This window comes from Eikenella halliae, from assembly GCF_001648475.1.
Lineage (GTDB): Bacteria > Pseudomonadota > Gammaproteobacteria > Burkholderiales > Neisseriaceae > Eikenella > Eikenella halliae.
The window spans coordinates 1-111,504 of record NZ_LXSQ01000021.1 but is presented as its reverse complement, the minus strand read 5'-3'; the positions used below and the strand labels follow the sequence as shown (position 1 = coordinate 111,504).

Below are 111,504 nucleotides of genomic sequence, written 5' to 3'. Positions count from 1 at the left end.
GCGTGCTCAACCAAGACCGCGACGACTTCGTCAAATCCGAAGACGAATGGATTCCCCTGCCCGGCAGTATGGACGCCGTGGCGCTGTTCAAGCAGGCCGGCTACACCGTCGTCATCGCCACCAACCAATCCGGCATCGGCCGCCGCTATTTTTCCATGCAAGACCTCAACGAAATGCACGAAAAAATGCACCGCCTGGCCAACGAAGCCGGCGGCAGCATCGACGGCATCTGGTTTTGCCCGCACACTGACGCCGACCGCTGCTCCTGCCGCAAGCCCAAGCCCGGCATGGTGGAAGACATCCTCAACCGCTTCAACACCGACGCACGCGGCGTGTATCTCGTGGGCGACAGCCTGCGCGATTTGCAAGCCATCGACGCCGTGGGCGGCCTGCCCGTGCTCGTGCTCACCGGCAAAGGCAAGAAAACCCTCGCCGCCGGCGGGCTACCTGAAAACACCCAAGTGTTCGACGACCTGCTCTCCTTCGCCCAACACCTCATCAACCCACCCGAAACCGAACAGGAAGCCTGATGATTTCCCTGTGGATACGCAACCTCGCCTACTGGCTGCTGATGGCGCTCGTTACCCCGCCGCTGTTTATCGTGATGCTGCTCGCCGCCCCCATCCCCGGCGCCCTCCACGCCCTCGCCACCCGCTGGGCGCTGATGCTGATGTGGCTCCTAGAAAACATCGTCGGCCTCAAATACCGCGTGGAAGGAGCAGAAAACATCCCTGCAGGCCCCGCCGTTATCTGCTGCAAACACCAATCCGGCTGGGAAACGCTGGCCACGCAGAAAATCTTCCCGCCGCAAGTCTTCGTGGCCAAGCGCGAGCTGTTCCGCATTCCCTTCTTCGGCTGGGGGCTCAAGCTCGCCGGCACCATCGGCATCGACCGGCGCAACCCCGGCAAAGCCTCCGCCCAAATCATCGAGCAAGGCAGCAAACGCAAAGCGCAAGGCTATTGGATCACCATTTTCCCCGAAGGCACGCGCATGCCGCCCGGCAGCAAAGGCCGCTACAAAAGCGGCGCCGCCCGCACCGCCCAGCTGCTGGAAATGGACATCGTGCCCGTTGCCCTCAACAGCGGCGAATTTTGGCCGAAAAACTCTTTCCTCAAATATCCCGGCGAAATCAGCGTCATCATCTGCTCGCCGATTAAACACGATTCCGGCAGCATCGCCGAGCTCACCGCTGCCACCGAAGCAGCCATCGAAAGCCAAATGCCCCGCATCACCGGCCGCGGCCCCTGCTACGGCAGCGCCAAACCGGGCAGAGAACAGAAAGGCAGCGCAGCATGAAGCCGAATATGGACGGCGACACCATCGGCGCCATCGCCTTCGCCCTGGCCGCCCTTTTCTTCGTGTGGCGTTATCTCGCCGCCGATTTGCGGCACAGTGAAATCCGCCCTATCTGGCGGTGGCTCATCATCGGCAGCGGCATTGCCGCCATCGTAGCCAGCCTGCTGTATTATTTGGGCATTCTCGGCTGAAACCGCCCTTGGATAAGCTTTCAGGTAGCCTTCAAGGCTACCTGAAAATGTTTCCGTGTACTCTGCAGCAGGTTATATCTTGTTATCACCAGCAGCAAAGGTCTATAACAAGCCGAATTGACTTTCGATACGGGCGAGCCGCAGACAGTACAGAAATCCAGCGAGGCGAACCAACGCTGTAGCAAAAGTTAAGTTGGTTCGCTACACCTGAAACCCGCCTGCTGCATTTTTAACTGCGCTTTAGCTTCGCAGAAACTCACTTCGTTCGCTTTAACTGCGTTGAAGCTCACGCTTTCAGGTAGCCTATCCCATGCCTGCCGACTACAATACCCCCTTTCCCCTAACACCAAACACCAGCCCGCCATGAACCCGCACCTGTCCCAACTCCAGCCCTACCCCTTCGCCCGCCTGCGTGAAGCAATGCAGGGCATACACCCACCCGAGGGCGTTGCGCCCGTGCCGCTGCAAATCGGCGAGCCCAAACACCCCGCCCCCGCTGTGATCACCGACGCGCTCACCGCCGCCCTGCCGCGCCTCGATGCCTATCCGCAAACTGCCGGCCTGCCCGAACTGCGCCAGGCCTGCGCCGGTTTCCTGCAACGCCGCTACGGCATCACGCTCGATCCGGACAGCGAAATCCTGCCCGTGCTGGGCAGCCGCGAAGCCCTGTTTGCCTTCGTACAGGCGGCGCTGGGCGGCAACGAGCAGGAAAAGCCCGTGGTGGTGTGCCCCAATCCGTTTTATCAGATTTACGAAGGCGCCGCGCTCCTGGCCGGGGCGGAAACTGCGTTTGCCAACTGCCGCGCTCCGCACTTCAAGCCCGATTGGGGCAGCATTCCTGAGACCGTGTGGCAGCGCGTGAAACTGGTATTCGTTTGTTCGCCGCACAACCCCTGCGGCAGTGTGATGCAAAAAGCCGACTGGGCAGAACTCTTTGAATTGCAAAGCCGCTACGGCTTCATCATCGCCGCCGACGAATGCTATTCCGAAATTTACTTCGAAGGCGAGCCGCCTATCGGCTGCCTGCAGGCCGCTGCCGAATTGGGGCGCGGTTTCAGCAAACTGGTGATGTTCACCAGCCTCTCCAAACGCTCCAACGTGCCCGGCCTGCGCTCCGGTTTCGTGGCCGGCGATGCTGCGCTGCTCACAGATTTCCTGCTCTACCGCACCTACCACGGCAGCGCCATGGGCATTCCCGTGCAGATGGCCAGCATCGCCGCCTGGAACGATGAAACGCATGTGTTGGAAAACCGCCGCCTGTATCAGGAAAAATTCGCCCGCGTGCTGCCGATTCTGGCGCAGGGTTTTGAGGTAACACGGCCGGATGCTTCGTTCTATATTTGGCTGCAAGCGCCGGATGGCGACGATTTGGCCTTCGCTCGCACCCTGTGGCGCGAAGCCGCCATCCAAGTGCTGCCCGGCCGCTTTCTGGCGCGCGACACCGCGCAAGGCAACCCCGGCGCGGGCTATGTGCGCATCGCGCTGGTCGCCCCCGTGGCCGACTGCGTGGCCGCAGCAGAGAAGATTGTGGCAATCCGCCGGCGTTGTTATCCATAGCATCAATAGGCTACCTGAAAGCGTGAGCTTTAACGGAGTTAAAACGAGCGAAGTGAGTTCCTGCGGAGCTAAAACGCCGCTTCAACGCAGTTCAAACCGTTTCCGCCATTTCGCCCGTATCAATCAAGGCTACCTGAAAAACCATAATCCGGTTTCAGGTAGCCTTTATTGCATCCACTCAGCCGCGCTATCCCCTTATGCCGATAGAGTGGGTGGGCAGAAGCGGCGCACAGTCAAGCTGTCCAACTCGGCAGCATTCTGATTTTAATTCACGATATAAGCCAAGCGGCCGCGGCAAATCAGTTATAATCCCGCCGTTTCAATCCCACGTTTCTGCTCCGGATTTTCGGTTATGAGTACCCCAAAACCCGCCAAAACCCCGCTGTTGCGGCGGCCTTGGTTTGCCTTTTTCAGCTCCATGCGCTTTGCCGTGGCGCTGCTCTCGCTGCTCGCGCTCGCTTCGGTGATCGGCACGGTGTTGCAGCAAAATCAGGCCGAGGTGGCTTATGTGGTGGAATTCGGGCCGTTCTGGCATCAGATTTTCCGCTTCCTCGGCTTGTATGATGTGTATTCCGCGCCGTGGTTTGTGGCGATTTTGGCATTCTTGATGCTTTCCACCGGCCTGTGCCTGTGGCGCAACATCCCGCCTTTCCTGCGCGAAATGAAAAGCTTCCGCCTGAGCGCCTCCGCCCGCTCGTTGTCCGCCATGAAGCACAGCACCTTGCTCGCCGCCGCGCCCGCCCCCGAAATTGCCGAACGCTACCTGAAAGTTTCCGGCTTCGCCGTGCAAAGCCAACAACGCGAAGACGGCAGCTTCATCATCGCGGCCAAAAAAGGCAGCCTCAACAAATGGGGTTATATCTTCGCCCACACCGCCATCATCGTGATTTGCCTGGGCGGCCTCATCGACAGCAACCTGCCGATTAAGCTGGCCATGTTTTCAGGTAGCCTCAAGCCCAACAAAACCGCCCAGTTCTCCAACGATTTCGGCAAAGAAAGCCGCTTGGGCAGCAATACCTTATCGTTTCGCGGCAATGTAAACATCCGCGAAGGGCAAACCGTGCAGGAAGTGTTTCTCGACACCGGTGACGGGCTTTTGGTGCAGGAATTGCCGTTTAGCGTAACCCTCAAACAATTCCACGTGGATTACTACGAAAACGGCATGCCGAAAAACTTTGCCAGCGATTTGATCGTAACCGACCGGCAAAGCGGCCAAATTTACACCCCCACCGTGAAAGTGAACCATCCCTTCACCCTGCACGGCATCTCGCTCTATCAGGCCAGCTTCGGCGACGGCGGCTCCGGCCTCACCTTCCGCGCCTGGAACTTGGGCACGCCCTCCGCCACCAGCACCGAACTCAAAGCCGCCTCGCTCAGCGCCTTCCCGCTGCACCTGGGCCCAAACCAAACTCAACAATACACGCTCGAATTCACCGAACTGCGCCCGCTGAACGTGGAAGACGAAGAGCAAACCGATAACGCCGCCTCGCAACCTTCCAATCTGCGCCACCGCCTCAACGAGGCACGTAGCGTGCGGCAGTCTGATGCCCTGCGCAACGTCGGCCCCACCATCACCTTCCGCCTGCGCGACCAAGCCGGCCAAGCGCGCGAATATGTCAACTACATGCTGCCCCTGCGGCGCGGCGGCGATTTCTACTTCGCCACCGGCGAGCGCGGCAGCAACAGCGAAGACTACCGCTGGCTGATGATTCCCGCCGATAAAAACGGCAAGCCCGACACCTTCATGCACTTGCGCGCCGTACTGCTCCAGCCCGAGCTGCGCGCAGCCGTGCTCGACCGCGCCGTGGCCGATATGCCCGAGCCTTCCAAAGCCCGCTTCCGCGAAGCCTTGGGCAATATTTTGGAGCTGTTCGCCCGCGAAGGCTATGTGGGCATCAACCGATTTGTGGAAAACCAAATCCCCGCCGCCGAACAAGACCGGATGCGCGAATTGTTCTACCAAATGCTTTTCGGCGCGGGCAATATCGCCCTCGAGCAAGCGCTGGCCGAACAAGGGCTGGACTGGCCGCAGAGCGAAGAGCGCAACCGTTTCTTAATCAACAGCTTCGATGCCTACACCGGCCTCACCCGCTTCGGCTCGCCGGTGTTGCTGCAATTAAACGGCTACAACGAAGTAAAATCCTCCGGCCTGCAGATGACCCGATCGCCGGGCCAAGGCCTAGTGTATCTAGGCTCTGTACTGCTGATTTTGGGCACGGCGCTTATGTTTTACCTACGTGAACAACGCGCCTGGCTGCTGTATGACAACGGCCAAGCCCGCTTCGCCATGAGCTCTGCCCGTCTCAAACGGCAGCTGGAACCGATTTTCGCCACACACACACAACACCTCACGCGCCTGGCGCAGGAATTGAACCATGACCAACCCTAACCCGCCCGATGCCCTGTCGCAAAAACAGGCAGCCAGCGCCCCACACCGGCTGCCGCAGCACGAGCTGTTGCAGGAGCAGCGTTTCTGGAAGCTGCTTTCTGTAGCCGACTGGCTGTTTGCCGCCCTGATGATGGCCATTGCCGCTGCGGTGCAGATTCTGCTGCCGCACCGCATGGACATATATGAAGTGTGCATTTTATGGCTCAGTGCCGCCGCCGCCGTGTGGCTGGGCTGGTTTTACAAACCGCTGCGCCTGCTGATGCCGCTGTGCATCGCCCTGGCCTATGCCGCCACCGTGCTCTATGCCGGGCAGATGGCCAACGGCGAACGCTTCCTGCTGCGCTATTTTCTCGCCAGCCAATCGGCTATCGGCTGGCTGTGCGCCCTGGTGCCGATGTCCTGGCTGTGCTACGCGCTCGGTTTGCTCGGCGGAAACAAACAGGCGGAAACAAACAACACGCACGCCGTGCCCATGCTGCTTCGCATCGCCCGCTACCTGGCTTGGGCGGCCGCTGCCGCCGGGCTCACCGGCATGCTGGTGCGCTGGCATGAAAGCTACCTTATCAGCCCGCGCGACGGCCACATCCCGATTTCGAACCTGTATGAAGTGTTCATCCTGTTTATCGTCATCACCGCTTTGATGTTTCTGTATTACGAAGGCAAGTTCCGCCTGCAGCGGCTGGGCGTGTTTGTGTACACCCTGCAGCTGATTTTGGTCGGCTTCGTGCTGTGGTACACCTTCAGCCGCAACGCCCAGCAAATCCGGCCGCTGATTCCCGCCCTGCAATCGTGGTGGATGAAGCTGCATGTGCCGGCCAATTTCATCGGCTACGGCGCATTTTGCCTGGCCGCCTTCCTCGGCGTGGCCGAATTGATGAAACTGCGCCGCCCCTCGTTGCGGCTACCTGAAGCCGAAGTGATTGAAGAAGCCATGTATCAGGCCATCGCCATCGGCTTCCTCTTCTTCACCGCAGCCACCGTGCTCGGCGCGCTGTGGGCAGCCGATGCCTGGGGGCGTTATTGGAGCTGGGACCCGAAAGAAAACTGGGCGCTGGTGGTGTGGCTCAACTACGCGGCCTGGCTGCATATCCGCCTGGTGCGCGGCTGGGGCGGCAAGCCCTTGGCGTGGTGGGCGATTATCGGTTTCTTCATCACCGCCTTCGCTTTTATCGGCGTGAATATGTTTTTGAGCGGGCTGCACTCCTACGGCGGGCTGTAAAGCGCAAAAAGGCTACCTGAAAATGCAGCTTTCAGGATAGCCTATCCGCATATGAAGGGATTCAGATTTAATAAACCACTGGGGAAACACCCGGCAGCATCAAAAATCCCTCCGTGAGAACTATAGTGAATTAACAAAAATCAGGACAATGCGACGAGCCGCAGACAGTACAAATAGTACGGCAAGGCGAGGCAACGCCGTACTGGTTTTCGTTAATTCACTATAAGCACATCTTTTTTTCATACACGGCTATCAGCCGCAAACCATACATGAGCGCATCAAAGCCCATCTAGGCTGAAAGAATCGAAGTGCTTTAGCCATAAAACAAAGCCCCGCAGATGCGGGGCTTTTGCTTAAGTTTTAAACCGCCAAATTATTTGGCAGCACTGGCAGCACCTTCAACGGCAGCGGTAGCTTGAGAAGCAGCACCTTCAACGGCAGCAGTAGCCTGAGAAGCAGCGCCTTCAACAGCGGCAGTAGCTTGAGAAGCAGCACCTTCAACGGCAGCAGTAGCCTGAGAAGCAGCACCGGCAACATCAGAAGCCATTGCAGCAGCGCCAGAAGCGGCAGAAGCGGCAGAAGCATCAGAAGCGGCAGGAGCCGGAGCAGAACCACCACAAGCAGCCAAGAACAAAGACATCATGGCAGCAGCCAATAAAGATTTTTTCATGTTGAATTACCTCTAACAAAGTTCAAGTTATAACTTAAAAAATTCCCTATCTGCAGACCTCTAGCCGTCTTACAGATAAATTCCAATCAAGAATTGCCGCGTATTATCCGCTGTTCGTTGGGAGCTGGCAATTAAACTGCCCACTCTACTTACCACGCGCAAACATCTGCCGCCAAAATCGTTCTTATCCAATGTGCTAAGCAAACAATACTATTAATTAACGGATAACTCCCCAATAAGAAGAAAACTCTAATCAAATCAGAAAAAATAATATATTTTTCATACCAATATCAGCACAAACCTGCTACTACTAACCTCATTATCATGCCTCCTCACCACCTGCAAATTACATTCAATTAACCAAAATTAACCTGTGCGAAAAAACAACAAGCTCTATTCCCACCTGCATTAGCCAACAGTTTCCAACCCCATTTCATCTGAGGTGTATGTCAATCCACCCATCCGCATGAACCCCATCCCCTGCCCAAGCACATACCGACATTTACTGCCCTAGCAAGCCAACGCCATAGCGAAAGCCAATTTGATTTGCGATAAAATACAGCCTTTGATTTTTCAGGTAGCCTCTTATCATGCTCGTTCTCGGCATCGAATCCTCCTGCGACGAAACCGGCGTGGCGCTCTACAGCACCAAACACGGCCTCATCGGCAACCGGCTGCACACCCAAATGGCCATGCATGCCGAATACGGCGGCGTGGTGCCCGAGCTGGCCAGCCGCGACCACATCCGCCGCCTCGTGCCGCTTACCCAAGCCTGCCTGCACGAAGCCGGCAAAAACTACGCCGACATCGACGCCGTTGCCCACACCCAAGGCCCCGGCCTTGGCGGCGCGCTCTTGGCCGGCAGCGCCTATGCCAACGCGCTCGCCTTTTCGCTGGGCAAACCCGTGATCCCCGTACACCACCTCGAAGGCCACCTGCTCTCCCCGCTGTTAGCCGAAGAGAAGCCCGGCTTTCCCTTCGTTGCCCTGCTCGTATCCGGCGGCCACACCCAATTCATGGCCGTGCGCGGCATCGGCAACTACGAACTGCTCGGCGAAAGCGTGGACGACGCCGCCGGCGAAGCCTTCGACAAAACCGCCAAACTGCTCGGCCTGCCCTATCCCGGCGGCGCAAAACTTTCCGAATTGGCCAAGCTCGGCCGCCCCGATGCCTTCGCCTTTCCCCGCCCCATGCTGCATTCGCGCGATTTGCAGATGAGCTTCTCCGGCCTCAAAACCGCCGTGCTCACCGCCGTGCAAAACGTGCGCGCCGAACACGGCGGCAGCCTGCCGGACGCCATCCGCAACGATATCTGCCGCGCATTCCAAGACGCCGTGGTGGATGTGCTGCTGGCCAAGTCCCGCCAAGCCCTACTGCACACCGGCTACCGCACCCTTGTGGTAGCCGGCGGCGTGGGCGCCAACTGGAAACTGCGCGCTGAACTCGCCGCGCTGCAAGTGCGCCCCAACCCCAAAGCCAAGCCCGAAGCCGTGCGCACCTATTTCCCGCCGCTGCCTTTATGCACCGACAACGGCGCCATGATCGCCTTTGCCGGCGCCATGCACCTGCAACAAGCGCAGCCTGCCGCCGGATTCAACGTGCGCCCGCGCTGGCCGCTGGCGGAAATCGTTCGGTAAAACAATATAGTGGATTAAATTTAAATCAGGACAAGGCGGTGAGCCGCAGACAGTACACACGTTACGGCAAGGCGAGACAACGCTGTACTGGTTTAAATTTAATTCACTATATGAGACCTTTACAAAATACCTCTCTTCACCTTTTCGCTGACAGCCAGAACCCAAACACAGGTTTTCGGCTATTTCCCTCCCCCAATACCTCCTGTTTTACCCAAATACCCCCTTAATCCTCCCCTGATACCCGATAATCAGGCATCCGGGCCGCCTTTTAGGCAGCAGCGGGCACACTTAGCCTGTTAGCCGCTTTCAACAGGTTTAAACGCATCGCCTTCAGATGGCTTTGCGCACTCACTTTAATCAGCCCAAAATAGGCTGCCCGGGCATAGCGGAATTTACGGTGCAGCGTACCGAAGCTTTGTTCGACCACATAACGGGTCTTCGACAAATATCGGTTGCGTTTGGTTTGCACTTCTGTCAGCGGACGGTTGCGGTGGGCTTTGCGCATAATGCCGTCTAACAACCGATGCTCTTTCAGATGTTGCCGGTTTTCCTTACTGTCGTAGCCTTTGTCGGCATAGACGGTCGTACCTTCGGCAATGCCTTCCAGCAAAGGCGACAGGTGGTTGCACTCATGGGTATTGGCGGGGGTGATGTGCAGTTTCTCGATATAGCCTTCCTCATCGGTACGGGTATGTTGTTTGTAACCGAGTCTGTAGAGGCCGTTTTTCTTTGTCCAACGGGCATCTTTATCTTTACTCGGTGTGGTTTGGCCGCTGACTTGTCCTTACTTCATCGACTTCTATGGCCTGACGCTGTTTGCTGCCGGCGGTTTGAATAATGGTGGCGTCAATGACGGCGGCGGATGCTTTCTCCACTTTTAGGCCTTTTTCGGTCAGTTGTCGGTTAATCAGTTCCAGCAATTCGGACAGGGTGTTGTCTTGCGCCAGCCAGTTGCGGTAGCGGCATAAGGTGCTGTAATCGGGGATGCTCAGTTCGTCAAAACGGCAAAACAGGTTGAAGTCGATGCGGGGGATGAGGCTGTGTTCGAGTTCGGGATCGGAGAGGCTGTGCCATTGTCCGAGCAGGACGGCTTTGAACATGGACAACAGGGGATAGGCGGGACGGTCGCGGTGGTCTCTAAGGTAACGGGTTCTTTGACGGTTCAGGTACTGCTCGATCGGTTGCCAATCAATCACCTGATCCAACTTCAATAGTGGGAAGCGGTCGATGTGTTTGGCAATCATGGCTTGGGCGGTTTGCTGGAAGAAGGTGCTCATGAGAAATCCCCTAAATGTCTTGGTGGGAATTTAGGGGATTTTGGGGAATTTTGCAAAGGTCTCTATATATTGATATTTTCAGGTAGCCTTTACCCTCCCCGGCAAAGGCTACCTGAAAACATTTAAGGGCTGCTCCAAACATATGAAACAGCCCTTTTGCATCGTCATCCGACACCGCCGCTAACCGAAATCCTATAGTGAATTAAATTTAAATCAGGACAAGGCGACGAGCCGCAGACAGTACAGATAGTATGGCAAGGCGAGGCAACGCTGTACTGGTTTAAATTTAATTCACTATATTTCTTAATCCAACACTGCTTTTTCCATAAACTCTTCAAAACTATCGGCCACCGGCTCCATATACATTTCGCCGTATATCAGCCAAATACTGTGGGTTTCGGGTGAAAAAACAATGTGCCGACATCGTAGCAGCCGAAAGGAAATACCGTGCGCAGAACATCGATCAGCGGCAGTTTGCCCACGCTCTTCCTCATCCAACTCCCGCCAAACAACATCTTTAATTCAAATTGGTTTGCTAATAGAGGCAGCACCGGACGATACCACGCAGCCTTTACACTTTTCAGGTAGCCCGCCCCTTGTCCCGCAACCCTGCTTTCTTGTATCCTTCGCCCTTCCTGTTAAAAATTGCAAAAAACCATCATGACAGCTTTACAAAGATTCAGCCGCTTCATCGGCAACACTTTTGCCCTGTGGGCAGCGCTATTTGCCATGGCCGGCTTCTTGGCGCCTTCCCTCTTCACCAGCTTCATCGCCCCCTACATCCCCTGGCTTTTGGGCATCATCATGTTCGGCATGGGGCTCACCCTTGCCCCTTCCGACTTCAAAATCCTCGGCCAACATCCCAAAGCCGTGCTCATCGGCGTGGTGGCGCAGTTTGTGATTATGCCCACCACCGCCTACCTGCTCTCGCGCGCCCTTAATCTGCCGCCCGAAGTGGCCATCGGCGTAGTGTTGGTGGGCGCCTGCCCCGGCGGCACCGCCTCCAACGTGATGACCTATCTTGCACGCGGCAACGTGGCGCTTTCCGTGGCCGTTACCTCCATCAGCACCCTGCTCGCGCCCCTGCTCACCCCGGCAGTATTCTTCCTGTTTGCCAACCAATGGATCGACGTTTCCGCCACCACAATGCTGGTATCCATTTTGCAAATGGTGCTGCTGCCCATCGTGCTGGGCGTGGTGGCGCACACCCTGTTCCGTAAGCAAACTGCCGCCGCCATTGATGTGCTGCCGCTGATTTCCGTGCTTGCCATCGTGTTGATTATCGGCGCCGTGGTAGCGGGCAGCCGCGCGCAGATTATCGAAACCGGCCTGTTGATTTTCGGCGTGGTGGTGCTGCACAACGCCATCGGCTATGCCTTAGGCTTCCTCGCCGCCAAACTCTTTGGCCTGCCCTACGACGCACAAAAAACCCTCGCCATCGAAGTCGGCATGCAAAACTCCGGCCTCGGCGCGGCGCTGGCCAAAGCCCACTTCGCCATGATGCCACTGGTGGCCGTACCCAGCGCCATCTTCAGCGTGTGGCACAACATTTCCGGCTCCCTCCTCGCCTCCTATTGGGCCACTAAGGCCGAAAAACAGGCACAGGCCGCGCAAAAAGAAAATACCGCTGCCAAGTAAGCCAAACCGACTGCTGGCAGCAAAGGCTACCTGAAAATTTCAGGTAGCCTTTCATTTCTAGCAACAGCCCACCGGCAAGCCGCCCAAGCACACCGCCGAATCTGATACAATCCGCACTTTTCCCGCCAACTGCCGCCCGGCTCACCGTTATGACCCAACACACCGCCCGCAAACGCTTCGGGCAGAACTTTCTGCAAGATTCCCGCATCATTGCCGATATCGTCCAGGCCGTGCGGCCGCAGCCCGCCGATACCGTAGTGGAAATCGGCCCCGGCCTCGGCGCGATTACCGAGCCCCTGGCCGCCAAGCTCGATTGCCTGCATGTGTGCGAAATCGACCGCGACATCATCGGCTACCTGAAAACCCGGCCCTATGCCGGTAAACTCGTTATCCACGAAGGCGATGTATTGCAATTCGATTTCGCCGGCGTGCCCGGACGCAAAAAAATCGTCGGCAACCTTCCCTACAACATCTCCACCCCGCTGCTGTTCCACCTCAGCCGCTATGCCGACGAAGTGGAAGACATGCACTTCATGCTGCAAAAAGAAGTGGTGGAACGCATGGTAGCCGAGCCCGGCAGCAACGATTTCGGCCGCTTGAGCGTGATGCTGCAATACTTCTTTGAAATGGAAAAACTGCTCGACGTGCCGCCCGAAGCCTTTTCCCCCGCGCCCAAAGTCGATTCCGCCGTGGTGCGGCTGATTCCGGCCAAACACCGCATCGGGCAGGCGCAGGATTTCGGGCAATTCGCCGCCCTGGTGAAACAAGCCTTCCACCAGCGCCGCAAAACCATCCGCAATAACCTCAAAGGCCTCGCCGACGACAATGATTTACAGGCCGCCGGCATCAGCCCGCAAGAGCGCGCCGAGCATATCGCGCCCGAAAAATATGTAGCCTTGGCCAACCTGTTAGCCCAAAAGGCTACCTGAAACACAATCCCGCCCCGCGCCGATTGTTCCAACCGACAACCCAGCCGTTCTGGAAATAGAAAATGATTAAATTCAAAAACGTAAACAAATGGTTTAAAGAACTGCACGTTCTGAGCGACATCAACCTCGAAGTGAAAAAAGGCGAAGTGGTGGTGGTGTGCGGCCCCTCCGGCAGCGGCAAATCCACCCTCATCCGCACCGTAAACCAGCTCGAGCAAATCCAAAGCGGCGAAATTTGGGTGGACGGCGTAGACGTGGCCAGCCCCGCCACCGACCTGAACAAAATCCGCGCCGAAGTGGGCTTCGTGTTCCAGCATTTCAACCTTTATCCGCATTTGAGCGTGCTGGAAAACATCGTGCTCTCGCCGATAAAAGTGAAAAAGCAAAGCCGCTCCCAGGCCGAAGAAAAAGCGCTGCAACTCTTGGAGCGCGTGGGCTTGGCGCACAAAAAAGACGCCATGCCCGGCGAACTTTCCGGCGGCCAGCAGCAGCGCGTGGCCATCGCCCGCGGCTTGGCCATGGAGCCGCAAGTGATGCTGTTTGACGAACCCACCTCCGCGCTCGATCCGGAAATGGTGGGCGAAGTGCTCAAAGTAATGAAAGACTTGGCCGAAAGCGGCATGACCATGATGTGCGTGACCCACGAAATGGGCTTTGCCCGCGAAGTAGCCGACCGGATTATCTTTGTGGATCAGGGCAAAATCGTGGAAGTGGACACGCCGGAAGCGTTCTTCACCAACCCGAGCAGCGAGCGGGCGAAGCAGTTTTTGAAACAGGTGATGAAGGCTTGATTGCCTAATTTGAAAAGTGGAAAAGGCTACCTGAAAGCCGCTGGGCGGATTTTCAGGTAGCCTTTTTTTCGTTGGGCTACACGCTGAAATATTGGAATACAAAGGCCGGCTCTTGGCCGTTTAAATAATATTCGCCCACAATATAACCGATGTGTTGCGCCTCGCCCTCTTCATACAGCTTGGCTTCCACACCCACGGATTCTTCTTCACCTTCCGGCTCGGCTTCCCCACTCTCTTCCTCCTCGTCATCATCGCTCAAATCGCCGAAGATGCTCAGGCCGGTGCTGCCGCATTCAAACTTATCCATCTCCTCCAAGGGGAAGAAACATAGTTTGGTTTTGTCTTCAATGAAATCCAGCATTTCGTCAATTTCTTCCAAAAACCCGCCGTGAATATCGAATTGCTCGGCCAAGGTTTGGGTGTCTTGCCGCTTGTAGGCATCTAAAAATGTTGCAATGGCTTGGTAAATTTCGGTTTTCAGTTTTAACGGATACATAGCTGCTACTCCACAGGCAGAAGATGGATGCCGCTGCGGGCGGAAGGCTACCTGAAATTCCCGGCTGGATGGAAACTTCGCGGCGCTGCGTTTCAGCGAAACTCGCTTCGTTCGTTTTAACTGCGTTGAAGCTCACGCTTTCAGGTAGCCTTTTCTGTATTCAAACGGCAACGGGAAACGTGCCGCTTCAAGCCCACGGCTCTTGGTTGACCTGTTTTTCGTAATCCGCCGGTTCTTCGGCTTCGGGCACGGCGGCGAAGCCTTCGGCGGTTTGGCGGTATACGGCGGCGCGGTAGGGGAAGCGCTCGATGATGGCGGCAATCGCGGCATCGAGCTCGGCTTTGGTTTCCCACACTTGGCCGCAGTCGTCGCACATAAACAGCGAGCCGTCTTCAGGGTCGAGTTGGGTTACCCAGCCGGTGCAATGCGGCAGCGGGCAGCGGATTTTGAAGGCTTGGTTCATGATCGGGCTTCCTTGTGTTGCTAGTTAGTGGTTTTCAGGTAGCCTTTTGGGCGGCTACCGGATTGTTTGTAAACGATATGGCTTGCGGCAGTTTTCAGGTAGCCTCCGGCGGGAACAGTTTGCCGGGATTGAACAGGTTATACGGGTCGAGCTGTTTCTTAATGGCACGCATCAACTCGATTTCCACGGGGCTGCGCACGCTGGGCAGCCAGTGGTTTTTCACTTGGCCGATGCCGTGTTCGGCGGCAATCGTGCCCTGGCAGGCCAGGGTGTGTTGATAGACGATGCGGTTGATGCCGTCTTCGTATTCGTAGGCTTGGTTGCTGCGGATGTGCGGCAGGAAGGTGTTGAAATGCAGGCTGCCGTCGCCGAGGTGGCCGAATACGATGATTTCGATGCCTTCATAGGCCTGCTTGAGCGCGGCGGAGGCGTTGGCCACCAGTTCGGCCACGCGCTCGATGGGCACGGCGATGTCGTGTTTGATGCTGACACCGAGCGCTTTTTGCGCGGCGGAGATGTCTTCGCGCAGCCGCCACAGTTCGGCGCGTTCGCCCTCCGACTGCGCCAGCACGGCGTTTTCCCAGCCGTGTTCAAACAAGAATCCGGCCAAATCGTCGGCCAATTCGGGGCGCGGCAGGCTGTCGTTCAATTCGAGCAAGATGTGCCACTCGGCATCAATCGGCGGGCTGAGGCGGCTGTAGGCGGCGGAGAGGGCAAGCGCGGGGCGGCTCACCAGCTCGAAGCTGCACAGCCGCTCGGCGAAACGGCCTTGGATGCGGGTAAGCAGGCGCACGGCGTCTTCAATGCTGTTTAGGCCGACCCAGGCGGTGGCGGTGGTTTGCGGCGGGGAGAAGAGCTTGAGCGTGGCGGCGGTGATGATGCCGAGCGTGCCTTCGCTGCCAATGAAGAGCTGGCGGATGTCGTAGCCGGTGGTGTTTTTGTGCAGCGGGGCGAGATGGGAGAGCAAGCTGCCGTCGGGCAGCACCACTTCCAGCCCGAGCACCAAATCGCGCGTGGTGCCGTAGCGCACCACGTTCAGCCCGCCGGCGTTGCAGGCGATGTTGCCGCCGATTTGGCAGGAGCCTTCGCTGGCGAGGCTGAGCGGAAACAACCGCCCGGCTTGGACAGCGGCTTCCTGCACGTTTTGCAGAATCGCGCCCGCTTCCACGGTGATGGCGTTGTCGGCCAGGCTGAGGCTGCGGATGCGGTTGAGCCGCGAGAGGTTGAGCAAAATGCCGCCGTTTGGCACAGCCGCGCCGCAGAGGCCGGTGTTGCCGCCCTGCGGGGTAATCGGCACGCGGTGTTCGGCACACCAGCGCACCAGCTTCTGTACATTTTCCACGCTGTCGGGCATCACGGCGGCTGCCGCCTGGCCAATGTAGCGGCCGCGCCGGTCAGCGAGCAGCGGGGCGGGGTCGGCAATGATTTCGCGTTCGCCAAGCAAGGCGCGAAGGGCTTGCGGAATATGGGCAGGGTTCATTTGAGGCTACCTGAAAGATTGGAATGGACGGTATTGTAGCGGCAAGACGGGGTTTTCAGGTAGCCTTCGGCTGCCGGCAGGGCTACCTGAAAACCGGATATTGCTTAAAAGTAATTTTTCGTCATCTCCAGCCGAACTTTACTTTTCCAACCAAGCGCCGTATAGTCGCCCAAGTTTACTACCCACACCACTAGGAATCGCTAATGAACAACACCCCGCAAAACCCCGTAAGCTGGTTTGCCCTCAATGTGCAAGACTTGGCACGTGCCGCCCGCTTCTACGAAACCGTGTTCGGCCTGCCCCTGCAAGAAGTGCCCGGCAAAGACCCGCAACGCCCAATGTATCTGTTCGCCCCCGCCTGGGAGCAATACGGCATCGGCGGCATGCTCTGGCACGACCCCGCCGCGCAACCCGCCGGCTACGGCGGCATCACCGTGTTTTTCAACTGTGCCGACTGCGCCGAAACCGCCCGCGCCGCCGAAGCGGCCGGCGGCAAAATACTCACCGCCAAATTCCCCATCGCCAACGGTTTTGCCGCCTTTATCGAAGACAGCGAAGGCAACCGCATCGGCCTGCATTCGCCCGCTTAAATTTTCAGGTAGCCCATGCCCAGCCCTATCAATATTACCGAACTGCGCCGCCGCAACCTGCGCGAATGGATCGACCGCCTGCACCAAGGCCGGCAGATTGATTTCGTCTCCGCCACCGGCATCAACCAGGGCGAACTCTCCGCCCTGCTGAAAAACAAGCCATTCGGCGAGCGCAAAGCCCGCAAAATCGAACACAGCGCCGGTATGCCCGCGCTGTGGCTCGACACCGACCACCGTTCACCCGCATCCGCCCCCCAACCCACTTATAGGAATACCCGCCACATGCCCACCCCCATTGCCACCATCCCCGAAATCCTAGCCGACCTCAAAGCCGGCAAAATGGTCATCATCACCGATGCCGAAGACCGCGAAAACGAAGGCGACCTGCTCATGGCCGCCCAATTCGTTACCCCCGAAGCCATCAACTTCATGATCAAACACGCCCGCGGCCTCGTGTGCCTGCCCATGGCCGAAGAGCTGGTGGACAAACTCAAACTCCCCCTCATGACCCAGCACAACGGCGCGCAATACGGCACCAACTTCACCGTATCCATCGAAGCCGCCCACGGCATTTCCACCGGCATTTCCGCCGCCGACCGCGCGCTCACCATCCAAACCGCCGTTTCTCCCGCCGCCCGGCCGGAAGACATCGTCCAGCCCGGCCACATCTTCCCCCTGCGCGCCCAAAAAGGCGGCGTGCTGGTGCGCGCCGGCCACACCGAAGCCGGCGTCGATTTAGCCCAAATGTGCGGTCTCATCCCCGCCGCCGTTATCTGCGAAATCATCAACGACGACGGCACCATGGCGCGCATGCCCGAGCTCACCGAATTCGCCCGGCAGCACGGCCTCAAAATCGGCACCATCACCGACCTCATCGAATACCGCAGCCGCACCGAAACCCTGCTCGAAGAAATGGGCAGCAGCCCCGTCCGCACCCCCTGGGGAGATTTCCGCCAGCACGTTTATGTAGACAAACTCTCCGGCGAAACCCACCTCGCCCTGGTGAAAGGCAGCCCGCAGCCCGACACCGAAACCCTCGTACGCGTACACGAGCCCTTCAGCGCCATGGATTTCCTGCAAACCAACCCCCGCCACTCCTGGCCGCTGCCGCAAGCCCTCGAGCGCATCCAAGCCGCCGAACACGGCGTCGCCATCCTGCTGCACCGCACCGAAGACGGCGCCGCCCTACTCGACCGCACCCTGCCCAAAGGCCAAAGCCAAACCCGCCAGTGGGACAGCAAAACCTACGGCATCGGCGCGCAAATCCTCGCCAACCTCCGCGTGAAAAAAATGCGCGTGCTCGGCCAGCCCTCCTCCCTCACCGGCCTCACCGGCTTCGGGCTGGAAGTAACAGGGTTTGAGGGCATGGAATAAAGCGATTGCTGCAAACAGGGGCTACCTGAAAACTCTAGCCCCGCAGCAACTTGTTTTTTAAAACACCCGGAAAAGCAATTGCGGGCAAACCCAGAGACGCAGCGGATTTCCAACCAGCCATTAAGGACAGGATAATAATAATGACATATATCATGCAGTTCTTCCCTTTCATTATCGCCGTCGCCGTATTTTGGTACGCCTATACTTATCCGGTCAGGAAGGCAAAACGTTCGCTCCCGACCCTGCCGCAATATTTGCAGTCCCACCCCGAATGCAAAACCGATACGGGCATCAAATGCCGGGTGTGCGGCTCGAAGAGTATTAAGAATTGGGGTATCCGCAACCAGAATGACCAATGCAGGATGTTTATCTGCAATCATTGCGATGCCCATCTTTACCGCTCCGATTGGTAGGCCCTGCGGTTGGCATTCGTGGCAATCTGCCAAAGGCCAAAATCGATTGGAATTAAAATCCGATTGTTCTGCCAAAAATTTGCGGCTTGTTGTTTGCCAAATTGTGCCGACGGCGGCTTGTTTATGTGTGGGAATCAACAGCGTTGTGTTGACGCCACCCTACCCGCCGTTGCCATATATAAAGGCTACCTGAAAACGGATTTTCACTTTTCAGGTAGCCTTTCCCACCCAATCCGTTATAATCCCGCCCGTATCGCAGCAGGCCAGACAGTCGCCGCGCCTTTGGGCGGGGAGGAAAGTCCGGGCTGCACAGAGCAGGATGCCGGCTAACGGCCGGGCGCCGCGAGGCGACGGAAAGTGGAACAGAAAGCATAACCGCCGATGGCCGCGGCAACGCGGCACAGGTAAGGGTGAAATGGTGCGGTAAGAGCGCACCGTGCGGCTGGTAACAGTCCGTAGCAGGCCAAACCCCATCCGCAGCAAGACCAAACAGAATGCAACGACGCTGCTCGCCGAGCATTCGGGTAGGTTGCTTGAGCCGCTTGGCAACAATCGGCCTAGAGGAATGACTGTCCAACGACAGAACCCGGCTTACCGGCCGGCTGCGATACACATTACTTAATAATGGCAAGGCGAATCAACGCCGTGGCATGCTTGATTTTTAATCCACTCCATCAAAACAACTGCGGGCGGAAGTATTTTCACACTTCCGCCCGCATCATGAACAAGGGTTTGAAACTTACTGAATCTGGCTGCCTACTAGACCACCCAGGGCAGCGCCGCCCAAGGTCGAGCCGGTGTCACCGCCAATCACGCTACCGGCCACGCCGCCCACCGCGGCACCCACAGCAATATTGCGCTGTCTGGTGGTCATACCGCTACAGGCGCTCAGGGAGGCGGCAAGCAGCATAACCGTGAAAATAGAAGTAACAGTAGATTTTTTCATGATATATACCCTTTCTGTCAGTATCTAGAGAGGCACGGCGGATTTGACCGCCCTACCTGCCTATGAGAGTATCGCATTTTTCTGTGATTGCATCAAAAGGCAGGTAAATGTCTGTTTATTCCGCTGCGCACATCATTCACTTATTCTGCGCCATCACCTTCGTGGGCGGGGTGCTGTTCGAATCGCTGGTTTTATCGGTACTGCACACCAAAAAAGTCAGCCGCGAGGCGCGGCGCGAAACGGAACGGGCGCTTTCCGCACGGGCGGTGAAAGTGATGCCTTGGGTGGTCGGGCTGCTGTTTGCCTCCGGCCTGGTGATGATGCACCGCTACCTGCAAATTCTCCACAATCCGTTTGCCAATTCTTTCTTTATCCAGCTCTCCATCAAGCTGCTGCTGGCTTTCAGCATCCTCTGCCACTTCCTGGCCGCCGTTACCCGTATGCGCCGCCACACCATGACCGTGGCCTTCTCCAAATACATCCATCGCGCCGTGCTGGTGCAGATGCTGCTGATTGTGTTTCTAGCTAAAGCGATGTTTTACATTGCGTGGTGATGCAGGCTACCTGAAAACATCCGCTGCAATCTAAAATAAAAACGAAGTTTCCGAATTACCGAACCCAAACATCAACCTCAAAGCAGCTTAAAATCACAATCCCCCCTTCGCTCCCATCCTGCATTGTTGCGCGATTCTCACAACCTGCCCGCTGCCAGCCGCCCCGGCACAAAGCACATTTGCAAAACTGCCGAATATGGTTTAGAATCGCGCCGTTTTTCAGTTATTTACGAGATAAATGAGAAATGGCCCCGAGGCCATTTTTTTGTTTTTCCAACTAGGGAATCATGGATATTCAAGCCGTTTTAGAAAAAACCCTGCCCGGCCTGGGCTACGAACTGGTGGATTTCGAGCTCACCGCGCAAGGCGATTTGCGCGTGTTTATCGACAAGCCCGAAGGCATTACCGTGGAAGACTGCGCCACTGTCAGCAACCATTTGAGCCGCCTCTTCATGGTGGAAGACGTGGACTACAAACGGCTGGAAATCTCCAGCCCCGGCCTCGACCGCCCGCTGAAAAAAGCAGCCGACTTCATCCGTTTTTCAGGTAGCCTCGTCAAGCTGAAAACCCGCCTGCCGATTGAGGGGCAGAAAAACTTCATCGGCCGCATCGAAACCTTTGAAAACGATGTGCTGACCATTGCCTTCGACGGCAAAACCGCCGCCATCGAATTATCCAATATCGACCGGGCGCGCCTGAAGCCCGAATTCTAATTTGCCTATTTATTAATTAATGGAGAGTTCATTCCCATGAGCCGCGAAATGTTGCAACTGGCCGAAGCCCTGGCCAGCGAAAAAAACGTTGAATCCGAAGTGGTATTCGAAGCATTGGAGTTCGCCCTGTCGGTGGCCGCCAAGAAAAAGGCCGACCGCGAACACATGGACGTGCGCGTAAGCATCGACCGCGATACCGGCGAATACCACACCTTCCGCCGCTGGCTAATCGTAGCCGACGAAGACTACACCTACCCCGATACGCAGAAAACCATCGAGGAAATCCAAGAAGAATTCCCCGATTCTCCGCTGCAAATCGGCGAATATTACGAAGAAGAGCTGGAAAACGTGGCCTTTGGCCGCCAAGCCGCGCAAACTGCCAAGCAAATCATTTTGCAGCGCATCCGCGATGCCGAGCGCGAGCAGATTCTGCAAGAGTTCCTCGCCCGCCGCGAAGACGTGGTAATGGGCACGGTCAAACGTGTTGAACGCCACGGCATCATCGTGGAAATCGGCCGTTTGGACGCGCTGATTCCGCGTGACCAGTGCATCCCGCGCGAAAACTTCCGCAGCGGCGACCGCATCCGCGCCCTCTTCCTGCGCGTGGACGAACAAGGCAACAGCGGCCGCAAACAGGTTATCCTCAGCCGCACCTCGCGCGAATTTTTGGTGAAACTGTTTGAACAGGAAGTGCCGGAAATCGAAGACGGCCTGCTGGAAATCAAAGAAGCTGCCCGCGACCCCGGCCAGCGCGCCAAAATCGCCGTCAAATCCAATGACGCGCGCATCGATCCGCAAGGCACCTGCATCGGCGTGCGCGGTTCGCGCGTGAATGCCGTGTCCAACGAATTGGCCGGCGAGCGGGTGGACGTGGTGCTGTGGTCGCCCGAAACCGCCCAGTTTGTGATTAACGCGCTCTCCCCCGCCGAAGTCAGCCGCATTCTGATTGATGAAGACAACCATTCGGTAGACGTTATCGTGGCCGAAGACCAGCTCGCGCCTGCCATCGGCCGCGGCGGCCAAAACGTGCGCCTCGCCGCCGACCTAACCGGCTGGCAGCTCAACATCATGACCGTACAGGAAGCCGAAGAGCGCCACGAAGCCGAAGATGCGCAAATCCGCAGCCTGTTCATGCAACACCTGAATGTGGACGAACAAACTGCCGACCTGCTGATTGAAGAAGGCTTCGCCGCTTTGGAAGAAGTGGCTTATGTGCCTGCTGCCGAACTGGTGGAAATCGGCTTCGACGAAGCCACCGTGGAAACCCTGCGCAACCGTGCCCGCGACGCCATCCTCACACTAGCCATTATGTCGGAAGAAAAACTGGACGAAGTGGAAGAAGAGCTGAAAACCCTCAACGGCATCGACCAAGACATGCTGCGCGATTTGGCGCAAGCGGGCATCACCACCCGCGACAGCCTGGCCGAGCTTTCCACCGACGAATTGATCGAAATCACCGGCGTGAGCGAAGAAGAAGCCAAAACCGTTATTTTGGCCGCCCGCGAACATTGGTTTGCCGAAACACAGGAATAAGGAGGCCGGAAACTTATGAGTAATACCGTACAACAATTTGCCGCCGAACTGAAAAAATCCGTGCCCACGCTCTTGGAGCAGCTCAAAGCCGCCGGCGTGGAAAAAAGCAGCGGCGCCGACAGCATCAGCCCGGCAGACAAACAAGCCCTGCTGGCGCACCTGCGCAAACAGAACGACAGCAGCACCGTATCCATCAGCGTGAGCCGTACCCGTACCGAACGCAGCACCGTGGCCGGCGTACAGGTGGAAACCCGCCGCCGCCGCCGCGTGGCCGTGCCGCCGATTGAAGCAGTTGCCGAGAGCAAACCCGCTGCTGAAGTTGCCCCGGCACAACCGGCCGCACCTGTTGCCGCGGAAGCACCTGCAGCCGCCCCTGCCGTAGAAGAAGCAAATATTCAGGTAGCCTCAAAAGCCGCCGAAACAACAGTAGTTGAAACGCCTGCAGTAGAACCCGCTGCCGCCAAAGCCGAAGCCAAACCGGCAGCTGCTGAGGCAGCCACATCGGATGAAGCACCGGCAGCCGTTGCCAAACCGAAACGCAGCCGCAAACCGAAAAAAGAAAAAGCCCCCGAGCCAGCACCACAACCGGTGGAAGTGGTTAGCGCTGCCGAACAGGCCATGCGCGACGAAGAAGCCCGCCGTGCCGAAGCCTTGCGTGCCCACCAGCAAGCCCTGTTGAAAGAAAAACAGGAGCGCCAGGCCCGCCGCGAAGCAGCCAAACTGCAAGCTCAGCAGGAAGCCAAGCTGGCCAAAGAGCAGCAATCTGCCCCGCGCAGCGCCGCACCGAGCGAAAAAGCCCCCCTTTCCTCCGGCAATGCCGCTCCCGGCGGTGGCCGCCCGAAAAAAGGCGATCGCCACCAGCAGCGCGACGACGATATGCCGCGCGGCCGTTCTGCCAAAGGCAAAGGCAAAGAACGCAACAACCGTGGCGATGACGAACGCGTACGCGGCGGTAAAAAAGGCAAGAAACAGCTCAAGCTGGAGCTGAACCAACACGCATTCCAAGCCCCGACCGAGCCGGTGGTGCACGAAGTGCTCGTGCCCGAAACCATTACCGTGGCCGATTTGGCACACAAAATGGCCGTGAAGGGAGTGGAAGTGGTGAAAGCCCTGATGAAGATGGGCATGATGGTAACCATCAACCAATCGCTCGACCAGGAAACCGCATTGATTGTGGTGGAAGAAATGGGCCATATCGGCAAACCCGCCGCTGCGGACGACCCGGAAGCCTTCTTGGACGACACCGAAACCGCCGTTCAAGCCGAAGCCCTGCCGCGCCCGCCGGTGGTAACCGTGATGGGTCACGTGGACCACGGTAAAACCTCGCTGCTCGACTACATCCGCCGCGCCAAAGTGGTGCAGGGCGAAGCCGGCGGCATTACCCAGCACATCGGTGCCTACCATGTGCAGACCCCGCGCGGCGTCATCACCTTCCTCGACACCCCCGGCCACGAAGCCTTTACCGCGATGCGCGCACGCGGCGCACAAGCCACCGATATCGTGATTCTGGTGGTGGCTGCCGACGACGGCGTGATGCCGCAAACCATCGAAGCCATCGCCCACGCCAAAGCGGCCGGTGTGCCGATGGTGGTGGCCGTAAACAAAATCGATAAGGAAGCCGCCAATCCCGAACGCATCCGCCAAGAGCTGACCGCACACGAAGTCATCCCCGATGCTTGGGGCGGCAATGTGCAGTTTGTCGATGTTTCCGCCAAACAAGGCACCAATATCGATGCGCTTTTGGAAGCCGTGCTGCTGGAAGCCGAAGTGCTCGAACTGAAAGCGCCGGTAGACGCGCCCGCCAAAGGCATCATCGTGGAAGCCCGCCTTGATAAAGGACGCGGTGCGGTGGCTACCCTGCTGGTGCAGAGCGGCACGTTGAAAAAAGGCGATATGCTCTTGGCCGGTACAGCCTTCGGCAAAGTCCGCGCCATGGTGGACGAAAACGGCAGACAGGTACAGGAAGCCGGCCCCTCCATTCCGGTGGAAATCCTCGGCCTATCCGACGTACCCAATGCCGGCGAAGACGCCATGGTATTGGCCGACGAGAAAAAAGCCCGCGAAATCGCCCTGTTCCGCCAAGGCAAATACCGCGACGTACGGCTGGCCAAACAGCAGGCCGCCAAGCTGGAAAACCTGTTTGCCAACGCCGGAGACGGCCAGGCAGCACAAAATCTGGCCGTTATCATCAAAGCCGACGTGCAGGGTTCGTACGAAGCGCTTTCAGGTAGCCTCAAAAAGCTGTCAAACGACGAGGTGAAAGTGGAAGTGCTGCACAGCGGCGTAGGCGGCATTACCGAAAGCGATGTAAACCTGGCCATTGCCTCCGGCGCCTTCATTATCGGCTTCAACGTGCGCGCCGACGGTTCCGCCCGCAAGCTGGCTGAAAACGAAGACATCGAAATCCGCTACTACAACATCATCTACGACGCCATCGACGATGTGAAGGCAGCCATGAGCGGCATGCTCGCCCCCGAGCAGAAAGAGCAGCAGACCGGCACGCTGGAAATCCGCCAGGTCATCAATATTTCCAAAGTGGGCAACATTGCCGGCTGTATGGTTACCGACGGTCTCATCAAGCGCGACAGCCGCGTGCGCCTCATCCGCGACCATGTGGTGATCCACACCGGCGAACTCGAATCGCTCAAACGCTTCAAAGACGATGTGAAAGAAGTACGTATGGGCTTCGAATGCGGCCTGATGCTGAAAAACTACAACGATATTCAAGAAGGCGACATACTGGAAGCCTTCGATATCGTGGAAGTGGCCCGCACCCTGTAAACAGGCATCAAGCGAAACAAGAGGCTGCCCGAATCCGTTTCAGGTAGCCTCTTGTTATATCTCCCATGCAGCAATGCCGCAGTGAGCGTATTGTAGCGAAGTGAAATATTTGGGCAACCCAGCAAACACAATCGAGCCCATCTTTCGGTGATATTTTTTATAGCAAGCCAACTTAACCGCTGCTATGGCACTGGTTCGCCTTGCCGTACTGCCATACTGCCTGCGGCTTACCGCTTTGCAGCGAAAGCCAATTTAACTTGCGATAGCAATTTGGCTATATATGTAAAGAAATAAATGCCTCAGCCTATACCCAGCCGACGATGGTTGTCGTATCATATCGCCTGTTTACACCGTGTTTGCCCACCATACCAACCGCTGCCCTGATGAGTACGCGAAAATGAACGACAAACAAACCTATACCCTTGAAACCTTTACCTTAATCCGCGAAATACGCCAACGTGAGAACGGTGAGTCAATCATCGTGGCCACCCTTGTCATGCCCGACAACTTCGTGCTTACCGGACGGCTGCCCCTGCGCCCTGTTGATCGCGAAAACGACCTCAACGTTATTCGCTTTTTGGAAAAGTCCTTCGACCTGAAGCCCTATTTCAAAACCCGCACCTTTGAAGAACAGCTGGGCGAATTCGACCAACTGCGCATCCAACATCGTAAAAAACAATACGATTCGCTGATGGATGCCCTGCTCGACCGCACCAGCGAACTGAAATAACCCCTATATCGAGAAAGACCACATGGCCAAAACTCACCGCGGCTACGCCCGCCAAGACCGCGTGCGCGAACAAATTATGCGCGAGCTGGCCGAGCTCGTCCGCACCGGCCTCAAAGACCCGCGCGCCGGTTTCATCACCATCAACGAAGTCGAGCTGACCCGCGACTACAGCCACGCCACCGTGTATTACACCGTGCTCGACGATGCCACCCGCGAGATTACCGCCGAAGCACTGGAACACGCCAAAGGCCACCTGCGCAGCGAGCTCTCCCGCCGCATCAAGCTGTTTAAAACGCCCGAGCTGCACTTCAAATACGACCAATCGCTCGAACGCGGCATGAGTATTTCCCAATTAATCGAGCAGGTGGCCGCCGAAGAGCCGGTGCAGGATTAGGCTACCTGAAAAATATGCCCTGTTGATTGAACAGGGCTTTTCTTCATAACCGCCACCGAAAAACATTTTCAGGTAGCCTCACTCACACCACAACCCAAACCACCCACACCATGAATTCCCCATTACAAAACGTCTTCTCCCAACTCAACAGCCTGATTCTCGGCAAAGAAACCGTTCTCCAACACCTGATGGCCTGCATCCTGGCCGACGGCCACGTTTTGCTCGAAGATGTGCCCGGCGTAGGCAAAACCACCCTCGCCCACGGCTTGGCCGCCGTGCTCGGCCTCGGCTACCGACGCGTCCAGTTCACCAACGACATGCTGCCCGCCGACCTACTCGGCATCAACGTCTTCCAACCTGCCGACGGCCAATTCAAATTCCATCCCAGCCCCATTTTCCACCACTTCCTGCTGGCCGACGAAATCAACCGCGCCTCGCCCAAAATGCAGTCCGCCCTTTTGGAAGCCATGGAAGAAAAACAAGTTTCCGTAGACGGCAAAACCTACCGCCTGCCCAAACCCTTCTTCGTCATCGCCACCCAAAACCCCATCGAACAGCTCGGCACCTTCCCCCTGCCCGAATCCCAGCTCGACCGCTTCATGATGCGCCTCTCACTGGGCTACCCCTCCGCCGAAGCCGAACGCCGGCTCTACGCCCAAGGCGACCGCCGCCAACTGCTGCCCGCGCTCAAAGCCGTGTGCAACGCCGAAATCCTGCTCCAATGGCAGGCGCAGGCCGCCCAAGTAAAATGCTCCCAGCAAGCCGCCGATTATATTTACCGGCTGGTGCAATCCACCCGCCAGCCCGGCCTGTTCGTTACCGGCCTCAGCCCGCGCGCCGGGCTCGCCGTGGTTAAAGCCGCCAAATCCTGGGCCTTCCTGGCCGGCCGCGATTATGTGCTGCCGGAAGACATCAAAGCCGTATGGATAGCCGTGGCCGGACACCGCCTGCAAACCTTGCAGCCCCAATCCATCCCCCAACTGCTGGAACAAATGCTGCTTCAGGTAGCCGTATCGTGAGCGCCAACCAATACAGCCCGCGCCTGCGCGACCTGCGCCTGCGCCCCACCCGGCTCGGCATCAGCCTGGCCGCCATGATTGCCCTGTTGTGGCTCGTCGGGCTCAACTATCAGGTAAACCTCGCCTATATCGTCGCCTTCTGGCTCGCCGGCTTCCTGTTTGTCGGCACCCTGCTCAACTGCCTCCAACTGCTCGGCCTGCGCCTCGACCTCACCCTGCCCGAAGAACTCTTCCAAGGGCAGCCTGCCGACATCCGGCTTTTCCCCGCCCCTTCCGTCAAAGCCCGCCACCGCCAGCTTTGGTTTGCCCCCGAGAGCCGCCGCAACACCGATCCCGAATACCGCGCCGCCCTCTTCACCGCCAAGCAGCCCCAACCCTTCATCTGGCCCGTGCTGCCCGCACGGCGCGGCCGCCTCATCCTGCCCCCGCTGCGTTGTGCCAGCGTGTGGCCGTTTGCCGTGAGCAGCGTGGAATGCGTATGGCACTGGCCCGACAACGGCCTCGTCTATCCCGCACCCCAGCCACACACCGCCCCGCCCGGCAGCACCCCGGCCGAAGAAGGCGAGCCGCGCCGCAAGCTCGGCGGCAACGAAGACCTCTCCTTCCTGCAAGAGCACCAACCCGGCACCTCCCTGCAACACATCGCCTGGAAAAGCTACGCCAAAAGCGGCCGCCTGCTCGACAAACACTTCGAAGAACCCGCCTTCCACGCCGCCGACCACATCATCAGCTACGCCGACTACCCCGCCGGCACCAGCGCCGACCGCCTCGCCAGCCTCCTGTGCTACCGCGTGCTCGAAGCCCACGGCCGCGGCCAGCGCTACACCTTAATCCTGCCCGGCCAAACCATCCCCCCGCAAAATGGCCAGCGCGAAAAATGCCTGGCCGCGCTGGCCGTGATGTAACGGATTGTATGAAGACGATAAAAAGGCTACCTGAAAGATTTCAGGTAGCCTTTTACAAGGTAACAAATTATAAGGGGAATCTAGAGATAATTCCTGCGATTGCTGTTCCAGCCCATCCAAGTGCTTTTCCAACACCATTAGACACTACTTCTGTTGCAAACTCTTTAACAGCTTCTACGGCGCTTTCAGCCATTTCTACTATGCTGTCCCAAATACCTTTTACCGCTTTTTCTCCAGCTTCTATGCTTCTTACTTCTTCGTTTGCCTCGCGCGCTACAGCAAACTTTTTTTCTTTTGGCAGAATATCTACAATCATGTCCATTACTGCCACTAAATTATATTTCTCCTCCGCTGATGCCGTCTGAATATAACGGGTGGAAACATCAAACGCCTTGCTGATTTCATCTACTTTCACTTGGATATTCGCCAACTGCTTTTCGCCCGGACAATTTTTCTCATCATCCCATTCGCGTACCGGATTGATTTTATCCACTTGATTAACCACAAACAGCGTCGGGCAACGTTCCGCATGCGGCTTAATAATTTCCTTATATGCCCGCTCCGCTACCGCATAAGCCCTGTCATCCGCCTTGATTACCCAAATCACCAAATCCAGTTCAGGCATCAAACTTTTATAAAGTGCGAAATACTCTTCATCTCGTTCGATTCGCTCGCCCACACCCGGCACATCAACCAAACACAGTCCCCGCCCATTTTCGCCGATAAGGATTTCCTGCGGGCTGCGTGTGCAGGCCGCCACATCCGAAATGGCCGCCACATCACTGCCAAACAGGGCGTTGCATAAGGAAGATTTGCCCACACCGGTAACACCGAACACACCGATTTTCGGCACATAAGTGCGTAACTCATGCACTCTTTGGCGGATACGCTCTTTAAGCCTCTCCATTTCCTGCACGCTAAGTTTGCTGCTGTTCGGGGTAACTTTTTCCATACCTAACCATCCTTCATAACAGTGGATTAATCAAAAGGGGCTCAAATTTTACTTTGTGCTATAATGCCTTAACAGATTATCCCAGTGCAGGAATTGTCTGATAAAGCCAAATATTACTCAGAAAGTACAGAGCATATGGAACTCCACGAAAAAATCCGCTTGGCGCGGGAATTGAACAAATGGTCGCAAGAAGAAGTGGCAGAGAGGCTGGAAATGTCGCCCAGCGGCTATGCAAAAATCGAACGCGGGGAAACTGCGTTGAATATCCCTCGTTTGGAACAGATTGCCGAGATTTTCAACATTGATATTTGGGAATTGGTAAAAGCGGGTGGTAACGGACTGGCCTTGCAGATTAACAGTGAAAACCATAATGGCGGGGGAATTTCTATTTACAACGCCACCGATGCCGCTGCTCTTGAAATAGAAAAATTGAAATTGCAGCTTGCCCATAAAAATGAGCTACTTGCCCAAAAAGAACGGGAAAACGCCATATTGCGAGAACTGGCCGACTCACTGAAAGCACAATTGAATGCGGCTAAACAGGCTACCTGAAACAGGAATTCCCTATGAGCATCAATTTATTTTCCGTCCAAACCTATTATCATCAGCACCGTAGCACCTATCCCGACCCATTCCGCCTGCGCATCCACCGCGCCTTAAGCTGGCTGCGTAAGGCTGATGAGCAGTTAAACGGCAAAGATGCGTCTGATGCCAAACAGTCAGCTCCCTCGAAGGATATGCCACAAATACCGTCTCCGCAGGGTAGGAAGCTTTCTTCTAACCCAGACTGGGATATAGGCTTCCAATCTCTTTGGATTGCATTCAATGCCGCCTATGCCCGCGAAATCGATGAGCAAGAAATATCCGGTGACCGGAGTAATTTCCGCCAATTCCTAAGAACGGTCTGCCGCTTGGATGAAGAAAAGCTGATTTACGCCCTAGTGTGGCAAACCTTCTCCGGTGCTATCCGCTCCCTGCTGGGCAACCGTTATGTCTTCCAGCCATTTTGGGACTTCCATAACGGCAAAATTTCGGAAACTGTTTGGCAAGAAGAGTTTGAGAAAGCGGGTAAGAAAGCGCAGAACGCCTTAGCTGCACAAGACACCGATACCGTGCTGCTGATTATGTTCGACCGCCTCTACACCCTACGCAACCAAATCATCCACGGCGGGGCAACCTACGGCAGCCAAGCCAACCGCAGCCAGTTGAAAGATGCCTGCCGCATCCTCACCAGCCTGCTTCCACTAATCCTGCACATCATGCAGCAGCATCCCGATTATGCTTGGGGCAAACCGTATTACCCTTTTGTGAATGGAGATTAACAATGCCGATTTCACCGATGGAAAAAGGAAAAGCTTCCTATTGGGTATGCCGGGGTTGCGGTCGGAAATATGAAGCCTTTACCCGTTCAGATACAGGTATTCCGCAGCCGGAATGCTGTGCCAAATGTAGTGGAACGGATTTTAGCTTACAAACAGAAAAAGCCAATTGGCTGCAACGGATTCTCTATAAATAAGTACAGACAATAAAAAGGCTACCTGAAAACATAGCTTCAGGTAGCCTTTGCTCAAACCTGTTTCACATCCACCCGGTGCTGCCGAAGCCGCCTTCGCCGCGCGAGCTCTGGGCAAATTCTTCCACCACTTTAAACTGCGGCTGCAGCACGGGCACGATCACCATTTGCGCCACGCGTGCCATCGGTTCGATGATGAACGTTTCGCCACTGCGGTTCCACAATGAAATTTTGAGTTCGCCCTGATAGTCGGAATCGATCAGGCCAACCAGGTTGCCCAAGACGATACCGTTCTTATGGCCGAGGCCGGAGCGCGGCAGCAGCATGGCGGCGTAGGCCGGGTCGGCCAGATGAATGGCGATGCCGGTAGGCACGAGGAAGGTGCCACCGGGCGGCAGCTCTACGGCTTCATCTAGGCAAGCGCGCAAATCGAGGCCGGCGGCGCCGGGGGTGGCGTAGTGCGGCAGGTGATCTTGCATTTTGGGATTGAGGATTTTGAGTTCGACTGTGGGTTGCATAGTTATCTCGATAAAGATTTGAATTTTAATGTAGATAAATTTTCAGGTAGCCTTCACGCTCCTGCAGCAGGCTACCTGAAAATATAACTGCGCTGCGGCTTAGGGCATCAGCATGCCGCCGTTCACGTGCAGGGTTTGGCCGGTGATGTAGCGCGCCTGCTCGGAGGCGAGGAACAAAACGGCGGCAGCCACATCGTCTGCTTCACCGAATTTGCCCAGCGAAGTTTGGGCGGTGAATGCCGCGCGGACTTCCTCCGGCAGGGCTTGGGTCATGGCGGTATCGATGAAGCCGGGGGCGACGCAGTTTACGGTGATACCGCGGCTGCCCACTTCGCGCGCGAGGGATTTGGAGAAGCCGATCAGGCCGGCTTTGGCGGCGGCGTAGTTGCTCTGCCCGGCGTTGCCCATCGCGCCCACCACGGATGTGATGCTGATGATGCGGCCGCTGCGCTGCTTCATCATGCCGCGCAACACGGCTTTGCTGGCGCGGAACACGGATTTGAGGTTGGTTTGCATGATGTCGTCCCATTCCTCTTCTTTCATCCGCATCAAGAGGTTGTCACGGGTGATACCGGCGTTGTTCACCAAAATATCGAGTTTGCCGAATTCTTTTTCGATGCTGGCAATCAGGGTTTCGATGCTGTTTGCTTCGTTGATATCCAGCACGCGGCCGTGGCCTTGCCATTGGGCGAGCCGTTCGCCGATTTCGGCGGCGCCTTTTTCGGAGGTGGCGGTGCCGATTACGGTGGCGCCGGCTTGGGCGAGGGCGTTGGCAATGGCGGCGCCGATGCCGCGTGAAGCACCGGTAACGAGGGCAACTTGGCCGGAGAGGTTTTGAGTGAGCATAGGGTTTCCTTTTTTAATGTGATCGGGGTTTCAGGTAGCCTTGATGCACGGCAGGCTACCTGAAAATTTAATGGGCGGCGATAAATGCGTCCACTGCTTCCTGCGAAGTGAGCGCGGCGCACACGGCGGCTTTGTCGATGCGTTTGGCCAAGCCGGCCAGCACTTTGCCCGGGCCGCACTCGGCGGATTCGGTAATGCCTTCGCGCACGAGGAGCGCCACGGTTTCCGTCCAGCGCACCGGGCTGTACAGCTGGCGCACCAGCGCGTCTTTGATTTGCTCGGGGTCGGTGTAGGAGGCCACGTCCACGTTGTTGACCACGCGGATTTGCGGCGTGTTCAATGCCACGTTTTGCAGGGCGGCGGCCAGTTTTTCGGCGGCAGGCTTCATCAGGCTGCAATGCGACGGCACAGACACCGGCAGCGGCAGCGCGCGTTTGGCACCGGCTTCTTTGGCCGCGGCCATGGCGCGTTCCACCGCAGCGGCATCACCGGCAATCACCACTTGGCCGGGCGAATTGAAGTTCACCGCCTCGGCCACCTGCCCTTGCGTGGCGGCGGCGCAGATTTGGCGAACGGCATCGTCTTCCAGCCCCAAAATGGCGGCCATCGCGCCCTGCCCTTGCGGCACGGCCGACTGCATCAGCTCGGCACGCAGGCGTACCAGGCGCACTGCATCGGCAAAATCCAGGCTGCCTGCTGCCACCAGCGCGCTGTATTCGCCCAAGCTGTGCCCGGCCACGGCGGCGGGGGTTTTGCCGCCCGCTTCGAGGTAGGCGCGGTAAGTGGCCACACCGGCGGCGAGCATCAAGGGCTGGGTGTTGACGGTTTGGCCAATGAGCGCGGCATCTTCGCCGTTCATCATCGCCCACAAATCCTCGCCCAGCGCGGCGGAGGCCTGTTCAAAGGTTTGGCGCACCACGGGCACGCCGTCGAAACCGGCCATCATATTCAGGCTCTGCGAGCCCTGGCCGGGGAAGAAAAAGGCAAAAGACATGGGGTTTCCTTATCTTATTGAAAAATATCTTGTTGGGAACAGTAGCAGGCTACCTGAAAATGCCTGATTGCGTTTTCAGGTAGCCTTCCCAAGCAATGGCAGCAGAAGCATTAAATTCCATTCATCTAATATTTTGATTAGTCAAAGTTAGAATGAACGTACCGATTATTCTGATTTCTTAATTTACTTGCTTGGTTAGAACAGGATACTCAAACAGGCTACCTGAAAAACAGCATGCCGTATTTTCAGGTAGCCTCCTCAAATCAGCGCCCGTGGTAGTTCGGCGCTTCTTTGGTAATCTGCACGTCGTGCACGTGCGATTCGCTCATACCCGCGGCGGTGATTTCCACAAACTCGGCCTTTTCGTGCATTTCGGCAATATTGGCGCAGCCCAAATAGCCCATGCTGGAGCGCAGGCCGCCCACCAGCTGGTGGATGATGTTCACAATCGGGCCTTTATACGGCACGCGGCCTTCGATGCCCTCGGGCACGTATTTGTCGGCGCTGTCTTGTTTGTCTTGGAAATAGCGGTCGGACGAGCCTTGGCTCATCGCGCCCAGCGAGCCCATGCCGCGGTAGGATTTGTAGGAGCGGCCTTGATAGAGCTCGATTTCGCCCGGCGCTTCGTCTGTGCCGGCAAACATGCCGCCCAGCATCACGGTGGAAGCGCCGGCGGCCAGGGCTTTGGCCACGTCGCCGGAGAAGCGGATGCCGCCGTCGGCAATCAGCGGCACGCCGGTGCCTTTGAGCGCTTCGGCCACGTTGTGAATCGCCGTCAGCTGCGGTACGCCCACGCCGGCCACGATGCGGGTGGTGCAAATCGAGCCCGGGCCGATGCCCACTTTCACTGCGTCTGCCCCGGCAGCTACCAAATCGCGCGCCGCCTGTGCGGTGGCGATATTGCCGCCGATAACCTGTACTTGCGGGAAGTGTGCCTTCACCCAACGTACCCGATCCAAAACGCCTTGGCTGTGGCCGTGTGCGGTGTCCACCACAATCACGTCCACCCCGGCAGCCACCAGGGCGGCTACGCGTTCGTCGGTTTCCGGACCCACGCCCACCGCCGCGCCCACGCGCAAGCGGCCGTCTTGGTCTTTGTTGGCATGGGGGAATTCGGTGGTTTTCAAAATATCGCGCACCGTAATCAGGCCTTTGAGCTCGTCTTGGGCGTTCACAACCAAAACGCGCTCGACCTTATGCTGATGCATCAGTTCGCGCGCGTCTTCAATGCTGGTGCCTTCGGGCACGGTAACCAATTCAGTCCGGGGCGTCATGATGGCGGACACCGGCTGGTCGAGGCGGGTTTCAAAGCGCAAATCGCGGTTGGTAACCAAGCCCACCAGTTTGCCGTCCTGCACCACCGGCAGGCCGGACATCTGCCGCTTGCGCTGTGCGCGCATCTCCAACAGCTGGCCAACCAACATTTCCGGCGCAATCGTTACCGGGTCTTTTACCACGCCGCTTTCGTGCCGCTTCACTTTGGCCACGGCCTCAGCCTGGCGCTTGATGTTCATGTTCTTATGAATGATGCCGATGCCGCCTTCCTGCGCCATGGAAATGGCCAGGCGCGCCTCGGTAACGGTGTCCATGGCGGCGGAAATCAGGGGCAGGTTGAGGGAAATGTTGCGGGTGAGGCGGGTTTGCAGCGAGACGTGCTTGGGCAGCACTTGGGAATGGGCGGGAACAAGCAATACATCATCAAAGGTGTAGGCTTTTTCAACGATTCGCATGATTAAAACCTTCTTGTCGGTTGCTAATAATGCGGCGGCATTGTAGCAAAATTGTCGGCATTTAGTAAGCATCAAGCGCCAAGCATGACATCTGCCCGCCAGTTGAAGTACAATGAAAACCGATTATGTAACCATATTCAACGGGAAGACCACCAAATGAATAAAAAACTAACCTTGCTGGCCGCCTGCGCCGCAACCATGTTGTTTTCAGGTAGCCTGATGGCAGAAGACGTTTACCACTGGAATGGCCGCAGCCCCACCTATTCCGATGTGCCGAAAAACCTTGTTCCGGCCACCAGCAACATCGTGAACGTGCGCACCCAAACCTCTCGCCCCGCCGTTGCGCCTGTCGGCCAGCAGCAAAACCAGCTGCCGCAAGTGCAGAACAATAATGGTGAAATTTCCGCTGCTGAACTGCAAGCCATGGCCAACCAGAAACAGCTTGAAGAAAATAAAGCTATTGAGGATGCCAACCGCAAAGTGCGCGAAGAAAACGAAGCCGCCCGCGCCAGTGCCTGCAGCACAGCTAAAATCAACCTGCAACACGCGCAAACCGCCCGCATCCAAAACCGCGAGCAGCTTATCCAGCAATATCAGAACAACGTAAACCAATACTGCAACTAACGGCGCTCCAGCCGGTTTGATTCAGCCGGCCGTCCGGTCTTGCCGTTTCACTTTTCCGCAAACCTTCGGCTATGTCTGATTTCGACCCGCACGCCATTATTGCCAACCTGCCCAACCTGCCCGGCGTTTACCGCTTTTCGGACAAGGACGGGCAGGTTTTATACGTGGGCAAAGCCGTCAACCTCAAACGCCGCGTGGGCAGCTATTTTCAAAAAAACGACTTATCCCCGCGCATCGCCCTGATGGTGCGGCAGATTGCCCACATCGAAATCACGGTAACCCGCTCCGAAACCGAAGCGCTGATTCTCGAAAACAACTTCATCAAGGCCTTGTCGCCGAAATACAATATCCTATTTCGCGACGACAAATCCTACCCCTACCTCATGCTCACCGGGCATGACTTCCCGCAAATGGCCTACTACCGCGGCAGCCTGAAGAAAACCAACCAATACTTCGGCCCCTACCCCAACAGCTACGCCGTGCGCGACAGCATTCAGATTTTGCAGAAAGTTTTCCTGCTGCGTACCTGCGAAGACAGCGTGTTCGAACACCGCGACCGCCCCTGCCTGCTCTATCAAATCAAACGCTGTTCCGCCCCCTGCGTCGGCCATATTTCGCAGGAAGACTACCGCACCAGCGTGGAAGAAGCCGCCACCTTCCTCAACGGCAAAGCCGACCGCCTGCTGCAAAACCTCACCGCCAAAATGCAGCAGGCCGCCGAAACGCTCGATTTCGAACACGCCGCCCGCTACCGCGACCAAATCCAAGCCCTGGGCAAAATCCAGAGCCAGCAGTTTATCGACAGCAACAACCCTAACGCCGCCTACAACATCGATATCCTCGCCCTCGCCACCGAACAGGGCGGCATCTGTATCCACTGGGTCAGCATCCGCAACGGCCGGCGCGTGGGCGAAAAAAGCTTTTTCCCCGACAGCCGCCACTCTGCCCCCGAAGAAGCCGCCGCCTATGGCGAAGCCTTCGTTGCCCAGCATTATCTCGGCCGCGACAAGCCCGACATCATCATCAGCAACTTCAGGCTACCTGAAAACCTGCAAACCGCCCTGATCGAAGAGTACGGCAAACAAATCCGCTTTATTGCCAAAACCAGCGGCGAGCGGCGCGTATGGCTGCAAATGGCCGAACAAAACGCCCTGCTCGCCCTGCGCCAGAAACAGCAGCAAAACCAAAACCAAGAACAACGCGTCCAAGCCCTGGCCGAACTGCTGCAGCTGCCCACCACCGAGCTCAACCGCATCGAATGCTTCGACATCAGCCACACCCAAGGCGAAGCCACCGTCGCTTCCTGCGTGGTATATGAAAACCAAAGCATGCGCCCCGACCAATACCGCCGCTACAACATCAAAACCGCCAAAGCCGGCGACGACTACGCCGCCATGCGCGAAGTGCTCACCCGCCGCTATGGCAAACTGGCCGAAGGCAACGAAGAAGACGGCAAATGGCCCGATCTGGTGCTGATCGACGGCGGCAAAGGCCAAGTGGCCATGGCGCAGCAAGTATGGCAGGATTTAGGCATCCGCCTGCCCATGGTCGGCATTGCCAAAGGCCCCGAGCGCAAAGCCGGCCTCGAAGAGCTGATTATTCCGCACTTAGGCACCACCACCCAGCTCCCGCCGCACCACCCCGCCCTGCATCTTTTGCAAACCGTGCGCGACGAATCCCACCGCTTCGCCATCACCGGCCACCGCCGCAAACGCGGCAAAGCCCGCGTTACCTCCTCGCTGGCCGAAATCCCCGGCGTGGGCGACAAGCGCCGCCGCAGCCTGCTCACCCGCTTCGGCGGCCTGCGCGGCATCCAAGCCGCCAGCATCGACGACTTAGCCCAAACCGAAGGCATCAGCCGCGCCCTGGCTGAAAAAATCTACGAAGCCCTACACTGAAAGACCGCAACATGCCCTGGAACATCCCCATCCTGCTCACCTGGTCGCGCATCCTCATGATTCCGCTGTTTACCGCCCTTTTCTACCTGCCCGCCTCCTGGCGTGTGGGCATCCAAACCGTCAACACCTGCGCCGCCGCATTATTCGTGCTCGCCGCCGTAACCGACTGGTTCGACGGCTACCTCGCCCGCAAATGGAAGCAAACCTCCGACTTCGGCGCCTTCCTCGACCCCGTGGCCGACAAACTCATGGTGGCCGTCGCCCTCATCCTCCTTGTCCGCCTCGACCGCACCTGGGCCATCTGCGCCATCATCATCATCGGCCGCGAAATCACCATCTCCGCCCTGCGCGAATGGATGGCGCAGCTGGGCAAACGCAACAGCGTGGCCGTGGCCGCCATCGGCAAATTCAAAACCGCCGCCCAAATGGCCGCCATCACCCTGCTGCTGCTGCAAAGCTGGCCCGCCCTCGGCCTCGACTTCATCTGGCTGGGCAACGCCCTCATGTTCGCCGCCTGCGTACTCACCCTGTGGTCGATGTTCTACTACCTCAAAATGGCCGCCAAAGAATTCAAACAGCCCCGCCCGCCGAAAGCCAGTTGAAAACGCCACGCGTGCCTAACCGACCCTGCCGAACCTTCATATTTTTCAGGTAGCCTCCCACGCAAAGAGGCTACCTGAAAACATAAACAACCTTGCGCAACATCATGGCCATCCATTCGCCATTCAAATTTTCAGGTAGCCTTACCTCCGCAAAAGGCTACCTGAAATCCTGCCCGCCACCCGCCAGAGCTTTTCAGGTAGCCTTTTCCCCAAGTAAATGTGTTAATATTCGCAAACGGTCACCCGAGCCGACACTCCCCAACCCAAACAAAGGATCAAGCCATGTTTGCAAAGTCCCTGTTGAAACCCCTCCTCCTCGCTGCCGCCCTGCTGATGCTCAACGGCTGCGCCACCGCCTTCTTATGGAAAGATTATGAATCGGAAGGCAGCCCCACCACCTCCACCCACACCGACAAAGACACCGTGGTCGGCTTCGCCCGCGCCAAACCCGACAGCCGGCAACTGGTGCCCAACAGCATCGTGATGCTGGGCGAGCGCTATATCTACGTGCTGAATAAAGGCCGCGACCCGAGAACAGGAAGCGGCAGAACAGCCCGGGAAGTGGATTTGGGCGCGATTTTAAACGTGAAGCTGTCCCAGCCCTTCCAAATGTACGACCCCTCCAACGATCCCAAAAACTGCTGTAGCGCCCAGCCTTGGGAAGGCTTCAGGCTGGAGGCCGGCAGCCCGTCGGCACAACGCTTCTGCAGCGCGGATTTCGATTTGGTTTATCAAGAAAACCCACGCCTTTCCCCCGCCGAACGCCGCCGCGAGCGCGCCGAACTGGAGCGGCTGCAATTCAGGCAAGTTACCGACAACAAAGGTGCCTCCCGCTATGCCCGCACCATCCGGGTATGCGGCCAGCGCTACACCCGCCCGAGCGGTATGAAAGACGACTACCGTTTTGAAACGCCGATACCCGTTACCATCAGCAGCACAGTCACCCAAAAAAGCAGCAACGTATCCGGCGCAGTCGGGCGCGCCATCGTTACCCCATTTACCGCCGCCGTCGATATCGTTACCCTGCCCATCGTCCTGCCGTTTGCAGTCTTTGCGCTCAAGGATATGAAGGTAGGCTTCTAAGCTAAGCAGCAAGGGAGGAGTGCCCAATGGCAATCCTCCCTTTTTCAGGTAGCCTTCCCCCCTTCCAGCAGGTTACCTGAAATCCAGCCTGTTGCCCACCCGTGCCTTTCAGGTAGCCTTTTCGCTCAAGCGAATGTTAATATCCATTGCCAACCATCCACGGTTGCCCACTCACCCATCCAAACAAAGGATCACGCCATGTTTGCAAAATCCCTGTTGAAACCCCTCTTCCTCGCCGCCGCCCTGATGCTGCTAAACGGCTGCGCCACTTATGCGCTGTGGGAAAATCATGACTCGCGCAGCTACGCCTCTACAACCTTAGATCTCCTCGATGATGACACCGTTGTCGGCTTCGCCCGCGTCAAACCCGACAGCCAAAAACTGCCGCCCAACAGTATCGTCATGTTGGGCGAAAGCTATATCTATGTGATGACCAAAGGCAGCAACCCTCGGGCTGGAAGCGGCGAAGCAGCCCGGGAAGTGGATTTGGGCGCGATTCTAGATGTAAAACTGTCCCAACCCTTCCAAATGTACGCCCCCTCCAATGATGCCGAAAAATGCTGCAGCACCTCGCCTCGGAAAGGCTTCAGACTGGCCACCGATGAAGCGAAGCAACGCTTTTGCAGTGCAGATTTCGATTTGGTTTATCAAGAAAACCCTCGCCTTTCCCCCGCCGAACGCCGCCGGGAACGCACCAAACTGCGCCAGCTGCAATTCAGGCAGGTTACCGACAGCAAAGGTGCAACCCGCTATGCCCGTACAATCCAGGTATGCGGCCAGCTCTATGCCCGCCCGAGCGACATGAACTACGACTACCGTTTTGAAACGCCAATACCCGTAAGCATCCAAACCCGGGTAACCGGAACCGATACAAACGTATCCGGGGGGACGGCCGGCCGCGCACTCGCCACCCCATTCACCGCCGTCCTCGATATCGTTACCCTACCCGTCAGCCTGCCTTTACTTTGGCTCGGCACAGGAATGCAGGAGCGCATGAAGTTGTTTTAAGTGCAGACAAAAGGGAGGAATGCCGTTTGGCAACCCTCCCTTTTTTCAGGTAGCCTCCCGCACGAAGAAGCTACCTGAAAATATAATGGAATATAGTGAATTAACAAAAATCAGGATAAGGCGACGAGCCGCAGACAGTACAGATAGTACGGCAAGGCGAGGCAACGCTGTACTGGTTTTTGTTAATTCACTATATCCATTTCCCCATCACATTAGCCGCATATTCATCCGCATACGGCCAGCTATGCGCCATCCAAAATTTTCAGGTAGCCTCCCATGAGATGAAGGCTACCTGAAAATTGATTTGCCATCTTTCCCTGCCGGAATCTATTCCTCCGCACGCGCCTTGGCCACAGATACGGTGGCGGGGCGCAGCACGCGGTCGTGCAGGGTATAGCCCTTCTGCATCACGTTCACGATGGTGTTCGGCTCTTGCTCGCTTTCCACGGTTTGGAAGGCCTGGTGGCGGTGCGGGTCGAGCTTGTCGCCGGGCTGGGGCAGGATTTCTTTGATTTGAGCCTGCTCGAAGGCACGCTTGAGCTCGGTGAGGGTCATCTCCACGCCCATTTTCAGCGCATCGAAATTGCCGCTTTGGTCGAGCAGCGCCATTTCCAAATAGTCTTTTACTTTCAACAGCTCTTCGGCAAATTTCTTGGCGGCGAATTTGTGGGCGGCCTGGATTTCTTCCTGATGGCGGCGGTTCAGGTTTTGCAGCTCGGCCTGATGGTATTTGTTGATGTCGGCCAGCTCGGCTTCCAGCTCGGCCACGCGTTGCGCCAGCTGCTCCGGCGTAGGCTCGGCAGCTTCAGCGTTGGCCTGCAGCTCGACGGCTTCGGCCTGAGTTTCTTGCTGCGGAAGTTCGGTTTCGGGGTTTTGGTGTTGGTGATGTTGATGATGATGAGACATAAAGATTCCTTTATAAAGAGAGCTTTTGCCCTGCCAAATGGGGCGGGGCGGCCGATTTTCAAGCGAAAAGGCGGCGGCGGGCACAATTATTTTGCCGCAGCTGTCAGAAACGGCATGCATCGCTCGTCTATATAAGCAAGCCTGTGGCGGCAAAGTTAATTTCATCAATCGCTTTGTTAAATTAAGCCCATGGCGGGCATGGTACTATTTCCTTATAATCCGCGCACATTTTTGTGCCCTTGTTTCAGCTTCGCTGAAGCTAACGTTTTCAGGTAGCCTTTATGTTTAAAAAACTGATTCAATCTTTCATCCTGCCCGTGCTGTTGTGCTCCGGCATGGCGGCGCATGCAATCGATGCCGGCCAGCTACTGCCGGCGGAGCAGGCGTTCCGCGCCACGGTGGCGGCGGGCGAGCAGGATGTGGCCGTGCAATTCCAAATTGCCAACGGCTACTATCTCTATCAAGAAAAAATCCATGTGGAAACCGAGCCGGCCGGTCTGCTGGGCGCGGCTGAGTTTTCGCCGGGCAAGGAAAAGGAAGACGAGTTTTTCGGCAAGCAAACCGTGCACTACCACCAAGCCGTGGTGAAACTGCCCTTCCAATCCGCCACACCCGCCGCCTACCGCCTCACGCTCACCTACCAAGGCTGCGCGGATGCGGGCGTGTGCTATCCGCCAGTAAGCAAAACGCTGGAAATCAAAGGCACGGGCGTGTATGGCGACACGGCCGCCCCGCCCGCCGGCAGCAGCCGCTTCACCGCGCCGCAAAACGGTGCGCCCGCTGCCAGCCCCATGCCGCAGCCGCGCAAAAGCCCGTTTAGCCTGTCGCGCGACACATTGGGGGCAAACCTGCTGGCTTTTTTTAGTTTCGGCATTGGCTTGAGTTTTACCGCCTGCATGTATCCCCTGCTGCCCATTGTGTCGGGCATCATCGTGGGAGACCGTGCCAATGCCGGCAAACGCCGCGGGCTGGTTTTGTCTTCGGTTTACGTGCAGGGGCTGGCGCTCACCTATGCCGCCGTGGGCGTGCTGGCCGGGCTCACCGGCTCGCTGCTCACCGTGTGGCTGCAACAGCCGTGGGTGGTGCTTTCTGCCGCCGCGCTGATTGTGGTACTGGCGCTGGGTATGTTCGACGTGTTCACCATCCAGCTGCCCTCCTTTATTCAAAGCTACTTCCAGCAGCAGAGCAGCAAGCTGTCCGGCGGCAAAATGGCTTCCGTGTTTGTGATGGGCATGCTCTCGGCACTGATTGTCGGCCCCTGTGTGGCACCGCCCCTGGCCGTGGCCTTGGGCTATATCGGCCAAACCGGCGATGCCGCGCTGGGCGGCCTGGCCTTATACAGCATGGCGCTGGGCACCGGTGTGCCGCTGGTTTTGGTGGGCACATTCGGCGGGCACATCCTGCCCAAGGCCGGCGCGTGGATGAATGGCATCAAGCACGCCTTCGGCATCATCCTGTTGGCCGTGGCCGTGTATCTGGCCGCCCCCTTCCTGCCCTACGGCCTGACCGTGGCGCTTTATTCGCTGCTGTTGGTTATCCCCGGCGGCCTGCTGTTGGGCAAACACCTGCGCAACCACCAAATCAGGCCTTTAGCCATGGGACTGGGCAGCCTCCTGCTCACCGTGGGCGTGTTTTTCGCCGTACAGAGCGTGCGCATGCAGCCCACCTTCCTGCACCAGGCGCTCACCGTGTTCCCGCCGCAGCAAACCGCGCACCGGGTCTTCACCGCGCCGCAGCAGCTCAACAGTGCCATGCAACAGGCCTTGGCCAGCGGCAAGCCGGTGGTGCTGGATTTTTATGCCGACTGGTGCGCCAGCTGCAAGGAGATGGAACACAAAACCTTCAGCCGCCCCGAAGTGCAGGCCGCTGTGCCGCCCGATCGCGTATTCAAAATCGACCTCACCGACAACACGCCTGAGCAGCGCGCGCTGTTGCAGGAATACGGCCTGCCCGGCCCACCCGGCATCTTCGTTATCCATCCTGACGGCCGCCGCAGCAGCCCGCTCATCGGCTTCACCGAGCCGGCGGCATTTATCGAATGGTATCGGCAGCAGGTTTCCTGAAGCCGGTTGGAATAAGAGCAAAGGCTACCTGAAAAGTTTCAGGTAGCCTTATTTATAGTGAATTAACAAAAACCAGTACAGCGTTGCCTCGACTTACCGTACTATCTGTACTGCCTGCGGCTCGTCGCCTTGTCCTGATTTTTGTTAATTCACTATATTGTCCTCCAACACGACTACTCTATCTTCTCGTAACTCACGGCCAACACTTCGATTTCCTCTCGGCCTTCCGGCCCGTGGAACACGATTTCGTCGCCTTCGCGGGCTTTGAGCAGGGCACGGGCGAGCGGGGAAGTCCAGGAAATTTTGTGGCGGGCAGTGTCGATTTCGTCCACGCCCACGATGCGCACGGTTTGCTCTTCGCCGTTGCCGCGCAGCAGCTCTACGGTGGCGCCGAAAAAGATTTGGTCGGTGGCTTCGCGGGTTTCGGGATCGACCACTTGCGCCGCTTCCAGCCGTTTGGTGAGGAAGCGGATGCGGCGGTCGATTTCGCGCATACGGCGCTTGCCGTAGAGATAATCGCCGTTTTCGCTGCGGTCGCCGTTGGAGGCGGCCCAGTTGACGATTTGCACGATTTCGGGGCGCTCTTTGTTCACCAGCTGATAGAGCTCGTCTTTCAATGCCTGCCAGCCGACTGGGGTAATGTAGTTGGGGGTGGTATTGCTCATGATGGCTTTCAAATCTGTTCAAATGTACGGATGAAGGTTTCAGGTAGCCTTACGGTTTAAATGCCCGCCGTCGCCGGAATGCAGTTTGGCCAACAGCCACAGCAGCACCAGGCCGAAGGTGGCAAGTGACAGGTAGGTGTAGCTGAAGGCCTGTTCCAGCAACGCGCCGGTTTCGCCAACGGCGGCACGGTATGCGCCCAAAATCACGGCGGCCACGGCAATGCCGATGCCGATGCCCACCTGCTGCACCACGCTTAGCATGGTCGAGCCCGCGCTGGCTTCTTCGTTCGACAAATCGCCGACGGTGAGGGTGTTGATGGCGGTAAACATCAGGGATTGGCACAGGCCGAAGCAGGTGGCCAGCAGCATATAAAACGTTATCGAGCTGCGCGAATCGAGCAGCGACAGCGCGGCCACCACGGCCGACATGGCCACGGCCACGCCCAAGAGCGTGGCCTTATAGCCGAAGCGCACCAGAATCGGCGCGGTAAACGGTTTCATCAGAATCGAGCTCAATGCCACCGGCGCCAGCATCCAGCCCGCCATTTCGGCATTGTAGCCGAAGGCTACCTGAAGCATCAGCGGCACCAGGAAGGGAATGCCGGAAGAAAGCACACGGAACATCAGGTTTGCCGCCAGCCCGACGCTGAACGTGTGCACCTGGAACAGCGAAAGTGGCAGCAGCGGGTTTTTAGCACGCCGCGCATACGCGGCATACAGCCACATGGCCGCCGCGCCCAGCCCGATAACTACTAGGGCGCGGCGGCCGTTGTGCAGGTTTTCCGCCGCCAGCTCCAGCCCGTAGGTAACCCCCACCAGGCCGCCGGCAAACAGCAAAAAGCCCAGCCAATCCAAGGGCTGCACGGCGGCCCGCATATTGGGCATATAGCGTCCGGCAATGGCAATGCCGAACAGGCCGATGGGGATATTGATGAAGAAAATCCAGTGCCAAGAAAGATTTACCGCCATCCAGCCGCCCAAAATCGGCCCGACGATGGGGCCGATGAGGCCGGTCATCGACATTAAATTCCACGCCGCCACCAATTCCGATTTGGGCACGGTGCGGATAATCGCCAGCCGCGCCACCGGCAGCATCAGCGCGCCGCCAGCGCCCTGCAGTATCCGCGCGGCCACCAGCCAATCCAGCGTGGGCGACACGGCGCAGGCCACCGAACCGAGCACGAACACCGCCACCGCCAGCCGGAACACGTTGAGCGTACCCAACCGATCAGCCAGCCAGCCGGAGAGCGGAATCAGCGCGGCCACGGTGAGCGCGTAGCTGATGATGGCCAGCTCCATCTGCAGCGGCGATTCGTGCAGGCTCGCCGACATCACCGGCAATGCGGTGTTCAAAATGGTGGCGTCCAGCGACTGCATAAACAGCGCCATCGCCGCCGTCCAGGCCAGGCCTTTTTGTTGCGGGGTCATCATGGAATGGGAAGGTACGTTCTATCGTTAGTATCGGATGTGAGGCTACCTGAAAACGGGAAAACAGGTTTTCAGGTAGCCCCTGCCTGGCCGCCGCCATCCCGGCCTAAAGCCGGAAACAGGCCGAAACCGCGCACCCTGTTTCAGATAACCGCCAATTTTACAGGAAAATACAAGTTTTCCTTTATTTATCCCGCCATCTTTATTTACAATGAACTGTTTTTAGCAAAACTGCAAAAAAATTTACTGAAAAGGGAGTTTCAAAAGCCATGCAGATTACCGACTTACTCGCGTTCAGCGTGAAAAACAAAGCATCCGACTTGCACCTCTCCGCCGGCCTGCCACCCATGATCCGCGTGCACGGCGACGTGCGCCGCATCAACCTGCCGGAAATGAGCGCCGAAGAAGTGGGCAACATGATCGCCTCCATCATGAACGACCACCAGCGCAAAGACTACCAACAACGGCTGGAAACCGACTTTTCCTTCGAGCTGCCCAACATCGCCCGTTTCCGTGTGAACGCCTTCAACACCGAGCGCGGCCCGGCCGCCGTGTTCCGTACCATTCCCAGCAAAGTACTCACGCTGGAAGAATTGAACGCCCCCAAAGTGTTCCAAAAAATTTCCGACCAACCGCGCGGCCTGGTACTGGTAACCGGCCCTACCGGTTCCGGTAAATCCACCACCCTGGCGGCGATGATCAACTACATCAACGAAAACCATCATCACCACATCCTCACCATCGAAGACCCGATCGAGTTTGTGCACGAAAGTAAGCAGTGCCTGGTAAACCAACGCGAACTGCACCAACACACCCACAGCTTCGCCAACGCCCTGCGCTCCGCATTGCGTGAAGACCCGGATATCATCCTGGTGGGTGAGATGCGTGACCCGGAAACCATCGGCTTGGCGCTCACCGCCGCCGAAACCGGCCACTTGGTATTCGCCACCCTGCATACCACCGGTGCCGCCAAAACCGTGGACCGTATCATCGACGTGTTCCCCGCAGGCGAAAAAGAGATGGTGCGCTCCATGCTTTCCGAATCGCTGCGCGCCGTGATTTCGCAAACCCTGCTCAAAACCAAAGACGGCAAAGGCCGCGTGGCTGCGCACGAAATCCTGATTTCCACCGCCGCCGTGCGCAACCTGATCCGCGAAAACAAAATCGCCCAAATCGGTTCTGCCCTGCAAACCGGCCAGGCACACGGCATGCAGACGCTCGACCAATCCCTGCAGGCACTGCTCAAACGCGGTGTAATCAGCATCGATGCCGCACGCGCCAAAGCCGCCAACCCCGACCAACTCGTCTAAACCGACAATCGTACAAGGGAAAACATCATGTCAAACGATCAGCACAAACAAAACTTGGCCGAGCTGCTCTCCGAAATGGCCAACCAACGTGGCGATATGCCTCCCGAGCCTACCCCCGTTGCCTCTACCATGATGCCGAATGGCGATTTGGCCGCCGTGGAAAGCCAGCTGGCTGCCGGCACGCTCGATATTCCGCCGCTGCCCGATTTGCCCGAAAGCGCATTCGGCGAGCCGGAGTTGATCGAGCCCGATTTCGTGGCACAGCCTATCACCCCGCCTGCACCGCCCGCACAGCCGGCGCAACCTCGGGCAGCAGAGCCGCAGCAGCCCAGGCTCAAATCCAAATACGCCGCCGCCCTCGCGCCCAACGCTGCCCAGCCGATGCAGGCTCCGGCTCAGCCTGCCCAGCCGAGGCCGACTTTGCAACAGCAACAAGCCACGGCTCAGCCGCAACAAGCTCCGGTTCAGCCGCAACCTGTGCAGCAACAAGCCCAACCTGCGCCGCAGCCCCAAGCCGCGCTGCAGCAGCCCGCCGCACGCCCTGCACCGGCCGCATCCAACCACCCGCCGCTGCACGCCGAGCCCGCTCAGCCGGTCGGCCACGGCCCGAATCAGCACTTAACCCGTGAGCGTGCCAAACTGCACCCGCTGCTGGAAAAAATGGCCGATGAATCACTCAAACGCAACGCTTCCGATATCTTCATCAGCAGCAACTTCCCGCCCTCGTTCAAAATCGATGGCACGCTGGTGCCGATTCCGGTAAAACCGCTTACCGAAGAAGAAGCCGCACAAATCGTTTACTCCACCTTCAACGACGAGCAGAAAGCCAAATTCCCGGTGGAATGGGAGCTGAACTACTCCCTGCAATCACAAAACGGCATCCGTTTCCGTGTGAATGCCTACCACGAACAAGGCCGTATCGGCTTGGTAATGCGCCGCATCACCACCAACATCCTTACCATTGACGACCTCCGCCTGCCGCAAGTGCTCAAAGAGCTTTCCATGCGCAAGCGCGGCCTGATTATTCTGGCCGGCCCTACCGGTTCCGGTAAATCCACTTCGCAGGCCGCGATGCTCGACTGGCGCAACAAACACTCCGCCGGCCACATCGTAACCATCGAAGACCCGATCGAGTATATCCACAGCCCGATCAAGAGCATCATCACCCAGCGCGAAGTCGGCCTCGATACCCACAGCTGGGGCGCGGCGGTACAAAGCGCCATGCGTCAGGCGCCCGACGTAGTCTGCGTGGGTGAGGTGCGTAACGAACACTCCATGGAATATGCCCTGCAACTGGCGCAAACCGGCCACTTGTGCTTCTTCACCATCCACGCCACCAACGCCAGCCAAACCGTTGAGCGTATTATGAACTTGTATCCCGAAGAGCGGCATCAGCAGATTCTGATGGATTTGGCGCTGAACCTGGTGGCCATTATCGGCCAGCGCCTGGTGCTGAAAAAAGGCGGCAAAGGCCGAAACGCCATCATCGACCTGCTCATCAACACCCCCGCCATGCAGGACCACGTGTTCAAAAACGAGCTTTTGGAAGCCCGCGAACTGATGGAACGCGCCGAAGACGACGGCATGCAAACCTTCGACCAAGACTTGTTCCGCCTCTACATCAACGGCGAAATCGACTACGACGAAGCCCTGCGCCAGGCCGAATCTGCCAACGACTTGCGCCTGCGCATCAAGCTCTACGAAGAAGGCCGCGAAAGCACGCATATCTTCGAACGCGTAAATGATTTGAACCTGATGTAAGCAGCCCGAACCAAAGGCTGATAGAGGCTACCTGAAAAATACCCGACGGATTTTCAGGTAGCCTCTACCGTTTTCATATCAACAAGCAGGCTATCTCAATGCGTTCTGTTTTCTCATTCAATACTGATTGTCCATACCAGATGGCGGCTTGGCCACAAACCGTACAACGCAGCGCATCCATATCGGGAAATACAAATGTTTAGCTCTCTCCGCACTGAAACCAAAACTTTCAGGTAGCCTCCACACCATCCGCCAACACATCATGAATACCACCCACTCCACCGAATACCGCCGCGGCCTCTACTGTGTTATCGGCTGTTATCTGATTTGGGGCTTTTTCCCACTCTACTGGCTGCCCCTGGTCGGCCAGCCCATCGGCGCCGGTCAACTGATGGCACACCGCATCGTATGGGCATCGCTGCTCGCCATCGGTGCGGTAGCCTGCTCGCCTTCCGCCCGCACCCTGCTCGCACAAGCCATCAAAAGCCGCCAAACCCTTACCGCCTTCGCCCTCTGTTCCACCCTATTGGCGGCAAACTGGCTGCTCTATTTGGCCGCCATCACCCAACGGCAGGTATTGCAAGCCAGCCTGGGCTACTTCATCGCACCCCTCGCCAGCATCTTCTGCGGCCGCCTGTTTCTGCGCGAAGCCCTGCGCCCGCTGCAAATCGGCGCGATTCTTTTAGCCATCGTAGGCGTGGTGTGGCTTTCCGCATGGGGCGGGCAGATGCCTTGGATTGCACTGGGCATCGGCGTGAGCTGGAGCATATACGGCCTATTGCGCAAACTCGCTCCGCTTCCCGCCCTACCCGGCTTCACGCTGGAAACCCTGATGCTGCTGCCCTTTGCCCTCCTGTATCTGAGCTGGCACTATCGACACGGCAGCCTGGTTTTCGCCCAACTGCCACCCCTGCCCTTGGCCATTGTGATTGGCAGCGGTGCCGCCACCATGATTCCGCTGCTGCTGTTTGCCGCCGCCGCGCAACGCATCCGCCTCACCACCATCGGCATATTGCAATACCTTTCGCCCAGCCTGCAATTCCTACTCGGCCTCACCGCCTTCCACGAGCCGTTCAGCCGTATGCAATTTGCCGGTTATCTGTGGGTATGGGCGGGCGTGGCGCTGTTTGTGTGGGGCGCACGTAAAACAAAGGCTGCCTGAAAACCGCTTTACCGATTTTCAGGCAGCCTCAAGATTGAGCCGATTCCAGGCCTTCGCTATAGTTGGTTTCCAAAAAACGCCACATAACCGATGGCAAGCAACAGCAACACGATTGCCAGCCAAGTAATCGGTGAGACTTTCAGCTCTTTGTAGCGCAAACCGATTGCCTTGCAGGCTCGGTAACGCAGGAAAAACGGCAAAAGGGCGTAGGCAAACATCGCGCCCACCGCCAGCCAAAATGAGATTTGCCCCGCCAGCGGCGATAATGAATCCAACACGTCCACCATCCAAACAAACAAGGCAAGCAGCGCGGGTATGCCGAGCGTGTACGCCCATATCCGCCGAGCCTGCCCCCAATGCACCGGCTGCTTGATGATTTGATAATTCGTGCCGGAGAGCATGGTCGGCTCCACCGACAAAACCCGCGCGCTATACAGCGGAATCAGCGGTATCCATAAAGCCACAATCCACGCCGTGGTCACGTAAGTGCCGTCCGGCTCGTAATCGCACTCGCCGATAAACATGGTGCCGAATCCGTTGAGTGTGAACATACTTTCCCTTTCTTTTTTAACTGATTAACCAATAGGCTACCTGAAAACCACTTTGCCGATTTTCAGGTAGCCTCAAATATCGTTACCGCCTTATCCGTTCATACCGCCGAAGGACATTTCTTTGTCCTCGTCCACTTCGATGGTGAGCGTGTGGCCACCGAAATAATCGGGCTGTTCGGTGGATAAATCGATACTGAAATCGCTGACGGTTTTGTCGTCAAAATCCACCCATAGGGATATGCCGGATAGGCGGATGCTGTTGATGACGGCCTGCCTGTCCGTTTCGGCAGTCAAAACCGTGCCGTCATACAGGACGGCTTTGCCTTTTTGTGCGATTTCTTGTGCGGCCCAATCGTTGAACACATCGACAAAATTTTCGTAATCCAGTGCGAAATCAATCATCTTTTTGCGGTTCTTTTCAATCCATTTCAGCACCGCTTCAATCTTTTTATACGGGATTTTGTTTTTGAATAGTTTTTCCACGGCGGCGGGGTCGTAAAGCGCGTCTTCGTCGCCGTCGTATTCATCTAATAATTCGTCGGCATCCAACACGACGGGGACGGCGTTGCCCCAAAGCGTTGTTTCGGCAACCAAGCCGTCATATTCGTCTGACAAGGCAAAGCGTTGTTGCAGCAGGCTTTCGGCAGGGGCTTTGGGCTGCGGTGTTTCACCCGGCGCGGCATAGCCTTTGGCTTTTTTGGATTGGATGAGTTTGGCGGCATCTTTTTCGCATTCTTCCGTGCTGGCAAAGATTTTGGTTTTGCTCTGCCCTTTCGTGCCGATGCGCCCGAAAGTAACCGTGTGGCTGTTGCCGTCTATATCGATTTGCCAGAATTTTTCGGATTGTTCATCGCGGTATTCCAAATATGTCATCCAATCAATCTCCATTTATAGTCGATTAAAATAAAAATGAGACAAGGCGGCGAGCCGCAAGGCGTACAGATAGTACGTCAAGGCGAGCCAACGCCGTATCATTGCAATTTTAATCGACTATATTTTGAAAAAGTGCAGGCTGCTTTTTTCAGGCAGCCTGCACTTGTCTTACTCAATCCCTTTTTTCGCCAGATAGCTCTCGTAATCGCCCAGATAATATTCATATCCGCCTTTGCCATCCAGCTCGATAATCTGCGTGGCAAGAGAAGACACGAACTGCCGGTCGTGCGACACGAAAATCAGCGTGCCTTTGTATTTTTCCAGCGCCATGTTCAGCGATTCGATGCTTTCCATGTCCATGTGGTTGGTCGGTTCGTCCATAATCAGCACGTTGGGACGCAGCAGCAGCAGTTTGCCATAGAGCATGCGGCCTTTTTCGCCGCCGGAGAGCACTTTCACTTTTTTCACCACGTCGTTGCTGCCGAACAGCAGGCGGCCGAGTGTGCCGCGAATCACTTGTTCGTCGTCGCCTTCCTGCCCCCATTGGCGCATCCATTCGGTCAAGTCCATGTCCACGTCGAAGTCGTTTTCGTGGTCTTGCGGGTAGTAGCCGATGGTGGCTTTTTCCGCCCATTTGATGCAGCCTGCATCGGGTTTGACATCGGAAAGTTTTTCGTCAAACGCGCCGGCCAGAAGTTTCAGCAGGGTGGATTTGCCCGCGCCGTTCGGGCCGATGATGGCAAGGCGTTGCCCTGCTTCCAGAATGTAAGACAGCTTTTCAAACAGGGTTTTGTCGAACGATTTGGCCAAATTTTCCACTTCCACGGCTTGGCGGTGCAGCTTGTTTTTCTCGTCGGTTTCAAAGCGGATATACGGGTTTTGGCGGGTGGAGGGCTTCACTTCGACCATTTCGGCTTTGATTTTGTCGGCCTGTTTCAGACGGCTGGTGGCTTGGCGGGCTTTGGATTTGTTGGCACTGAACCGCGCCACAAATTCTTGCAGTTCCTGCAATTTTTCTTTGGCTTTGGCGTTGTCTTTCAGCGCGCGCTCACGGGATTGGGCGGAAGCGAGCATGTAGTCGTCGTAATTGCCGGGGTAAACCGTGATGGTGTTATAGTCCAAATCCGCCATGTGGGTGCAGACTTCGTTGAGAAAGTGGCGGTCGTGCGAGATGATAATCATGGTGCTGTCGTATTGGTTCAGCACGCCTTCCAGCCAGCGGATGGTATTGATGTCCAAGTTATTGGTCGGCTCGTCCAACAGCAGCACGTCGGGTTTGGAAAACAGGGCTTGCGCCAGCAGCACGCGCAGTTTGAAGCCGGGCGCGACTTCCGCCATGGTGGCGTTGTGCAGTTCTTCGGCAATGCCTACGCCGCTCAATAATTCGGCGGCACGCGCTTCGGCGGTGTAGCCGTCGTATTCGGCGAACTTGGCTTCCAGTTCGGCGGCGTGCATATAGTCTTCTTCGGTGGCTTCGGGATTGGCGTAAATCGCGTCGCGTTCGGTCATCGCCGCCCACATTTCGGTGTGCCCCATCATCACCACGTCCAGCACTCGCATCTCTTCGTAGGCAAACTGGTCTTGGCGCAGCTTGCCCAAGCGCACGCCGTGTTCAATCGCCACTTCGCCGCTGGTCTGCTCCAAATCGCCGCCCAAAATCTTCATAAAGGTAGATTTACCCGAACCGTTCGCGCCGATCAAGCCGTAGCGGTTGCCTTCGCCGAATTTGACGGATACGTTTTCAAACAGCGGCTTCGCGCCGAACTGCATGGTGATGCCGGAAGTGGAAATCATGGGTGTGCCTTTGCGGAAAATTAGAATGTAAAAAGCGGGCGATTTTAACACAATCAATGCTTTCTGTATTTAAAACAACCCTCCTCACCATAGCCAGGCATCTATGGCAGCGGAAGCCGTTCTTTCTTCTTGCCGGGTGAGGAGTTGCAAACAGCATGAGCAATACCGCAACGCCTGCTGACGCAGCAGGCAGAAGTGCTTTAGCCGTGCTTGCAAAATTTTCAGGTAGCCTTTACCCTAACGCCCTTATTCATTTCCACATCTTAACCAATATCATGAACAAACCGTTCCGCACACTCATCCTAGCCGCCGCACTCGGCTGCTCCGCCCTCGCCGCCCATGCCGAAACCCGCGTGTTGCTTGAAACCAGCCAAGGCAATATTGAGCTTTCTCTGGATGAAACCCGTGCACCGAAAACCGTGGAAAACTTCCTCGCCTACGCCCGCAGCGGCTTTTACAACGGCACCATCTTCCACCGCGTGATTCCCGGCTTCATGATCCAAGGAGGCGGCCTCACCGCCCCAATGGCCGAAAAAGCCCCCATCCGCCGCGCCCTCGATAACGAAGCCGCCAACGGACTGAAAAACAACCGCTACACCATCGCCATGGCGCGCACGGCTCAGCCGCACTCTGCCACCAGCCAGTTTTTCATCAACTTGAAAGACAACGAATTCCTCAACCACACCGCCCCCACCGCACGCGGCTACGGCTATGCCGTGTTCGGTAAAGTAACCGCCGGGCAGGAAGTGGTGGACAAAATCGCCGGTATTCCCACCGGCACCGTGGATATGTATCAAGACGTGCCGCGCACGCCCATCGTTATCCGCCAAGTGCGGGTTCTTTCGCAATAATCCCAACGTATTAGGAGTGTGACCGTATGAAAAAAGCCCTTGCCCTCGCCATTCTTGCCGCCGCCTTCGGCAGCGCCCAGGCCGATACCTATAAAATCGACAGCCACCACGCCAACGCCCGTTTCGCCATCGACCACTTCAACACCAGCACCAACACCGGTGGCTTCTACAACCTCTCCGGCACTGTGGAATACAACCCGCAGGCCAAAACCGGCAGCGTGAAAATCGACATCCCCGTGGCCAACTTGCGTAGCGGCAACGAACAGTTCGACCACCACCTCGCCTCCGCCGATCTATTCAATGCCGCCCAATATCCCAGCATGCGCTTTGAATCCACCCGCTTCAACTTCCGCAACGGCAAACTCGCCAGCGTGGACGGCCGCCTTACCCTGCTCGGCCAAACCCACCCCGTGCACCTCAACGCCGACCGCTTCAACTGCTACCACAGCCAGCGCGTCAACGCCCAAGTATGTGGCGGCGATTTCAGCACCACCATCGACCGCAGCAAGTGGGGCATGAACTTCCTGCAAGGCGTGATCAGCAACCAAGTGAAGCTGAACATCCAAATCGAAGCCGTTAAACAATAACTCCGCATAAAAGGCTACCTGAAATCCCAAAACCGTTTTTCAGGTAGCCTCTTCCCTTTCCCCAACCCCATTACAGGATAATAAACATGATCAAACTCCACACCAACTTCGGCACCATCGGCATCGAACTCGACCACGAAAAAGCCCCCGAAACCGCCGCCAACTTCGAACAATACGTGAAAGACGGCTTCTACGACGGCCTTATTTTCCACCGCGTGATCAAAGGCTTCATGATTCAAGGCGGCGGCATGGACGAAAACATGCAGGAAAAGCCCACCCGCGCCCCGATTAAAAACGAAGCCCAAAACGGCCTGAAAAACAACAAATACACCCTCGCCATGGCGCGCACCCAAGCCCCGCACAGCGCCTCCTCCCAATTCTTCATCAACACCAAAGACAACGACTTCCTCAACCACACCTCCCCAAGCCTGCACGGCTGGGGCTACGCCGTATTCGGCAAAGTGGTGGAAGGCCAAGATGTCGTTGACGCCATCGAAGGCGTGGCCACCAAACGCCACGGCTACCACGACGACGTGCCGGTTGAGCCCGTAGTCATCACCAAAGCCGAAATCGTATAAGCAAACCAGCCGGGCCGGCCGCAACGTGCCGGCCCAGGTTTCACATATAACCATCTATGTATAAAGGGAAAATAACATGATCTTCATCTGGGGCAGCAAAGGCTATTTCGACGACCTGGGCGAAAGCGGCGAGAGCTGCATCTGCGGCCACTGCAACAACCGCGTCAACCTGCACATCACCAACGCCTACACCAAGTTCACCTTCTTCTTCATCCCCCTGTTCCGCATGGAATCAAAATACTACCTCACCTGCCCCATTTGCTCCCACGGCTGGAAACTCAAACGCCAGGAAGCCAAACAACTGATGCAACCCCGCTAAATCGCTATGCCAATCGACCTCGGCATTTACCACCGCCGCCTGCACAAACTCGCCTACTACACCCGCCACAGCCCCTTCGGCCTGTTGCCACACCGCCTGCTCGCCAAATCCATCGAGCCCGTATTAGCCGAGTTTGCCCACCTTCCCAGCGAAATCCAGCAGCAAATCCGGCAGCGTGTGGACTACTGCAACCGGCAAAACCAACCATTTACCCTTTCAGGTAGCCTCACCCCGGTAGGCCTAGCCGGCAATTTCAAACGCGGCAGCCACACCTCCGCCTACTATTACGACCTCGCCGCCCTCCTGCGCTACTTCCCGGCAGAAGCCCGCTTCGCCTACGAATTCGGCGACGTCACCCACATTCCCGCCCAGCCCGCTTTCGTGAAAAGCCGCCCCATCCGGAGCGACAACCAACACTCCGTTTTGCTCAAGCTCGACAGCGTGCGCCACTTCTACATCTACCCCGACCGCACCCCCTTTGCCGCCAAACGCAACCAACTCGTCTGGCGCGGCGCCGCCTTCCAAGAGCAGCGCCTGCGCTTCTTGCACCAATACCACGACCATCCCCAGTGCGACGTCGGCTGCGTACACAAACAATCCATCGGCCAGCCCTACCACCGCAGCTTCATGAGCGTAGGCCAACAGCTGCAATACAAATACATCCTCAGCATCGAAGGCAACGACGTCGCCACCAACCTCAAATGGATACTCGCCTCCCGCTCCCTCTGTTTCATGACCACCCCCGTCTACGAAACCTGGCTGCTGGAAGGCCTGCTGCAGCCAGAAGTCCACTACGTCCACCTCCAGCCCGACTACAGCGATTTCGAAGAAAAACTCGCCTTCTACCAACAACACCCCGATGCTGCCGAACGCATCATCCGCAACGCCAACGCCTATATGCAGCCCTTCTTCAATAGCAGGCAAGAATTGATTACCAGCCTGCTGGTGATGCAGAAATATTTTGAATTGGCAAACGCCTGATATTGAGTTCCGCCGAAGCAAACAGGCGTTATTAGGAATGTTGAATACCTCACGTCAAACGCACCTTGAGGCTACCTGAAACTTAAGAGCAAACAGCAAATGAAACTCGCGGCTTCCTTCAGGTAGCCTTGATGCGCTTCCGGATGGCTTATAGCCAAACTAGCCTTCGCTGCCGTGTTGTTTCCCCTTGCCATACTTCTTCTGCTGTCGGCCGCTCATCGCCTTATGTCAAAACCAATCCGGCTGACCATCAAGGCTACCTGAAAACCAATTAATCCGAGTAAACAGGCAAATAGGGCTGGATTTGGTTTTCCGGCAGGTGTTCGGTTTCGTTTGGCGGATAGGTGCCGGCATAGATGTTCTCGCCGATGGCGGGGTTGTGTACGAACCAGTCGCAGTAGGCTAATTCGCCTTGGGCATCAAACCAGTCGCAGCGGGCGGTTTGTGCGCTGATGCGGTAAGAGTGGGTGTAGCACAGCAGCTGGAGGCCGTTGCCGGTGTCGCGATAGTCGGCAAAACCGTCTTCTTGTGTGAAGGGCGGGGTGTGGTAGTGATAAATCCGGCAGGCTGTGATGCGGCCGGCAGCGGCTGTATAGCAAAAGAAGCCGCGTATGCGGTTTTGGGTGTCGAATTCGGCGGTGGTTTGGCTGATGAGCTGGCCGTGTTCGTTGAGCTCGGTGGTGCAGACGGCGATATCTTGATGATTGCGGATGATGATGAATTGGCGGTTGGAGTCGGGATCGAGTGTGAGCATGGCATGATTTATAGTGAATTAACAAAAACCAGTACAGCGTTGCCTCGCCTTGCCGTACTATCTGTACCGTCTGCGGCTCGTCGCCTTGTCCTGATTTTTGTTAATTCACTATTAAAGGCTACCTGAAAAGTGTTTTGCTTTTCAGGTAGCCTTTTAGTTAGCTGATGGAATTACTGAACTTTAATCAGTTTAACATCGAATACCAGCACGGAGTTGGGCGGAATGCTGGGGTTGCCTTTGTCGCCGTAAGCGAGTTCGGCGGGGATGTAGAGGGTGTATTCGCCGCCCTCTTTCATCAGTTGCAGGCCTTCGGTCCAGCCTTTGATCACGCCGTCGAGCTTGAAGGTAACCGGTTCGCCGCGTTTGATGGAGCTGTCGAACACGGTGCCATCGAGCAATCTGCCTTCGTAGTGTACGGTTACAGTGCTCTTAGCATTGGGCTGTTTGCCGGTACCTTCGGTTTTCACGCTGTATTGCAGGCCGGAGGGAGTGGTTTTCACGCCTTCTTTGGCTTTGTTGGCTTCGAGGAAGGCTTTACCTTCTTCCAGCTGGCGGATGGCCAGTTTGCCCATCTGGGCAGTGTGGTATTGCTGCAGGATGTTGTTGGCTTCTTCGTCGCTCACGGGCAGCGGCTGGCTGGCCATACCGGCCTGTAGGCCTTTAATCAGGGTAGCTTGGTCGAAATCCAAGATGGCATTGGCTTCGCCCAGCTGACGGCCTTGCAGGTAGCCGATGAGGTAGCTGGCTTTTTGCTGTTCGGTCATACCGGCCAATACGTCGGAGGCGGCGGCAGGAGCGGAAGCAGAAGCGGCAGCGGGGCCGGAGGCGGCTGAAGCTGTGGCCGGGGAAGATGCGGCCGGTGATGAAGCGCCGCCGGAAACGGACTGTTGGTTGCAGGCGGCCAGGGCGAATACCATGGCGGCGGCCAGCAGGCCGGTGCGGAATGTGTTGGTTTGCATAAAACTCCCTAATATGAATGAAAAGAAACAACAGCGGGCATTACATCATTTCCGCCGTGCTGTTTCAATCGGTTTTACCTGAATTAAAAAGCCTCGGCTTGTTTTTTCGCGGCGGAAATGATGAAATCCCGCCTTTGCACCAAACACACAGAAAGATTTGCTATGCCACCCGTTTGCCTGCCGCGCGGCCCGATTATGGCCGATGTTGCCGCCCACCGCCTGAGCGAGGAAGAAAAACAACGCCTGCTGCACCCCGCTGTGGGCGGCGTGATTTTGTTTCGCCGCAATTACCAAAACCACAACCAGCTTCAGGCTTTGTGTGCCGAAATCAAGGCTTTGCGTACGCCGGAGTTGGTGATTGCCGTGGATCATGAGGGCGGGCGCGTGCAGCGCTTTATCGAAGGCTTCACCCGCCTACCGGCCATGAGCACGCTGGGCGGCATTTGGGAAAAACAAGGCCAAGCGGCGGCAGAAGCGGCGGCGGAACAGGTGGGCTGGGTGTTGGCGGCAGAATTGCGCGCCTGCGGGGTGGATTTATCGTTTACGCCGGTGTTGGATTTGGATTGGGGGCAGTGCGCCGTAATCGGCAACCGCAGCTTCCACTGCCAAGCCGACACCGTTACCGCGCTGGCGCTGGCGTTGCAACGCGGGCTCAACCGGGGTGGTATGCAAAGCTGCGGCAAACACTTTCCCGGACACGGCTTTGTTTCCGGCGACAGCCACCACGTTCTGCCCGAAGACCCGCGCAGCCTGGCCGAACTGATGGCGGCGGATATCCGGCCTTTCAGAGCTCTGGCCGCCGAGGGCATGGCCGCCGTGATGCCCGCGCATGTGGTATACCCGCAGGTAGACAAACAACCGGCCGGTTTTTCGAGCATCTGGCTAAAGCAGATTTTGCGGCAGGATTTGGGCTTCAACGGCGTGATTTTTTCCGACGACCTCACCATGGAAGGCGCCAGCATGGCCGGCGGCATCCGCGAGCGGGCGGCGCAATCTTTTGCTGCCGGTTGCGATATCGTGCTGGTGTGCAACCGCCCCGATTGGGTGGACAAACTGCTCGAAGGCTTCAGACTACCTGAAAACCCGCAACTGGCCGAGCGCTGGCAATACATGGCCGGGCGTGGCACGCCAGAGGATTACGCCGCAGTAATGCAGCAGCCCGAATTCCAAGCCGCCCAAGCCTTCACTGCTGCCCTTTCCTCGCCGCAAGATTTGGCCGGCGGGGTGAAAGTGGGCGAGGCGTTTTAAGGAGGATACCTATGTTAAACCCGAAAATTTTCAGCCTGCCGGAAGAAGAGCTGCCGGTAAAAGACGTGCCGCAGGGCTACGCCATCGTTTCCGACCAGGTTGCCAAAGAAGGCTTGCCCATCCGTTTTCTCTATCGCGAAGAGCCTGATGCCGCCTTTTCTCCCGACAGCGGCTGGCGGATGTTTTCCGGCTTTGAAGACGACGACTACGCCGACAATGCCGCCAACTTCCACCTCTACAGCCTGCAACGCATGGCTAACTACCAGCCTGCGATCGCCAAATTGCTGCACAGCCCCACCGGCTCGGTGTTTGAACAAGATTTACACCAGCCGGACTTTGTGGCGGTGAGCGATTGGGAGATTCCGCAGGAGTGAGTTTGGCGGGGCTGCACCCAACGGATAAGGCTACCTGAAAAAAGTTTTGCTTTTCAGGTAGCCTTTAATGTATGCCTGGTTTGTGTTTGATGTGCAACCAATCAACGCGCCGATACAAGGCGGGTCGCAGGCGACGCAAGAAAGGGGACGCATTTTAGCGATACTGGAATTGGTAGGCACGGGTCTCCCGGCCTCTCCGCCGCCATCATTTAAGGCTACCTGAAAACAAGCATATATAGTGGATTAACAAAAATCAGGACAAGGCGACGAGCCGCAGACAGTACACACGTTACGGCAAGGCGAGCCAACGCTGTACTGGTTTTTGTTAATTCACTATATTTTCAGGTAGCCTTGATGATCGTGGATTAACCCTAGCGTCCAAGAGGCTACCTGAAATTGATTTCATTGAAACAGCTCTTTCAGGTAGCCTGTTTTACATTGATCCGCGCTTAATGCAAATCTTTCAGGTAGCCGCCGTAGCCTTGCTGCTGCATTTGGTTTTCGGGAATGAAGCGCAGGCTGGCGCCGTTGATGCAGTAGCGCAGGCCGCCTCGGTCTTGGGGGCCGTCGGGGAAGACGTGGCCGAGGTGGGAGTGGGCGGCGCTGCTGCGCACTTCGGTGCGGTGCATATGGTAACTGTAGTCGTCGTGTTCGGTCACGGCATCGGGGCTGACGGGGCGGGTGAAGCTGGGCCAGCCGCAGTGGGAGTTGAATTTATCGCGGCTGCTGAATAAGGGCTGCCCGCTGACGACATCGACATACAGGCCGGGCTCGAACAGGTTGTCGTACTGGTGGCTGAAGGCGCGTTCGGTGTCGCCTTTTTGGGTAACGCGGTATTGCTCATCGGTGAGGGTGCGGCGCAGGGTGGCGTCGTCAGGCTTGCGGTAGGTGGCGGGGTTGAAGCCTTTGGCGGGAGCACTGCCGCCCTCGGCCGGCTCGAGCGGCTTATCGGCCAGGCCGATGTCGATGTGGCAATAGCCGTTGGGGTTTTTGGCGAGGTAGTCTTGGTGGTAGGCCTCGGCGGGGTAGAAGTGTTGCAGCGGCAGGGCTTCCACCACGATGGGGCGGCTATATTTGCGCTGTTCGGCGGCCAGGGCGGCGCGCACGGTTTGGGCTTCGGCCGGGTCGGTGTAGTAGATGCCGGTGCGGTATTGGCGGCCGCGGTCGTTGCCTTGCCGATTGAGCGAGGTGGGGTCGATCACGCGGAAGTAGTAGCGCAACAGGTCGGTCAGGCTGATGCGCTCGGGGTCGTAATCCACTTTCACGGTTTCGGCGTGGCCGCTGCCGTGAATCACGTCTTCATAGCTGGGATTGGCGGTTTGGCCGTTGGCATAGCCGGATACGGCATCCACCACGCCGGGCAGGCGCTGCATATAAGCTTCCACGCCCCAGAAGCAGCCGCCGGCGAGATAGATGGTTTTGGTGTGCGCGGTGCGGCTGCTGCCGTCGGCGGCGGTGTAGTGCTGCTGAACGGGCACGGCGGCGAGGTCGGCATCGGGGTTGTCGAGCAGGGCAAGGGCTTGTTCACGCTGCAGGCTGCCCTTGTGCACGCGCAAGATTTCTCCGTCGGCAGAAAGCAATACCCAGCTCGGGTAGACGCCGATGCCGGCGGCTTTGGCCAAGCTGCCGTCATCAAGGGCTACCTGAAAACCGGGATAATCGAGCTTGCCGAACCATTCTTTAAATTCGGCTTCAGGCTTTTCGCCGAGAAAGCCGGGTGAGGCCACGGCAATCAGATTGGCACGGGCGTTTTCGCCGGAAAATTCGGCAGACTGCTGCCACTCGGCGGTGGTTTGCAGCTCGCTTAGGCACAAGGGGCACCAACTGGCCCAGAATTTAACCAATGTAGGGCGGCCGGGCTTGAGCAGGGTTTGCACCGGCCGGCCATCAGGGGTGTGCAGGGAAACGAGGCGTTGGGCAAAGGCAGGATTATTGGGCATGGTATGGGCTCCGGGTTTGGCTTGGGCGATGAATTTAGGGGCAAACAAGCCGATGATAAGGACGGCGGGAATGACGGCGGCTAAGAGCAGCAATATTTTACGCAGCATGATTCAGGCTTTCGGAAAAATGGAAGACATAGCTTAGACGGAGCAGGCAGCGGTTTTCTGACACGCCATAGCGGCTTTCCTTTTGTAATAACACCAAGCGGCAAACCAAGGCCGCCTCATCCTTTCTTAAGCAGCCATAAAAATCAGGTAGTTAATCTTTTCAGGTAGCCCTTATCCGGCGCCAAAGGCTACCTGAAACCCTGTTTCCGCCACACGGCGGCGTGTTGTTCAAGCCATCGGTTTTCCAGTAAAATGCCGCCCTGATTATACCGCGCCGCCACTCCGATCGGCGGCCGTTTGAAAGTCTATCATGAGCGAAACCAACCAAGAAACCCTGCTGGAATTCCCCTGCCGCTTCTCCATCAAAATCATGGGCGCCAAGCACCCCGAATTTGCTGCCAAAGTGCTCAAAACCGTGCAGCAACACGCGCCGGATACCGCCGAGCACGATTTGCAGCACCGCGAAAGCAGCCAGGGCAACTACCAAGGCGTAACCATTACCATCAACGCCGAAAACAAAGAGCAGCTCGACAATATCTACCGCGCGCTCACCTCGCACCCGATGGTGAAAGTGGTGCTGTGATGAAAGTCATCCCGCTTGGCCTCGCCGAATACAGCCCGATTTTCCACGCCATGGAAGCCTTCACCGACGCCCGCAACGAGCGCACGGAAGACGAGCTTTGGGTGGTGGAACATCCGCCCGTGTTCACCCAAGGCATGGCCGGCAAAGCCGAACACCTGTTGGCTCGCAGCAATATCCCCGTGGTACAGATCGACCGCGGCGGCCAAATCACCTACCACGGCCCCGGCCAGCTGGTGGTATACACCCTAATCGACTTCAAACGCCGCAAAATCAGCGTGCGCGAGTTGGTAAGCCGCCTGGAAAACAGCATCATCGCCACCCTAGCCGAATACGGCATCGCCGCCGCAGCCGACCCGAAGCGCCCCGGCGTGTATGTGGACGGCAAAAAAATCGCCTCGCTCGGCCTGCGCATCAAACACGGCGCGGTGTATCACGGCTTGGCATTAAACGTAAACATGGATTTGAGCCCCTTCCGCCAAATCAACCCCTGCGGCTACGCCGGGCTGGAAATGACCCAAATCGCCGACCTGGTCCAGCCCACCCCATCCGTAGCCGACGTGGCCGCCAAGCTGACCGCCCATTTGCAGCAGCAGTTAAGGCTACCTGAAACAATAAAATCGTAAAGCTGTTGAAACAGGCGGATTAGATTTTCAGGTAGCCTATTCAATAGCAAGGACAACAGATAAACGATATGAAACAGATATTAGGAATCGTCGCCTGTATTTTGCTGTTCGGCTGCCAACCACAAGACAAAGCGGTAAATCAACCATCAGCAGCATCCGAAAGTCAAGTTGCTTTGAAACCTACTCCAGATTCACCCGCCCGTGCCAAAGTGCGCAGCCAAGGAGTGCCGCTGGGTAATATACTGGGGATATGTTCGGAAGAGGTGGCTGGGATTGAGTTCTATATTATGGATAGCATGGCGGCAACACCAGCGAGCATGAGAGAAGATTGGCTGAAGGAAGCTGTTTTAAATAATAGTGGCAATAGGCTTTATGCACACTATGCCGTGTCTGAAGCTCAATTGGCAGATTTTTTTAGTGATTTAGCAGCCAGCAAAGTGCTGCCGTACGATACGCAAGATCCATATTTTGATTACAGACTACTGATTGAAGTGAAAAAGAAAGATGGTGAAAGCATTCAGTTTGCCACAACCCGCAGCTATAACAACGGCATCATGTTGGCCACTTTAATCAGAGGTAGCAAAAGAATCAATTTCGAAGCTGATTTGCAAGATATGGTCAAATTGCTTCAATATGCTGGAAGAAGCGATATGCTTATGGATTCTTAACAGTAAATACGATTTATAGGCTACCTGAAACCACACACCACATTAAAAACACAGCAAAGGTATAAACCATGACCACAGAAAACAAACAAGACAACAGCCGGGGCGTCAAACACAAAGGCGCGGCCAAAGTTGCCCGTATCCCGATTAAGGTTGTGCCGCTGGAGCAGAAGCTGAAAAAGCCCGAATGGATTCGCGCCCAGCTGCCTACCGGCAAGAAGTTTTTTGAAATTAAGAACATCCTGCGCGATCAGAAAATGCACACCGTGTGCGAAGAGGCCAGCTGCCCCAATATCGGCGAATGCTTCAGCCGCGGCACCGCCACCTTCATGATTATGGGCGACATCTGCACCCGCCGCTGCCCCTTCTGCGACGTCGGCCACGGCCGCCCCAACGCGCTCGATCCCGAAGAGCCGCAACACCTCGCCTCCAGCGTGGCCGCCATGAATTTGCGCTACGTCGTTATCACCTCGGTAGACCGCGACGATTTGCGCGACGGCGGCGCCCAGCACTTTGCCGATTGCATCACCGCCATCCGCGAGCGCAGCCCCAACACCAAAATCGAAATCCTCGTGCCCGATTTCCGCGGCCGCATGGACATCGCCCTCGAAATCTTGGCCAAAACCCCGCCCGATGTGATGAACCACAATCTGGAAACCCATCCGCGCCTCTACAAACAAGCCCGCCCCGGCGCCAACTACCAGCATTCGCTCGAGCTGCTGCGCCGCTACAAAGAAATGATGCCGCACATCCCCACCAAATCCGGCATCATGGTGGGCTTGGGTGAAACCGACGACGAAGTGCGCGAAATCATGCGCGACATGCGCGCCAACAACATCGAAATGATCACCGTGGGCCAATACCTGCAGCCCAGCAACAGCCACCTACCCGTATTGCGCTACGTTACCCCCGAAATGTTCAAGCAGTTCGAGCGCGAAGCCTACGCCATGGGCTTCACCAACGCCGCCATCGGCGCCATGGTGCGCTCCAGCTACCATGCCGACGCCCAGGCCGCCGAAGCCATGGCCTCGGCCGGCGGTGGCAGCTGCCACCATGGGCATTAACGATACACACAAAACAGGCTGCCGGGGCAATCGGCAGCCTGTTTGGTATAAAAGCCATAAACCCACTACTTATTTTCAAACTTAATAGGCAAATGGGATGAATAACCCCATTTGCCCAATTTCTATTCTATTAATCCAATATATGACGGCCTACACGGCCAAAGCCGCATCTCACAGCACAGCGTCCCCATGGCGCACACCCTGCCCGACAACGCCGCTGCCAAAGGATAAGCAGCGTTGGCAGACCGATATCCACGCCCTCCTCCGAATCGGAACTGCGGAATTTATCGTTCATGAAGTCAAGCATCTGCCATAAGGGAGGGTTCGGCATACGGCCCGAATAATGCAATACACACATTCAAGCCGCCAAGTATCTCCATGGTTTGCACATGGTTTCTTTTAAAAATCTATACCAAAATGGCCTTTATCCCGCCGCACCCTAATCCAACAGCGCCATCAGCAACAGCATCAACGCAATCAGGGCGAGCCACATATTCTGCCGCTGCTGGGTGCGCACCAGGTGCAGGTAGGCATCGCGCATTTCCTGTTGGCGGGCTTCATCCACCAGCATATTCAGTTTGCGCGGCAGGGCGGGCAGGATTTCCGCCCAGTCGGGGGCTTCCTGCTTCAGATTGCGCCACAAGGCTTTTACGCCCACCTGTTCGTTCATCCAACTCACCAAAAACGGCTTGGCCGTTTCCCATAAATCCAGCTGCGGATCCAGCTGGCGGCCCAATCCTTCGATGTTGAGCAGGGTTTTTTGCAGCAACACCAGCTGCGGCTGGATTTGCACGTTAAAGCGGCGGCTGGTTTCAAACAGCCGCATCAGTACCAGGCCGAAGGAGATTTCGGCCAAAGGCTTGTTGAAAAACGGCTCGCATACGGCACGCACGGCGGCTTCCAATTCTTCCGGTCGCGTATCCGCCGGCACCCAGCCGCTTTCGATATGCGCCGTGGCCACACGGTGATAGTCGCGGTTGAAGAAGGCGAGGAAATTGATGGCGAGGTAGCGTTTGTCGTAGTCCGTGAGACTGCCCACAATACCGAAATCCAGCGCGATATAGCGGCCTTCATCGTCCACCAAGATATTGCCCGGGTGCATATCAGCATGGAAAAAGCCGTGTTTGAACACTTGGGTGAAGAAGATTTCCACGCCGTAGCGCGCCAGCCGTTTCAAATCCACGCCGCGCCGCTGCAGCTCGGCCACTTCGGCAATCGGCGTGCCATCCATCCACTGCATGGTCATCACGCTTTCGCTGCAATAATCGTAATACACCTTCGGCACGCGCAGCATGGTGCTGCCGCTGAAATTGCGCCCGATTTGGCTGGCATTGGCTGCTTCGCGCAGCAAATCGAGCTCGTCGTGCAGATATTTGTCGAACTCGGCCACCACTTCGCGCGGGCGCAGGCGTTTGCCGTCGGGCAGCAGCTTTTCAATCAGCCGCGCGGCGGTGCGCATCAGGGCCAAATCCTGCTCGATCACCGGCTCCAGATTCGGCCGCAACACCTTCACCGCCACCGCCTCGCCGCCGAACAGCCGCGCGCGGTGCACCTGCGCCACAGAAGCCGCCGCCACCGGCTCGGCTTCAAACTCCGCATAGATTTCTTCCACCGGCCGCCCGAACGACGCTTCAATCTGCCGCCGCGCCAAATCCGCATCAAACGGCGGCACTTTATCTTGCAGGCGGCTCAATTCCAGCGCATAGGCCGCCGGCAGCAAATCCGGCCGGGTGGAAAGCACCTGCCCGAGCTTCACAAAAATCGGCCCCAGGCTCTCCAACGCCAAGCGCAGGCGCACCGGCAGCGGCGTATCGCGCATTTTGCCCGATCGAGGCAACAGTTTGACAAACCAAGGGGTTTTACCCCGCTCAGCCAAAAGGTCGGCCAGCCCGAAGCGGTATACGGTTTTGAGGATGACGGCCAGGCGGCTCAGCCATTTCATAATAGAAGTCCGAAGGGGGTGGAAAAGGAAGCGATTATAAAACAAAGCCTGCGGCAGGGGGGCAGGCGGCGAGCACGAAATGGAGCAAACAATTTTTCAGGTAGCCTCAGTCGGGCCTAAAGGCTACCTGAAAACGTAACTTCATCAAAGTTCAAACACAAACTGCAATTATAGTGGATTAAATTTAAATCAGGACAAGGCGGCGAGCCGCAGACAGTACAAATAGTACGGCAAGGCGAGCTAACGCTGTACTGGTTTAAATTTAATTCACTATAAAGTCGAAACGCCTACCCCACCTTCAACCCCTTGCCCGTGCGGTAAAACAGGCCGTTGCCCACATAATGCAGCGTTTTCAATTCGTCCGGCACGCTGTCGAACAGCCAGCGACCATCGGCATACACACGGTCGTCCGCCCACACGGCGGCCACTTCGCCGATAAACAAATCATAAGTTTGCTGATTGTGCGGCTCGGGCAGCAGGCGGCAGATAAGGTAGGCGCCGCAACCTTGCACCAGCGGCACATCGAAGCCTGCTTGATAAAACAGTTCCACGCCGCAGTCAGCCAGCTTGACCGGATTATTTTTGCGGCTCTGGCTGCCCACTGCCAGCACGGTTTCAGCCTGTGCAGCCAGCGGCACTTGCAGCGCAAACCAGCCGCTCTGCTCCACCAGGCCGCGCGTGAACGCGCCTTTATCCAGCACCACCGTTACGCGCGCGGGGGCATAATCCAGCGCACACGCCCAGGCGGCAGACATCACGTTTTCCTCGCCGCCGGCCTTGGCGGACACCATCACCACGGGGCCGTGGTTGATTAAACGGGTGGCTTGGGAAAGTTCGAGGGCTTGGAGCATGGTTTTCCTTAAAAATAAATGAGTTGGTTTAAATCATAAAGTGTTATTTTACAGAAATTTATATTTTTCAGGTAGCCTCAGGCCGCCCGAAAGCCGATGCCGACCGTGCAACAATGGTTTAACAAAACCATGCATCCAGCTATAATTCATTAACAATCTGTAGAAGGACCATCGGAAATGTTCACCCCAAATCCGGACGAAATAGTGATTTACGGCGCCACCGCCGACGGCAAACCCTTCCGCCCCAGCGATTGGGCCGAGCGGCTGTGCGGCCTGCTCTCCTCTTTTGGCAAAGAACACCGCCTCTGCTACCACGAATGGGTGCGCCCGCTGCTCATCGGCAAAGTGCGCAGCATAACCGTGGGCAAAAGGCTGGAAACCATCAATCCGCCGATGTTCCAATTCCTGATGGATTTCGCCGCCACCAATGGCCTGCAAGTGCTGGATGACGCCGGACTGAAAGAACTGTTGGGCGACGAGATAAACAGCACCGCCACATAAAGCGGCTCATGCCAATCCCTGAGATTGGATAAAACAAATATAAAACCGCATACAATATTTTCAGGTAGCCTATTTCAGGCTACCTGAAAATATTTATCGACATCTTCTATCTTTCCCCCATTTCGGCTTAACCACACCCAAGACCGTCGCCAGCACCGCCAGCAGGATATTGGCCGCGCCGACCATATCTTCCACCTTGTGCGCCGCCTTGATTTGCCCTGCATGTTCCGTCATGCCCTGCTGCGCCAACCGCAACATTTCGCTGCCCGCAGGCACAATCACAAAAAATGCCAACAAAACAATCAGCACCGCGGCAAACATGTGAACACGTAGCCAAATATTGCGTTTCAGCGACCACGACTGCAACCACATCCCCATACCCGTTGCCAGTGTCAGCAGCAGCCCGGGCATCGTCAGATAGCGCGTGGCCGCCGTAATATGCACGCGCGAAGCCAGAAATGCCGCCTCATTACCCGCTTCCGGCGCACCGCCCAGCACAGAAGCGACAATATGGCCGAAAATCGAACCCAAAAACAGGGACAGGCCGATTAAATGCAGTATTTTGAGCAAACGGTAAATGTTTCGGCTCATTTCAGTTTCCTTATCAGTCTTTCAATAAGGAAACCAGTTTACCTATATAGAAAATAGTTGTCAATTTATGAATATAAATTTCTTTATATGTCGAGTCGATTCTTTGCGCTATTTATCCTGATAAAACTGCCCAAGTTGCCCCAAAACCCGCGCCGCAGCGGCCAAATCGTCGGGGTGGAACTGTTCGGCAATTTTCTCCGCATGGGCACGCCAATGCGCTTGAATCTGCCGCGCAGCCTGCTTCCCTTTTTCCGTTAAAACATAAAGTTGTGCACGCTGGTGCGCCGGATTCGGCTGGGCGGTGAGCAGGCCTTCTTCTATCAGGATATTGACCTGCTTTAACGCACCCTGGCGGGTGATGCCCATTTTTTCGGCAATCTGCGGCACGGTGGGCGGCGTTTCCGAAAGCAGCACCGCCCCAAGCACCTGCCAACGCGAAGTATTCAAGCCCAAAGGGGCGGCAAAACGGTTGCCCCATTCGTACAAAATCCCGTTTAATCTGAATATGTTGAGTGTAACGGCGGTAAGGTGTTCGCTGGGTTGGGTCATGGTTACTCCCTTCTATTTAAAAGAAATGAGTTTATTGAATATGGTAATTCATTGTCAAAAAGAAACAGAAGATGAAAATCAGTCATGTGCGAAGATACAGCCTAATCTTATGATTCGTCTAAACAGCAGCCCCATAAATTTTCAGGTAGCCTCCCCCTGCCGGGAAGGCTACCTGAAAACATAATCAGCCAAGTCAAACCCTACTTGGGCGTTTCGTCTATTTGGAACACTTGGCGCAAGTAAGCGAGGAAAGTGTTGTTGTCGCTCATGGTTTTGCCGGGGCTGTCGGAGAGCTTGGCCACGGATTGGCCGTTGCATTCCACCAGCTTGAGCACGATGTTCAACGGCTTGTGCCCCATGTCGTTGGTGAGGTTGGTGCCGATGCCGAAGCTGGTTTTGAAGCGGTCTTTGAAGTATTGGTGCAGCGCCCAGGCTTTTTCCAAATCGAGGCCGTCGGAGAAGGTGAGCATTTTGGTGCGGCTGTCGATTTTGAGCTTTTGGTAGTGGGCGTAGGCTTTTTCGCCCCACACATAGGGGTCGCCGCTGTCGTGGCGCAGGCCATCGAACAGTTTGGCGAAATAAAGGTCGAAATCGCGCAGGAAGGCTTCCATACCCACTACGTCGGTAAGGGCGATGCCGAGGTCGCCGCGGTATTCCTGCACCCAGCTCTCCAGTGCGGCTTTTTGGAAATCGCGCAGGCGCACGTCTAGGGCTTGGAAGGCCTGCATGAATTCGTGCGCCACCGTGCCGATGGGGATGAGGCCGAGTTTTTTGGCCAGATAAACGTTGCTGGTGCCGCGCAGGCAGTCGGGCGCGGCTTGGTTGAGCGTGCGGACAACGTGCTCCTGCCAGGCGAGGTTGTAGCGGCGACGCGTACCGAAATCGGATACGAGGAAGGGCGGGTCTCCGGACTCTTGGGCGGCGGCATAGCTGCGCAGCAGGTCGGCCTTGGCCTGCAGCCTGCGCTCGCCCTCGGCCAGCACTTCGGGGGTTTCGAGGCGGCGGAAGTAGAGCTCGTTCACAATCGCCAACACGAAAATCTCGAAGAACATGGCCTGGATAATCGGCCCCTCCACGCGGATGCAAAGCCGGTTCTGCCCGTCTACGAAAACCCGGATGAAGCGGCGTTTGAGCTGGAACAGCTCCAAGTAGTCCACAAAGTCGCTTTTAATAAAGCGCATACTGCGGATGTAGTCCAATTCTTCCTGGGTAAAGCGCAAGGTGCACAGGGCATCGAGTTCGGCTTCCAGCTCGCTGCGGATCTCCACCAGCGGATACACGCATTCGCTCAGGTTGCGGCAGCGGAATTCATACACGCCGTGCGCCTGCGGAAATTGGTGTAAAACCGCTTGCAGCATGGTGAATTTATAGAGGTCGGTGTCCAACAGGGATTGGATGATGTGGCGTTGCATGGCTGCTCCATGAGGTGGGTAAACGGAAAAAAGCGGGGAAGGTGGTTTGGGCTTTGTCAGGCTTTGGGGTTTTCAGGTAGCCTGAATGGCTGCCCACTTATGATTTTATTGCATTCAAACAAATCAAACCGAGCCGGCCGCGCATACGGCAGGCGCCGCAATCGGAATAATGTGTGGCATTAAAACACGTTTTACCGCTTTCAGGTAGCCTGCCGCATCAGGCGGCGGCAGTTTCGGGTATCATGCCACCACTTATTGTTTTACAGCACACCAACCTATTTCCCCCAACGATTACCATGAAGAAACTCGTATTACTCTGCCTTCTGGCCGCCGCCGGCACTGCTGTCGCCAACAACACCCCGCTGCCTGATTTTTCACCCGTGGCCGCAGGCCAGCACGTCGTTATCAATATCCCGCAGATGCGCCTTTTCCTGTATGAAAACGGCCAACTGAAAAACGTTTATCCCGTGGCCGTGGGCAAAAACCGCACCCGCACCCCGCTGGGCAACTACAACATCGGCTCCAAAGCCTACAACCCCACTTGGACCATCCCTGCCAGCATCCGCCGCGAGCGCGCCGCCTCCGGCCTGCCCGAAATCAGCAGCATTCCGCCCGGCCCGAGCAACCCGCTGGGCCCGGTATTTGTGCGCTTGGGTCCGCCGCGCTTAGGCTTGGGCATCCACGGCACCAACGCCCCTTCCAGCGTGCCCGGCATCCGCAGCCACGGCTGCGTGCGCATGCACAGCAACAACGCGCTGCAATTCGCCCGCAGTGTGCACACCGGCGCCAACGCCTCCGTAATCTACCAATTGGCCAGCCTCAATGCCGATGCCAACAAACACCTCTGGCTCGCCGCCTATGCCGACCCCTACCAGCAGCGCAACCTGAACACCGCCGCCCTGCGCCAAAGCATCGCCGCCTGGGCACAGGCCAATGGCCTCACCGCCAACCCCGCCCGCATCAACAGCGTTTTGCGCAGCCGTAACGGCCGCCTGGTGTGCATCACCTGCCAAACCGCCAATGCCCGCGTGCAAGGCAAACTGCAATCCGTGGCCTGGCAAAACGGCACCGCCGAGCTGAGCCGCCCGCAGGCCGTGGAAGCTTCCGAGCCCCAGCAGCAGGACGAAATCCTGCCGGAAGGCAGCGCCGTGGAAGCGCTTACCGACGGTGCGGGCACTGAAACCCCGATTCCCGCCAGCAACCGCCCTGCCCCGCGCCGCCGCGCCGCCGAACCGCGCGAACGCCCCCTGCCCGCCACGCCCGTGCAGCCGCAGGATATTCCGCTGTCGGACGCCTTGCTGTAACCCAAATAGAAACCTGCCGTTTTTTAGGAACGGCAGGTTTTTGGTTGATAACACAGCAAATAGCACCTAAACTTCAGGACATAATACAAACCACACCAAATTATTATCTCCAATAATATTTCCTAGAAGCGGCACAGAAAGTTATGAATGACCTTCGTAATACCTTTGAATTAATATTCCTTATCATCTTCGGTATTCTTACTCTAATCATCATCTTTATCGCCTTTGTAATTTGGGCCCAAATTTCTGCTTCTAAAGATAAAAATATACCGAAACTCAAATTTGAAGACATAAAAAAGAAATCGTGGACGAAGTAACTAATAAGCTTGCCTTATTGTCAGCCGCTTTGCTGCACAAATAAATTTTCAGGTAGCCTTCAGTTGCCAAGCAGGCTACCTGAAAACATTAGCCCCACCGTAAACTAAAACCACCGCCTCCCCATCCATCCGAGCCATCCCCCCAAGCCAAACCATTCACAACACGCTATAATCCCGCCTGAGCTTTTTCAGGTAGCCTCTCCTCCCGCACACTCAGGCTACCTGAAACCCGGCCTCAGCAAAATTATAGTGAATTAAATTTAAACCAGTACAGCGTTGCCTCGCCTTGCCGTACTATCTGTACTGTCTGCGGCTCGCCGCCTTGTCCTGATTTAAATTTAATCCACTATAAAACCAACCATCCCGTGCCCCGCGCACCTGCTCGCCGCCCGAACCCGCATTCGGGCAGCCTGATACAGAAAGAAACCCTATGAAACCCACCATCGCCCTAGTCGGCCGCCCAAATGTGGGCAAATCCACCCTGTTCAACCGCCTCACGCGCACCAAAGACGCGCTGGTGCACGACCTGCCCGGCCTCACGCGCGACCGCCACTACGGCCACGGCAAAGTCGGCAGCAAGCCCTATCTGGTGGTGGATACCGGTGGCTTCGAACCCGTGGTGGACAGCGGCATCCTGCACGAAATGGCCAAGCAAACCCTGCAGGCCGTGGATGAAGCCGATGCCGTGATTTTCCTGGTGGACGCGCGTACCGGCCTCACACCACAAGACAAAATCATCGCCGACCGCCTGCGCCAATCGCCGCGCCCCGTGTATCTGGCCGTAAACAAGGGCGAGGGCGGCCGCCGCGACGTGCTGGCTGCCGAGTTTTACGAGCTGGCCTTAGGCGAGCCGCACGTGATTTCCGGCGCACACGGCGACGGCGTGTATTATCTGATGGAAGAAGTGTTGGAAAACTTCCCCGAAGCCGAAGAAGAGCAGCCAGAAAACAAACATCCCGTGTTCGCCGTTATCGGCCGCCCGAACGTGGGCAAATCCACGCTGGTGAACGCTATTTTGGGCGAAGAGCGCGTGATTGCCTTCGATATGGCCGGCACCACGCGCGACAGCATCCATATCGACTTTGAACGCGACGGCAAACCCTTCACCATCATCGACACCGCCGGCGTGCGCCGCCGCGGCAAGGTGGAAGAAGCGGTAGAAAAATTCTCCGTAATCAAAGCCATGCAGGCGGTAGAAGCCTCCAACGTGGCCGTATTGGTGCTGGACGCGCAGCAAGACATTGCCGACCAAGACGCCACCATCGCCGGCTTCGCGCTGGAAGCCGGGCGCGCGCTGGTGGTGGCGGTAAACAAATGGGACGGCATTTCCGAAGAGCGGCGCAACGCGATTAAAAAAGACATCGATCGCAAGCTGCACTTCCTCGATTTCGCCAAATTCCACTTCATTTCCGCCCTGAAAGAGCGCGGCATCGACGGCCTGTTTGCCAGCATCCAATCGGCCTACGACGCGGCCTTCATCAAAATGCCCACGCCCAAAATCACCCGCGTGCTGCAGTCGGCCATCGAACGCCAGCAGCCCGCCCGCGCAGGCTTAGTGCGCCCGAAAATGCGCTATGCCCACCAAGGCGGCATGAACCCGCCCGTGATCGTGATTCACGGCAATTCGCTGCAACACGTGGCCGACAGCTACACCCGCTACCTCACGCAAACCTTCCGCAAAGCCTTCAACCTGCAAGGCACGCCGCTGCGTATCCAATACAATATTTCCGACAACCCCTACGAAGACACGGCGGAAAAAACCAAAAACAAACCCCTGCGCCGCACCACCTTGAGCAACCGCATCGCCAAACGCGATGAAAAAGCCCGCAGCAAAGCCAAAACCAAAAAACGCCAAGTGAGCGTGAAAAAACGGCAAGGCCAGTCTTAAATTAAAAGGCTACCTGAAAACTTTCAGGTAGCCCCACCTAGAAACCAAACACTATGCCCACCCCGCAAAACATCATCGTCGGCCTGTCCGGCGGCGTCGATTCCTCCGTAACCGCCCACCTGCTCAAGCAGCAGGGGCACCAAGTGCGCGGCGTGTTCATGCAAAACTGGGAAGACGACGACAACGACGAATACTGCAGCATCAAGCAGGATTCCTTCGATGCCATCGCCGTGGCCGACATCATCGGCATCGACATCGACATCGTTAATTTCGCCGCCCAATACAAAGACAAAGTATTCGCCTACTTTCTGCAGGAATACCAAGCCGGCCGCACCCCAAACCCCGACGTGCTGTGCAACGCCGAAATCAAATTCAAATGCTTTTTGGATTATGCCGTCGAGCAAGGCGCCGAAGCCATCGCCACCGGCCACTACGCCCGCAAAGAAGTGCGCGGCGGCAAGCATTATCTGCTCAAAGGCCTGGACGCCAACAAAGACCAAAGCTATTTCCTCTACCGCCTCCAGCCCCATCAGCTCGAGCGCGCCCTCTTCCCGCTCGGCCACTTGGAAAAACCCGAAGTGCGCCGCATCGCCGCCGAAACCGGCCTGCCCACCGCCGCCAAAAAAGACAGCACCGGCATCTGCTTCATCGGCGAACGTCCCTTCCGCGAATTTCTGCAAAAATACCTGCCCACCCGCGAAGGCGATATGGTGACGCCCGAAGGCAAAGTCGTGGGCAAGCACGTCGGCCTGATGTTCTACACCCTCGGCCAGCGCAAAGGCTTAGGCATCGGCGGCGCAGGCGAGCCGTGGTTTGTGGCGGGCAAAGATTTGGCCGCCAACCGTTTAATCGTGGTGCAAGGCCACCAACACCCGCTGTTATTTTCAGGTAGCCTCACCATGAGCCAATTAAGCTGGACGCTACCTGAACACCCCGGCGAAGCACACGGCAGCCGCCCACCCGAAGGCCGCTACACCTGCAAAACCCGCTACCGCATGGCCGATGCGCCCTGCCAACTGCGCTATTTAGGCGATGATTCCGCCGAGCTGGTATTCGACACCCCGCAATGGGCGGTTACCCCCGGCCAATCCGCCGTGCTGTATGATGGCGACATCTGCCTGGGCGGCGGCATTATCGACCAAGCCGGCGCAGGCGTTTAACTCCTTTAAACCAAACATAAAACCCAGCAACACAAACCTTAAAGGCTACCTGAAAGCACGGCGCGACAAATTGCTGCCAAGCTGAATTTTCAGGTAGCCCCTGTCAGGAGACCAAATTGGAAAAAATCTGGCTGCAAAGCTATCAGGAAGGCGTACGCCCCGAAATCGACGTGCGCCGCTACGGCTCAATCTGCGAAGTCTTCCGCGAAACCGCCTACCTCTACGGCAAGCGCTCCGGCTTCACCAACTTCGGCAAGGTGCAAACCTATGCCCAAACCGCGCGCCTGGCCGAGCAGTTCGCCTCCTATCTGCAAAACGTGCTCAAGCTGGAAAAAGGCGCGCGCGTGGCCGTGATGCTGCCCAACCTGCTGCAATACCCCGTGGCCGTATTCGGCATTTTGCAGGCCGGCGGCATCGTGGTGAACGTAAACCCGCTCTACACCCCGCGCGAATTGCAACACCAGCTGAAAGACAGCGGCGCCACCGCCATCCTGGTGTTGGAAAACTTCGCCCACACGCTGGCCGAAGTGGTGGCCGAAACCGATGTGAAACACATCATCCTCGCCTCGGTGGGCGATTTGCTCGGCTTCTTCAAAGGCGGCCTGATGAACCTGATTGTGCGCCATGTGAAAAAAATGGTGCCGCCTTATGAGCTGCCCCATTTCGTGCGCTTCAACCACGCGCTCAAACAAGGCGCCGCGCACGCCTTCCGCTCCGTGCCGGTTACGCTGGAAGACACCGCCTTCCTGCAATACACCGGCGGTACCACCGGCGTATCCAAAGGCGCGATGCTCACGCACGGCAACATCTGCGCCAATATGCTGCAGGCCGAAGAGTGGATTCAATCCAACCTCACCATCGAAGGCGAATTGGTGGTAACCGCGCTGCCGATGTACCACGTGTTCGCGCTCACAGTAAACCTGATGATCTTCACCCGTATCGGTGCGCAAAACCTGCTCATCACCAACCCGCGCGATATTAACTTTTTCATTAAAGAGCTGAAAAAATACCGCGTGAGCGTGCTGCCTGCCGTCAACACCCTGTTCAACGCCCTGATCAACCACCCCGACTTCCAAAGCATAGACTTCTCCAGCTGGAAGCTGTGCCTGGGCGGCGGCATGGCGGTACAGGAAAACGTGGCCAAACAATGGAAAGCGCTCACCGGCCAGCCGATTGTTGAAGTGTACGGCCTCACCGAAGCCAGCCCCGGCGTGTGCGCCAACCCGCTGAACATCAGCGAATACAACGGCACCATCGGCCTGCCCGTGTCCAACACCGTGGTGGAAATCCGCGACACCGAAGGCAAAGAAGTGCCGCCGGGCGAAATCGGCGAATTGTGCGTCAAAGGGCCGCAAATCATGCAGGGCTACTGGCAGCACCCCGAAGAAACCGCCGCCGTGATAGACGAGCGCGGCTTCCTCGCCACCGGCGACATGGTGAAAATGGACGAAAAAGGCTTCATTAAACTGGTGGACCGCAAAAAAGACATGATTGTGGTGTCCGGCTTCAATGTGTATCCGAACGAAGTGGAAGACGTGGTAACGAAACACCCGATGGTGCTGGAAGCCGCCTGCATCGGCGTGCCCAGCAACAAAACCGGCGAAGCCCTGCGCCTGTTCGTGGTGAAAAAAGACCCGGCGCTTACCCGAGAAGAACTCATCGCCTTCTGCCGCACCCAGCTCACTGCTTATAAAGTGCCGAAAGACATCCAGTTCCGCGAAGAGCTGCCAAAATCCAACGTGGGCAAAATCCTGCGCCGCGAGCTGCGGGAAGAAAAATAGCCGCTGGCAGAAAAGCCAAACATGGGCAGCCCGGTATATACCGGCTGCCTATTTTTTCGTAAACTGGCGTAAAGCAAAATTAAGCCTCGGTAATCTTGCCCGGCATAACAAAGGCTACCTGAAACCATCAATGTGGTTTTTTCAGGTAGCCTTCATTCATAAAATTCCCATAAAAATAAAATAATAAAATAATATCAGGCAAAATGCCCCTGTTCTGCTATTTCAGTAACACCCTTCCATGTAGTAAAATTAATTCTTATTTTGTTTAGCATCTAACTATAAACCCTATGTCCGCCACCGCCTCCCCATCCGCCATCCAAACCATCCGCTGGCCGTCGAAAGAAGCCGCGCCGCAAGCCTTTCCCGAAAGGCAGGCGTTGATGCCGATTTGGGGCGGCGTGCCCGTGCCGATGCCGCAATGGCAGAAACTGTGGCAAAGCCAAATCGCCCGTTCGCTCGACACCGACGGCCTGGCCTACCTCCACATCCCCTTCTGCGCCAACCACTGCGTGTTCTGCGGTTTTTACCGCAACGCTTGGAAAGAAGAGCACGGCGGCACGTATGTGGACAAAGTGATTGAAGAGCTAGCCACCGAAGCCGAACAACGCACCGGCAGCGGCAAAATCCAAGCCGTGTATTTCGGCGGCGGCACGCCCACCGCGCTGGATACGCCCGACTTGGTGCGTCTCATCCGCGCCTGCTACCAATACCTGCCGCTGGCCGACGACTGCGAATTCACCCTCGAAGGCCGCATGAGCCATTTCGGGCTCGACAAAGCCCGCGCCGCCGTCGAAGCCGGCGTGAACCGCATTTCCATCGGCATCCAAACCTTCAACACCGCCATCCGCCGCCGCCTCGGGCGCAAACACAGCGGTGAAGAAGCCTATGGCTACCTGAAAGAACTGTGCGGCCTCGATGCTGTGATTGTGGCCGACCTGATTTTCGGACTGCCCGGCCAAACCGACGACATTTGGGCGCATGACATCGAATGCGCCGCCGGCCTGCCCCTGTCCGGCCTCGACACCTACGCCTTCAACTGCTACCCTTTCCTGCCCATCAACCGCATGATTGAAAAAGGCGCATTCCCGCCGCCGCTCGGCTTCGACGTGCAATCCCAACACTACGCCTACGCCGTGCGCGAACTCACACGGCTCGGCTGGCAGCAAGTCAGCAACAACCATTTCGCCTACCCCGGCCGCGGCGAGCGCAACCGTTACAACACCCTCATCAAATCCAATATGCCCTGCCTCGCCTTCGGTTCCGGCGCAGGCGGCAACTTCGGCGGCTTCAGCTACCAAGTGCAGAGCGATTTGGCAGGCTACCTGAAAAATCCAAAAGGCCAAAAAGCCCTCTCCTTCATGAGCCGCCACGGCCAACACAAAACCCTGCTCGGCCAAGTGCAGCACGACATCGAACTCGGCCGCATCGACACCGCCCTGTTTGCCGACAACGCCGAAGCGCAAACCCTGCTGCGCCAATGGCAGCAAGCCGATCTGCTAACCATTCACGAGGACGGCCAAGCCATCCTCAACACCAGCGGCCGCTATTGGTCGCCCACCCTCACCCGCAAACTCATGATGTCCCTCCCACCTGATGAAAAGGAAAACACAATGCAAAAACTCTCCAGCGAACAACAAACCGTATTGCGCAACTCACTGGCCGAAAACCCCGGCCAAATCCTCGAAATGCTTGCCGGGCAACACCAATGCAGCTTTGAAGACGTGATTAACTGCCTGCCCGCCCAACTCATCAAAAAAACCGAAGGCAGCCGCTTTGTCGAAATCATGCAGGCGCTGGCCGGCTGGAACGAAGCCGTCACCTTCATCGCCCACACTCCCGACGTGATCGCCGAAGTCACCGGCAAAATCCCCAACGGCAAAGTCGGCCGCGGCTTCTACAACTTCGAACACGCCGAAGAAGGCGGCATCCACGGCCACATCTACTACGAAAACTGCGCCGCCATCTATCTGATCGAACGCCCCTTCATGGGCAAAGACACCGTGTCGCTCAACTTCGTCAACCGCAACGGCGGCGCCATGTTCAAAATCTTCGTCGGCCGCGACGAAGCGGGCGAACTCAAACAAAACCAAATCCAAGCCATGCGCGCCCTGTTCGCCTAAACCCGCGCCCAGCATTCAAGGCTACCTGAAAGCAGCCTGCACCCAGAATCATCAAAGTGCAGGCTGCCTGAAACCCCAAAAGCAGCCTGCACATTTGGCCAACACAGCTTCGGAATACGCCAGCAACGGTAAAGCAGCCACCGTCCGCACAACAGCAGCCCAATCCCCTCTCCCGTGGGAGAGGGTTAGGGAGAGGGCAAAACCGCTCAACCGAAACCTCGTTTAAAACTGAACCCTGAAAACACCGCTTAAAGGCTACCTGAAACCCCAAAAAGCAGCCTGCACCCCTTCAACCCCCAAACAGGAGCACCCCCATGCTGATGATATTCGGCGCCAACGGCCCCAGTGGCCGCCAACTCATCCACCAATTAGACCGTCTCGAACGCGAAACCGCCGTCGCCGCATTAAGGCTGCCCGAACAACAATCCGACGAATTTTTCGCCAACCAGCACATCCGCACCACCGTTGCCGACGCACTTGACGCAGAAGCCGTCGCCCAAGCCGTGCAGCAATACCGGCCCGACACCGTCGTCAGCTTTGTCGGCGGCAAAAACGAACAAGGCATCCGCAGCGACGCCACCGGCAACCTCCACATCATCCGCGCCCTCGAACAGCACGCCCCCGAAGCCCACTTCATCCTCGTCACCAGCATGGGCTGCGGCGAACAATACCCCCTGATGAGCGATATGTTCAAACAAGCCCTGGGCGAAGCCGTGGCCGCCAAAACCGAAGCCGAAAACGCCCTGCGCCAAAGCCCCCTTGCCTGGACCATCCTGCGCCCCTGCGGCCTCGCCGACGGCGACGACACCGCCTACCAGCTGCACGAACAGCTCCCCGCCATCCCCCGCCAATACATGACCCGCACCGCCCTCGCCGCCGCCGTGCGCCAAATCATCGGCGAAGCCGGGCATGAAGGAAAAGCGTATTCGGTCACTTCCGGGAGCGCCACTTAAACCGTCCGACTAAAACCAACGGGCAAACCGCTTCCAAACAGCAGTTTGCCCGTTTTTGCAGGCTACCTGAAAACCAGATGGAACTTTCAGGTAGCCTTAAACGCAGTAAAGGCTACCTGAAAAATTCAGGTAGCCCTTTCATAACAAGTTCTCCTACCAGCCTACTTTAATGGATTAACTTGGTTAGGAACACAACCAATCGGCTTATAAAAATAAAGAAAACCACCGGATAATTCCAATTTCTCCTTCCCGACAAATTGCAACTTCCCACTCTCAAAACTACATTTATAGTACAACACACTATCACGTTCATCAGTAAACAAATACTGAGATACTAAATCGCCATATTTATCCAACTGAACCGTTTCTGAAAAAACAACATGATTATTTTTATAGAAAACTATTTTCTGAAAATCGACATTATGCACATATAAATCAGCATAATCCCATTTGAAGTTTGTTATTTCATTAAGTTTGATATGGCCATCATGAAAGTCTTGCAACTTTGCTTCATCTATTTTCTTCATAGCCAAAAAGAAAATAAACAAATAAAAATAAAGTTAATATGCTGCATGCAAAGATTATTCTTTTAGTCATAGCAATCATATTCTAGCGTACTTATTAAGCAGTAAGTTTTGCTTGATAAATTCGTTACCATTTTATCTGTATTCCATTATATTTTATTACTAGGTTGGGTGTTTATAACCAACCTATTGCTATTTGGCACGCTGGCTGAATTTTTTCAGGTAGCCTCATCTTGCAACAACAGCCTTGCAATCCTCTCGTCTGCCGGCCAAGTCAGTTTCAAATTGCGGCTGTCGCCCTGCACCAGCAAAGGTTGCAAACCCAGCCGTTCAACGGCGGAGGCCTCGTCGGTAATCTCCGCCGGATTGGCGGCGGCCAGCGCCTGTTGCAGCAGCTCGGCGGGAAAAAGCTGCGGGGTTTGTGCCTGCCACAAACCGCTCCGGCTCACCGTTTCGGCAATATGATTTTCGCCGTTGCCGCGCTTAAGGGTATCGGCCACGGGCAAAGCCAAAATGCCGCCAACCGGATGCTGCCCCGCTTCTTGCAACAATCGCCGCAAGGCTTCGGCAGGCAGGCAGCAGCGGGCGGCATCGTGCACCAGTATTTTTTCGTCCGGCCGCATCACGCCGTGTTTCAGCAGGGAATTCAGCCCGTTAAACACGCTCTCGGCACGGCTCTCGCCGCCGCAATACAGCGTTCGCAGTTTGGCGGCCAAGTTTTCAGGTAGCCTCACTTCCCGTTCAAACCACGCATCATCCCGCGCCAACACCACGGCTACCTGAACAATCTGCGGCTCGTCCAGCAGGCGGCGCAGGGTGTGCTCCAGCACGGTGTGGCCGGCTATCTGCACGTATTGTTTGGGCAGGGCGGCGCCGAAGCGGCTGCCCACACCGGCAGCGGGCACGAGGGCGAAATAGCGGCTCATGGCGTTTTCCGCCAAATGCTGCCGCCTTCGGCTTTTTTGTCCAATTCGTCCAGATAGGCTTCGTGGACGGCATTTTCCTCGGCATTGGCGGCCAGCACTTTCAGTTGCGCCGGGCGTTCGGTAGGCGCGATCACCACGGCGGGCGCGTCGGCTTCGGCGCTTTCTTCTTCGGCAAACTGGTCGGCCAGGCTGAATTGTGAGCGGGTCATGCCCAGATAGACTTCGCTCAGCAGTTCGCAGTCGATCAATGCGCCGTGGAATACGCGTTTGCTGCGATCCACTTCGAGGCGGGTACACAAGGCATCCAGCGAGTTTTTCTGGCCGGGATACAGGGCGCGCGCCATCACCAGCGTATCCACCACATTAACCGTCAGCTCCTTCACGCTCGGCAGGCCGGCACGGCGGAATTCGGCGTTGAGAAAACCCACGTCGAATGGGGCGTTGTGGATAACCAGCTCGGCGCCGGCAATAAAATCGGCAATCTGCTGCCCGATTTCGGCAAACTTGGGCTTGCCTTCGAGCTGATCTAGCGTGATGCCGTGCACTTTGGCGGCTTCTTCGGGAATGTCGCGTTCGGGGTGGACGTATAAATGCAGATAGTTGCCGGTGAGGCGGCGGTCGATCATTTCCAGGCCGGCAAATTCGATGAGGCGGTCGTCGCGGTCGTAGTAGAAGCCGGTGGTTTCGGTATCAAGAATGATTTGGCGCAAATGTTTCATCAGGGCAGAGCTTTATAATGTGGGCAAACGGTCGGCATCTTACCCCATAGCGGATGAACTTTGAATCAGGATTGGCAGTCGCGCCAATGATGCGTTGATTTAGCGCGGGCCTGCGGCACGAGGCAGTATCGTTATCGGCAGGCAGATTTAAGCTATATTACATTGATTCATTTCGGTTTACAGCAAACACAACCTAATAAATTAACAAAGTATTACATCATTTTAATATAATAAAAATAATTATCATTTGCTAATTAGGCTGTTTTTCGGTATGATGCATTCACGTTTGGCAAAGCAAGGTTGCTCTGCCTTGTGCCGAACCGCCAAGTCTCAACATTCTGCCTGATGGCAGGATGTCCAATTTTGGTAGTGGTTTGTGTTCCTTTTGCGCCCCGCTTTTGTCGGGGCGATTTTTTATGTGCGGTTTTCGCCAAACCATTATTCACGGTGGTACGGATGATTATGCAGAATTGATACCGCCCGATACAGCTGCTCGGTGAGCAACACACGCACCATGCCGTGCGGCAGGGTGAGGCTGGAGAGGCGCAGCATCAGGCCGGCTTGTTGTTTGATTCGCTCGGTGAGCCCGTCTGCCCCGCCGATTACCATACAAACATGCAGGCCGTTCTGCTGCCATTTTTTCAGGTAGCCTGCCAGCTCCTGCGAAGTGGGCGCAACGCCGCGCTCGTCTAACACCACCAAAAACGCATCGGCCGGCATGGCTTCCAAGATGCGTTTTTCTTCCGCCGCCATCCCCTGCGCCGCATTCACGCCCGTGCCGCGCTTTTCCGGCTTGATTTCTTTCAAGGTGTATTTGATGTCGCGGCCGAAGCGCTTGGCGTATTCCTTCACGGCTTCGTCCACCCAACCGGGCATTTTGTTGCCCACGGCCAATACGGTAATGTTCATGGTTTGCCTCGCTCCCGCCCTGCCCGGGCAGGGCTGTTTTGTCTTTTCAATAACATTATTTTACAATGCGGCAGGCCAACTGATTCGATTGGCCCGCAACGCTATTATTTTAAAACATTCGGCCGGCATCATTTAAACCAAATACTCAGGCTACCTGAAAACCACAACAGCTTTTCAGGTAGCCCCAGCACACCATGCGCCTACTGCCCAAATTCTCCCTGCCCGAACCCCTGCGCCGCTCGCGGACGCTGGCGTTTGCCCGTTTTCTGTATGACCGCTTTAATGAGGTGGACATCCCGCAGGTAGCCTCCAGCCTCACGTTTACCACACTCTTGGCCTTGGTGCCGCTGTTTACCGTGGTCGTGGTGGTGGTATCCGCCTTTCCCGTGTTTGCCGATTTTTCCGCCCAGTTTCAACACATGGTGTCGGCAATCATGATGCCTGCGGGCGTGGCGGCGGTGAGCGACTACATTTTCCAATTCCGCGACCACGCCAGCCGCCTTACCGCCATCGGCATCACCATGATGATGATCACCTCGCTGATGCTGGTGCACACCATCGAGCGCACATTCAACCAAATCTGGCGGGTGAAACGCCCGCGCAGCATCGTAACCCGCGTGTTGGTGTATTGGGCGCTGCTGAGCATCGGCCCCCTGCTGGTCGGGCTCGGGCTCTCGCTGTGGGGCGTGTTTCTGCGGCGCACCCTGTTTTACCTGCACTACCCGCTCCTCGCATCCGCCGTACAGTTCGGCGTGGCGCTCACCGCCACCTGGAGCATGCTCTGCCTGCTCTATAAGCTCGTGCCCGCCCGCTATGTACCCATCCGCCACGCCCTGATCAGCGCCGCGCTGGCGGCCGTGTCTATCGAACTGTTGCGGCGCGGCTTCGGCGTGTACGTGGCCAACTTCAACAACTATCAGTTGGTGTATGGCGCCTTTGCCGCCGTGCCGATGTTTCTGCTGTGGCTCAACTTAAACTGGATTGTCATCCTCAGCGGCGCGCTCCTGGCTGCCTCGCTTTCCTATTGGGAGGGCGACGCTTTCCGCCGCCAAGGCTGCCACGGCACGCGGTTTCACGACGCCCTAGGCATCCTCACCCTGCTCGCCCAGGCACAAAGCCAAGGCAAGAGCCTGAAAACCCAACAGTTCCGCCGCCACATCCAGCTGGGCTACGATGAACTGGGCGACCTGTTGGAACAACTCGCCCGACGCGGCTACATCGCGCAAAGCCCGCGCAACCGCTGGATGCTGAAAACCAGCCCCGAAGCCATCCGCGTGGCCGATTTGTTCCGGCTGTTCGTGTATGGCAGCCATAGCCACACCAGCGATTCCATCGACCGCACCGTGCAGCAAATCATGACCCCCGCTATCACCGCCGCCGATATAACCATAGCCGAATTTATCCGGCTCAATCAACAGCAGGATGGTTAATATAGTGGATTAAATTTAAATCAGGACAAGGCGGCTAGCCGCAGACAGTACACACGTTACGGCAAGGCGAGCCAACGCTGTACTGGTTTTTGTTAATTCACTATACACGAAGCGCTGATCCGGTTTTCAGGTAGCCTTTTACAAGCGATAAAGGCTACCTGAAAATTATTCAGCAAACGCATAAGCCGATACCGTGCTCAACAGCTACCCACCGTTCACAATATTTTCAGGTAGCCTTTACGCAAGAACAGGCTACCTGAAGCCAAAATCCCCAATCAAACCCAGCCGTTTGCCGCGCCTGTGTCGGTTTCCAGCCGCACCCTAGTTCAATAACAAGTAAAAAACCGCAAAGCGGCACCCGCCCTGCCCTGCCTATCCATTAAAATAGCGCGCTTCCGATAGACTCGTTTGCCGCAACGGCATCCTGCCAAACCGTGTCCCCATCCGCCCTATTTTCCCGCCTGCCACGCCGTGCCCGCATCGCCCTTGTTGCGGCCGCCGCGCTGCTGGGCGTGTTCATTTTAATTGCCATCATCGCTGCCGCTTCCGCCAAACCGGAAGGCGCGATGCAGAGCAAACGCATCGTGGAAAAACTTGCCGCCGTACACGCCAAAGGCAAAACCCCGGCCACCGGCTACTGGAGCGACGAAGTCATCCAGCCCGGCGACTCCCTGCGCAACGTGTTGGAACGCTTCAACCTTTCCGCCCCGCAAATTCAAGACATCACCCAAGCCGCCGCCTCAGAAGGCAAACAGCCCCACCTGCACCCCGACCAAACCGTCAGCCTCAGGCTCGATGCCCAGCGCCGCCCCGTGCAAGTGCAATTTTTCAACGACGACGACAACGGCGAAACCCAACTGGTTGATTTAGCCTATGCCGGCAACCGCTGGCAGGCCAAAACCGACGATGTGAAAACCACCACCCTGTCCACGCTCAAATCCGTTATCATCCGCTCCAGCGGCACCACCGCCGGCGCCATGTCGCGTGCCGAAATTCCTGCCGAAGTCCGTGATTCCCTGCGCGAACTGTTCAGCAACCGGCTCGATCTCTATAAACTCGAAGCCGGCGATACCGTGCGCATTCTTTATCAGGTAAACTACTTTCACGGCCAGCAAATTTCCATGGGCGACATCCTCGCCGTAGAAATCAGCCACCAAGGCAAGCTCTACCGTGCCTACTACTTCGGCGAAGACGGCAACGGCCGCTACTACGACGAACACGGCCAGCCGCTGAAGAAAGGTTTTGAAACCCAGCCCGTGCCGGGCAGCCGCATCAGCTCGCCCTTCGGCGTGCGCGTCCACCCGATATTAGGCTATTTGCGCATGCACACCGGCATCGACTACGCCGCCCCCGCAGGCACACCGATTCACGCCCCATCCGACGGCATCGTAGAATTCCGCGGCCCCAAAGGCGGCTACGGCAATACCGTGATCCTGCGCCACAGCGACAGCATGCAAACGCTCTACGGCCACATGAGCGCGTTTTCCGCCAATGCCGCCCCCGGCCAGCGCGTGCGCGCCGGTGACATCATCGGCTTCATCGGCACCACCGGCCGCAGCACCGGCCCGCACCTGCACTACGAAGTGCGCCTCAACGGCGTGCCGGTCAACCCTGCCGGTGTCGCCCTGCCCGCCAAACGGCTCACCACTGCCGAGCTGGCCGAATTCCGCCGCCAGCAGCAAACTGTGGAACAAAAACTCGCCCAACTGCGCGGCATCGGCAAAACCGTCGCCCAGCTGGATTGATGGGCGGTTGATTTAACGATAAGAAACCAAGAAACTGATTTTCAGGTAGCCTCAAAACGGCGATTTTGTGGCAATATATTGCCTGGTTGCCGCAGCAATAAAAGGCTACCTGAAACCTCAGCTTTACCGCATAAAAGCAATAAATCAGTTTTGCCAAGAAACCTCCGTATCCAACAGCACACCCAACAGCATTCCCGCCAAAGCAGCACAGCAGCACCACGCCGCAGCGGCCAGTAGTAAACATAAAGCAGAAGCCCGAAGGCTACCTGAAACCAAACCACCCAGACCGATACCGTGAAGCGCATAATCCTCTTCCTCCTCACCAATATGGCCGTACTCCTGGCCGCCCGCCTGCTGTTCGGGCTGCTCGGGCTCAATCCGCAAGACATCTCCGGCCTGCTGCTGCTCTCCGCCATCACCGGCTTTTCCGGCTCGCTGATTGCCCTCATCATGTCGAAAAGCAGCGCCAAGCAGGCCGTGGGTGCCCATGTTATCCGCCAGCCGCGCAACGAAACAGAAGATTGGCTCGTACGCGTGGTGGAAGCCCAAGCCAAACAATGGAACCTGCAACCCCCCGAAGTGGCCGTTTATGAGTCGCCCGAGCCCAATGCCTTCGCCACCGGCGCCAGCCGCAACAGCTCGCTGGTTGCCGTGAGCACCGGCCTTTTGCAGGTCATGAACCGCGACGAAGTGGAAGCCGTGCTCGCGCACGAAATGGCGCACGTCGGCAACGGCGATATGGTTACGCTCACCCTGATTCAAGGCGTGGTGAACACTTTCGTGCTGTTTTTCTCCCAAATCATCGCCTCCCTGATTGCCTCCTCCCTGCGCCAAAACCGGCAGCAAGACAGCGGCGGCAACGCCATCCAAACCATCGTCAGCATCGTGCTGCAAGTGGTCTTCGGCTGGCTGGCCGGCATCATCGTGATGTGGTTCAGCCGCCAGCGCGAATACCGTGCCGATGCCGGCGCCGCCAAACTGGTGGGCGCGCCCAAAATGATCTGCGCCCTGCAACGGCTCAAAGGCAGCCAAAGCAGCCTGCCGCCCCAAATGGCCGCCATGGGCATCAACGACAGCACCCTGCGCTCCCTGTTCAGCACCCACCCCACCCTCGACGACCGCATCGCCCGCCTACAACAGCTGAATGATTAAATCGGTTGTTAAGCGGGTTCTGCCAGCCCAAACAATAAAAGGCTACCTGAAAATGCCGACAAGCAATTTTCAGGTAGCCTTTATCATCCAGCCAATAACAAACTCATCCCAACCATGCACTGCTACGAAAAACTCAGCAGCCTTCTCGGCCTAGCCTGCCACCCCGATATGCAAGACTGGGAGCTGGAAAACGCCAACCCGGAGCGTCTGCCCGAGTTCATCCATGCCTACCAAACCGGCGGCTTCTCGCGCCAAGAGCAGCACGCCTTGATGGGGCTCATCCTTGCCTCATTCGATGACTACCTGGCCGCAGAGGCCGTTCCCGATCCGGCAGTCGAACACACCGTTTGCGCCTTGCTGGAGCAGCAATGGCAGGATTTCCAGTCGCTCGTGCGCTATTGGTCACTGATTGATGAAGACATGGATGACAAGTTTCACATCACGCCCATCATGCGGAAACTTTGGGCACGGCATGCCAAGCCGCAGCCCGGATAGCTTCGGCTGATGCAGTGAATTAAAAAACCGTACAACATCAGCCCAACCTGCCGCCTTGTAGCGGCTGTTGTTGATTCGCCAGAAGCGGAAGCCAACACCCACAATGCCGATACGTTTACATTTCTTTTGATTTCCCTAATTTTCCGCTAAGCCTGCCTGCCTATAATGCAAACCATCGATTCAGGCAGCACCGCCTGCCGTGTTTAACCCCCCCCAATCTTGAATAAAGGAAAACACCATGAAAAACGCCCTGCTCCTCACCGCCCTGTTGGCCGTATCTGCCACCGCTTCCGCCGGTTTCTCCGAAAATGGCCAAGCGGCCGCCTCCCAAAACGCCGTAACCCGCGTTTCCGCCCTGCGCAGCGTGCCGGACGACAGCTATGTTACCCTAGAAGGCTACATCGAACGCCAAGTGCGCCACGAACACTACATCTTCCGCGATGCCAGCGGCCGCATCGAAGTGGAAATCGACGACGACGTATGGCGCGGCCTGAACGTTACCCCGCGCGACAAAGTGCGCCTCGAAGCCGAAATCGACCAAGAATGGCGCCGCACCGAAGTAGACGTAAAATCCGTTACCCGCATCCAGTAAGCAAGGAGGCTACCTGAAAGCGAAGCCTCAACGCAGTTAAAACGAAGTACGTTTCTGCGAAGCCAAAATGCCCGTTCCAACAGAACGGCAATGGGCATATTAAGTTTCGTTCGAACTGCCGCCATATTTTTCAGGTAGCCCGTTCCGTTTTCCCCAATCTCCAAACTGTGAAAGGAAAGCCGATGTCCGCACGCAAACCCTCCCTCCTATTGCTGGCCGCCGCCATCATGGCCGTTTCCCTGCCCGCCCTGGCCGACCGCGACGATTACGATGACGATGATCATCACCACCGCTACTCGCAAGAGCATCGGGTACGCCGCGACCACCAGCCCAGCCGCTATCGGCAGACAGGCTATATTTCCAGCACCCGCGCCGCCAATATCGCCGCCCGCCACACCCACGCCCGCGTAACCGACGTGGACCTCACCACCTGGCGCGGCCGGCGCGTGTATGAAGTGGATTTAGACGGCCGGCGCGGCGATTATGAAGTGATTGTGGACGCCCACAGCGGCCGCATCCTTTCTTCCAAATTCGATCCCGACGATTAAACCGTATCGCCGGGCAATCTGAAGGCTACCTGAAATCTGATTCGGCAGATTTTCAGGTAGCCTTTTTGGTGTCGGCAAGCGGCCAAGCTGCCCTTCTATGATGGCCAAACAATTTATAGTGAATTAACAAAAACCAATACAGCGTTGCCCCGCCTTGCCCTATTTCTATACTGCCTGCGGCTCAGCGCCTTGTATTGAATTGAAAGCCCGTTCGGCTTGCCATGCCGGCTGGCATGCAGTATGCCCAGTTTGCGGCAACACCGGCAGCAGGCTACCTGAAAACCGCAGCAAAAAGCCCCGCAAAAGCGGGGCTTTGGATTGGTGCCGGTAAAGGGAGTCGAACCCCCGACCTTCGCATTACGAATGCGCTGCTCTACCAACTGAGCTATACCGGCCAGATTCGGCAATTAGGCACGTTTACGGAATTCGCCGGTGCGGGAGTCGATTTCCACTTTGTCGCCGTTTTCAATGTAGGCCATCACTTGGATTTCGGTACCGCCCACGAGGCGTGCGGGTTTCATCACTTTGCCGGAAGTGTCGCCTTTAACGGCGGGCTCGGTGTATTCCACTTCGCGCACGATGATGGTGGGCAATTCCACGGAAATCGGGTTGCCTTCGTAGAAGGTTACTTCGCACACGTCTTCCATGCCGTCTACGATGAATTTCAGGTTGTCGCCGATGTTTTCGCCTTCGATTTCGTATTGGTTGAACTCTTCATCCATGAATACATACATCGGATCGGCAAAATAGCTGTAGGTGCATTGTTTGCGGTCGAGCTGGATAACGTCGAATTTATCGTCGGCTTTCACGATGGTTTCGCTGTTTGCGCCGGTGAGCAGGTTTTTCAGCTTCATGCTCACTTTGGCAGAGGAGCGGCCGCCTTTGATGTATTCGGTTTTCTGTACCACCATCGGCTCGTTGCCCACCATGAATACGTTGCCGGCGCGCAATTCTTGTGCGGTTTTCATAATTGATATCTCTTTCAGTCAAATCAGGGAAAAACGGAAAACGCGGCATTTTAGCGCAAACGGTTTTGCCTGTCCAAAGTAAAGGCTACCTGAAATTTTCAGATAGCCTTTCGCGCTACTTATTCATAATAACGCCCTAAGTCCAACAAATCGCCCAACAGCGACCAATCCTCTGCTACCGCTGTCTCCTCCCCCAAACGATCTTCCAGCCCCTGCGCGCCGCATTCCAAAAGGGTGAGCGGGTCAAAATTGTACCAGCTGTAGCCGGTTTCAGAGGTGATACCGTAGTGGCGCAATTCATTTTGCAGCTCTTGGCCACGCATGCGGTGCAGCTCGGCTACCTGAAAAATAATCACGGCGCAGGCGTATTGCCACGGATCGCTTGTTTTCAGCTGCTCATCGGGCATCTGGCGGATGAGCAACCATTGTTCGTTAAACGGGGCAGGCGGGGCAGTAAAGGCTTCTTGCAGTAGGCTAAGGCAAAGGGCGGGAGTGCAAACGGCATCCTGTTGGCTTTGCAACAGGGCATAGAGCGCCAGGAGATAGTCTTCGAGATCGCGGTTGGCGAATGATTGGCGGAGGTTTTCGATGTGGATGGAGAATTCACTATAGTGCATAGTATGAGCTTGAGTTGTAGCGCTAAAACAAAGCGGCAACAGGCATCCGCCCATCACCGCCCTACCCGGAAAACCAACTACTCAACCGCGCTGCTGTTCCGGTGGCAGCTGTTCGCTGGTGCGGCCGAAACGGCGTTCGCGCACCCGGAAGGAAGAAATGGCACAGTCGAACTCGGCAGCATCGAAATCCGGCCACAGCGCGTCGGTGAAATAAAATTCGGCATAGGCCATTTGCCAGAGCATGAAGTTGCTGATGCGGGTTTCGCCGCCGGTACGGATAAACAGGTCGGGCTCGGGGGCTTCGGCCAAGGAAAGGCACCGGGAGAGGTCGTCTTCGGTGATTTCGCTTTTGCCTTCGGCAATCAGGCGGTTGGCGGCTTGCAGGATGTCCCAGCGGCCGCCGTAGTCGGCAGCCACGGTGAGCGTGAGGCCGGTGTTGTCGGCGGTAAGCCGTTCGGCGGCTTCGATGCCTTCCACAATCGCGGCGGGGAAGCGGCTGCGGTTGCCGATTACTTTGAGCCGCAGGTTGTTTTGGTGCATTTTGGCTACCTTTCCGCCCAGCGCCTGCAAAAACAGCTTCATCAAAAAGGAAACTTCGTCTTCGGGTCGGCGCCAGTTTTCAGTGGAAAAGGCGAATACGGTGAGGTATTCCACGCCGAGCTCGGCACAGCGGGCGGCTAGGTTTTCCAGGGCGGTAAGGCCGCGTTTGTGCCCCATCACGCGCGGCAGCAGGCGTTTTTTCGCCCAGCGGCCGTTGCCGTCCATAATCACGCAGACATGGCGCGGGATGTTGGTGCGTTCGGGGATGGTTTGGGTGCTGCTGCTCATATGCTTTCCTCGGGCTGGGCGGGTTTCAGGTAGCCTGAGGCGGCACGGGCAAATATATCAGCCCGTGCCGCCGTATCGCTCGGATGGTTTACACCACCATCAAATCTTCTTCTTTATGCTCCAGCAGTTTATCTACTTCGGCGATGTATTTGTCGGTGAGCTTCTGGATCTGCTCTTCGCCGCGGCGGGCATCGTCTTCCGACACTTCTTTGTCTTTCAGCAGTTTTTTGATGTGGTCGTTGGCATCGCGGCGCACGTTGCGGATAGACACGCGGCCGTCTTCGGCTTCGCCGCGCACGATCTTAATCAGGTCTTTGCGGCGCTCTTCGGTGAGCATCGGCATCGGCACACGGATGAGATCGCCCATAGAGGCGGGGTTCAGGCCGAGGTTGGAATCGCGGATGGCTTTTTCCACGGCGGCGGCCATATTGCCCTCATAGGGCTTCACGCTGATGGTGCGCGCGTCGAGCAGGGTTACGTTGGCCACCTGGCTCACCGGCACCATGCTGCCGTAGTATTCCACCTCCACCTGGTCGAGCAGGCCGGTGTGGGCGCGGCCGGTGCGTACTTTGGCTAGGTTTTCGCGCAGCACTTCCACCGAACGCTGCATCTTGGTTTCGGCTGAGGTTTGGATTTCTTTGATCATAGTGTTTCCTTAATTGAGATGTTTTCAGGTAGCCTTCCGGCTGCCACGGCAATAGTACATAACGGGCGGGATACTACCTTGCTTTGCCCGCTGCGGCAAGGTTTTCCGGCTGCCGGGCGCGCCGCCACCATAAACCGTGCATCCGCCTGCTCTCCGGCCGGATAAACCACATCATGATGATGCCGATTTTCCATATTTAATCTTCACTCTGTTAAGTTTTCAGGTAGCCTTCAAACCGCACAAACCGCTTTCCGATCAAGCCGGCATTTGCTAAATTCCACAGCGGCAGATTATGCCATATTCCCTAGCCTTCCTATGCAAAAGGCTACCTGAAACCCCGAGGATCTCCCCATGCGCCGTCTCATCCTGCTCTCCGCCCTCCTCCTCACCGCCTGCCCTCTGCCCTATTGCCCCGTGCGCCCCATCCCGCCCAATGCACCCAAACTCTACACCAAATCCCCAAGCAGCACTGCCATTGCCCGCGAAAAACAATCCGAACCCAAGTTCCCCGAGGGCAATACCATGCGCATCGGCAGCGAATGCATCACCGTCCACAACCGCACCCTCACCCTTCGCCCCTGCCGCAACATGCCCAACCAATATTTCGAACGTATAGTCCGCAACGGCACTATCCGCCAAAACGGCCAATGCCTCACCCAAACCGGCAGCAGCATCACCCTCGAACCCTGCACCGGCAACCGCAATCAAGAATGGTATAGCGACGGCAAGCGCCTGTGCAGCCGCAGCGCCAATGCCCAATGCTGGAGCGTCGGCCAGCACAGCGTGCGCCTGCAAACCCGCAACGATTCGCCCGAACAGGAAGTGCTGCGCTAAAACAGCAGCGAATGCCCACGCTCTCCTTTTATAGCCAATCTTTCAAACATATCAAACATAATAAAGGCTACCTGAAACCTTTCAGGTAGCCTTCTTTTAGGTATTAAAATAAAAAATCAATCAAAAAGCAATTTTTAATTGGAAAAATAAAACAATCAGCACTACAATGGCTGCCAATCAAACAGTAATCCTTTTTCCCAACTCTGTTTAATAAGGAGCCATCATGAGCATCAACATCGGTATCAACGAAACCCAACGTCAAACCATCGCCCAAGGCCTGTCTAAAGTGCTGGCCGACACCTACACCCTCTATCTGAAAACCCATAACTACCACTGGAACGTGGAAGGCCCGATGTTCCACAGCCTGCACACCATGTTTGAAGAGCAATACAACGAACTGGCGCTGGCCGTGGACGAAATTGCCGAACGCATCCGCGCGCTGGGCTTCAAAGCGCCGGGTTCCTACAGCGAATTTGCCAAGCTCACTTCTATCCCCGACGGCCAAAGCAGCAACGATGCCCCTGCCATGATCCGCGAGCTGGTGGAAGGCCAGGAAACCGTGATCCGCACCTGCCGCGAGTTGTTCCCCGCAGTGGACGAAGCCAACGACGAACCCACCGCCGACCTGCTCACCACCCGCATGCAAACCCACGAAAAAACCGCCTGGATGCTGCGCGTGTTGTTGCAAAAATAAGCCGGTTTGCCCAATACACCAACGCCCGTTATGGCAACGGGCGTTTTTTTGCGGCACGATAAAGCTGGCCGGAGCAAGATGGGCAAAGGAGATTGAGCTTCTGCGGAAGCCAAATTGGGGTTGGGCGGATTTTATAGTGAATTAACAAAAATCAGGACAAGACGACGAGCCGCAGACAGTACAGATAGTACGGCAAGGCGAGACAACGCTGTACTGGTTTTTGTTAGTTCACTATATGTTGGTGTTTTTCAGGTAGCCTCTCCCCCTGCAACAGGCTACCTGAAACCCAAAACATCAGGCCGCCTCCCATTGAGAAGCGGCCTGCAATCTTGCCAATTCAATCAAATATGCACCAAAGTGCCTTCGTCTTCGCCCAGCACCACCCGTTTGAGCGCGCCTTCTTTGGCAATACCGAACACCACGATGTTCAGTTTGCGCTCGCGGCACAGCGCCAAGGCAGTGGCATCCATTACTTTCAGGTTTTTCACGATGGCTTCGTCAAACGTGATGTCTTGATAGCGCGTGGCCGAAGCGTCTTTTTTCGGGTCGGCGGTATACACGCCGTCCACATTGGTGGCCTTGAGCATGATGTCGCAGTTCATTTCCGCACCGCGCAGCGCGGCGGCGGTATCGGTGGTGAAGAAGGGGTTGCCCGTGCCGGCGGCGAAAATCACCACTTTGCCTTCTTCCAAATATTGAATGGCTTTGGGGCGGGCATAGGTTTCGGCAATCTGCTGCATGGAAAGCGCGGATTGCACGCGCGCGGGCTGGCCGAGGCTTTCAAACGCATCTTTCAAGGCCAGGGCGTTCATCACGGTGGCGAGCATGCCCATGTAGTCGGCAGTGGCGCGATCCATATCGCTGGCCTGCGCAGCCACGCCGCGAAACAGGTTGCCGCCGCCAACCACCACGCCCACTTCCACGCCCATTTTGGCGATTTCCACAATCTGCCCGACAATGCCCATAATCGTGGTGCGGTTGATGCCGAAGGCATCGTTACCCATCAATGCCTCACCGGAAAGTTTCAATAAAACACGCTTATAGCGGATAGTCATGGCAGCCTCTCTTCATGGTTGGAAAATTCAAACGGCAGGCATTATACGCTCTTTCGGCTGCGTCGGTTGGCTGATTTTGGCAGTTTATTGATTCAAGGCTACCTGAAAAATCTGCCCGTATTTTTCAGGTAGCCTGTGCTGTCGCGAGGTCAAAATAGCGCAACACGGTATCCGGCAGCCAATCCAAATCAGCCGTGCCGGGAAAGCCGGCGTGGCCGCCGTATTCGGGCTGGAGCAGGGTAACGCTTGGCGACACGTCGCTCGCCTGCGGCAGCGATTCGGCGGGGATGAAGGGGTCGTTGAGCGCGTTCAAAATCAGGGTGGGCACGGCGATTTGGTGCAGCAGAGGTTTGGCGCTGGCGCGGCGGTAGTAGTCGGCGGCATCGGCAAAGCCGTGCACGGGGGCGGTGAAGGCGTTGTCGAAATCGGTGAGGTTGGCGGCGGCTTGCACGGCAGCGGCGTCAATCTGCGGGAAACGGGCGGCGCAAGCAGCGGCTTTGGGCAACAGCGAACGCAGGAAATAAGGCGCATACAGCAGTTTGCTCACGCCCCGCTCCAGCCGATGCGAGGCGGCGGTTAAATCCAACGGCGCGCTCACCACGGCGGCGGCCTGCGGAATGGCACGGCTGCCCTGCTCGGCCAGGTATTTGGCCAATGCGTTGCCGCCCAAAGAAATGCCGACGGCGAAGATGCGCGGGTAGCGCGAATGCATTAATTGCAGCATGTGCGCAACTTCGGCGCTGTCGCCGGAGTGGTAAAACACGGGCGCGCGGTTTTCCACGCCGCCGCAGCTGCGGAAATGCGCCACCACGCCGTGCCAGCCGTGCCGTTGCGCGGCAAACATCAGGGCGCGGGCATAATGGCTGGCGCTGCTGCCTTCCAGCCCGTGAAACAGCATCAACATCGGGGCATCGGGGCGTTTGCCGTCCACAAAATCGTAGGCCACTTCGGTAGCGCCCAGGCTGTCGGGCAAAAGTTCGCGCCGGTAGGCCGGGCTGCCGATGCGCACCAGCTTCGGCCAAATGCTCTGCAAATGCCCGCCGCGCAGCCAAAACGGCGGCCGGTAGGCGGGCAATTGGGGGGATTTGTTTCGGTTCATGTGCGGCAATCCATTGAAAATATTAAACCGGCAGCGCTCCTCCGGCTATCGCCTGTTTGGAAACAGGCAGCAGATTCTTCGTCCAACCCGCTTATCTGCAAAGAAATTTTCTCAACTGCCCGCGCCGCGCCTGCCTGCAAAACGCGACACTTCCGCCGCCGCTGCGGGTAAAAAAAGCAGCCCAAGCGTTGTCAAACCGCGCGCCGATATAGTAGAGTGGTTTCACAGCTGCCGGCAACGGCGGCCATTTTCCACAGGAGAACCTAACTATGCAACGCAAATTAACTATTCTGATGCTGGCCGTGCTGCCGCTTGCGTCCGCATGGGCCGGCGATGTAAAAATCGGCAACGACTCTTCCGGCCTGCCGCCGGAATTGGTGCAAAACTTGGCGCAAACATCCAAATCCATGGGTGTGAAAGAGCCGTTGAATATCAGCACCCGCAGCGAGGGCGGCGTGCGCTATGCCGTGGTATCCGGCACTTCCGGCACCACTTGCCGCATCAAACTGTCCAACGGCAACCCGCCCACCATCTTGGGCTTGTCCTGCCGTTAATCCAAACCGGAAAAGATTGGAAAACAGCCCGAATATCGGGCTGTTTTTGCTTCCTGATGCTTGAGGCTACCTGAAAACCCTACGGTTGGTTTTTCAGGTAGCCTTTGCTGTATAGTGAATTACATTTAAACCAGTACAGCGTTGCCTCGCCTTGCCGTACTATCTGTACTGTCTGCGGCTCGTCGCCTTGTCCTGATTTTTGTTAATTCACTATAAAAGTGCCTACTGTTTCAACCGTTCGATTTTCGCGCCCACTTTGCTCAGCTTCTCTTCGATATGCTCGTAGCCGCGATCCAAGTGGTAGATGCGCTCCACGATGGTGTCGCCGTCAGCCACCAAGCCGGCAATCACCAGGCTGGCCGAAGCACGCAAGTCAGTGGCCATCACGGTGGCGCCGGAAAGCCTCTCCACGCCTTTTACCAGTGCAGTGTTGCCCTCTGCGCTGATTTGCGCGCCCATGCGGTTGAGCTCGGGCACGTGCATAAAGCGGTTTTCAAAAATGGTTTCCACCACTCGGCTGCTGCCCTCGGCCACCGCGTTCATCGCCATAAACTGCGCCTGCATATCGGTGGGAAAGCCCGGATGCGGCACGGTGCGCACGTCCACTGCCCTCGGGCGCTGCGCCATTTTGATTTCAATCCAGTTTTCGCCGGTTTGGATGTCCGCCCCGGCTTCCACCAGCTTGTCCAATACCGCCTCCATGGTTTTCGGCGCGGCATTTTGCAGGCGCACCTGCCCACCGGTCATGGCCACGGCGCAGAGGAAAGTGCCCGCTTCAATGCGGTCGGGCACCACGCTGTGGGTGCAGCCGTGCAGCTTTTCCACGCCTTCGATGGTCATAGAGGGCGTGCCGATGCCGCTGATTTTCGCGCCCATTTTCACCAGGCATTCGGCCAAATCCACCACTTCCGGCTCCACCGCGCAGTTTTCCAGCACGGTGGTGCCTTCGGCCAGCGTGGCCGCCATCAGCAGGTTTTCCGTGCCGCCCACGGTCACCATGTCCATCACCACGCGCGCGCCTTTGAGCTTGCCGCGCGCCTTCACATAACCGTGCTCGATCACGATTTCCGCGCCCAGGGTTTCCAGCCCTTTCAAGTGCTGGTCCACCGGCCGCGAGCCGATGGCGCAGCCGCCGGGCAGGCTCACTTCTGCCTCGCCGAAACGCGCCAGCGTAGGGCCGAGCACCAAAATGGAAGCACGCATGGTTTTTACCAATTCATACGGTGCGCAAGTATTGTTTACCGTGCCGCCGTTGATTTTGAATTCGCTCACGCCATCGCTTTCCACTTCCGCGCCCATACCTTGCAGGAGTTTGTGCGTGGTTTTCACATCAGCCAGCATCGGCACGTTGGTCAAATGCAAAATATCTTCAGTTAAAAGCCCGGCGCACATCAGCGGCAGGGCAGCGTTTTTCGCGCCGGAAATCACGATTTCGCCGTGCAACGGGCCGTTGCCGGTAATTTTCAGTTTGTCCATGTTTCAGTTGAATTTCTTTAATCTTTAGGTTGAAGCGGCCGCCTCTAGCAACAAAGGCTACCTGAAAACGCGGGATTATAAACGTTTTACCCTAGCCTTAGGCAGCCTTTGCCCAACTTTTCCCGCAACGCTTTTCAGGTAGCCTCCCGCCCGCTTAAAGGCTACCTGAAAACATTCAGCCCCACACCAACACCCCGTTTTTCTGCGCTATAACAAGCTCACTTCACTTCCGCTGTAGCCTTGGCCCAACTGGTATCAACAAGACGCCAATCTGCTATACAATCAGCCCATCCCCAACCCGCACAAAGGCCGCGCCATGCCAGACCAATCCCTTGCCCCCCACCGCCAGGCCATCGACGCCATCGACGCCGAAATCCTCAGCCTGCTCAACCAACGCGCCGCCCACGCCCGCGCCATCGGCGAGCTCAAAGGCACCGGCATCGTCTACCGCCCCGAGCGCGAAGCCCAAGTGTTGCAGCGCATTCAAAGCCTGAACCAAACCGCCGCCGGCCTCCTGCCCGACGAAGCCGTCGCCCGCCTGTTCCGCGAAATCATGAGCGAATGCCTCGCTGTAGAACGCCCGCTCACCATCGCCTACCTCGGCCCCGAAGCCACCTTCACCCAACAAGCCGCCGTGAAGCACTTCGGCCACGCCGCCCGCACCCGGCCCTGTCCCTCCATCGACGAATGCTTCCGCCTGGTGGAAGCCCGCCAGGCCGATTATGCCGTCGCCCCCGTGGAAAACTCCACCGAAGGCCCGGTCGGCCGCACCCTCGACCTCATGGTTTCCACCCCCCTGCGCGCCTGCGGCGAAGTGCTCCTGCGCATCCAGCATCATTTATTGCAGCAGCCCGGCGCTAACGGGCAGCCGGAAAAAGTGTATGCCCACGCCCAAGCGCTGGCTCAATGCCACGAATGGCTCAACCGCCACCTGCCCCACGCCACCCGCATTTCCGTGGCCAGCAACGCCGAAGCCGCCCGCCTCGCCGCCGCCGAGCCGCAAGCCGCTGCCATTGCCGGCCAGGCCGCCGCCGAGCATTACCATCTGGCCAAACTCGCCGCCAACATCGAAGACGAGCCCAACAACACCACCCGTTTCCTCATCTTCGGCCACAACCGCACCCAGCCCTCCGGCCACGACAAAACCTCCCTCATCGTCTCCGCCCCCAACCGCCCCGGCACCGTACACCGCCTGCTCCAGCCCTTCTCCGAGCACGGTATCTCCATGACCAAGCTCGAAAGCCGCCCCAGCCGCGCCGGCCTGTGGGACTACGTCTTCTTTATCGACATCGAAGGCCACACCGACAGCCCCCAAATCCAGCCCGCCCTCGAAGCCCTCGCCGAACGCGCCGCCTTCGTCAAAATCATCGGCGCCTATCCGCAGGCCGTGCTGTAAATTTTCAGGTAGCCCTTGGCCGCACCGAAGGCTATCTGAAACCAAGCTTCCCCAGCCATACCCGCTTCCACCCAAACAAACCTTGGGATAGAATTACCGCTCCTTTCATTTGATAACTTATCAGGAGCAATCCATGCGCACCCTACCCTTTGCCGCCGCAGCCCTTCTGCTTGCTGCTGGCTTTGCCCAAGCCGAAGGCTTCCGCAGCCCCAGCGGCAATGTTCACTGCGTGCCCGGCGACGCCCCCGGCGCGGTAGAATGCGAAATCCGCGAGCCTGCCCGCCCCATCCGCCCCAAACCGCGCGATTGCGAGCTTGATTGGGGCGGCCGCTTCAGCCTTTCACGCAATGGTGCCCAAATCGTATGCGCCGGCGACACCATCTTCAACGACGAACACCGCGTGCTGCCCTATGGCCAAACCCTGCGCGGCAACGGCTGGCAATGCACCAGCAAAACCACCGGCATGACCTGCTCCAACAGCCGAGGCCAAGGCTTTGAAATCAGCAGCCGCCGCCAACGTTTGTTCTAAACCCGAACTTAACGCAAATAAAGAAAGGCTACCTGAAATGCCCAGCTCCGCAAAAACCGCAGAGTCCACTTTCAGGTAGCCTTTTGCCGTATCGCCGCTTCCCCGCAAGGCAGCTTTCTGCCAGGCAAAGCCAAACGTATACGGACAAACCCTGCGCGGCAACGGCTGGCAATGCACCAGCCAAACCAGCGGCATGGTTTGCATCAACAGCCAAGGCCACGGCTTCAAAATCAGCCGCCGCCAACGTTTGTTCTAAGCCCATAAAGGCTACCTGGAAACCGCCAAGCCCGTTTGGCCGCATTTTCAGGTAGCCTCTCCCGCCCACCTTCTTTCCCGGAAAAGCCAATATGCAAAAAATCTTCGTCCTCTACACCGGCGGCACCATCGGCATGAAGCCCAGCCCCAACGGCCTCATTCCCGATGCCCAGCTTGCCGAACAAGCCCTGCAGCCCTACGCCGAACAAGCCGTGTTCCACTGGCATATCTGCCAACCCCTGATCGACAGCTCCAACATCACCCCCCAGCATTGGGCCCAATGGCTCGCCATCCTGCAAGCCGCCCTGCCCGAGCACGACGGCATCCTCGTCTTGCACGGCACCGACACCCTCGCCTACACCGCCAACCTCCTCGCCCTTGCGCTCGACAACGGCGGCAAGCCCATCGTCCTCACCGGCGCGCAAAAGCCCTACCACGCCGCCGATAGCGATGCCCCCGCCAACCTGCAAACCGCCGTCTCCGCCCTGCAAAACCCCCAACTGCACGGCACCGTTATCGCCTTCGGCGGCCGGCTCTACCCCGCTATCGGCAGCAGCAAATGCAGCACCGAGCTCGACCAAGGCTTCGACAACGCCCACTTCAACACCTGGCAGCCAAACACCCCGCCCCGCCGCCTCAGCGGCCTGCCCATCCGCTTCAACCCCAACGCCCGCGTGTGCAGCCACCTGCTCACCCCCGGCAGCAGCCCCGAGCAAATCGCCCACAGCCTGCGCCACTTCCCCCAAGAAGCCGCCATCCTGCTTTCCTACGGCCAAGGCCACGCCCCCGCCAACCCCGAATTGCTCGCCGCCGTGCAACACTTCACTCAAAACGGCGGCCTGTTACTCAACATCAGCCAAGCCCACCACGGCCGCACCGGCACCGCCTACGCCCAAGGCAACGCCCTGCGCCAGGCCGGCGCAGTGGGCGGCGGCAAATGCAATATCGAAACCGCCACCGCCCTCATGACCCTCGCCGCCGGCAACCACTGGACGGCCGAGCAGCTGCAACAGGCTTTAGTGCAATTGGATTTGCTCTGACACCTTCCTCCGCTACAAAAAGGCTACCTGAAACCGTATCAACCGTTTTCAGGTAGCCTTTACAACAAGGACATAAGCAGCCTAACGCACCAAAAACCGCCCCTGCCACACCAAATACAGCGTTCCCGCCAACAACAGCGCCACCCCGGCCGAGCCGCTTAGCGCCAATGCTGTGCCCAGCCATATCATCTTGCCTGCGGCCAGCAGGTGCAGCCCGCAGCCGCACATGGCCGCCAAGCCGAACGAGAAACCCCACCAGCTCATGCTAAACCCGCCCTCGGCAAACCAGCCCAGCAGGCGCAGCAAAAGCAGAAACTGCAAACAGCCATAGCCCATCAAGGCCAGCGCAAACAGGTCGATGGCGCCGCCGTTCACCACAAAATACGCCCCGCAGCCCACAAAAGCCGGCGCAAGCTGGATGCCCACTATCCCGCGCACCTGCGGCGCAATCTCCGCCTCCGTGCGCAGCCTGCCCAAAATCGCCGCCTCCAGGCTAAACCAAGACAGCAGCCCCGCGCCGAAAAACAACACCGCATAATCATGCAACCCGAGCACGCCCAGCGCCGTGGCGCTCACAAAATTGGTGGCCACCGTAGGCAGATAAATCACCGGTGTGGTGGCGGCCAAGTTATGCAGCCCGCGCCACAGCCCGGCAGCACGATACATGGCAAACGCCAGCTGCCCGGCAATGCCGGCATACACCAGCACGCGTGCCGCCCCGGCGGCATAGGGCAGCCCGGCAATGCCTGCCAAGATGGTGGTAATCGGGATGGCGCTGAGAAAGCAGCATTGCACCAAATCGGTTAAATCGCTTAAAAACTCATCGCGATAAGCCAATATCTTGCACACATAAGCCGCCACCAGCACCAGCCACACTACAAACGCCGCCGCCAGCAGCCCCTCGCCCGGCCAAGCCGGCATCAGGCCTGCCACTGCGCCGTAGCGCCACGACAAACCCAATGCGAACAAGCCGATAGTGGTGCTGAAATAACTGAGCGGAATCGGAAATTTGCGGCGTGCGCCCATGATGTGTCCTTTTCTTGCCGGGATAATTTAAAACAGGCGGCATCATACTGCCATTCTCCTGCTCCAAACCATCCGATTTTGCTCAATCTGCCGCCATTTTGTCTCGCCCATCCGCAAAATAAAGGCTACCTGAAACATTCAACAGGCCGCAGCTTGGGCAAATCTAGCAAGCCGAATCGGTTTTCGGTATAAGGCGGCGGGCTGCAGGCAGTACGGAAATATAGTGAATTAACAAAAATCAGGACAAGGCGGCAAGCCGCAGACAGTACACACGTTACGGCAAGGCGAGCCAACGCTGTACTGGTTTTTGTTAATTCACTATACGGCAAGGCAAACCCATGCCGTAGCGAAAGTTGCTTCGCTCCATGGCACAAAAAGGCTACCTGAAAACGAGCACGCGGGTTTCTGCGAAGCCAATTTTTCAGGTAGCCTTTTATCGTATGGCAAGGATTAGTGTGCCATTAAATTTTTGCCCGCCTTACAGCGAATAATACATTTCAAATTCCAGCGGGTGCGGCGCCATGCGGATGCGGCGCACGTCTTCTTCTTTGAAGGCGATGTAGCTGTTGATCCAGTCTTGGCTGAACACGCCGCCGCGCAGGAGGAATTCGTGGTCGGCTTTGAGGGCGGCCAGGGCTTCTTCCAAAGAGGCGCATACGGTCGGCACGAGTACATCCTCTTCCGGCGGCAGGTCGTAGAGGTTTTTGTCGGCCGGGTCGCCGGGGTGGATTTTGTTTTGGATGCCGTCCAGCCCGGCCATCAGCAACGCGGCGAACACCAGGTAGGGGTTGGCGGTGGGGTCGGGGAAGCGCACTTCGATGCGGCGGGCCTTCACGCTGTGCACGGTGGGGATGCGGATGGAGGCGGAACGGTTTTTGGCGGAATAGGCCAGCTTGGTGGGCGCTTCAAAATGCGGCACTAGGCGTTTGTAGGAGTTGGTGGAGGGGTTGGCGATGGCATTCAGCGCTTTGGCGTGCTTGATGATGCCGCCGATGTAGTAGAGGGCGGTGTCGCTCAAGCCGGCATAGCCGTCGCCGGCAAACAGGTTTTGGCCGTTTTTCCAAATGGATTGGTGCACATGCATGCCGCTACCGTTGTCGCCCATCAAGGGTTTGGGCATGAAGGTGGCGGTTTTGCCGAAGTTGTGCGCCACGTTGTGGATCACGTATTTCATGTCTTGGGTTTGGTCGGCACGGTGAACCAAAGTGCTGAATTTGGTGCCGATTTCCATCTGGCTGCCGGTGCCGACCTCGCCGTGGTGCACTTCCACTTCAATGCCGATTTCCTGCAGGATGTTGACCATGGCGGAGCGCAAATCCTGCCCGGCATCCACCGGCGCCACGGGGGCGTAGCCGCCTTTCACCATCGGGCGGTGGCCGGTGTTTTGACCGTCCAGATGCAGGCCGCTCGACCAGGCGGCGCTTTCGGAGCTGATTTCGAAACGGGCTTTGTGCATATGGGTTTCAAACTCAATGCCGTCGAACACGAAAAATTCGGGCTCGGGGCCGAAATAGGCCGTGTCGCCCACGCCGCTGGCTTTCAAATAGGCTTCGGCTCGGCGGGCGATGGAGCGCGGATCGCGGTCGTAGCCCTGGCCGCTGGCCGGGTCGATCACGTCGCAAGTAAGCACCACAGTGGCATCATCATAGAAGGGGTCGATGAAGGCAGTGGCCGGATCGGGGCGCAGCAGCATATCGGAGGCCTGAACGCCCTTCCAGCCGCCGATAGACGAGCCGTCGAAAGCCTGGCCGTTTTCAAACCATTCTTCCGGGTCGTCCAGCACCACGGCGGCGGGCACGGTGAAATGGTGCTGTTTGCCTTTGGTGTCGGTGAATCGCAAATCAACGAAACGGACATCGTTTTCTTCAATCATGCGGACTACATTGCTGATGGACATGGTGGCACTCCTTAAATATGCGGGGATAAAATCAAGCGGGCATTTTGCCACAGCCGCCGCCCGAGCGTATATAGCAAAAATCAAAAAAGGCTACCTGAAAATTTGCCTTTGCAGAAGCCTGCGTGCTCGTTTTCAGGTAGCCTTTTTATGCTACTCCCGTTAAAACCGCTCGTGCGGCGCCAGATAGCGCCACTGCCCCGGCGGCAGCGCGCCGAGTTTCACCTTGCCGATGCGGATGCGCTTGAGCCCAACCACGCGCAGCCCCACCAGCTCGCACATGCGGCGGATTTGGCGTTTTTTGCCCTGTTTCAGCACAAAGCGCAGCTGGTCTTGGTTTTGCCACGACACCTTGGCCGGCCGCAACGCTTCGCCGTCCAGCTTCAGGCCGTGGTTCAACAGGCGCAGGCCTTCTTCGGAAAGTTTGCCCTTCACGCGCACCAGATATTCTTTTTCCACGCCGCTGTTTTCGCCGATCAGGCTTTTGGCCACGCGTCCGTCTTGCGTGAGCACGAGCAACCCGACCGAATCGATATCCAGCCTTCCGGCGGGGGCGAGGCCGTGGCGGTGTGCCGCTTTAAACTTTTGCGGGCTGCGATCTTCCGGCCAATGGTTGGCTGCGGTAACCAGTTCGGCAGCGCTGCGGTAGCCTTTTTCGGCCTGCCCGCTCACGAAGCCCACCGGCTTGTGCAGCAGGATGGTCACCCGCCCGGCCTGTTCTTCGTGCGCAGCGCGGTGCAGCTCGATGCGGTCGCCCGCGCCCACCTTTTGACCGAGCACGGCTTTCTCGCCGTTCACGCTCACCCAGCCGCGCTCGATATAGGCATCGGCTTCGCGGCGCGAACAGAGGCCGAGCTCGGCCATGCGTTTGGAAAGGCGGACGGTGTTGTCGGGTGTGGTCATATTCGTTTCTTTGTTAGGCAGATTTTGATTTCAGGTAGCCTGCTCGGCGCGAAGAGGCTACCTGAAAAACAGGAATGGCAGCTCAAGCGGTTTTCAACTTTACAGGAACTCAGCCTTAGCTTAGCCAAACATCGCTTTCAGCTAGCCTCGCGGGCAAGCGGCTACCTGAAAACAGCATCGGGCTTGGCCGCGCCGCCACTTCACGGCGCCCTATTGGCGGGCTGCCGGAAATGGCCGGCGATTTCGTGGCGGAACAGGATGTTCTCTTCGCGTGTGCCTGCGCCGATATTGTGGATAATCAGCGGTGTATCACCCTGTTTGCGATTGGATACGATGCCGATATGCGGCAGCCCTCTGCCCGCCAGCCGCCAGGTAACGATATCGCCCGCGCGGTATCCGTCTTGCACCGCCCAGCCGTGCCGTGTGAAATAAACCTCCAGATTAGGCACACGGCGGTGGTCGATATTCGGATCGGGGCGTTTCAGCCCCCAGCGGTTCGGGTAGGCGGAAAAATTCGCTTTCATGTCTTGGTGAACCAGTTGCTGCAAGTCTATGCCCTGCTGCCGCAGTGCGCGAATCACCACATCGGTGCACACGCCTTTCACTATCGGCACATCGCCCATCGGATAATCCAGCGCAGTATAGGCGGGGTCGTAGCGCACGGTTCGGCCGATTTGGCTGCGGGCGGCGCGGACGACGGGTGGCGCCTTATCCGCATTGCCGATATGTTCCGATGCGGGCGGCGGCATGGTTTCAGGCAGCCGAACCGTTTTGGCGCGGGCGGCGGGCTTTTGCGGCGGGCGGGTGGTGTTCGCAAAATAAGCGGCAGAGAGGGCAACGGCAATCAGGAGGGCGGCGAAACCAACGCGGCGGAGCAAACGCATAACTCAACTCCTTAAAATCGGTCATTCAAGGCGGAGGCAAGCCGTCTCGGGAGAACAGGCTACCTGAAAGCGCAAGCTTCAACGCAGTGAAAACCATATAGGCTTTGCTCGGCCGGACGATTTGTTTTAACTTCGTTGAAGCTTGCGCTTTCAGGTAGCCTCTTCGGGATGCCGGGCAAACCAATCGCGCACGCGTTGCAAATCTTCGGCGGTGTCCACGCCGGTGGCGGGGGCGTTGTCGCACACGGTTACGGCGATTTTGCCGCCGTGCCACAACACGCGCAGCTGCTCGAGCGATTCGATACTTTCCAACGGCGAGGGCGGCAGGCCGACGTATTGGTGCAAAAAGCCCACGCGGTAGGCATACAGGCCAATGTGGCGCAACGGGGCGAAGCCTTCGGGCAGCACGGCTTGCGTTTCGGCGAAGGCGTCGCGCGGCCAGGCGATGGGGGCGCGGCTGAAATAGAGGGCGTTGCGCCGCTGGTCGAGCACCACTTTCACGCAGTTGGGGTTGAGAAACTCGGCAGCGTCGGCAATCGGGTGGGCGGCGGTGGCCATTTGCGCGCTGCTGCTGCCGAGCAATTCGGCGGTGCGGTTGATGAGGGCGGGATCAATCAGCGGCTCGTCGCCCTGCACGTTTACGGCGATGTCTTCATCGGCCATACCGAGCAGCAGCGCGGCTTCGGCCAGGCGGGCGGTGCCGCTGGCGTGCTGTTTGCCGGTGAGCACGGCTTCGATGCCGTATTCGGAGCAGGCGGCGGCAATGGCGGTGTGGTCGGTGGCCACGACGACGCGCTGCGCCTCGCTCAGCTTGGCGCGCTCGGCCACGCGCACCACCATGGGTTTGCCGGCAATATCGGCCAAGGCTTTTTCAGGTAGCCTGCTGGAGGCCAGGCGGGCGGGGATGATGACGGTAAACGGGGTGCTCATGCGTGCAGCTCTTCTTCGGTGAGGGGGCGGGCTTCGTTTTCCAGCATGATGGGGATGCCGTCGCGGATGGGGAAGGCCAGCTTGGCTTGGCGGCTCCACAATTCTTGGCGGCCGGCATGGTATTCGAGCGCGCCTTTGGTGAGCGGGCAAACGAGGAGGTCGAGGTATTTTTTGTCCATGGTTTGGGGTCTCCGGTTGGTTGGGTTGGCGCGGCGGGTATCGGGCGCGAACGCCTGTTGGCAAAACTGCTTGCGCTGTGAGGCTGCCCGAAACTTTTCCGCGCGGCCTGCCGAGCCGCTGTTTTCAGGTAGCCTTTCCGTTTTCAGGTAGCCTGTGTTCCCTATCCGGCAGGCAGAGGCGGATTACGGCCTGCACCAAGGCTTCCGGCAGTTCGGCGCGCACGGGCAATACCCATACTTCCTGCGCGGTATCGGCGGCGAGCTTCACTGCGTCTTTCTCGGTAACGATGTAGCAATCGGCCGCGGGCAAATCGGCAATCTGCCAGGCGGCGTGGTCAGGCAGGGCCATTTGCCGTTGGGTCTCGATGCCCAGCCGCGCCAGTTCGGCAAAAAAACGTTCGGGTTTGGCGATGGCGGCGGCGGCGATAACGCGGCGCTGTTTCATGTAGCCTTCAGGCAAGGGTTCGTGCGGGCGGTGCAGACGGTAAATCTGCCCGTATTGCAGGCGGCTGCGGCAAAGCAGCACGTTATCCGGCAGCGCCCAATCCGGCTCGGGGCTGTCGGGCGTGCTGTTGGCGAGCAGCACGGCGTTTACGCTTTCCAAGCGCTGCAACGGCTCGCGCAAATTGCCGTTGGGCAGCAAATCCAGCGGCCGTCCTACATCGGCGGCGGGGAACACGGCCAGCTCGAAATCGCGTTGCAGGGCGTAGTGTTGCAGGCCGTCGTCGGCAATGATGATTTGCACTTCGGGATGCGCGGCCAAGAGCGCCCTGCCCGCTTCGGCACGGCGGCTGCCCACGGCGGCGGGGGCGCCGGTGCTGCGGTGCAGCAGCAGCGGTTCGTCGCCGGCCTGCGCGGCGGTGCTTTGGCTGTTTAACACGTGCACGCCCTGCCCGCTGCGGCCATAGCCGCGGCTGATGATGCCGGGGCGTATGCCGCGCTCTTGCAAGGCGCGCACCAAGGCCTGCACCACGGGGGTTTTGCCGCTGCCGCCAGCCTGCACATTGCCCACCACCACCACCGGCACGGGCAGCTTTTCGCTGTGCCACCGGCCTTTCAGGTAGCCTTCGCGCCGCCACGCCGCCAACAGGCCGAACAGCCGCGCCAACGGCCATAAAATCGGCGTGAGCAACGGGTTGGGCGTTTGCCAATGGCGCTCGATCAGGCGGTGCAGCATTTTTCAGGTAGCCTCAATCTTTCAGCTAGCCTGCCGGGCGCGCCGGTAGTGCACGAAATCGAAGCGGATGCCGTTGGCGGCAGCGGTGTGGCTGCTGCGTTCAACCTCCTGCCATTCGGCGGGGGCAAAGGCGGGGAAAAAAGCGTCGCCGTCGATATCCAAACGCACTTCGGTGAGGCGCAGATCGGTGGCCAGCGGCAGGGCTTGGGCGTAAATCTGCGCACCGCCCATGATGATGATCTCGGGCACGTCGGCCAGCACGGCCAGCGCGGCATCTAAGCTGTCGGCACGTTCTGCGCCTTCGGCCTGCCAGCGCGGCTGGCGGGTAATCACGATATTGCGGCGGCCGGGCAAAGGTTTCTTGGGCAGCGAATCCCAAGTTTTACGACCCATCACCACGGGTTTGCCCAAGGTGTAGCGTTTGAAAAAGGCGAAATCTTCGGCGATATGCCAAGGCATGGCGTTGCCGCTGCCGATGCAGCGGTTGTCCGCCACGGCGGCGATAAGGGTGATGGTTGGCATGGGAGGCTACCTGAAAACGGAAGGGGCAAAACGCCGCCATTGTAACGCAAGCCATCTTCCTTCACAGCCCCAAAACGTGCGCTTTGGTGTAAAATCCGCTTTCTTTGCGGCGCATGCCGCTTTTGCTTATTTCACGACAACTTTCACTACAACGGAGCAGCGGACATGACCATTATCCCCCCCAACCACGACGGCGCAGGCCTGAATATCGGCATCGTACAAGCCCGTTTTTCCAACGAAATCGGCAGCGCCATGCTTGAAGTGTGCACCGAAAAACTGGTGGAACTGGGCGTGCCCGACGGCAACATCACCGTAGCCACCGTGCCCGGTGCGCTGGAAGTGCCGCTGGCGCTGCAAAATATGGCGCAGTCGCACAGTTTTGATGCGCTGGTGGCCTTAGGCGCGGTGATTCGCGGCGAAACCTATCATTTCGAATTGGTGTCAAACGAGTCTGCCGCCGGCATCAGCCGCGTGGGGCTGGATTTCAACATCCCCATCGCCAATGCCGTCCTCACCACCGAAAACGACGAACAAGCCCACGCGCGCATCCAAAGCAAAGCCGCCGAAGCCGCCGTGGTGGCGGTGGAATGCGCCAACCTGCTGCGCCGCCTCAATCCGGCCGACAACAACCTGCCCGATGCCATCGTGTAGCCCTTGATTTCAGAAAGCCGAGTAATGAAACCGAAAAACCGCACCCCGCGCCGCCGCGCGCGCGAATTTGCCGTGCAGGCGCTGTATCAGGCCGCGCTCAACCAGCTGCCCGATGCCGAAGTGGCCAAAAACATCCGCGAAAACGAATACTTCGCCAAGGCCGACAACGAGCTCTTCACCGCCATTTTCTTCGGTGTGCAGGCCAAACGCCGCGAGCTGATGCAGATTATCCGCCCGCTGCTCGACCGCGACGAAAAAGACCTCAGCCCCATCGAATGCGCCGTGCTGCTGGCCGCCGCCTTCGAGCTGCGCGAGATGCCGGAAACGCCCTACCCCGTGATCATCAACGAAGCGATTGAAGTTACCAAAACCTTCGGCGGCATCGACGGCCACAAATTCGTCAACGGCATTTTGGACAAACTGGCGGCCGAACTGCGCCCCAACGACCCGAAACGCGCCTAATCCGCCCCCGTTCGCCCAGGCCGCAGGCTACCTGAAACCGCCGTATCCGTTTTCAGGTAGCCTTTGGTGTTTTATCGTGAATATGAATAAAAACAAACTGTAAAACAGGCTGAAGCACCCGCCAGCTATTTTTCAGGTAGCCTCAGCCGCCGCCGCGCCATCCCGTTTAAACAGGTATAGTGGATTAAAATAAGAATGGGACAAGGCAGCGAGCCGCAGACAGTATGAGCAATACGGCAAGGCGAGCCAACGCTGTAGCATCCTTATTTTAATTCACTATAAAATACCGCCGCATAGGCTACCTGAAACCACACCTCTATGTATTACAAACTCGCCCCCATCGCCCACGTCCTCTCCCGCCTCGGCTTCGTATTTTCGCTGCTGCTCTTGGCGCCCACGCTCGTGTCGTATCTCTACCAAGACGCCGCCTTCTGGGTGTTTGCCGACACCGCAGCCGCCACCATCTGCGCCTCCGGCATCATCTGGCTCATCACCCGCAGCCATCAGCGCGAGCTGCGCACCCGCGACGGCTTCACCCTCGTTTTCCTATTGTGGGTGGGTTTTGCCGTGGTCGCCTCCCTGCCGTTTTATTGGTATCTGCCCGGCATCAGCTACACCGACGCCTTCTTCGAAGCTATCTCCGGCCTCACCACCACCGGCGCCACTGTTTTCACCAACCTCGACAGCTTCCCCCCCTCGCTCAACTTCTGGCGCCACCTGCTCAACTGGGTGGGCGGCATGGGCATCATCGTATTGGCCGTAGCCATCCTGCCCATGATCGGCGTAGGCGGCACCCAGCTTTTCAAAGCCGAAATCCCCGGCATCCACAAAGACAGCAAGCTCGCCCCCCGCATCTCCCAAACCGCCAAAAACCTTTGGTTGATCTACGTTTTCTTCACCCTCATCACCTGCCTCGCCCTGCGCCTGGCCGGCATGAGCTGGCTTGATGCCGTGTGCCACGCCATGTCCTGCATCGGCCTGGGCGGCTTCTCCACCCACGACCAAAACATCGCCTATTTCGATTCCGTGCCCATCGAAATGATTTTGTCCGTCGGCAGCATCATCGCCGCCATCAGCTTCACCAACCACTACTACGCCTTCCGCCAACGCAGCCTCAACGCCTACCGCCGCGACAGCGAAGTGCGCGTGATGATTACCACCCTGATTGCCAGCATCATTGCCTGCGCCCTCTACCTGTGGCACAAAGATTTCTACCCCGATTGGTCGCACGCCCTGCGCTTCGTCGGCTTCAACTTCATCTCCATCGGCCTGGCCAACGGCTACGCCAACACCGACTTCGCCGCCTGGCCGCTGCCCGTGTCCCTCTGGATGTTTTTCCTCGCCAACATCCTCTCCAACGCCGGCAGCGCCGGCGGCGGGCTCAAAACCATCCGCGCCATCGTCTTGTTTAAATTCAGCCTGCGCGAAATGATGCTGCTGCTGCACCCCAACGCCGTGCACACCGTAAAAATCAACGGCATGCACATCGCCGAGCGCACCGCCATGACCGTGCTCGTGTTCACCGCCGTTTACTTCCTCACCATCATCTTCGCCACCTTCGCCCTCATGGCCACCGGCCTCGACTTCGTTACCGCCCTCACCGCCGCCACCGCCTGCATCACCAACGCCGGCCCCGGCCTCGGCAGCGTCGGCCCCGCCGGCAGCTACGCCGAACTAGCCGCCGTGCAAAAATGGCTGTGCGCCGCCGTCATGCTGCTCGGCCGCCTGGAAATCTTCACCGTATTCATGCTCTTCACCCCCGCCTACTGGCGCAAATAGTGTTCGGCGGTTTCAGGTAGCCCTTACCATGGCAGCCGTGTAGGGTGCGGAAGCACGCAGCAGCAGTAGGTTGGGTTAACCCAACAAATAAAAGTGTGAAATGTTGGATTTATCAACCCAACCTACGCCCTGCCGAAAAAAGGCTACCTGAAAAATGAATTTCAGGTAGCCTGCCCATTTGCGGGGTGTAGGGTGTGTGCAGAATGCACGCACGCGGCTGGAATAACACGGGCAACTTGGCATAACGGGCAACGGCGTGCGCGCCTGCGGCGCACACCCTACACGCCCCCCCAACAGCAGCTGATAAATCGGATGAAAAAAGGCTACCTGAATTTTCAGGTAGCCTTTGCGTTGCAGACAAGCGCGGCGGTTTAAAAGCGCAGGCCGGCGCGGATGCCAAAGCTGTGCGAGTGATCGCTGGTCGAATCAAAATGTCGGCCGGCATGATCGCTAGCATCGGTTTTAGAATGGTCGTAGCGGTAGTAGGGGCCGAAGGTCAGCGCCAGATTCGGGGTGAATTGTTTCTGCGCGTCCACGCCTAAACTAATGCTGTAGCTGCTGTCCTTGTGCGTTTCATCCGGCACATGGGGATAAGCCTGTGACCATTTGGTTTCAGTTCTTTCACGCAGGCTGACCTGCGCTTCGCCCCACGGGGTGATGCTCCAGCCACCGCCCAAATCCTGCTCATATTCCACCTGCGCTTTCAGGTATAGGCCGCTTGAATCGTTGTCCACGATATTCGGGGCGTGGACGGTGCGGTGTGCGCGGGCGTTGCTATTGTTGGAAAAGTAACCCA

General features: G+C 57.3%; 111 protein-coding genes, 1 tRNA gene, 1 other RNA gene and 5 pseudogenes (1 of these 118 only partly in view). 71 read left to right on the top strand and 47 right to left on the bottom strand.

Translation table 11 applies throughout. The features are described 5' to 3' along the window. The 7 genes from gmhB to ccsB form a co-directional block, all read left to right on the top strand. Positions 1-530, top strand: the 3' portion of a protein-coding gene (gmhB, locus tag A7Q00_RS09310; RefSeq protein ID WP_064090279.1) for a D-glycero-beta-D-manno-heptose 1,7-bisphosphate 7-phosphatase. 28 nt of this gene lie to the left of the window's left edge; 530 of the gene's 558 nt are visible here — the last part of the coding sequence; its start codon lies beyond the left edge, outside the window; its stop codon occupies positions 528-530. Continuing rightward, positions 530-1,297, top strand: coding sequence for a lysophospholipid acyltransferase family protein (locus A7Q00_RS09305; protein WP_064090278.1), 768 nt, complete (start codon positions 530-532; stop codon positions 1,295-1,297). Before gmhB ends, A7Q00_RS09305 begins: the two co-directional genes overlap by 1 nt. After that, on the top strand, positions 1,294-1,488 hold the full coding sequence (locus A7Q00_RS09300) for a hypothetical protein (RefSeq protein WP_064090277.1): 195 nt from the start codon (positions 1,294-1,296) through the stop codon (positions 1,486-1,488). Before A7Q00_RS09305 ends, A7Q00_RS09300 begins: the two co-directional genes overlap by 4 nt. Positions 1,489-1,851: 363 nt before the next feature. Beyond that, positions 1,852-3,045 (top strand): succinyldiaminopimelate transaminase, encoded by a 1,194-nt coding sequence (gene dapC / locus A7Q00_RS09295; protein ID WP_064090276.1) that lies wholly within the window; start codon positions 1,852-1,854, stop codon positions 3,043-3,045. Continuing rightward, on the top strand, positions 3,014-3,307 hold the full coding sequence (locus A7Q00_RS13620; protein WP_156503791.1) for a hypothetical protein: 294 nt from the start codon (positions 3,014-3,016) through the stop codon (positions 3,305-3,307). The genes dapC and A7Q00_RS13620 overlap by 32 nt, the downstream gene beginning before the upstream one ends. 90 nt (positions 3,308-3,397) lie before the next feature. Next, positions 3,398-5,434: a cytochrome c biogenesis protein ResB gene (locus A7Q00_RS09290; RefSeq protein ID WP_064090275.1), complete on the top strand. Its 2,037-nt coding sequence runs from the start codon at positions 3,398-3,400 to the stop codon at positions 5,432-5,434. Beyond that, positions 5,421-6,653, top strand: coding sequence for a c-type cytochrome biogenesis protein CcsB (ccsB, locus tag A7Q00_RS09285; RefSeq protein WP_179946224.1), 1,233 nt, complete (start codon positions 5,421-5,423; stop codon positions 6,651-6,653). Before A7Q00_RS09290 ends, ccsB begins: the two co-directional genes overlap by 14 nt. 373 nt (positions 6,654-7,026) lie before the next feature. Here ccsB and A7Q00_RS09280 read toward each other — a convergent pair whose 3' ends face one another. Then, positions 7,027-7,323 (bottom strand): hypothetical protein, encoded by a 297-nt coding sequence (locus A7Q00_RS09280; RefSeq protein ID WP_082887813.1) that lies wholly within the window; start codon positions 7,321-7,323, stop codon positions 7,027-7,029. Positions 7,324-7,913: 590 nt separating this feature from the next. Here A7Q00_RS09280 and tsaD point away from each other — a divergent pair. Both tsaD and A7Q00_RS14320 read left to right on the top strand, forming a co-directional pair. Continuing rightward, positions 7,914-8,960 (top strand): tRNA (adenosine(37)-N6)-threonylcarbamoyltransferase complex transferase subunit TsaD, encoded by a 1,047-nt coding sequence (gene tsaD, locus A7Q00_RS09275; protein ID WP_064090273.1) that lies wholly within the window; start codon positions 7,914-7,916, stop codon positions 8,958-8,960. Continuing rightward, positions 8,954-9,072 (top strand): annotated as a pseudogene (locus A7Q00_RS14320) (IS5/IS1182 family transposase); the annotation flags it as partial. The gene tsaD and the pseudogene A7Q00_RS14320, both read left to right, overlap by 7 nt. A gap of 156 nt (positions 9,073-9,228) precedes the next feature. Here the strand turns inward: A7Q00_RS14320 and A7Q00_RS09270 are convergent. After that, a pseudogene (locus A7Q00_RS09270) lies at positions 9,229-10,237 on the bottom strand (IS5 family transposase). 193 nt (positions 10,238-10,430) lie between these two features. Between A7Q00_RS09270 and A7Q00_RS13605 the strand changes: the two are divergent. The 4 genes and pseudogenes from A7Q00_RS13605 to A7Q00_RS09255 form a co-directional block, all read left to right on the top strand. After that, a pseudogene (locus tag A7Q00_RS13605) lies at positions 10,431-10,544 on the top strand (IS5/IS1182 family transposase); the annotation flags it as partial. 353 nt (positions 10,545-10,897) lie between these two features. Then, a complete protein-coding gene (locus tag A7Q00_RS09265) occupies positions 10,898-11,875 on the top strand; it encodes a bile acid:sodium symporter family protein (protein ID WP_064090272.1) in 978 nt (325 codons plus the stop codon). A gap of 149 nt (positions 11,876-12,024) precedes the next feature. After that, positions 12,025-12,804, top strand: a complete 780-nt coding sequence (rsmA, locus tag A7Q00_RS09260; RefSeq protein ID WP_064090271.1) for a 16S rRNA (adenine(1518)-N(6)/adenine(1519)-N(6))-dimethyltransferase RsmA — start codon at positions 12,025-12,027, stop codon at positions 12,802-12,804. Between the two features lie 62 nt (positions 12,805-12,866). Next, positions 12,867-13,595 (top strand): amino acid ABC transporter ATP-binding protein, encoded by a 729-nt coding sequence (locus tag A7Q00_RS09255; protein WP_064090270.1) that lies wholly within the window; start codon positions 12,867-12,869, stop codon positions 13,593-13,595. A 76-nt stretch (positions 13,596-13,671) separates the two neighbouring features. Here A7Q00_RS09255 and A7Q00_RS09250 read toward each other — a convergent pair whose 3' ends face one another. The 3 genes from A7Q00_RS09250 to A7Q00_RS09240 all read right to left on the bottom strand — a co-directional run bounded on the left by A7Q00_RS09250 (position 13,672) and on the right by A7Q00_RS09240 (position 16,034). Continuing rightward, complete coding sequence (locus A7Q00_RS09250; RefSeq protein ID WP_064090269.1) at positions 13,672-14,091, bottom strand: hypothetical protein; 420 nt, start codon at positions 14,089-14,091, stop codon at positions 13,672-13,674. A gap of 187 nt (positions 14,092-14,278) precedes the next feature. Beyond that, positions 14,279-14,554, bottom strand: a complete 276-nt coding sequence (locus tag A7Q00_RS09245) for a hypothetical protein (RefSeq protein ID WP_064090268.1) — start codon at positions 14,552-14,554, stop codon at positions 14,279-14,281. A gap of 94 nt (positions 14,555-14,648) precedes the next feature. Next, complete coding sequence (locus A7Q00_RS09240) at positions 14,649-16,034, bottom strand: FAD-binding oxidoreductase (RefSeq protein ID WP_064090267.1); 1,386 nt, start codon at positions 16,032-16,034, stop codon at positions 14,649-14,651. Positions 16,035-16,237: 203 nt separating this feature from the next. Here A7Q00_RS09240 and A7Q00_RS09235 point away from each other — a divergent pair, with 203 nt between their 5' ends. From A7Q00_RS09235 to rnpB, 4 genes are all read left to right on the top strand, one after another. After that, entirely contained in the window at positions 16,238-16,624 is a 387-nt protein-coding gene (locus A7Q00_RS09235) for a VOC family protein (RefSeq protein WP_064090266.1), read from the top strand. A gap of 15 nt (positions 16,625-16,639) precedes the next feature. Continuing rightward, positions 16,640-17,998, top strand: a complete 1,359-nt coding sequence (ribBA, locus tag A7Q00_RS09230; RefSeq protein ID WP_064090265.1) for a bifunctional 3,4-dihydroxy-2-butanone-4-phosphate synthase/GTP cyclohydrolase II — start codon at positions 16,640-16,642, stop codon at positions 17,996-17,998. Between the two features lie 140 nt (positions 17,999-18,138). Then, positions 18,139-18,411 (top strand): hypothetical protein, encoded by a 273-nt coding sequence (locus A7Q00_RS09225; protein ID WP_064090264.1) that lies wholly within the window; start codon positions 18,139-18,141, stop codon positions 18,409-18,411. Positions 18,412-18,666: 255 nt separating this feature from the next. Continuing rightward, an RNA gene (gene rnpB / locus A7Q00_RS09220) (RNase P RNA component class A) lies at positions 18,667-19,021 on the top strand. Between the two features lie 129 nt (positions 19,022-19,150). On the opposite strand, the gene A7Q00_RS09215 is transcribed toward rnpB, so the two are convergent. Continuing rightward, entirely contained in the window at positions 19,151-19,357 is a 207-nt protein-coding gene (locus tag A7Q00_RS09215; RefSeq protein WP_064090263.1) for a glycine zipper 2TM domain-containing protein, read from the bottom strand. A 107-nt stretch (positions 19,358-19,464) separates the two neighbouring features. On the opposite strand from A7Q00_RS09215, the gene A7Q00_RS09210 reads away from it, so the two are divergent. The 8 genes from A7Q00_RS09210 (at position 19,465) to A7Q00_RS09175 (ending at position 27,986) form a co-directional block, all read left to right on the top strand. Then, complete coding sequence (locus A7Q00_RS09210; protein WP_064090262.1) at positions 19,465-19,911, top strand: CopD family copper resistance protein; 447 nt, start codon at positions 19,465-19,467, stop codon at positions 19,909-19,911. A 287-nt stretch (positions 19,912-20,198) separates the two neighbouring features. After that, positions 20,199-20,624: a ribosome maturation factor RimP gene (gene rimP, locus A7Q00_RS09205; RefSeq protein WP_064090261.1), complete on the top strand. Its 426-nt coding sequence runs from the start codon at positions 20,199-20,201 to the stop codon at positions 20,622-20,624. Between the two features lie 36 nt (positions 20,625-20,660). Next, positions 20,661-22,157 carry a transcription termination factor NusA gene (nusA, locus tag A7Q00_RS09200; protein ID WP_064090260.1) on the top strand — a complete coding sequence of 499 codons (1,497 nt, stop codon included), beginning with the start codon at positions 20,661-20,663 and terminating at the stop codon, positions 22,155-22,157. A 15-nt stretch (positions 22,158-22,172) separates the two neighbouring features. Next, positions 22,173-24,938, top strand: a complete 2,766-nt coding sequence (gene infB / locus A7Q00_RS09195) for a translation initiation factor IF-2 (RefSeq protein ID WP_064090259.1) — start codon at positions 22,173-22,175, stop codon at positions 24,936-24,938. A 397-nt stretch (positions 24,939-25,335) separates the two neighbouring features. Continuing rightward, positions 25,336-25,668, top strand: coding sequence for a hypothetical protein (locus A7Q00_RS09190; RefSeq protein ID WP_064090258.1), 333 nt, complete (start codon positions 25,336-25,338; stop codon positions 25,666-25,668). Between the two features lie 22 nt (positions 25,669-25,690). After that, positions 25,691-26,062: a 30S ribosome-binding factor RbfA gene (gene rbfA, locus A7Q00_RS09185; RefSeq protein WP_003821868.1), complete on the top strand. Its 372-nt coding sequence runs from the start codon at positions 25,691-25,693 to the stop codon at positions 26,060-26,062. A gap of 110 nt (positions 26,063-26,172) precedes the next feature. Continuing rightward, the gene (locus A7Q00_RS09180; RefSeq protein WP_064090257.1) at positions 26,173-27,081 is read left to right on the top strand and encodes an AAA family ATPase; all 909 of its coding nucleotides are present in this window, start codon (positions 26,173-26,175) and stop codon (positions 27,079-27,081) included. Then, on the top strand, positions 27,078-27,986 hold the full coding sequence (locus A7Q00_RS09175) for a DUF58 domain-containing protein (protein WP_064090256.1): 909 nt from the start codon (positions 27,078-27,080) through the stop codon (positions 27,984-27,986). The genes A7Q00_RS09180 and A7Q00_RS09175 overlap by 4 nt, the downstream gene beginning before the upstream one ends. Before the next feature lie 67 nt (positions 27,987-28,053). On the opposite strand, the gene A7Q00_RS09170 is transcribed toward A7Q00_RS09175, so the two are convergent. Beyond that, positions 28,054-28,938, bottom strand: a complete 885-nt coding sequence (locus tag A7Q00_RS09170; protein ID WP_064090255.1) for a GTPase family protein — start codon at positions 28,936-28,938, stop codon at positions 28,054-28,056. A gap of 135 nt (positions 28,939-29,073) precedes the next feature. On the opposite strand from A7Q00_RS09170, the gene A7Q00_RS09165 reads away from it, so the two are divergent. Genes A7Q00_RS09165 through A7Q00_RS13600 form a run of 3 tightly spaced genes read left to right on the top strand, consistent with a single transcriptional unit; the run spans position 29,074 to position 30,454 of the window. Next, entirely contained in the window at positions 29,074-29,490 is a 417-nt protein-coding gene (locus A7Q00_RS09165; RefSeq protein WP_064090254.1) for a helix-turn-helix domain-containing protein, read from the top strand. Positions 29,491-29,504: 14 nt separating this feature from the next. Then, a complete protein-coding gene (locus A7Q00_RS09160; RefSeq protein ID WP_064090253.1) occupies positions 29,505-30,260 on the top strand; it encodes a HEPN domain-containing protein in 756 nt (251 codons plus the stop codon). A 2-nt stretch (positions 30,261-30,262) separates the two neighbouring features. Next, positions 30,263-30,454: a hypothetical protein gene (locus A7Q00_RS13600; protein WP_156503790.1), complete on the top strand. Its 192-nt coding sequence runs from the start codon at positions 30,263-30,265 to the stop codon at positions 30,452-30,454. A gap of 62 nt (positions 30,455-30,516) precedes the next feature. Here the strand turns inward: A7Q00_RS13600 and dut are convergent, their stop codons facing one another. The 4 genes from dut to guaB form a co-directional block, all read right to left on the bottom strand. Continuing rightward, positions 30,517-30,969: a dUTP diphosphatase gene (gene dut / locus A7Q00_RS09155; RefSeq protein ID WP_064090252.1), complete on the bottom strand. Its 453-nt coding sequence runs from the start codon at positions 30,967-30,969 to the stop codon at positions 30,517-30,519. 99 nt (positions 30,970-31,068) lie between these two features. Next, positions 31,069-31,815, bottom strand: a complete 747-nt coding sequence (gene fabG / locus A7Q00_RS09150) for a 3-oxoacyl-ACP reductase FabG (RefSeq protein ID WP_064090251.1) — start codon at positions 31,813-31,815, stop codon at positions 31,069-31,071. Positions 31,816-31,882: 67 nt separating this feature from the next. After that, positions 31,883-32,809, bottom strand: a complete 927-nt coding sequence (fabD, locus tag A7Q00_RS09145; protein ID WP_064090250.1) for an ACP S-malonyltransferase — start codon at positions 32,807-32,809, stop codon at positions 31,883-31,885. A gap of 263 nt (positions 32,810-33,072) precedes the next feature. Then, the gene (guaB, locus tag A7Q00_RS09140) at positions 33,073-34,539 is read right to left on the bottom strand and encodes an IMP dehydrogenase (RefSeq protein WP_064090249.1); all 1,467 of its coding nucleotides are present in this window, start codon (positions 34,537-34,539) and stop codon (positions 33,073-33,075) included. 156 nt (positions 34,540-34,695) lie between these two features. Here guaB and A7Q00_RS09135 point away from each other — a divergent pair, with 156 nt between their 5' ends. The 5 genes from A7Q00_RS09135 to A7Q00_RS09115 all read left to right on the top strand — a co-directional run bounded on the left by A7Q00_RS09135 (position 34,696) and on the right by A7Q00_RS09115 (position 39,754). Next, positions 34,696-35,163 carry a hypothetical protein gene (locus tag A7Q00_RS09135; RefSeq protein WP_064090248.1) on the top strand — a complete coding sequence of 156 codons (468 nt, stop codon included), beginning with the start codon at positions 34,696-34,698 and terminating at the stop codon, positions 35,161-35,163. Between the two features lie 71 nt (positions 35,164-35,234). Then, a complete protein-coding gene (gene uvrC, locus A7Q00_RS09130) occupies positions 35,235-37,061 on the top strand; it encodes an excinuclease ABC subunit UvrC (RefSeq protein WP_064090247.1) in 1,827 nt (608 codons plus the stop codon). Positions 37,062-37,072: 11 nt separating this feature from the next. Continuing rightward, positions 37,073-37,663, top strand: a complete 591-nt coding sequence (gene pgsA / locus A7Q00_RS09125; RefSeq protein ID WP_064090246.1) for a CDP-diacylglycerol--glycerol-3-phosphate 3-phosphatidyltransferase — start codon at positions 37,073-37,075, stop codon at positions 37,661-37,663. A gap of 282 nt (positions 37,664-37,945) precedes the next feature. Further along, on the top strand, positions 37,946-38,746 hold the full coding sequence (locus tag A7Q00_RS09120) for a hypothetical protein (RefSeq protein WP_064090245.1): 801 nt from the start codon (positions 37,946-37,948) through the stop codon (positions 38,744-38,746). Between the two features lie 198 nt (positions 38,747-38,944). Continuing rightward, a complete protein-coding gene (locus A7Q00_RS09115; protein ID WP_064090244.1) occupies positions 38,945-39,754 on the top strand; it encodes a hypothetical protein in 810 nt (269 codons plus the stop codon). Between the two features lie 327 nt (positions 39,755-40,081). Here A7Q00_RS09115 and grpE read toward each other — a convergent pair whose 3' ends face one another. Then, positions 40,082-40,660, bottom strand: coding sequence for a nucleotide exchange factor GrpE (grpE, locus tag A7Q00_RS09110; protein ID WP_064090299.1), 579 nt, complete (start codon positions 40,658-40,660; stop codon positions 40,082-40,084). 281 nt (positions 40,661-40,941) lie between these two features. On the opposite strand from grpE, the gene dsbD reads away from it, so the two are divergent. Next, positions 40,942-42,723, top strand: a complete 1,782-nt coding sequence (dsbD, locus tag A7Q00_RS09105) for a protein-disulfide reductase DsbD (RefSeq protein WP_064090243.1) — start codon at positions 40,942-40,944, stop codon at positions 42,721-42,723. Between the two features lie 173 nt (positions 42,724-42,896). On the opposite strand, the gene greB is transcribed toward dsbD, so the two are convergent. Both greB and A7Q00_RS09095 read right to left on the bottom strand, forming a co-directional pair. Then, entirely contained in the window at positions 42,897-43,388 is a 492-nt protein-coding gene (greB, locus tag A7Q00_RS09100; protein ID WP_064090242.1) for a transcription elongation factor GreB, read from the bottom strand. Positions 43,389-43,427: 39 nt separating this feature from the next. Beyond that, entirely contained in the window at positions 43,428-44,819 is a 1,392-nt protein-coding gene (locus tag A7Q00_RS09095; RefSeq protein ID WP_082887812.1) for a DHA2 family efflux MFS transporter permease subunit, read from the bottom strand. A gap of 266 nt (positions 44,820-45,085) precedes the next feature. Between A7Q00_RS09095 and A7Q00_RS09090 the strand changes: the two genes are divergently transcribed. From A7Q00_RS09090 to rarD, 3 genes are all read left to right on the top strand, one after another. Further along, positions 45,086-46,126 (top strand): type IV pilus twitching motility protein PilT, encoded by a 1,041-nt coding sequence (locus A7Q00_RS09090; protein ID WP_064090240.1) that lies wholly within the window; start codon positions 45,086-45,088, stop codon positions 46,124-46,126. Between the two features lie 570 nt (positions 46,127-46,696). Beyond that, entirely contained in the window at positions 46,697-47,887 is a 1,191-nt protein-coding gene (locus A7Q00_RS09085; protein WP_241236132.1) for a PilT/PilU family type 4a pilus ATPase, read from the top strand. A 127-nt stretch (positions 47,888-48,014) separates the two neighbouring features. Continuing rightward, positions 48,015-49,049, top strand: coding sequence for an EamA family transporter RarD (gene rarD / locus A7Q00_RS09080; RefSeq protein ID WP_245637555.1), 1,035 nt, complete (start codon positions 48,015-48,017; stop codon positions 49,047-49,049). Positions 49,050-49,105: 56 nt separating this feature from the next. Here rarD and A7Q00_RS09075 read toward each other — a convergent pair whose 3' ends face one another. From A7Q00_RS09075 to A7Q00_RS09065, 3 genes are all read right to left on the bottom strand, one after another. Next, a complete protein-coding gene (locus A7Q00_RS09075) occupies positions 49,106-49,600 on the bottom strand; it encodes a hypothetical protein (RefSeq protein ID WP_064090237.1) in 495 nt (164 codons plus the stop codon). 90 nt (positions 49,601-49,690) lie between these two features. Further along, positions 49,691-50,473 (bottom strand): WGR domain-containing protein, encoded by a 783-nt coding sequence (locus A7Q00_RS09070; protein WP_245637554.1) that lies wholly within the window; start codon positions 50,471-50,473, stop codon positions 49,691-49,693. A gap of 168 nt (positions 50,474-50,641) precedes the next feature. Then, a complete protein-coding gene (locus A7Q00_RS09065; RefSeq protein ID WP_064090298.1) occupies positions 50,642-52,267 on the bottom strand; it encodes an ABC-F family ATPase in 1,626 nt (541 codons plus the stop codon). Positions 52,268-52,542: 275 nt separating this feature from the next. Here A7Q00_RS09065 and A7Q00_RS09060 point away from each other — a divergent pair, with 275 nt between their 5' ends. The 5 genes from A7Q00_RS09060 (at position 52,543) to A7Q00_RS09040 (ending at position 55,583) form a co-directional block, all read left to right on the top strand. Then, the gene (locus A7Q00_RS09060) at positions 52,543-53,118 is read left to right on the top strand and encodes a peptidylprolyl isomerase (RefSeq protein WP_064090235.1); all 576 of its coding nucleotides are present in this window, start codon (positions 52,543-52,545) and stop codon (positions 53,116-53,118) included. 26 nt (positions 53,119-53,144) lie between these two features. Beyond that, the gene (locus A7Q00_RS09055) at positions 53,145-53,705 is read left to right on the top strand and encodes a YceI family protein (RefSeq protein WP_064090234.1); all 561 of its coding nucleotides are present in this window, start codon (positions 53,145-53,147) and stop codon (positions 53,703-53,705) included. Positions 53,706-53,791: 86 nt separating this feature from the next. Further along, positions 53,792-54,283: a peptidylprolyl isomerase gene (locus tag A7Q00_RS09050; protein WP_064090233.1), complete on the top strand. Its 492-nt coding sequence runs from the start codon at positions 53,792-53,794 to the stop codon at positions 54,281-54,283. Positions 54,284-54,359: 76 nt separating this feature from the next. Then, positions 54,360-54,602 (top strand): zinc-ribbon domain-containing protein, encoded by a 243-nt coding sequence (locus A7Q00_RS09045; RefSeq protein WP_003821836.1) that lies wholly within the window; start codon positions 54,360-54,362, stop codon positions 54,600-54,602. Positions 54,603-54,608: 6 nt separating this feature from the next. Beyond that, positions 54,609-55,583 (top strand): glycosyl transferase family 90, encoded by a 975-nt coding sequence (locus A7Q00_RS09040; protein WP_064090232.1) that lies wholly within the window; start codon positions 54,609-54,611, stop codon positions 55,581-55,583. Positions 55,584-55,854: 271 nt separating this feature from the next. On the opposite strand, the gene A7Q00_RS09035 is transcribed toward A7Q00_RS09040, so the two are convergent. Together A7Q00_RS09035 and bamJ are read right to left on the bottom strand one after the other, a co-directional pair. Further along, complete coding sequence (locus A7Q00_RS09035) at positions 55,855-56,337, bottom strand: hypothetical protein (protein WP_064090231.1); 483 nt, start codon at positions 56,335-56,337, stop codon at positions 55,855-55,857. A 170-nt stretch (positions 56,338-56,507) separates the two neighbouring features. Continuing rightward, positions 56,508-57,296 carry a BamJ family beta-barrel-assembly machinery protein gene (bamJ, locus tag A7Q00_RS09030; RefSeq protein ID WP_064090230.1) on the bottom strand — a complete coding sequence of 263 codons (789 nt, stop codon included), beginning with the start codon at positions 57,294-57,296 and terminating at the stop codon, positions 56,508-56,510. A 162-nt stretch (positions 57,297-57,458) separates the two neighbouring features. Between bamJ and nagZ the strand changes: the two genes are divergently transcribed. Then, the gene (gene nagZ, locus A7Q00_RS09025; RefSeq protein WP_064090229.1) at positions 57,459-58,544 is read left to right on the top strand and encodes a beta-N-acetylhexosaminidase; all 1,086 of its coding nucleotides are present in this window, start codon (positions 57,459-57,461) and stop codon (positions 58,542-58,544) included. An 11-nt stretch (positions 58,545-58,555) separates the two neighbouring features. Next, complete coding sequence (locus A7Q00_RS09020) at positions 58,556-58,918, top strand: DUF2185 domain-containing protein (protein ID WP_064090228.1); 363 nt, start codon at positions 58,556-58,558, stop codon at positions 58,916-58,918. 449 nt (positions 58,919-59,367) lie between these two features. On the opposite strand, the gene msrAB is transcribed toward A7Q00_RS09020, so the two are convergent. After that, complete coding sequence (gene msrAB, locus A7Q00_RS09015) at positions 59,368-60,966, bottom strand: bifunctional peptide-methionine (S)-S-oxide reductase MsrA/peptide-methionine (R)-S-oxide reductase MsrB (RefSeq protein ID WP_064090227.1); 1,599 nt, start codon at positions 60,964-60,966, stop codon at positions 59,368-59,370. Between the two features lie 307 nt (positions 60,967-61,273). On the opposite strand from msrAB, the gene A7Q00_RS09010 reads away from it, so the two are divergent. The 4 genes from A7Q00_RS09010 (at position 61,274) to lipA (ending at position 63,901) form a co-directional block, all read left to right on the top strand. Further along, positions 61,274-61,549: an HP0495 family protein gene (locus A7Q00_RS09010; protein ID WP_179946225.1), complete on the top strand. Its 276-nt coding sequence runs from the start codon at positions 61,274-61,276 to the stop codon at positions 61,547-61,549. Continuing rightward, positions 61,549-62,172, top strand: a complete 624-nt coding sequence (gene lipB / locus A7Q00_RS09005) for a lipoyl(octanoyl) transferase LipB (RefSeq protein ID WP_064090225.1) — start codon at positions 61,549-61,551, stop codon at positions 62,170-62,172. The genes A7Q00_RS09010 and lipB overlap by 1 nt, the downstream gene beginning before the upstream one ends. A 68-nt stretch (positions 62,173-62,240) precedes the next feature. Further along, positions 62,241-62,840, top strand: a complete 600-nt coding sequence (locus A7Q00_RS09000; RefSeq protein ID WP_064090224.1) for a hypothetical protein — start codon at positions 62,241-62,243, stop codon at positions 62,838-62,840. Positions 62,841-62,908: 68 nt separating this feature from the next. Continuing rightward, complete coding sequence (gene lipA, locus A7Q00_RS08995; protein ID WP_064090223.1) at positions 62,909-63,901, top strand: lipoyl synthase; 993 nt, start codon at positions 62,909-62,911, stop codon at positions 63,899-63,901. A gap of 439 nt (positions 63,902-64,340) precedes the next feature. Here the strand turns inward: lipA and ubiB are convergent, their stop codons facing one another. After that, positions 64,341-65,843, bottom strand: a complete 1,503-nt coding sequence (ubiB, locus tag A7Q00_RS08990; protein WP_064090222.1) for a ubiquinone biosynthesis regulatory protein kinase UbiB — start codon at positions 65,841-65,843, stop codon at positions 64,341-64,343. 287 nt (positions 65,844-66,130) lie between these two features. Continuing rightward, a complete protein-coding gene (locus A7Q00_RS08985) occupies positions 66,131-66,694 on the bottom strand; it encodes a flavin reductase family protein (protein ID WP_064090221.1) in 564 nt (187 codons plus the stop codon). Positions 66,695-66,871: 177 nt separating this feature from the next. Here A7Q00_RS08985 and A7Q00_RS08980 point away from each other — a divergent pair. Next, a pseudogene (locus A7Q00_RS08980) lies at positions 66,872-67,159 on the top strand (DUF3579 domain-containing protein); the annotation flags it as partial. A 129-nt stretch (positions 67,160-67,288) separates the two neighbouring features. Here A7Q00_RS08980 and A7Q00_RS08975 read toward each other — a convergent pair. From A7Q00_RS08975 to pncB, 3 genes are all read right to left on the bottom strand, one after another. Then, on the bottom strand, positions 67,289-67,786 hold the full coding sequence (locus A7Q00_RS08975) for a DUF2269 family protein (protein ID WP_064090219.1): 498 nt from the start codon (positions 67,784-67,786) through the stop codon (positions 67,289-67,291). A 108-nt stretch (positions 67,787-67,894) separates the two neighbouring features. Then, positions 67,895-68,335, bottom strand: coding sequence for a MarR family winged helix-turn-helix transcriptional regulator (locus tag A7Q00_RS08970; protein ID WP_064090218.1), 441 nt, complete (start codon positions 68,333-68,335; stop codon positions 67,895-67,897). A gap of 200 nt (positions 68,336-68,535) precedes the next feature. Further along, a complete protein-coding gene (pncB, locus tag A7Q00_RS08965) occupies positions 68,536-69,747 on the bottom strand; it encodes a nicotinate phosphoribosyltransferase (protein ID WP_064090217.1) in 1,212 nt (403 codons plus the stop codon). A gap of 296 nt (positions 69,748-70,043) precedes the next feature. Here pncB and A7Q00_RS08960 point away from each other — a divergent pair, with 296 nt between their 5' ends. The 6 genes from A7Q00_RS08960 (at position 70,044) to A7Q00_RS08935 (ending at position 79,270) form a co-directional block, all read left to right on the top strand. Continuing rightward, complete coding sequence (locus tag A7Q00_RS08960; protein ID WP_064090216.1) at positions 70,044-71,051, top strand: L,D-transpeptidase; 1,008 nt, start codon at positions 70,044-70,046, stop codon at positions 71,049-71,051. Between the two features lie 747 nt (positions 71,052-71,798). After that, the gene (gene der / locus A7Q00_RS08955) at positions 71,799-73,256 is read left to right on the top strand and encodes a ribosome biogenesis GTPase Der (protein ID WP_064090215.1); all 1,458 of its coding nucleotides are present in this window, start codon (positions 71,799-71,801) and stop codon (positions 73,254-73,256) included. A gap of 53 nt (positions 73,257-73,309) precedes the next feature. After that, complete coding sequence (gene mnmA, locus A7Q00_RS08950) at positions 73,310-74,416, top strand: tRNA 2-thiouridine(34) synthase MnmA (protein ID WP_064090214.1); 1,107 nt, start codon at positions 73,310-73,312, stop codon at positions 74,414-74,416. 116 nt (positions 74,417-74,532) lie between these two features. Continuing rightward, positions 74,533-76,197, top strand: a complete 1,665-nt coding sequence (locus tag A7Q00_RS08945; protein ID WP_064090213.1) for an AMP-binding protein — start codon at positions 74,533-74,535, stop codon at positions 76,195-76,197. 287 nt (positions 76,198-76,484) lie between these two features. Then, positions 76,485-78,317, top strand: coding sequence for a heme anaerobic degradation radical SAM methyltransferase ChuW/HutW (hutW, locus tag A7Q00_RS08940; protein ID WP_064090212.1), 1,833 nt, complete (start codon positions 76,485-76,487; stop codon positions 78,315-78,317). A gap of 314 nt (positions 78,318-78,631) precedes the next feature. Then, positions 78,632-79,270 carry an NAD(P)-dependent oxidoreductase gene (locus A7Q00_RS08935; RefSeq protein WP_064090211.1) on the top strand — a complete coding sequence of 213 codons (639 nt, stop codon included), beginning with the start codon at positions 78,632-78,634 and terminating at the stop codon, positions 79,268-79,270. Between the two features lie 161 nt (positions 79,271-79,431). On the opposite strand, the gene A7Q00_RS08930 is transcribed toward A7Q00_RS08935, so the two are convergent. The 4 genes from A7Q00_RS08930 to rlmH form a co-directional block, all read right to left on the bottom strand. Then, positions 79,432-79,797, bottom strand: a complete 366-nt coding sequence (locus tag A7Q00_RS08930; protein ID WP_156503789.1) for a hypothetical protein — start codon at positions 79,795-79,797, stop codon at positions 79,432-79,434. Between the two features lie 215 nt (positions 79,798-80,012). Beyond that, positions 80,013-80,720: a 2-C-methyl-D-erythritol 4-phosphate cytidylyltransferase gene (gene ispD, locus A7Q00_RS08925; RefSeq protein ID WP_064090210.1), complete on the bottom strand. Its 708-nt coding sequence runs from the start codon at positions 80,718-80,720 to the stop codon at positions 80,013-80,015. After that, positions 80,717-81,439, bottom strand: a complete 723-nt coding sequence (gene dnaQ, locus A7Q00_RS08920) for a DNA polymerase III subunit epsilon (protein WP_064090209.1) — start codon at positions 81,437-81,439, stop codon at positions 80,717-80,719. The genes ispD and dnaQ overlap by 4 nt, the downstream gene beginning before the upstream one ends. 438 nt (positions 81,440-81,877) lie before the next feature. Beyond that, positions 81,878-82,348: a 23S rRNA (pseudouridine(1915)-N(3))-methyltransferase RlmH gene (gene rlmH / locus A7Q00_RS08915; RefSeq protein ID WP_064090208.1), complete on the bottom strand. Its 471-nt coding sequence runs from the start codon at positions 82,346-82,348 to the stop codon at positions 81,878-81,880. A gap of 194 nt (positions 82,349-82,542) precedes the next feature. Between rlmH and A7Q00_RS08910 the strand changes: the two genes are divergently transcribed. The 6 genes from A7Q00_RS08910 to A7Q00_RS08885 all read left to right on the top strand — a co-directional run bounded on the left by A7Q00_RS08910 (position 82,543) and on the right by A7Q00_RS08885 (position 88,310). Further along, on the top strand, positions 82,543-83,778 hold the full coding sequence (locus A7Q00_RS08910; RefSeq protein ID WP_064090207.1) for a YihY family inner membrane protein: 1,236 nt from the start codon (positions 82,543-82,545) through the stop codon (positions 83,776-83,778). A 434-nt stretch (positions 83,779-84,212) separates the two neighbouring features. After that, positions 84,213-85,523, top strand: a complete 1,311-nt coding sequence (locus A7Q00_RS08905) for a M23 family metallopeptidase (RefSeq protein WP_082887810.1) — start codon at positions 84,213-84,215, stop codon at positions 85,521-85,523. Positions 85,524-85,817: 294 nt separating this feature from the next. After that, positions 85,818-86,675, top strand: a complete 858-nt coding sequence (htpX, locus tag A7Q00_RS08900) for a protease HtpX (RefSeq protein WP_064090206.1) — start codon at positions 85,818-85,820, stop codon at positions 86,673-86,675. Between the two features lie 114 nt (positions 86,676-86,789). Continuing rightward, positions 86,790-87,170 carry a hypothetical protein gene (locus tag A7Q00_RS08895; protein ID WP_064090205.1) on the top strand — a complete coding sequence of 127 codons (381 nt, stop codon included), beginning with the start codon at positions 86,790-86,792 and terminating at the stop codon, positions 87,168-87,170. 238 nt (positions 87,171-87,408) lie between these two features. Then, a complete protein-coding gene (locus A7Q00_RS08890) occupies positions 87,409-87,762 on the top strand; it encodes a YgiW/YdeI family stress tolerance OB fold protein (protein WP_064090204.1) in 354 nt (117 codons plus the stop codon). A gap of 182 nt (positions 87,763-87,944) precedes the next feature. After that, on the top strand, positions 87,945-88,310 hold the full coding sequence (locus tag A7Q00_RS08885) for a PepSY domain-containing protein (RefSeq protein ID WP_064090203.1): 366 nt from the start codon (positions 87,945-87,947) through the stop codon (positions 88,308-88,310). Between the two features lie 319 nt (positions 88,311-88,629). Here the strand turns inward: A7Q00_RS08885 and A7Q00_RS08880 are convergent. From A7Q00_RS08880 to frr, 5 genes are all read right to left on the bottom strand, one after another. Continuing rightward, positions 88,630-88,705: transfer RNA gene (locus A7Q00_RS08880), tRNA-Thr, on the bottom strand. A 12-nt stretch (positions 88,706-88,717) separates the two neighbouring features. Next, positions 88,718-89,278, bottom strand: coding sequence for an elongation factor P (gene efp, locus A7Q00_RS08875; protein WP_064090202.1), 561 nt, complete (start codon positions 89,276-89,278; stop codon positions 88,718-88,720). A 119-nt stretch (positions 89,279-89,397) separates the two neighbouring features. Beyond that, the gene (locus A7Q00_RS08870) at positions 89,398-89,895 is read right to left on the bottom strand and encodes a hypothetical protein (protein WP_064090201.1); all 498 of its coding nucleotides are present in this window, start codon (positions 89,893-89,895) and stop codon (positions 89,398-89,400) included. An 81-nt stretch (positions 89,896-89,976) separates the two neighbouring features. Then, on the bottom strand, positions 89,977-90,723 hold the full coding sequence (gene uppS, locus A7Q00_RS08865; RefSeq protein WP_064090200.1) for a polyprenyl diphosphate synthase: 747 nt from the start codon (positions 90,721-90,723) through the stop codon (positions 89,977-89,979). Positions 90,724-90,811: 88 nt separating this feature from the next. After that, the gene (gene frr, locus A7Q00_RS08860) at positions 90,812-91,369 is read right to left on the bottom strand and encodes a ribosome recycling factor (protein WP_064090199.1); all 558 of its coding nucleotides are present in this window, start codon (positions 91,367-91,369) and stop codon (positions 90,812-90,814) included. 351 nt (positions 91,370-91,720) lie between these two features. Between frr and A7Q00_RS08855 the strand changes: the two genes are divergently transcribed. Both A7Q00_RS08855 and A7Q00_RS08850 read left to right on the top strand, forming a co-directional pair. Continuing rightward, the gene (locus tag A7Q00_RS08855; protein ID WP_064090198.1) at positions 91,721-92,203 is read left to right on the top strand and encodes an RICIN domain-containing protein; all 483 of its coding nucleotides are present in this window, start codon (positions 91,721-91,723) and stop codon (positions 92,201-92,203) included. Positions 92,204-92,426: 223 nt separating this feature from the next. After that, positions 92,427-92,897 (top strand): Dps family protein, encoded by a 471-nt coding sequence (locus A7Q00_RS08850; protein WP_023886784.1) that lies wholly within the window; start codon positions 92,427-92,429, stop codon positions 92,895-92,897. A 341-nt stretch (positions 92,898-93,238) separates the two neighbouring features. On the opposite strand, the gene pyrH is transcribed toward A7Q00_RS08850, so the two are convergent. After that, positions 93,239-93,952, bottom strand: a complete 714-nt coding sequence (gene pyrH / locus A7Q00_RS08845) for a UMP kinase (RefSeq protein WP_003823146.1) — start codon at positions 93,950-93,952, stop codon at positions 93,239-93,241. Between the two features lie 124 nt (positions 93,953-94,076). Next, positions 94,077-95,051, bottom strand: coding sequence for a YheT family hydrolase (locus A7Q00_RS08840; protein ID WP_064090197.1), 975 nt, complete (start codon positions 95,049-95,051; stop codon positions 94,077-94,079). A gap of 269 nt (positions 95,052-95,320) precedes the next feature. Here A7Q00_RS08840 and A7Q00_RS08835 point away from each other — a divergent pair, with 269 nt between their 5' ends. Next, on the top strand, positions 95,321-95,605 hold the full coding sequence (locus A7Q00_RS08835) for a hypothetical protein (RefSeq protein WP_064090196.1): 285 nt from the start codon (positions 95,321-95,323) through the stop codon (positions 95,603-95,605). A gap of 222 nt (positions 95,606-95,827) precedes the next feature. On the opposite strand, the gene murA is transcribed toward A7Q00_RS08835, so the two are convergent. Further along, on the bottom strand, positions 95,828-97,081 hold the full coding sequence (gene murA / locus A7Q00_RS08830) for a UDP-N-acetylglucosamine 1-carboxyvinyltransferase (RefSeq protein ID WP_064090195.1): 1,254 nt from the start codon (positions 97,079-97,081) through the stop codon (positions 95,828-95,830). A 316-nt stretch (positions 97,082-97,397) separates the two neighbouring features. Here murA and pheA point away from each other — a divergent pair, with 316 nt between their 5' ends. The 4 genes and pseudogenes from pheA (at position 97,398) to A7Q00_RS08810 (ending at position 100,301) form a co-directional block, all read left to right on the top strand. Beyond that, a complete protein-coding gene (gene pheA / locus A7Q00_RS08825; protein WP_064090194.1) occupies positions 97,398-98,477 on the top strand; it encodes a prephenate dehydratase in 1,080 nt (359 codons plus the stop codon). A gap of 133 nt (positions 98,478-98,610) precedes the next feature. Next, a complete protein-coding gene (locus A7Q00_RS08820) occupies positions 98,611-99,006 on the top strand; it encodes a DUF6636 domain-containing protein (protein ID WP_064090193.1) in 396 nt (131 codons plus the stop codon). A 145-nt stretch (positions 99,007-99,151) separates the two neighbouring features. Continuing rightward, a pseudogene (locus A7Q00_RS14225) lies at positions 99,152-99,262 on the top strand (DUF6636 domain-containing protein); the annotation flags it as partial. 91 nt (positions 99,263-99,353) lie between these two features. After that, positions 99,354-100,301, top strand: coding sequence for an asparaginase (locus A7Q00_RS08810; protein WP_064090191.1), 948 nt, complete (start codon positions 99,354-99,356; stop codon positions 100,299-100,301). A gap of 81 nt (positions 100,302-100,382) precedes the next feature. Here the strand turns inward: A7Q00_RS08810 and tehA are convergent, their stop codons facing one another. The 8 genes from tehA to A7Q00_RS08770 form a co-directional block, all read right to left on the bottom strand. After that, entirely contained in the window at positions 100,383-101,327 is a 945-nt protein-coding gene (tehA, locus tag A7Q00_RS08805; RefSeq protein ID WP_064090190.1) for a dicarboxylate transporter/tellurite-resistance protein TehA, read from the bottom strand. 478 nt (positions 101,328-101,805) lie between these two features. Beyond that, the gene (gene glnA, locus A7Q00_RS08800) at positions 101,806-103,224 is read right to left on the bottom strand and encodes a type I glutamate--ammonia ligase (protein WP_064090189.1); all 1,419 of its coding nucleotides are present in this window, start codon (positions 103,222-103,224) and stop codon (positions 101,806-101,808) included. A gap of 159 nt (positions 103,225-103,383) precedes the next feature. Next, positions 103,384-104,124: a pseudouridine synthase gene (locus tag A7Q00_RS08795; RefSeq protein WP_064090188.1), complete on the bottom strand. Its 741-nt coding sequence runs from the start codon at positions 104,122-104,124 to the stop codon at positions 103,384-103,386. A gap of 200 nt (positions 104,125-104,324) precedes the next feature. Further along, positions 104,325-104,873, bottom strand: coding sequence for a DUF1287 domain-containing protein (locus tag A7Q00_RS08790; RefSeq protein ID WP_245637557.1), 549 nt, complete (start codon positions 104,871-104,873; stop codon positions 104,325-104,327). Between the two features lie 285 nt (positions 104,874-105,158). Next, positions 105,159-105,938, bottom strand: coding sequence for a 3-deoxy-manno-octulosonate cytidylyltransferase (gene kdsB / locus A7Q00_RS08785; RefSeq protein ID WP_064090186.1), 780 nt, complete (start codon positions 105,936-105,938; stop codon positions 105,159-105,161). Then, positions 105,935-106,117 carry a Trm112 family protein gene (locus tag A7Q00_RS08780; protein WP_049258544.1) on the bottom strand — a complete coding sequence of 61 codons (183 nt, stop codon included), beginning with the start codon at positions 106,115-106,117 and terminating at the stop codon, positions 105,935-105,937. Before A7Q00_RS08780 ends, kdsB begins: the two co-directional genes overlap by 4 nt. A gap of 124 nt (positions 106,118-106,241) precedes the next feature. Then, the gene (lpxK, locus tag A7Q00_RS08775; protein WP_064090185.1) at positions 106,242-107,294 is read right to left on the bottom strand and encodes a tetraacyldisaccharide 4'-kinase; all 1,053 of its coding nucleotides are present in this window, start codon (positions 107,292-107,294) and stop codon (positions 106,242-106,244) included. A gap of 21 nt (positions 107,295-107,315) precedes the next feature. Next, positions 107,316-107,816: a dihydrofolate reductase gene (locus A7Q00_RS08770; protein WP_064090184.1), complete on the bottom strand. Its 501-nt coding sequence runs from the start codon at positions 107,814-107,816 to the stop codon at positions 107,316-107,318. A gap of 165 nt (positions 107,817-107,981) precedes the next feature. On the opposite strand from A7Q00_RS08770, the gene ribH reads away from it, so the two are divergent. The 3 genes from ribH to A7Q00_RS08755 all read left to right on the top strand — a co-directional run bounded on the left by ribH (position 107,982) and on the right by A7Q00_RS08755 (position 110,708). After that, a complete protein-coding gene (gene ribH / locus A7Q00_RS08765; RefSeq protein WP_064090183.1) occupies positions 107,982-108,467 on the top strand; it encodes a 6,7-dimethyl-8-ribityllumazine synthase in 486 nt (161 codons plus the stop codon). A 24-nt stretch (positions 108,468-108,491) separates the two neighbouring features. After that, positions 108,492-108,929 (top strand): transcription antitermination factor NusB, encoded by a 438-nt coding sequence (nusB, locus tag A7Q00_RS08760; RefSeq protein ID WP_064090182.1) that lies wholly within the window; start codon positions 108,492-108,494, stop codon positions 108,927-108,929. Between the two features lie 318 nt (positions 108,930-109,247). Continuing rightward, on the top strand, positions 109,248-110,708 hold the full coding sequence (locus A7Q00_RS08755; protein WP_064090181.1) for a TrkH family potassium uptake protein: 1,461 nt from the start codon (positions 109,248-109,250) through the stop codon (positions 110,706-110,708). A gap of 112 nt (positions 110,709-110,820) precedes the next feature. Here the strand turns inward: A7Q00_RS08755 and A7Q00_RS13590 are convergent, their stop codons facing one another. After that, positions 110,821-111,069, bottom strand: a complete 249-nt coding sequence (locus A7Q00_RS13590; RefSeq protein ID WP_156503788.1) for a hypothetical protein — start codon at positions 111,067-111,069, stop codon at positions 110,821-110,823. A 10-nt stretch (positions 111,070-111,079) separates the two neighbouring features. Continuing rightward, positions 111,080-111,504: hypothetical protein (locus A7Q00_RS13895; protein ID WP_179946223.1), on the bottom strand; the 425-nt coding region annotated here is incomplete at its 5' end.

Excerpts from the sequence above, each read along its gene's own strand:
- A7Q00_RS09240 (WP_064090267.1), bottom strand. The coding sequence starts at position 16,034 with ATGAACCCTGCCCATATTCCGCAAGCCCTTCGCGCCTTGCTTGGCGAA.
- A7Q00_RS09090 (WP_064090240.1), top strand. The coding sequence starts at position 45,086 with ATGCAGATTACCGACTTACTCGCGTTCAGCGTGAAAAACAAAGCATCC.
- A7Q00_RS09020 (WP_064090228.1), top strand. The coding sequence starts at position 58,556 with ATGTTAAACCCGAAAATTTTCAGCCTGCCGGAAGAAGAGCTGCCGGTA.
- kdsB (WP_064090186.1), bottom strand. The coding sequence starts at position 105,938 with ATGAGCACCCCGTTTACCGTCATCATCCCCGCCCGCCTGGCCTCCAGC.
- A7Q00_RS09290 (WP_064090275.1), top strand. The coding sequence starts at position 3,398 with ATGAGTACCCCAAAACCCGCCAAAACCCCGCTGTTGCGGCGGCCTTGG.
- lipA (WP_064090223.1), top strand. The coding sequence starts at position 62,909 with ATGACCACAGAAAACAAACAAGACAACAGCCGGGGCGTCAAACACAAA.
- A7Q00_RS08780 (WP_049258544.1), bottom strand. The coding sequence starts at position 106,117 with ATGGACAAAAAATACCTCGACCTCCTCGTTTGCCCGCTCACCAAAGGC.
- A7Q00_RS08910 (WP_064090207.1), top strand. The coding sequence starts at position 82,543 with ATGCGCCTACTGCCCAAATTCTCCCTGCCCGAACCCCTGCGCCGCTCG.
- A7Q00_RS08870 (WP_064090201.1), bottom strand. The coding sequence starts at position 89,895 with ATGCACTATAGTGAATTCTCCATCCACATCGAAAACCTCCGCCAATCA.
- msrAB (WP_064090227.1), bottom strand. The coding sequence starts at position 60,966 with ATGCTGCGTAAAATATTGCTGCTCTTAGCCGCCGTCATTCCCGCCGTC.
- ribBA (WP_064090265.1), top strand. The coding sequence starts at position 16,640 with ATGCCCAGCCCTATCAATATTACCGAACTGCGCCGCCGCAACCTGCGC.
- A7Q00_RS08975 (WP_064090219.1), bottom strand. The coding sequence starts at position 67,786 with ATGAGCCGAAACATTTACCGTTTGCTCAAAATACTGCATTTAATCGGC.
- A7Q00_RS08850 (WP_023886784.1), top strand. The coding sequence starts at position 92,427 with ATGAGCATCAACATCGGTATCAACGAAACCCAACGTCAAACCATCGCC.
- bamJ (WP_064090230.1), bottom strand. The coding sequence starts at position 57,296 with ATGCAAACCAACACATTCCGCACCGGCCTGCTGGCCGCCGCCATGGTA.
- ubiB (WP_064090222.1), bottom strand. The coding sequence starts at position 65,843 with ATGAAATGGCTGAGCCGCCTGGCCGTCATCCTCAAAACCGTATACCGC.
- infB (WP_064090259.1), top strand. The coding sequence starts at position 22,173 with ATGAGTAATACCGTACAACAATTTGCCGCCGAACTGAAAAAATCCGTG.
- pheA (WP_064090194.1), top strand. The coding sequence starts at position 97,398 with ATGCCAGACCAATCCCTTGCCCCCCACCGCCAGGCCATCGACGCCATC.
- dapC (WP_064090276.1), top strand. The coding sequence starts at position 1,852 with ATGAACCCGCACCTGTCCCAACTCCAGCCCTACCCCTTCGCCCGCCTG.
- A7Q00_RS13600 (WP_156503790.1), top strand. The coding sequence starts at position 30,263 with ATGCCGATTTCACCGATGGAAAAAGGAAAAGCTTCCTATTGGGTATGC.
- A7Q00_RS08960 (WP_064090216.1), top strand. The coding sequence starts at position 70,044 with ATGAAGAAACTCGTATTACTCTGCCTTCTGGCCGCCGCCGGCACTGCT.
- A7Q00_RS09210 (WP_064090262.1), top strand. The coding sequence starts at position 19,465 with ATGTCTGTTTATTCCGCTGCGCACATCATTCACTTATTCTGCGCCATC.
- A7Q00_RS09060 (WP_064090235.1), top strand. The coding sequence starts at position 52,543 with ATGAACAAACCGTTCCGCACACTCATCCTAGCCGCCGCACTCGGCTGC.
- murA (WP_064090195.1), bottom strand. The coding sequence starts at position 97,081 with ATGGACAAACTGAAAATTACCGGCAACGGCCCGTTGCACGGCGAAATC.
- glnA (WP_064090189.1), bottom strand. The coding sequence starts at position 103,224 with ATGTCCATCAGCAATGTAGTCCGCATGATTGAAGAAAACGATGTCCGT.
- A7Q00_RS09000 (WP_064090224.1), top strand. The coding sequence starts at position 62,241 with ATGAAACAGATATTAGGAATCGTCGCCTGTATTTTGCTGTTCGGCTGC.
- guaB (WP_064090249.1), bottom strand. The coding sequence starts at position 34,539 with ATGCGAATCGTTGAAAAAGCCTACACCTTTGATGATGTATTGCTTGTT.
- der (WP_064090215.1), top strand. The coding sequence starts at position 71,799 with ATGAAACCCACCATCGCCCTAGTCGGCCGCCCAAATGTGGGCAAATCC.
- dnaQ (WP_064090209.1), bottom strand. The coding sequence starts at position 81,439 with ATGAAACATTTGCGCCAAATCATTCTTGATACCGAAACCACCGGCTTC.
- uppS (WP_064090200.1), bottom strand. The coding sequence starts at position 90,723 with ATGAGCAGCAGCACCCAAACCATCCCCGAACGCACCAACATCCCGCGC.
- A7Q00_RS09160 (WP_064090253.1), top strand. The coding sequence starts at position 29,505 with ATGAGCATCAATTTATTTTCCGTCCAAACCTATTATCATCAGCACCGT.
- A7Q00_RS09265 (WP_064090272.1), top strand. The coding sequence starts at position 10,898 with ATGACAGCTTTACAAAGATTCAGCCGCTTCATCGGCAACACTTTTGCC.
- pncB (WP_064090217.1), bottom strand. The coding sequence starts at position 69,747 with ATGCAACGCCACATCATCCAATCCCTGTTGGACACCGACCTCTATAAA.
- A7Q00_RS09095 (WP_082887812.1), bottom strand. The coding sequence starts at position 44,819 with ATGATGACCCCGCAACAAAAAGGCCTGGCCTGGACGGCGGCGATGGCG.
- tehA (WP_064090190.1), bottom strand. The coding sequence starts at position 101,327 with ATGGGCGCACGCCGCAAATTTCCGATTCCGCTCAGTTATTTCAGCACC.
- A7Q00_RS09115 (WP_064090244.1), top strand. The coding sequence starts at position 38,945 with ATGTTTGCAAAATCCCTGTTGAAACCCCTCTTCCTCGCCGCCGCCCTG.
- rbfA (WP_003821868.1), top strand. The coding sequence starts at position 25,691 with ATGGCCAAAACTCACCGCGGCTACGCCCGCCAAGACCGCGTGCGCGAA.
- ribH (WP_064090183.1), top strand. The coding sequence starts at position 107,982 with ATGACCATTATCCCCCCCAACCACGACGGCGCAGGCCTGAATATCGGC.
- A7Q00_RS09280 (WP_082887813.1), bottom strand. The coding sequence starts at position 7,323 with ATGAAAAAATCTTTATTGGCTGCTGCCATGATGTCTTTGTTCTTGGCT.
- A7Q00_RS09225 (WP_064090264.1), top strand. The coding sequence starts at position 18,139 with ATGACATATATCATGCAGTTCTTCCCTTTCATTATCGCCGTCGCCGTA.
- A7Q00_RS09235 (WP_064090266.1), top strand. The coding sequence starts at position 16,238 with ATGAACAACACCCCGCAAAACCCCGTAAGCTGGTTTGCCCTCAATGTG.
- fabG (WP_064090251.1), bottom strand. The coding sequence starts at position 31,815 with ATGCTCACTCAAAACCTCTCCGGCCAAGTTGCCCTCGTTACCGGTGCT.
- nusB (WP_064090182.1), top strand. The coding sequence starts at position 108,492 with ATGAAACCGAAAAACCGCACCCCGCGCCGCCGCGCGCGCGAATTTGCC.
- dsbD (WP_064090243.1), top strand. The coding sequence starts at position 40,942 with ATGTTTAAAAAACTGATTCAATCTTTCATCCTGCCCGTGCTGTTGTGC.
- A7Q00_RS09120 (WP_064090245.1), top strand. The coding sequence starts at position 37,946 with ATGTTTGCAAAGTCCCTGTTGAAACCCCTCCTCCTCGCTGCCGCCCTG.
- A7Q00_RS09245 (WP_064090268.1), bottom strand. The coding sequence starts at position 14,554 with ATGAACCAAGCCTTCAAAATCCGCTGCCCGCTGCCGCATTGCACCGGC.
- A7Q00_RS08885 (WP_064090203.1), top strand. The coding sequence starts at position 87,945 with ATGTCCGCACGCAAACCCTCCCTCCTATTGCTGGCCGCCGCCATCATG.
- A7Q00_RS08810 (WP_064090191.1), top strand. The coding sequence starts at position 99,354 with ATGCAAAAAATCTTCGTCCTCTACACCGGCGGCACCATCGGCATGAAG.
- A7Q00_RS09065 (WP_064090298.1), bottom strand. The coding sequence starts at position 52,267 with ATGATTTCCACTTCCGGCATCACCATGCAGTTCGGCGCGAAGCCGCTG.
- pgsA (WP_064090246.1), top strand. The coding sequence starts at position 37,073 with ATGCCCTGGAACATCCCCATCCTGCTCACCTGGTCGCGCATCCTCATG.
- fabD (WP_064090250.1), bottom strand. The coding sequence starts at position 32,809 with ATGTCTTTTGCCTTTTTCTTCCCCGGCCAGGGCTCGCAGAGCCTGAAT.
- A7Q00_RS09040 (WP_064090232.1), top strand. The coding sequence starts at position 54,609 with ATGCCAATCGACCTCGGCATTTACCACCGCCGCCTGCACAAACTCGCC.
- lpxK (WP_064090185.1), bottom strand. The coding sequence starts at position 107,294 with ATGCTGCACCGCCTGATCGAGCGCCATTGGCAAACGCCCAACCCGTTG.
- efp (WP_064090202.1), bottom strand. The coding sequence starts at position 89,278 with ATGAAAACCGCACAAGAATTGCGCGCCGGCAACGTATTCATGGTGGGC.
- A7Q00_RS08790 (WP_245637557.1), bottom strand. The coding sequence starts at position 104,873 with ATGCCGCCGCCCGCATCGGAACATATCGGCAATGCGGATAAGGCGCCA.
- A7Q00_RS08935 (WP_064090211.1), top strand. The coding sequence starts at position 78,632 with ATGCTGATGATATTCGGCGCCAACGGCCCCAGTGGCCGCCAACTCATC.
- rimP (WP_064090261.1), top strand. The coding sequence starts at position 20,199 with ATGGATATTCAAGCCGTTTTAGAAAAAACCCTGCCCGGCCTGGGCTAC.
- A7Q00_RS08985 (WP_064090221.1), bottom strand. The coding sequence starts at position 66,694 with ATGCTCCAAGCCCTCGAACTTTCCCAAGCCACCCGTTTAATCAACCAC.
- A7Q00_RS08970 (WP_064090218.1), bottom strand. The coding sequence starts at position 68,335 with ATGACCCAACCCAGCGAACACCTTACCGCCGTTACACTCAACATATTC.
- dut (WP_064090252.1), bottom strand. The coding sequence starts at position 30,969 with ATGCAACCCACAGTCGAACTCAAAATCCTCAATCCCAAAATGCAAGAT.
- A7Q00_RS09215 (WP_064090263.1), bottom strand. The coding sequence starts at position 19,357 with ATGAAAAAATCTACTGTTACTTCTATTTTCACGGTTATGCTGCTTGCC.
- A7Q00_RS08835 (WP_064090196.1), top strand. The coding sequence starts at position 95,321 with ATGCAACGCAAATTAACTATTCTGATGCTGGCCGTGCTGCCGCTTGCG.
- nusA (WP_064090260.1), top strand. The coding sequence starts at position 20,661 with ATGAGCCGCGAAATGTTGCAACTGGCCGAAGCCCTGGCCAGCGAAAAA.
- nagZ (WP_064090229.1), top strand. The coding sequence starts at position 57,459 with ATGCCACCCGTTTGCCTGCCGCGCGGCCCGATTATGGCCGATGTTGCC.
- ccsB (WP_179946224.1), top strand. The coding sequence starts at position 5,421 with ATGACCAACCCTAACCCGCCCGATGCCCTGTCGCAAAAACAGGCAGCC.
- A7Q00_RS09165 (WP_064090254.1), top strand. The coding sequence starts at position 29,074 with ATGGAACTCCACGAAAAAATCCGCTTGGCGCGGGAATTGAACAAATGG.
- rlmH (WP_064090208.1), bottom strand. The coding sequence starts at position 82,348 with ATGAACATTACCGTATTGGCCGTGGGCAACAAAATGCCCGGTTGGGTG.
- A7Q00_RS09300 (WP_064090277.1), top strand. The coding sequence starts at position 1,294 with ATGAAGCCGAATATGGACGGCGACACCATCGGCGCCATCGCCTTCGCC.
- greB (WP_064090242.1), bottom strand. The coding sequence starts at position 43,388 with ATGAGCAATACCACCCCCAACTACATTACCCCAGTCGGCTGGCAGGCA.
- A7Q00_RS08820 (WP_064090193.1), top strand. The coding sequence starts at position 98,611 with ATGCGCACCCTACCCTTTGCCGCCGCAGCCCTTCTGCTTGCTGCTGGC.
- A7Q00_RS09050 (WP_064090233.1), top strand. The coding sequence starts at position 53,792 with ATGATCAAACTCCACACCAACTTCGGCACCATCGGCATCGAACTCGAC.
- A7Q00_RS09070 (WP_245637554.1), bottom strand. The coding sequence starts at position 50,473 with ATGACATATTTGGAATACCGCGATGAACAATCCGAAAAATTCTGGCAA.
- A7Q00_RS09075 (WP_064090237.1), bottom strand. The coding sequence starts at position 49,600 with ATGTTCACACTCAACGGATTCGGCACCATGTTTATCGGCGAGTGCGAT.
- grpE (WP_064090299.1), bottom strand. The coding sequence starts at position 40,660 with ATGTCTCATCATCATCAACATCACCAACACCAAAACCCCGAAACCGAA.
- rsmA (WP_064090271.1), top strand. The coding sequence starts at position 12,025 with ATGACCCAACACACCGCCCGCAAACGCTTCGGGCAGAACTTTCTGCAA.
- A7Q00_RS08795 (WP_064090188.1), bottom strand. The coding sequence starts at position 104,124 with ATGACCACACCCGACAACACCGTCCGCCTTTCCAAACGCATGGCCGAG.
- pyrH (WP_003823146.1), bottom strand. The coding sequence starts at position 93,952 with ATGACTATCCGCTATAAGCGTGTTTTATTGAAACTTTCCGGTGAGGCA.
- A7Q00_RS09135 (WP_064090248.1), top strand. The coding sequence starts at position 34,696 with ATGAATAAAAAACTAACCTTGCTGGCCGCCTGCGCCGCAACCATGTTG.
- A7Q00_RS08930 (WP_156503789.1), bottom strand. The coding sequence starts at position 79,797 with ATGAAGAAAATAGATGAAGCAAAGTTGCAAGACTTTCATGATGGCCAT.
- A7Q00_RS08840 (WP_064090197.1), bottom strand. The coding sequence starts at position 95,051 with ATGAACCGAAACAAATCCCCCCAATTGCCCGCCTACCGGCCGCCGTTT.
- lipB (WP_064090225.1), top strand. The coding sequence starts at position 61,549 with ATGAAAGTCATCCCGCTTGGCCTCGCCGAATACAGCCCGATTTTCCAC.
- frr (WP_064090199.1), bottom strand. The coding sequence starts at position 91,369 with ATGATCAAAGAAATCCAAACCTCAGCCGAAACCAAGATGCAGCGTTCG.
- tsaD (WP_064090273.1), top strand. The coding sequence starts at position 7,914 with ATGCTCGTTCTCGGCATCGAATCCTCCTGCGACGAAACCGGCGTGGCG.
- A7Q00_RS09045 (WP_003821836.1), top strand. The coding sequence starts at position 54,360 with ATGATCTTCATCTGGGGCAGCAAAGGCTATTTCGACGACCTGGGCGAA.
- mnmA (WP_064090214.1), top strand. The coding sequence starts at position 73,310 with ATGCCCACCCCGCAAAACATCATCGTCGGCCTGTCCGGCGGCGTCGAT.
- ispD (WP_064090210.1), bottom strand. The coding sequence starts at position 80,720 with ATGAGCCGCTATTTCGCCCTCGTGCCCGCTGCCGGTGTGGGCAGCCGC.
- A7Q00_RS09255 (WP_064090270.1), top strand. The coding sequence starts at position 12,867 with ATGATTAAATTCAAAAACGTAAACAAATGGTTTAAAGAACTGCACGTT.
- A7Q00_RS09305 (WP_064090278.1), top strand. The coding sequence starts at position 530 with ATGATTTCCCTGTGGATACGCAACCTCGCCTACTGGCTGCTGATGGCG.
- A7Q00_RS09035 (WP_064090231.1), bottom strand. The coding sequence starts at position 56,337 with ATGCTCACACTCGATCCCGACTCCAACCGCCAATTCATCATCATCCGC.
- A7Q00_RS09055 (WP_064090234.1), top strand. The coding sequence starts at position 53,145 with ATGAAAAAAGCCCTTGCCCTCGCCATTCTTGCCGCCGCCTTCGGCAGC.
- A7Q00_RS08855 (WP_064090198.1), top strand. The coding sequence starts at position 91,721 with ATGCGCCGTCTCATCCTGCTCTCCGCCCTCCTCCTCACCGCCTGCCCT.
- A7Q00_RS09180 (WP_064090257.1), top strand. The coding sequence starts at position 26,173 with ATGAATTCCCCATTACAAAACGTCTTCTCCCAACTCAACAGCCTGATT.
- A7Q00_RS08890 (WP_064090204.1), top strand. The coding sequence starts at position 87,409 with ATGAAAAACGCCCTGCTCCTCACCGCCCTGTTGGCCGTATCTGCCACC.
- uvrC (WP_064090247.1), top strand. The coding sequence starts at position 35,235 with ATGTCTGATTTCGACCCGCACGCCATTATTGCCAACCTGCCCAACCTG.
- A7Q00_RS08755 (WP_064090181.1), top strand. The coding sequence starts at position 109,248 with ATGTATTACAAACTCGCCCCCATCGCCCACGTCCTCTCCCGCCTCGGC.
- A7Q00_RS09250 (WP_064090269.1), bottom strand. The coding sequence starts at position 14,091 with ATGTATCCGTTAAAACTGAAAACCGAAATTTACCAAGCCATTGCAACA.
- A7Q00_RS09190 (WP_064090258.1), top strand. The coding sequence starts at position 25,336 with ATGAACGACAAACAAACCTATACCCTTGAAACCTTTACCTTAATCCGC.
- A7Q00_RS09170 (WP_064090255.1), bottom strand. The coding sequence starts at position 28,938 with ATGGAAAAAGTTACCCCGAACAGCAGCAAACTTAGCGTGCAGGAAATG.
- A7Q00_RS08895 (WP_064090205.1), top strand. The coding sequence starts at position 86,790 with ATGCACTGCTACGAAAAACTCAGCAGCCTTCTCGGCCTAGCCTGCCAC.
- hutW (WP_064090212.1), top strand. The coding sequence starts at position 76,485 with ATGTCCGCCACCGCCTCCCCATCCGCCATCCAAACCATCCGCTGGCCG.
- A7Q00_RS08770 (WP_064090184.1), bottom strand. The coding sequence starts at position 107,816 with ATGCCAACCATCACCCTTATCGCCGCCGTGGCGGACAACCGCTGCATC.